101 protein-coding genes, 1 tRNA gene and 1 pseudogene (2 of these 103 cut by a window edge) are annotated in these 113,725 nt (G+C 59.0%); 56 read left to right on the forward strand and 47 right to left on the reverse strand.

Annotation, left to right across the window (positions count from 1 at the left end; genetic code table 11):
* Positions 1 to 854, forward strand: partial view of a cyclic di-GMP phosphodiesterase gene (locus ABC383_RS17285; protein WP_413015398.1) — the 3' portion only. It extends 403 nt beyond the left edge of the window; 854 of the gene's 1,257 nt are visible here — the last part of the coding sequence; its start codon lies beyond the left edge, outside the window; its stop codon occupies positions 852 to 854.
* Between the two features lie 50 nt (positions 855 to 904).
* Here the strand turns inward: ABC383_RS17285 and ABC383_RS17290 are convergent, their stop codons facing one another.
* Positions 905 to 1,600 carry a VIT1/CCC1 transporter family protein gene (locus tag ABC383_RS17290; protein ID WP_413016408.1) on the reverse strand — a complete coding sequence of 232 codons (696 nt, stop codon included), beginning with the start codon at positions 1,598 to 1,600 and terminating at the stop codon, positions 905 to 907.
* 226 nt (positions 1,601 to 1,826) lie between these two features.
* On the opposite strand from ABC383_RS17290, the gene ABC383_RS17295 reads away from it, so the two are divergent.
* Positions 1,827 to 1,973 carry a hypothetical protein gene (locus ABC383_RS17295; RefSeq protein ID WP_413015400.1) on the forward strand — a complete coding sequence of 49 codons (147 nt, stop codon included), beginning with the start codon at positions 1,827 to 1,829 and terminating at the stop codon, positions 1,971 to 1,973.
* Positions 1,974 to 2,059: 86 nt separating this feature from the next.
* On the opposite strand, the gene ABC383_RS17300 is transcribed toward ABC383_RS17295, so the two are convergent.
* The gene (locus tag ABC383_RS17300; protein WP_413015402.1) at positions 2,060 to 2,851 is read right to left on the reverse strand and encodes a type II secretion system protein GspJ; all 792 of its coding nucleotides are present in this window, start codon (positions 2,849 to 2,851) and stop codon (positions 2,060 to 2,062) included.
* Positions 2,852 to 3,046: 195 nt separating this feature from the next.
* Here ABC383_RS17300 and ABC383_RS17305 point away from each other — a divergent pair, with 195 nt between their 5' ends.
* The 4 genes from ABC383_RS17305 (at position 3,047) to ABC383_RS17320 (ending at position 6,078) form a co-directional block, all read left to right on the forward strand.
* The gene (locus ABC383_RS17305) at positions 3,047 to 4,117 is read left to right on the forward strand and encodes a flavodoxin family protein (RefSeq protein ID WP_413015404.1); all 1,071 of its coding nucleotides are present in this window, start codon (positions 3,047 to 3,049) and stop codon (positions 4,115 to 4,117) included.
* Between the two features lie 94 nt (positions 4,118 to 4,211).
* Complete coding sequence (locus tag ABC383_RS17310) at positions 4,212 to 5,345, forward strand: methyltransferase (RefSeq protein WP_413015406.1); 1,134 nt, start codon at positions 4,212 to 4,214, stop codon at positions 5,343 to 5,345.
* A gap of 56 nt (positions 5,346 to 5,401) precedes the next feature.
* Positions 5,402 to 5,620, forward strand: a complete 219-nt coding sequence (locus tag ABC383_RS17315; RefSeq protein WP_413015408.1) for a hypothetical protein — start codon at positions 5,402 to 5,404, stop codon at positions 5,618 to 5,620.
* Positions 5,621 to 5,685: 65 nt separating this feature from the next.
* On the forward strand, positions 5,686 to 6,078 hold the full coding sequence (locus ABC383_RS17320) for a hypothetical protein (protein WP_413015410.1): 393 nt from the start codon (positions 5,686 to 5,688) through the stop codon (positions 6,076 to 6,078).
* Positions 6,079 to 6,113: 35 nt separating this feature from the next.
* Here the strand turns inward: ABC383_RS17320 and ABC383_RS17325 are convergent, their stop codons facing one another.
* Entirely contained in the window at positions 6,114 to 7,067 is a 954-nt protein-coding gene (locus tag ABC383_RS17325) for a methyltransferase (protein ID WP_413015412.1), read from the reverse strand.
* 77 nt (positions 7,068 to 7,144) lie between these two features.
* Positions 7,145 to 7,834, reverse strand: coding sequence for a DUF599 domain-containing protein (locus tag ABC383_RS17330; RefSeq protein WP_413015414.1), 690 nt, complete (start codon positions 7,832 to 7,834; stop codon positions 7,145 to 7,147).
* A 163-nt stretch (positions 7,835 to 7,997) separates the two neighbouring features.
* Between ABC383_RS17330 and ABC383_RS17335 the strand changes: the two genes are divergently transcribed.
* Positions 7,998 to 8,192, forward strand: a complete 195-nt coding sequence (locus ABC383_RS17335) for a hypothetical protein (RefSeq protein WP_413015415.1) — start codon at positions 7,998 to 8,000, stop codon at positions 8,190 to 8,192.
* 157 nt (positions 8,193 to 8,349) lie between these two features.
* Here the strand turns inward: ABC383_RS17335 and serC are convergent, their stop codons facing one another.
* Together serC and ABC383_RS17345 are read right to left on the reverse strand one after the other, a co-directional pair.
* Positions 8,350 to 9,429, reverse strand: a complete 1,080-nt coding sequence (gene serC, locus ABC383_RS17340) for a 3-phosphoserine/phosphohydroxythreonine transaminase (RefSeq protein ID WP_413015417.1) — start codon at positions 9,427 to 9,429, stop codon at positions 8,350 to 8,352.
* 149 nt (positions 9,430 to 9,578) lie between these two features.
* Complete coding sequence (locus ABC383_RS17345; protein ID WP_413015419.1) at positions 9,579 to 9,995, reverse strand: hypothetical protein; 417 nt, start codon at positions 9,993 to 9,995, stop codon at positions 9,579 to 9,581.
* Positions 9,996 to 10,253: 258 nt separating this feature from the next.
* Between ABC383_RS17345 and ABC383_RS17350 the strand changes: the two genes are divergently transcribed.
* Both ABC383_RS17350 and ABC383_RS17355 read left to right on the forward strand, forming a co-directional pair.
* On the forward strand, positions 10,254 to 10,427 hold the full coding sequence (locus tag ABC383_RS17350; RefSeq protein ID WP_413015421.1) for a CsbD family protein: 174 nt from the start codon (positions 10,254 to 10,256) through the stop codon (positions 10,425 to 10,427).
* A gap of 167 nt (positions 10,428 to 10,594) precedes the next feature.
* Positions 10,595 to 11,494, forward strand: coding sequence for a YihY/virulence factor BrkB family protein (locus ABC383_RS17355; protein ID WP_413015423.1), 900 nt, complete (start codon positions 10,595 to 10,597; stop codon positions 11,492 to 11,494).
* Between the two features lie 38 nt (positions 11,495 to 11,532).
* Here the strand turns inward: ABC383_RS17355 and ABC383_RS17360 are convergent, their stop codons facing one another.
* The 9 genes from ABC383_RS17360 to ABC383_RS17400 all read right to left on the reverse strand — a co-directional run bounded on the left by ABC383_RS17360 (position 11,533) and on the right by ABC383_RS17400 (position 18,364).
* Positions 11,533 to 12,126: a nucleotidyltransferase family protein gene (locus ABC383_RS17360; RefSeq protein ID WP_413015425.1), complete on the reverse strand. Its 594-nt coding sequence runs from the start codon at positions 12,124 to 12,126 to the stop codon at positions 11,533 to 11,535.
* 84 nt (positions 12,127 to 12,210) lie between these two features.
* Entirely contained in the window at positions 12,211 to 12,384 is a 174-nt protein-coding gene (locus tag ABC383_RS17365; protein WP_413015426.1) for a hypothetical protein, read from the reverse strand.
* A 241-nt stretch (positions 12,385 to 12,625) separates the two neighbouring features.
* Complete coding sequence (phbB, locus tag ABC383_RS17370) at positions 12,626 to 13,366, reverse strand: acetoacetyl-CoA reductase (protein ID WP_413015428.1); 741 nt, start codon at positions 13,364 to 13,366, stop codon at positions 12,626 to 12,628.
* A 53-nt stretch (positions 13,367 to 13,419) separates the two neighbouring features.
* Positions 13,420 to 14,595: an acetyl-CoA C-acetyltransferase gene (locus tag ABC383_RS17375; protein WP_413015429.1), complete on the reverse strand. Its 1,176-nt coding sequence runs from the start codon at positions 14,593 to 14,595 to the stop codon at positions 13,420 to 13,422.
* A 196-nt stretch (positions 14,596 to 14,791) separates the two neighbouring features.
* Positions 14,792 to 15,664, reverse strand: coding sequence for a KPN_02809 family neutral zinc metallopeptidase (ypfJ, locus tag ABC383_RS17380; protein WP_413015431.1), 873 nt, complete (start codon positions 15,662 to 15,664; stop codon positions 14,792 to 14,794).
* Between the two features lie 84 nt (positions 15,665 to 15,748).
* Complete coding sequence (gene cuyB, locus ABC383_RS17385) at positions 15,749 to 16,456, reverse strand: cysteate racemase (RefSeq protein WP_413015433.1); 708 nt, start codon at positions 16,454 to 16,456, stop codon at positions 15,749 to 15,751.
* Entirely contained in the window at positions 16,453 to 17,451 is a 999-nt protein-coding gene (cuyA, locus tag ABC383_RS17390; RefSeq protein ID WP_413015435.1) for a D-cysteate sulfo-lyase, read from the reverse strand. Before cuyA ends, cuyB begins: the two co-directional genes overlap by 4 nt.
* A 43-nt stretch (positions 17,452 to 17,494) precedes the next feature.
* The gene (locus ABC383_RS17395) at positions 17,495 to 18,130 is read right to left on the reverse strand and encodes an alpha-ketoglutarate-dependent dioxygenase AlkB family protein (RefSeq protein WP_413015437.1); all 636 of its coding nucleotides are present in this window, start codon (positions 18,128 to 18,130) and stop codon (positions 17,495 to 17,497) included.
* Positions 18,131 to 18,148: 18 nt separating this feature from the next.
* Positions 18,149 to 18,364 (reverse strand): RNA-binding S4 domain-containing protein, encoded by a 216-nt coding sequence (locus tag ABC383_RS17400; protein ID WP_413015439.1) that lies wholly within the window; start codon positions 18,362 to 18,364, stop codon positions 18,149 to 18,151.
* 225 nt (positions 18,365 to 18,589) lie between these two features.
* On the opposite strand from ABC383_RS17400, the gene ABC383_RS17405 reads away from it, so the two are divergent.
* The 4 genes from ABC383_RS17405 to ABC383_RS17420 all read left to right on the forward strand — a co-directional run bounded on the left by ABC383_RS17405 (position 18,590) and on the right by ABC383_RS17420 (position 22,743).
* Positions 18,590 to 18,985 (forward strand): hypothetical protein, encoded by a 396-nt coding sequence (locus tag ABC383_RS17405; RefSeq protein WP_413015440.1) that lies wholly within the window; start codon positions 18,590 to 18,592, stop codon positions 18,983 to 18,985.
* A 162-nt stretch (positions 18,986 to 19,147) separates the two neighbouring features.
* The gene (locus tag ABC383_RS17410; protein ID WP_413015442.1) at positions 19,148 to 20,527 is read left to right on the forward strand and encodes an NTP/NDP exchange transporter; all 1,380 of its coding nucleotides are present in this window, start codon (positions 19,148 to 19,150) and stop codon (positions 20,525 to 20,527) included.
* Complete coding sequence (locus ABC383_RS17415; RefSeq protein ID WP_413015444.1) at positions 20,508 to 21,461, forward strand: aldo/keto reductase; 954 nt, start codon at positions 20,508 to 20,510, stop codon at positions 21,459 to 21,461. The genes ABC383_RS17410 and ABC383_RS17415 overlap by 20 nt, the downstream gene beginning before the upstream one ends.
* 106 nt (positions 21,462 to 21,567) lie before the next feature.
* The gene (locus ABC383_RS17420; RefSeq protein ID WP_413015446.1) at positions 21,568 to 22,743 is read left to right on the forward strand and encodes a YbfB/YjiJ family MFS transporter; all 1,176 of its coding nucleotides are present in this window, start codon (positions 21,568 to 21,570) and stop codon (positions 22,741 to 22,743) included.
* A gap of 34 nt (positions 22,744 to 22,777) precedes the next feature.
* Here the strand turns inward: ABC383_RS17420 and ABC383_RS17425 are convergent, their stop codons facing one another.
* A complete protein-coding gene (locus tag ABC383_RS17425; protein WP_413015447.1) occupies positions 22,778 to 23,488 on the reverse strand; it encodes a FadR/GntR family transcriptional regulator in 711 nt (236 codons plus the stop codon).
* A gap of 208 nt (positions 23,489 to 23,696) precedes the next feature.
* Here ABC383_RS17425 and ABC383_RS17430 point away from each other — a divergent pair, with 208 nt between their 5' ends.
* The 9 genes from ABC383_RS17430 to msbA all read left to right on the forward strand — a co-directional run bounded on the left by ABC383_RS17430 (position 23,697) and on the right by msbA (position 33,520).
* Complete coding sequence (locus ABC383_RS17430) at positions 23,697 to 24,380, forward strand: amino acid ABC transporter permease (RefSeq protein WP_413015449.1); 684 nt, start codon at positions 23,697 to 23,699, stop codon at positions 24,378 to 24,380.
* Between the two features lie 11 nt (positions 24,381 to 24,391).
* Positions 24,392 to 25,042, forward strand: a complete 651-nt coding sequence (locus tag ABC383_RS17435) for an amino acid ABC transporter permease (RefSeq protein ID WP_413015451.1) — start codon at positions 24,392 to 24,394, stop codon at positions 25,040 to 25,042.
* 67 nt (positions 25,043 to 25,109) lie between these two features.
* Complete coding sequence (locus ABC383_RS17440; RefSeq protein ID WP_413016409.1) at positions 25,110 to 25,838, forward strand: amino acid ABC transporter ATP-binding protein; 729 nt, start codon at positions 25,110 to 25,112, stop codon at positions 25,836 to 25,838.
* A 52-nt stretch (positions 25,839 to 25,890) separates the two neighbouring features.
* Positions 25,891 to 26,664: a transporter substrate-binding domain-containing protein gene (locus tag ABC383_RS17445; RefSeq protein ID WP_413015453.1), complete on the forward strand. Its 774-nt coding sequence runs from the start codon at positions 25,891 to 25,893 to the stop codon at positions 26,662 to 26,664.
* Between the two features lie 30 nt (positions 26,665 to 26,694).
* The gene (locus tag ABC383_RS17450) at positions 26,695 to 27,705 is read left to right on the forward strand and encodes a zinc-binding alcohol dehydrogenase family protein (RefSeq protein ID WP_413015455.1); all 1,011 of its coding nucleotides are present in this window, start codon (positions 26,695 to 26,697) and stop codon (positions 27,703 to 27,705) included.
* A 5-nt stretch (positions 27,706 to 27,710) separates the two neighbouring features.
* Positions 27,711 to 28,847, forward strand: a complete 1,137-nt coding sequence (locus ABC383_RS17455; RefSeq protein WP_413015457.1) for a mannitol dehydrogenase family protein — start codon at positions 27,711 to 27,713, stop codon at positions 28,845 to 28,847.
* A gap of 25 nt (positions 28,848 to 28,872) precedes the next feature.
* A complete protein-coding gene (locus ABC383_RS17460; RefSeq protein WP_413015459.1) occupies positions 28,873 to 30,402 on the forward strand; it encodes a UxaA family hydrolase in 1,530 nt (509 codons plus the stop codon).
* 14 nt (positions 30,403 to 30,416) lie between these two features.
* Complete coding sequence (locus ABC383_RS17465) at positions 30,417 to 31,382, forward strand: sugar kinase (protein WP_413016411.1); 966 nt, start codon at positions 30,417 to 30,419, stop codon at positions 31,380 to 31,382.
* 398 nt (positions 31,383 to 31,780) lie between these two features.
* Complete coding sequence (msbA, locus tag ABC383_RS17470) at positions 31,781 to 33,520, forward strand: lipid A export permease/ATP-binding protein MsbA (RefSeq protein WP_413015461.1); 1,740 nt, start codon at positions 31,781 to 31,783, stop codon at positions 33,518 to 33,520.
* 29 nt (positions 33,521 to 33,549) lie between these two features.
* Here msbA and rng read toward each other — a convergent pair whose 3' ends face one another.
* From rng to hemF, 6 genes are read right to left on the reverse strand one after another with little or no spacing between them, the layout of a single operon-like run.
* Positions 33,550 to 35,013 carry a ribonuclease G gene (gene rng / locus ABC383_RS17475; RefSeq protein WP_413015463.1) on the reverse strand — a complete coding sequence of 488 codons (1,464 nt, stop codon included), beginning with the start codon at positions 35,011 to 35,013 and terminating at the stop codon, positions 33,550 to 33,552.
* On the reverse strand, positions 35,010 to 35,630 hold the full coding sequence (locus tag ABC383_RS17480; protein WP_413015465.1) for a Maf family protein: 621 nt from the start codon (positions 35,628 to 35,630) through the stop codon (positions 35,010 to 35,012). Before ABC383_RS17480 ends, rng begins: the two co-directional genes overlap by 4 nt.
* A gap of 42 nt (positions 35,631 to 35,672) precedes the next feature.
* Positions 35,673 to 36,143 (reverse strand): 23S rRNA (pseudouridine(1915)-N(3))-methyltransferase RlmH, encoded by a 471-nt coding sequence (gene rlmH / locus ABC383_RS17485; protein WP_413015467.1) that lies wholly within the window; start codon positions 36,141 to 36,143, stop codon positions 35,673 to 35,675.
* A gap of 12 nt (positions 36,144 to 36,155) precedes the next feature.
* Positions 36,156 to 36,776 carry a ribosome silencing factor gene (rsfS, locus tag ABC383_RS17490; protein WP_413015469.1) on the reverse strand — a complete coding sequence of 207 codons (621 nt, stop codon included), beginning with the start codon at positions 36,774 to 36,776 and terminating at the stop codon, positions 36,156 to 36,158.
* Positions 36,776 to 37,432: a nicotinate-nucleotide adenylyltransferase gene (locus ABC383_RS17495; RefSeq protein WP_413016413.1), complete on the reverse strand. Its 657-nt coding sequence runs from the start codon at positions 37,430 to 37,432 to the stop codon at positions 36,776 to 36,778. The genes rsfS and ABC383_RS17495 overlap by 1 nt, the downstream gene beginning before the upstream one ends.
* Positions 37,420 to 38,334, reverse strand: coding sequence for an oxygen-dependent coproporphyrinogen oxidase (gene hemF / locus ABC383_RS17500; protein WP_413015471.1), 915 nt, complete (start codon positions 38,332 to 38,334; stop codon positions 37,420 to 37,422). The genes ABC383_RS17495 and hemF overlap by 13 nt, the downstream gene beginning before the upstream one ends.
* A gap of 166 nt (positions 38,335 to 38,500) precedes the next feature.
* On the opposite strand from hemF, the gene ABC383_RS17505 reads away from it, so the two are divergent.
* On the forward strand, positions 38,501 to 38,743 hold the full coding sequence (locus ABC383_RS17505; RefSeq protein WP_413015473.1) for a hypothetical protein: 243 nt from the start codon (positions 38,501 to 38,503) through the stop codon (positions 38,741 to 38,743).
* 466 nt (positions 38,744 to 39,209) lie between these two features.
* Here the strand turns inward: ABC383_RS17505 and ABC383_RS17510 are convergent, their stop codons facing one another.
* The 3 genes from ABC383_RS17510 to ABC383_RS17520 all read right to left on the reverse strand — a co-directional run bounded on the left by ABC383_RS17510 (position 39,210) and on the right by ABC383_RS17520 (position 41,851).
* Entirely contained in the window at positions 39,210 to 39,578 is a 369-nt protein-coding gene (locus ABC383_RS17510) for a hypothetical protein (RefSeq protein WP_413015475.1), read from the reverse strand.
* 179 nt (positions 39,579 to 39,757) lie between these two features.
* Complete coding sequence (purD, locus tag ABC383_RS17515) at positions 39,758 to 41,032, reverse strand: phosphoribosylamine--glycine ligase (RefSeq protein ID WP_413015477.1); 1,275 nt, start codon at positions 41,030 to 41,032, stop codon at positions 39,758 to 39,760.
* 93 nt (positions 41,033 to 41,125) lie between these two features.
* Positions 41,126 to 41,851 (reverse strand): YebC/PmpR family DNA-binding transcriptional regulator, encoded by a 726-nt coding sequence (locus tag ABC383_RS17520; protein ID WP_413015479.1) that lies wholly within the window; start codon positions 41,849 to 41,851, stop codon positions 41,126 to 41,128.
* Between the two features lie 151 nt (positions 41,852 to 42,002).
* Between ABC383_RS17520 and ABC383_RS17525 the strand changes: the two genes are divergently transcribed.
* The 5 genes from ABC383_RS17525 to ABC383_RS17545 all read left to right on the forward strand — a co-directional run bounded on the left by ABC383_RS17525 (position 42,003) and on the right by ABC383_RS17545 (position 46,479).
* Positions 42,003 to 43,532 (forward strand): helicase HerA-like C-terminal domain-containing protein, encoded by a 1,530-nt coding sequence (locus tag ABC383_RS17525; protein ID WP_413015481.1) that lies wholly within the window; start codon positions 42,003 to 42,005, stop codon positions 43,530 to 43,532.
* Positions 43,533 to 43,608: 76 nt separating this feature from the next.
* Complete coding sequence (locus tag ABC383_RS17530) at positions 43,609 to 44,523, forward strand: DMT family transporter (protein WP_413015483.1); 915 nt, start codon at positions 43,609 to 43,611, stop codon at positions 44,521 to 44,523.
* A gap of 8 nt (positions 44,524 to 44,531) precedes the next feature.
* A complete protein-coding gene (locus tag ABC383_RS17535) occupies positions 44,532 to 45,311 on the forward strand; it encodes an SDR family oxidoreductase (protein WP_413015485.1) in 780 nt (259 codons plus the stop codon).
* 15 nt (positions 45,312 to 45,326) lie between these two features.
* On the forward strand, positions 45,327 to 46,301 hold the full coding sequence (locus tag ABC383_RS17540; protein WP_413015487.1) for a quinone oxidoreductase family protein: 975 nt from the start codon (positions 45,327 to 45,329) through the stop codon (positions 46,299 to 46,301).
* 7 nt (positions 46,302 to 46,308) lie between these two features.
* Positions 46,309 to 46,479, forward strand: coding sequence for a hypothetical protein (locus tag ABC383_RS17545; protein WP_413015488.1), 171 nt, complete (start codon positions 46,309 to 46,311; stop codon positions 46,477 to 46,479).
* Between the two features lie 27 nt (positions 46,480 to 46,506).
* On the opposite strand, the gene ABC383_RS17550 is transcribed toward ABC383_RS17545, so the two are convergent.
* Positions 46,507 to 48,210, reverse strand: a complete 1,704-nt coding sequence (locus ABC383_RS17550) for a bifunctional protein-serine/threonine kinase/phosphatase (protein WP_413015490.1) — start codon at positions 48,208 to 48,210, stop codon at positions 46,507 to 46,509.
* 102 nt (positions 48,211 to 48,312) lie between these two features.
* On the reverse strand, positions 48,313 to 49,527 hold the full coding sequence (locus ABC383_RS17555; RefSeq protein ID WP_413015492.1) for a nitrate/nitrite transporter: 1,215 nt from the start codon (positions 49,525 to 49,527) through the stop codon (positions 48,313 to 48,315).
* Between the two features lie 273 nt (positions 49,528 to 49,800).
* Here ABC383_RS17555 and nirB point away from each other — a divergent pair, with 273 nt between their 5' ends.
* The 10 genes from nirB to dnaG all read left to right on the forward strand — a co-directional run bounded on the left by nirB (position 49,801) and on the right by dnaG (position 62,784).
* Entirely contained in the window at positions 49,801 to 52,239 is a 2,439-nt protein-coding gene (gene nirB / locus ABC383_RS17560) for a nitrite reductase large subunit NirB (protein WP_413015494.1), read from the forward strand.
* Positions 52,240 to 52,273: 34 nt separating this feature from the next.
* A complete protein-coding gene (gene nirD, locus ABC383_RS17565) occupies positions 52,274 to 52,621 on the forward strand; it encodes a nitrite reductase small subunit NirD (protein WP_413015496.1) in 348 nt (115 codons plus the stop codon).
* A complete protein-coding gene (locus ABC383_RS17570; RefSeq protein ID WP_413015498.1) occupies positions 52,618 to 55,422 on the forward strand; it encodes a nitrate reductase in 2,805 nt (934 codons plus the stop codon). The genes nirD and ABC383_RS17570 overlap by 4 nt, the downstream gene beginning before the upstream one ends.
* Positions 55,423 to 55,507: 85 nt before the next feature.
* Positions 55,508 to 57,013, forward strand: a complete 1,506-nt coding sequence (locus ABC383_RS17575; protein WP_413015500.1) for a leucine-rich repeat domain-containing protein — start codon at positions 55,508 to 55,510, stop codon at positions 57,011 to 57,013.
* A 75-nt stretch (positions 57,014 to 57,088) separates the two neighbouring features.
* Complete coding sequence (ybiB, locus tag ABC383_RS17580; protein ID WP_413015501.1) at positions 57,089 to 58,087, forward strand: DNA-binding protein YbiB; 999 nt, start codon at positions 57,089 to 57,091, stop codon at positions 58,085 to 58,087.
* On the forward strand, positions 58,062 to 58,835 hold the full coding sequence (gene cobA / locus ABC383_RS17585) for a uroporphyrinogen-III C-methyltransferase (RefSeq protein WP_413016415.1): 774 nt from the start codon (positions 58,062 to 58,064) through the stop codon (positions 58,833 to 58,835). The genes ybiB and cobA overlap by 26 nt, the downstream gene beginning before the upstream one ends.
* A 68-nt stretch (positions 58,836 to 58,903) precedes the next feature.
* Complete coding sequence (locus tag ABC383_RS17590) at positions 58,904 to 60,100, forward strand: BaiN/RdsA family NAD(P)/FAD-dependent oxidoreductase (protein ID WP_413015503.1); 1,197 nt, start codon at positions 58,904 to 58,906, stop codon at positions 60,098 to 60,100.
* A 79-nt stretch (positions 60,101 to 60,179) separates the two neighbouring features.
* Positions 60,180 to 60,392 carry a 30S ribosomal protein S21 gene (gene rpsU, locus ABC383_RS17595; protein WP_005665410.1) on the forward strand — a complete coding sequence of 71 codons (213 nt, stop codon included), beginning with the start codon at positions 60,180 to 60,182 and terminating at the stop codon, positions 60,390 to 60,392.
* A gap of 106 nt (positions 60,393 to 60,498) precedes the next feature.
* Complete coding sequence (locus ABC383_RS17600; RefSeq protein WP_413016417.1) at positions 60,499 to 60,948, forward strand: GatB/YqeY domain-containing protein; 450 nt, start codon at positions 60,499 to 60,501, stop codon at positions 60,946 to 60,948.
* A 30-nt stretch (positions 60,949 to 60,978) separates the two neighbouring features.
* A complete protein-coding gene (gene dnaG / locus ABC383_RS17605) occupies positions 60,979 to 62,784 on the forward strand; it encodes a DNA primase (protein ID WP_413015507.1) in 1,806 nt (601 codons plus the stop codon).
* A 95-nt stretch (positions 62,785 to 62,879) separates the two neighbouring features.
* On the opposite strand, the gene ABC383_RS17610 is transcribed toward dnaG, so the two are convergent.
* On the reverse strand, positions 62,880 to 63,218 hold the full coding sequence (locus ABC383_RS17610) for a hypothetical protein (protein ID WP_413015508.1): 339 nt from the start codon (positions 63,216 to 63,218) through the stop codon (positions 62,880 to 62,882).
* 31 nt (positions 63,219 to 63,249) lie between these two features.
* Between ABC383_RS17610 and rpoD the strand changes: the two genes are divergently transcribed.
* The 3 genes from rpoD (at position 63,250) to ABC383_RS17625 (ending at position 66,340) form a co-directional block, all read left to right on the forward strand.
* Positions 63,250 to 65,490 carry an RNA polymerase sigma factor RpoD gene (gene rpoD / locus ABC383_RS17615; protein ID WP_413015510.1) on the forward strand — a complete coding sequence of 747 codons (2,241 nt, stop codon included), beginning with the start codon at positions 63,250 to 63,252 and terminating at the stop codon, positions 65,488 to 65,490.
* A gap of 83 nt (positions 65,491 to 65,573) precedes the next feature.
* Positions 65,574 to 65,652: transfer RNA gene (locus ABC383_RS17620), tRNA-Ile, on the forward strand.
* Positions 65,653 to 65,794: 142 nt separating this feature from the next.
* Entirely contained in the window at positions 65,795 to 66,340 is a 546-nt protein-coding gene (locus ABC383_RS17625) for a hypothetical protein (protein ID WP_413015512.1), read from the forward strand.
* Between the two features lie 137 nt (positions 66,341 to 66,477).
* Here ABC383_RS17625 and ABC383_RS17630 read toward each other — a convergent pair whose 3' ends face one another.
* From ABC383_RS17630 to ABC383_RS17650, 5 genes are all read right to left on the reverse strand, one after another.
* The gene (locus ABC383_RS17630) at positions 66,478 to 69,474 is read right to left on the reverse strand and encodes a type I restriction endonuclease subunit R (protein ID WP_413015514.1); all 2,997 of its coding nucleotides are present in this window, start codon (positions 69,472 to 69,474) and stop codon (positions 66,478 to 66,480) included.
* Positions 69,461 to 70,867, reverse strand: coding sequence for a restriction endonuclease subunit S (locus ABC383_RS17635; RefSeq protein WP_413015516.1), 1,407 nt, complete (start codon positions 70,865 to 70,867; stop codon positions 69,461 to 69,463). The genes ABC383_RS17630 and ABC383_RS17635 overlap by 14 nt, the downstream gene beginning before the upstream one ends.
* Positions 70,864 to 73,278, reverse strand: a complete 2,415-nt coding sequence (locus ABC383_RS17640; RefSeq protein ID WP_413015518.1) for a type I restriction-modification system subunit M — start codon at positions 73,276 to 73,278, stop codon at positions 70,864 to 70,866. The genes ABC383_RS17635 and ABC383_RS17640 overlap by 4 nt, the downstream gene beginning before the upstream one ends.
* Positions 73,279 to 73,365: 87 nt before the next feature.
* Positions 73,366 to 75,207: an N-6 DNA methylase gene (locus ABC383_RS17645; protein WP_413015520.1), complete on the reverse strand. Its 1,842-nt coding sequence runs from the start codon at positions 75,205 to 75,207 to the stop codon at positions 73,366 to 73,368.
* 28 nt (positions 75,208 to 75,235) lie between these two features.
* Positions 75,236 to 75,550: a hypothetical protein gene (locus tag ABC383_RS17650; RefSeq protein WP_413015522.1), complete on the reverse strand. Its 315-nt coding sequence runs from the start codon at positions 75,548 to 75,550 to the stop codon at positions 75,236 to 75,238.
* A gap of 567 nt (positions 75,551 to 76,117) precedes the next feature.
* Here ABC383_RS17650 and ABC383_RS17655 point away from each other — a divergent pair.
* The 4 genes from ABC383_RS17655 (at position 76,118) to ABC383_RS17670 (ending at position 80,598) form a co-directional block, all read left to right on the forward strand.
* Positions 76,118 to 76,663 carry a hypothetical protein gene (locus ABC383_RS17655; RefSeq protein ID WP_413015524.1) on the forward strand — a complete coding sequence of 182 codons (546 nt, stop codon included), beginning with the start codon at positions 76,118 to 76,120 and terminating at the stop codon, positions 76,661 to 76,663.
* Positions 76,664 to 76,675: 12 nt separating this feature from the next.
* Complete coding sequence (locus tag ABC383_RS17660) at positions 76,676 to 77,944, forward strand: hypothetical protein (protein ID WP_413015526.1); 1,269 nt, start codon at positions 76,676 to 76,678, stop codon at positions 77,942 to 77,944.
* On the forward strand, positions 77,871 to 78,605 hold the full coding sequence (locus tag ABC383_RS17665; protein WP_413015528.1) for a hypothetical protein: 735 nt from the start codon (positions 77,871 to 77,873) through the stop codon (positions 78,603 to 78,605). Before ABC383_RS17660 ends, ABC383_RS17665 begins: the two co-directional genes overlap by 74 nt.
* 781 nt (positions 78,606 to 79,386) lie before the next feature.
* Positions 79,387 to 80,598 carry a tyrosine-type recombinase/integrase gene (locus ABC383_RS17670; RefSeq protein ID WP_413015530.1) on the forward strand — a complete coding sequence of 404 codons (1,212 nt, stop codon included), beginning with the start codon at positions 79,387 to 79,389 and terminating at the stop codon, positions 80,596 to 80,598.
* A gap of 64 nt (positions 80,599 to 80,662) precedes the next feature.
* On the opposite strand, the gene ABC383_RS17675 is transcribed toward ABC383_RS17670, so the two are convergent.
* From ABC383_RS17675 to ABC383_RS17690, 4 genes are all read right to left on the reverse strand, one after another.
* Positions 80,663 to 82,033, reverse strand: a complete 1,371-nt coding sequence (locus tag ABC383_RS17675; RefSeq protein ID WP_413015532.1) for an IS110 family RNA-guided transposase — start codon at positions 82,031 to 82,033, stop codon at positions 80,663 to 80,665.
* A gap of 284 nt (positions 82,034 to 82,317) precedes the next feature.
* Positions 82,318 to 85,050: a DNA polymerase gene (locus tag ABC383_RS17680; protein ID WP_413015534.1), complete on the reverse strand. Its 2,733-nt coding sequence runs from the start codon at positions 85,048 to 85,050 to the stop codon at positions 82,318 to 82,320.
* An 81-nt stretch (positions 85,051 to 85,131) separates the two neighbouring features.
* A complete protein-coding gene (locus tag ABC383_RS17685; protein WP_413015536.1) occupies positions 85,132 to 85,389 on the reverse strand; it encodes a hypothetical protein in 258 nt (85 codons plus the stop codon).
* A gap of 56 nt (positions 85,390 to 85,445) precedes the next feature.
* Positions 85,446 to 86,624: a tyrosine-type recombinase/integrase gene (locus tag ABC383_RS17690; protein ID WP_413015538.1), complete on the reverse strand. Its 1,179-nt coding sequence runs from the start codon at positions 86,622 to 86,624 to the stop codon at positions 85,446 to 85,448.
* Positions 86,625 to 86,780: 156 nt separating this feature from the next.
* Here ABC383_RS17690 and ABC383_RS17695 point away from each other — a divergent pair, with 156 nt between their 5' ends.
* Complete coding sequence (locus ABC383_RS17695) at positions 86,781 to 87,857, forward strand: hypothetical protein (RefSeq protein WP_413015540.1); 1,077 nt, start codon at positions 86,781 to 86,783, stop codon at positions 87,855 to 87,857.
* A 101-nt stretch (positions 87,858 to 87,958) separates the two neighbouring features.
* On the opposite strand, the gene ABC383_RS17700 is transcribed toward ABC383_RS17695, so the two are convergent.
* A complete protein-coding gene (locus ABC383_RS17700; protein WP_413015542.1) occupies positions 87,959 to 88,735 on the reverse strand; it encodes a hypothetical protein in 777 nt (258 codons plus the stop codon).
* A gap of 386 nt (positions 88,736 to 89,121) precedes the next feature.
* Here ABC383_RS17700 and ABC383_RS17705 point away from each other — a divergent pair, with 386 nt between their 5' ends.
* The 4 genes from ABC383_RS17705 to ABC383_RS17720 all read left to right on the forward strand — a co-directional run bounded on the left by ABC383_RS17705 (position 89,122) and on the right by ABC383_RS17720 (position 98,876).
* A complete protein-coding gene (locus tag ABC383_RS17705) occupies positions 89,122 to 92,928 on the forward strand; it encodes an AAA family ATPase (RefSeq protein ID WP_413015543.1) in 3,807 nt (1,268 codons plus the stop codon).
* Between the two features lie 67 nt (positions 92,929 to 92,995).
* Complete coding sequence (locus ABC383_RS17710; protein WP_413015545.1) at positions 92,996 to 96,121, forward strand: SNF2-related protein; 3,126 nt, start codon at positions 92,996 to 92,998, stop codon at positions 96,119 to 96,121.
* Between the two features lie 2 nt (positions 96,122 to 96,123).
* Positions 96,124 to 97,941, forward strand: a complete 1,818-nt coding sequence (locus tag ABC383_RS17715) for a hypothetical protein (RefSeq protein ID WP_413015547.1) — start codon at positions 96,124 to 96,126, stop codon at positions 97,939 to 97,941.
* Between the two features lie 47 nt (positions 97,942 to 97,988).
* Entirely contained in the window at positions 97,989 to 98,876 is an 888-nt protein-coding gene (locus ABC383_RS17720) for a hypothetical protein (protein WP_413015549.1), read from the forward strand.
* Between the two features lie 139 nt (positions 98,877 to 99,015).
* Here the strand turns inward: ABC383_RS17720 and ABC383_RS17725 are convergent, their stop codons facing one another.
* The 3 genes from ABC383_RS17725 to ABC383_RS17735 form a co-directional block, all read right to left on the reverse strand.
* Positions 99,016 to 100,947 carry a nuclease-related domain-containing DEAD/DEAH box helicase gene (locus ABC383_RS17725; RefSeq protein ID WP_413015551.1) on the reverse strand — a complete coding sequence of 644 codons (1,932 nt, stop codon included), beginning with the start codon at positions 100,945 to 100,947 and terminating at the stop codon, positions 99,016 to 99,018.
* Positions 100,948 to 101,608: 661 nt separating this feature from the next.
* Entirely contained in the window at positions 101,609 to 101,878 is a 270-nt protein-coding gene (locus tag ABC383_RS17730; protein ID WP_413015553.1) for a hypothetical protein, read from the reverse strand.
* The gene (locus ABC383_RS17735; RefSeq protein ID WP_413015555.1) at positions 101,875 to 102,651 is read right to left on the reverse strand and encodes a hypothetical protein; all 777 of its coding nucleotides are present in this window, start codon (positions 102,649 to 102,651) and stop codon (positions 101,875 to 101,877) included. Before ABC383_RS17735 ends, ABC383_RS17730 begins: the two co-directional genes overlap by 4 nt.
* Positions 102,652 to 102,901: 250 nt before the next feature.
* On the opposite strand from ABC383_RS17735, the gene ABC383_RS17740 reads away from it, so the two are divergent.
* Entirely contained in the window at positions 102,902 to 103,402 is a 501-nt protein-coding gene (locus ABC383_RS17740; RefSeq protein WP_413015557.1) for a hypothetical protein, read from the forward strand.
* Between the two features lie 203 nt (positions 103,403 to 103,605).
* Here ABC383_RS17740 and ABC383_RS17745 read toward each other — a convergent pair.
* Positions 103,606 to 104,102, reverse strand: a pseudogene (locus ABC383_RS17745) (IS5 family transposase); the annotation flags it as partial.
* Between the two features lie 158 nt (positions 104,103 to 104,260).
* Between ABC383_RS17745 and ABC383_RS17750 the strand changes: the two are divergent.
* Complete coding sequence (locus ABC383_RS17750; protein WP_413015559.1) at positions 104,261 to 105,490, forward strand: DUF4365 domain-containing protein; 1,230 nt, start codon at positions 104,261 to 104,263, stop codon at positions 105,488 to 105,490.
* Between the two features lie 319 nt (positions 105,491 to 105,809).
* On the opposite strand, the gene ABC383_RS17755 is transcribed toward ABC383_RS17750, so the two are convergent.
* The 5 genes from ABC383_RS17755 to ABC383_RS17775 all read right to left on the reverse strand — a co-directional run bounded on the left by ABC383_RS17755 (position 105,810) and on the right by ABC383_RS17775 (position 110,052).
* Complete coding sequence (locus ABC383_RS17755) at positions 105,810 to 106,496, reverse strand: hypothetical protein (protein WP_413015560.1); 687 nt, start codon at positions 106,494 to 106,496, stop codon at positions 105,810 to 105,812.
* A gap of 52 nt (positions 106,497 to 106,548) precedes the next feature.
* Positions 106,549 to 106,689 carry a hypothetical protein gene (locus tag ABC383_RS17760; RefSeq protein WP_413015562.1) on the reverse strand — a complete coding sequence of 47 codons (141 nt, stop codon included), beginning with the start codon at positions 106,687 to 106,689 and terminating at the stop codon, positions 106,549 to 106,551.
* Positions 106,690 to 107,114: 425 nt separating this feature from the next.
* Positions 107,115 to 107,396, reverse strand: coding sequence for a hypothetical protein (locus ABC383_RS17765; protein ID WP_413015564.1), 282 nt, complete (start codon positions 107,394 to 107,396; stop codon positions 107,115 to 107,117).
* Between the two features lie 754 nt (positions 107,397 to 108,150).
* Positions 108,151 to 109,707, reverse strand: coding sequence for a hypothetical protein (locus tag ABC383_RS17770; RefSeq protein ID WP_413015566.1), 1,557 nt, complete (start codon positions 109,705 to 109,707; stop codon positions 108,151 to 108,153).
* Between the two features lie 24 nt (positions 109,708 to 109,731).
* Complete coding sequence (locus ABC383_RS17775; RefSeq protein WP_413015568.1) at positions 109,732 to 110,052, reverse strand: hypothetical protein; 321 nt, start codon at positions 110,050 to 110,052, stop codon at positions 109,732 to 109,734.
* 514 nt (positions 110,053 to 110,566) lie between these two features.
* Between ABC383_RS17775 and ABC383_RS17780 the strand changes: the two genes are divergently transcribed.
* The 4 genes from ABC383_RS17780 to ABC383_RS17795 all read left to right on the forward strand — a co-directional run.
* Positions 110,567 to 111,445 (forward strand): LEM-3-like GIY-YIG domain-containing protein, encoded by an 879-nt coding sequence (locus ABC383_RS17780; RefSeq protein WP_413015570.1) that lies wholly within the window; start codon positions 110,567 to 110,569, stop codon positions 111,443 to 111,445.
* A 51-nt stretch (positions 111,446 to 111,496) separates the two neighbouring features.
* A complete protein-coding gene (locus ABC383_RS17785) occupies positions 111,497 to 111,814 on the forward strand; it encodes a hypothetical protein (RefSeq protein WP_413015571.1) in 318 nt (105 codons plus the stop codon).
* Between the two features lie 206 nt (positions 111,815 to 112,020).
* A complete protein-coding gene (locus tag ABC383_RS17790) occupies positions 112,021 to 113,274 on the forward strand; it encodes a methyltransferase domain-containing protein (RefSeq protein WP_413015573.1) in 1,254 nt (417 codons plus the stop codon).
* Positions 113,275 to 113,449: 175 nt separating this feature from the next.
* On the forward strand, positions 113,450 to 113,725 hold the 5' portion of the coding sequence (locus tag ABC383_RS17795) for a hypothetical protein (protein WP_413015575.1). Its footprint extends 51 nt past the window's final position; only the first 276 of its 327 coding nucleotides appear in the window; its start codon is at positions 113,450 to 113,452; the stop codon falls past the right edge of the window.

The following is a 113,725-nucleotide window of genomic DNA, read 5'->3' on the forward strand; positions in this document are numbered from 1 at the left end:
GAATGGGCAAGGCAATTCGCCTCGAAAACGCTGCATCCCTGGTAGAGGATATTTCCGAGTCGGTGAATCGTAATGCCAGCGCGCTGATCACCTTGGCCAGACTGAAGAACCAGGACGACTACACTTATATGCACAGCGTTGCAGTGTGTGCATTGATGATTGCGCTCGCAAAGCAAATGGATCTCACGGAAGCGCAAATCAAGGAAGCCGGCACCGCAGGGCTGCTTCACGACATCGGCAAAATGAGCATCGATTCTTTCATCCTGAACAAGCCGGGCAAATTGACCGACCTGGAATTCGAGGCGGTGCGGCGCCATTCTGAAGAAGGACATCGATATCTTTTACAGGCTGGCGGCATAAGCGAAATTGCACTGGATGTCTGCTTGCACCATCACGAGCGAGTCGACGGTACGGGTTACCCTTATCATTTAAGGGGTGAGGAACTGAGCCTGTATGCCAGGATGGGCGCGATATGTGATGTCTATGACGCCATTACCTCAAATCGCCCTTATAAGGCAGGCTGGTGCCCGGCCGATTCCATCAAGAAAATGGCTGGCTGGAGTGGGACGCATTTCGACGCTGAGCTATTCAAGGCTTTCGTCAAGACAGTCGGTATCTATCCCGTGGGTACGCTGGTCAGGCTGGCTTCCGGAAGGCTTGCTGTCGTTATCGACCAGGGCAGCAAGTCGCTCCTGGCCCCGCGCCTGCGTGTTTTCTTTTCGACCAAGTCGAATACCTACTTGCCGCCCGTGACGATCGACCTGTCTGCGCCTGGCGAGCAGGACAAGGTTGTCTGCTTTGAAAATGCTGAAAAATGGAATCTCAAGGAGCTTGAGCGATTCTGGCGCTGCTGAGAGCGCCTGGCTTGCCCGGAGAAACCGACAAGCCGGCCAGGGACGGCTCTCTACGCCGCTACGCCGAACAGGGAGCCAATTCCGGACGTGACCGCCATGGCAAGTACGCCCCAGAAAACAATGCGCATCGTGCTTCGTCCAATGTGCGCTCCGCCAGCGAGGCCGGACAGTAGACCCAACAGGGCGAGAAAGGCAACGGACGTCGAAGCCAGCCAGAAGGTCAGATTTTCTACCGGCCCGAATGCCGTGACTGCCAGGGGCAGGGCTGCACCGATGGCAAAACTGGCTGCAGAACTGAACGCTGCCTGGATCGGCCGGGCGCTGCCAGATACACTCATGCCGAGTTCATCGCGGGCATGACTGCCGAGCGCATCATGCTCCATCAACTGCTGCGCAACCTGATGCGCCAGGTCCGGTTTCAAGCCTCGCTCGATATAGATGCCGGCCAGCTCCCTGTGTTCGCCCGCCGCATCGTCCCTTAACTCACGACGTTCGCGTTGCAGATCGGCGTGCTCGGCGTCCGCCTGTGAATATACCGAAACGTATTCGCCGGCTGCCATCGACATGGCGCCAGCGACGAGGCCGGCAAGTCCGGCAATCATCAGGGACTGATGCGAGCCGTTGGCCGAGGCAACTCCCAGCAACAGGCTGGCGGTGGAAACAATTCCGTCGTTTGCGCCTAACACCGCAGCACGCAGCCAGCCGATCCGATGACCACGATGAATTTCTACGTGCCAAGTTCTCATAATTTTTTTTTCAAAGAGAGCAAAATGTTCCGGGAAATTGCCAAACCTTGTTTCCTTGTAATCAGTATTGGCAAGGAAATCCATTCCACCGAAACAGTCGGAAACGTTTGTCGCATTATTGTAATACGTCACTTTCAAAAGTTTCGATAAGCTGTTGACGCAATTAATATTTTCCTTGTAATGTCTCTGAGAAATGGTTCTTTGTGGAAATAACGGGAGTGGTGGGATGAATCAGCATACTGGCACGAAATTTCGCCTGCAAAAAAAATCGCTGGGAATGCATCTGAACAAGTTTCAGGCTGCCCTTTGTGTTGCCGCGTCTGCCGCGTTAAGTATCGGCTTGATCATCTGGGGCGTGGAAGCTTTTATCTGAGGCTGAGTTAAGTCCGCCCACAGGCCCCCTGATGAGCCGGGGGCTGCGGCAGGCGTGCACGCGGCGCTCTACTTTTCGCCTAATCCTCAGACAGCGCCAAGCAGGAAGACCTTAGTCATCCGGTTTGCCGTGCCTTGCAATTGCAGGGAAATCTCCAGGCCGGTATAAGCGGCGGGCGCGGCGGCTGGCTGGTTAGGGATGGCTGGTACGGTCACTGCAGGCAGGGGTTCCATCTGGGGCGCATTGATATCGACAGCCCGCCAGTTGTTTGCATTGGTGGCCCAGACCCGTACTGCAATGGAAGTCACGCCGGCTTCCAGTGCTACTTCTTCCCGGGAAATGTTCTGCGGATTTTCCAGCCAGGCGGCATCGAGTTCCGCCAGGTCCCTGGTTGGCCGGGATGCCCGACGGTAAAGGACGCCATCCTTGACGCGATAGGACACAATCTGCAGCCGAACCGGCTGGTTTTCCGTTGCCACCCTGCGGATCATGACGAGGCGCTGCTGTTCCGCAGCCAGGGGCGGGTGGCCATACGATGCGTCGGCGCTGACGATATTGGCGCAGTCGCGTTCCATCTGGGCGAATGCCAACTGCACTCCTCGCGTACGCTCCATTTCCGCAGTCAGCGCAATACGGCTGCGCACGATGCTGTCCAGCCCGCGCCATCCGAGCACGGCGACCACTGCCAGTACGGTGATGGCAATGAGCAGTTCAATCAGCGTCAGGCCGCGCTGGGGTCGGACCATATGCCTGGAACGGTTCGTAGCCATGATAGGTGAAAGTGGAAAGCGGATAGGGAAACCCCGCGCATCGGGAAGAAAGTGACCGATTATCTCAGGTAACGGGTTTTGGTTCAGCGCTCCCCAGGTGAAAACCATGTTCCCTGCACCGGCACGCGATGGGATTGTCGCTGGCTTTCCATCCTTGGCCACCGATGGCCAGCGCCGGCCGCCGATGGCCAAATTGATTGCTATCAACGGCAATCGACGCAATAAGGTCGAGCTTGCCGATTTGTGCCTATGCTCATTCACCTTACCGTAATGCCCTATCCGGCAACTCCCTCAGGTGAAGAAATGACGCAACCCCGACTGGGCCAGGCGCCCGAAAAAGTGGATCGGACCGAATTTCATCTGCGCTTCATGCGCTCGTTCGCCGACCCTGCTTTCCAGCAGGCACAGGAGGCGCTTGCACAGGTAGAGCAGATCGCTTGGGAAAACTACACGGCTTCGCACAAGGCGCCGTTTACCGAAAAAGCCGGCCCGGGTTATGCCGACCCGGACTACGACCTTTCCAGCGAATGGCGGGAAACCAGCGAACGCCTGAAGAAAGCGGATGCGTGGCAAAAGAATCCGCTCAGTCCGTCACGGGTGCTGCTGATCTGCGGTGCGGCGCGCAATGACGGCAGCTGTCCGGGAGAAATGTCCAAGACCTTCCGCATGACGCAGATGGCCCGCAGCGTGCTGGAAGAGGCGAAGATGGAAGTCGATATCCTCGACCTGAGCCTGCTCACTTCCGACTACGGCCGGCAAATCCATCCGTGCAAGGGCTGCGCCTCCACCGCAATGCCGCTTTGCCACTGGCCCTGCAGCTGCTATCCCAACCATGGCCTGAACCAGGTCAATGACTGGATGGCGGAGATTTATGAAAAATGGACCGCCGCTCATGCGGTCATCATCCTGACGCCTGTCTACTGGTACCAGACGCCCAGCGTGCTGAAGCTGATGATCGACCGCCTGGTCTGCGCCGATGGCGGAAATCCGGACCCGACCAGCACATCCGGCAAGAATGCAGAGAAGGCCAAGGCGCTGGAACTGGCCGACTGGCCCTATCCCAAGCATCTCGCCGGCCGCGCATACGGGCTGGTGGTGCATGGCGACGTGGCCGGCATCGAGGGCGTACGGCGCTCCTTGTCCGACTGGCTGGACTGGATGGGGCTGATCGCCGCCGGACAAAAGGCAAAGCTGGACCGATTCATCGGCTATTACGAGTCCTACGCCCAGAGCCATGAGGTGCTCGACCGGGATCAGGCGATGCAGGAAGAAGTGCGCAATGTGGCGCGTGCGGTCGCGGAGTCGGTTGTGCAGTTAAGGCGTGGGCAATTGTCGCAGCCGGACGTAGCACTGGACTCACCCCGGCCCAAATAGGCGGCGAGCGGGGCCTTGCGTCGAAAGCGTTAGCGCAAATCCCGGCCAGCCCGTACCATGGCGCCTCGCGAACTCCGCAGCACATCAAGGCGCCATGCAATCTCTCCCTTCCACCATCAGCTGGACCGAAAACGGCAGCGAACATCATGCGCCGTGGCGCTCCGAAAGCGGCTTTCCGGCACCGCAGCGTGTCGTGATCGCCGATGACCGGATGACTGCGGATGCCGCCTTCCGGCTTGCATCGGAAGGTACCGCCATGCTGTGGCGCGGCGATTATCACAATGCGCGCCAGCTGCTGCAGGCAATGGGACGACGCACATTGAAGAAGCTCCGCAAGCCGGCAGCCACTCCGCGCGATGCGTTCAACCAGCACAGGCAGGCGCAGTCGCAAAGGGCACGCACGCTGGGCATGCTGCTGATCCAGGTCGACGCCGGCCATGTCATTGCATTGCGCCGCGCGCCCGATGTGCAGCTAGCCTGCGAACAGGCCTACGGTGCCGCCGGCGCGCCATATGTGCTGTCGCTGCGTGAATTGCTGGGCGTAATTGGCGCCTATGAATGGCGGCGCAACGGCGTGCCGATTCCTGCGCTGGGCGGCGAGCGCATCCATCCACACTATGGTGTGTTCTCGCCGGTCCGCGGCGAGTACCTTGACCTGGTTGCACAAGCGCCGTTGCCCGCTCCGCTGCCGGAACTGGTCTTCGACATCGGCACCGGCACCGGCGTGCTGGCGGCAATCCTGGCCAGGCGCGGCATCGGGCATGTGGTGGCAACGGATATGGAAGCCAGGGCGCTGGCCTGTGCCCGCGACAATCTGGAGCGGCTCGGACTGATGCAGCAGGTGGAACTGCTGCAGGCCGACCTGTTTCCGCCGGGCCGCGCTTCGCTGATCGTCTGCAATCCTCCCTGGCTGCCGGCGCGGCCCAGTTCCGTGCTCGAGCATGCGGTCTACGACCCCGACAGCCGGATGCTGAAAGGATTTCTCGACGGACTGGCCGCGCATCTGCTGCCGGGAGGCGAGGGATGGCTGATCCTTTCCGACTTTGCCGAGCACCTGGGCCTGCGTTCGCGTGATGACCTGCTGGCGATGATCGCCAGCGCCGGCTTGCAGGTGGCCGGCCGGCACGACATCCGGCCGCGGCACCCGAAGGCCAGCGATCCTTCCGATCCGCTGGCCGGCGCGCGGGCCCAGGAAGTCACTTCGCTGTGGCGCCTGCGCGCCGCGTGAAGCGCGACGCCATTTGACGTATCATCCCGGCTTTCCGATTTCGCTCTCGTCCCCCCATGCCAGCCAAGCCAGCACGCACCCTGACCTTCAAATGCAAAAAGTGCGCGAAACCCGTCCAGGTATTCCTGCAGAAGGTATCCGCCTGTTCCCACATCCAGCCCTACCAGGGCATCTGCAAATGCGGTGAAGTGCTGCGCCATGCCACCGGGCAAAAGGATGCGGTGGAGTCCTTCATCGCTTCCGGCGACAGCGGCTGGGTGCATCACCATCACTGAGCCTGCCAAAGTGTAAGCAAGCGTAAGAAGCGGACACTTTCAGCGTGATTCCTTCTCTAACGGCCATGAATAATTCCGTTGAAGGCGTGGCGAAACGCCTGCTTTTTTCGCTGGCGGTACTAGGCGCGCTGGGTGGATGCGCCGTCTACGATACCGGTTACAACTATCCCTATTACGGCGGTGCCTACTACACCGACCCGGTCTATCCGGCCGCGCCAGTGTATGGATACGGGCCAGCCCCACTCTATACGGCGCCGCCAGTCTATGTGCCGTCGCCGGTATTCCGCTTTGACTATCGTTCCGGCGGCGGTCATCGCTGGCACGACGGCGGACATCAGTGGCGCAACGGGGGCGCGCCGCACTGGCGCGGCGGCGGCGGGCCCCGTCCGCAGGGGCAGCCGGGAATGCGGGGCGGCGGTCGCTGGGGTTCTGCCGGCACCTGGAGCGGGCGCCGCTAGTCACGCGGCTGGCCGTGCCGTGGTTTCCCAGCCTTTTAGGATGGGCGCCTGGCCTCCAGCCCGATCGCGGCGATGCGATCCACCTCGCGGTAGACATCACGTTCCAGTTCCTCGCCAAAAACATCCGGATCCAGTTCCTGGTATCGCCATTCCAGGCCGGCGCCATCGAGTGCGGGCTTCAGTTCCAGCAGGAATTCATCCACGCCCCTGACGATGGCGATGCCGGTATAGAGCAGCAGACGGCCTCCCGGCGCCAGGCGGGGCAGGGATTGCGTGGCCATGCGCAGGCTGAGCGAGCGTCCGAGCCGGTCGCCGCCATGGCGATAGGTTCTGGCATCGTCATCCACCAGATAGGGCGGGTTGGCCATGATGAGGTCGAACTGCCCGTCCACCGCAGCCAGGCTGTCGCCCAGCGCCAGTTGCACGGCAATGCCTGCCGCCTGGGCATTGCGTCCGGCGCACACCAGGGCTTCCGGGTTGATATCGTTGAGCACCAGCGTGGCGTCGGCAAGCTGTTTCGCCACCATCAGGCCACCGGCTCCGGAACCGCAGCCAATGTCCAGAATACGCGGCTGCGGCCCGAGCGGGGCAAGCGCCAGCGCCTGCTGCATGAAGCGCACATAGCGGTAGGTATCGGGCCCGAAGAACACGGCGTTTTCCTGGTCGGTCGGATAGGCGGAATGCAGGAACAATGCATCGTCGATGCTCGACACCCTTACCTTGCTGCGCCATTGCTGGCCAATACGGCTCAGAAGACCGGCTGCGTCCAGCGCCGCCAGCAACTGCGCTGGCAGGAGACCGGGTTCAAAAGGAAGATTCCAGCCAAAGGCGTCGGGCAGCGTCGTGGCGCTGCCGGCCGGCTGGCGGGCAAACACCCGGGCATGGGTCAGTGGCGTGGTGGTGATGAAGCGATAGTGCGCTTCCTGCAGATGCGCGAGCAGGCTGGTCAGCGCCTGTTCCGCACCGGATGCAAAGATCGTATCGGTCATGAGTAGCCTGAAGTAACGCCGGCGGGCCAGCTTGTCTGCATGATGCCAAAGACTGACCGTGTGGCCTTGCGCCCAGGCTAACGTCCGACGATTGCCGCCAGCGCGCTGGAGTGGAATTCGCGGAAATACAGCACTGCGACAACGACCGTGGTGGCGATCATGAACAACCAGGGCTGCACGAACCAGGTCATGGCGGCAATCGCGAAATAATACCCGCGCAGGCCGTCATTGAAGCTTTCGCCGGCCAGTGCCACGAGCCGGCCGCTGCGATCGGCGAAGTCCGACCGGTCGGCATCAGGACCTTCCTTGTACTCGGCCAGGTTCGGCGCCGAGCCGATCAGGATCGAGCAGAAATTAAACTGGCGCAATGCCCAGGTAAAGCGGAAGAAAGCGAACACGAAAACACAGATCAGCACGATGATCTTCACGTTCCAGACTTCCTCCGATACATGCACGGAAAACGGGATTTCCTGGACCACGTTCACGACCTTGCTGTTCCCGCCAAGCATGGCGAACAGGCCGCCGATGATGATGATCGTGGTGGAGGCAAAGAACGTCGGGGAAGACGACAGGTTGGCCATCAGCGCCACGTCCGCGATCCGGTTCTCGCGGTAGGTGAGCTTCAGCATCCAGTCGCGCCGAGCTTCGTTGACATGGCGTAGCAGGCTGGCATGCGAGTTCGACCAGAAGTCGGCGAAGCGGTCATAGCCTATCCACATCAGCAGAAACCAGAACAATGCAAAACAATCGATAAGGGGAAGAATCATGGGGATGAAGAATGAAGGCTGCTGTCCTGAAAGGCTCGATGGCGTTTCCCTGAGGGAATTTGTTCGGTATTCGATATTTTCGTTCGGTTTTGTTACTCAAAATTCGGCGTATTTTTGCGCTGACCTAAATTTTCCCCTGCGAGTATCTCAACCGGAGGCATGCATGCACAAGTCAAAACGAAGATCAAACCGTAGCGACGATGACGACGATGAATTCAGTTACGACGACGCGCCCAGCGGACGCGCGAGGGATGGCGAGGATGAGGATGAGGACGGCGAGCATGCGATCCGCCTCGAAGAGGATGATGACGATCCGCAGCCTCTGGATCGCCTCGTAAAGCGCAACTGGCGGAATTAGCCCGGGCGGGGTGGAAAGGGCAGGCCGCTGCGGAGCGTTATGCGCATGGCGAAAACCTGGCCGCGACAGGAATCGAAGCCGCTTCGGCCGTCCAATAAAAAGGCCAGGCCCGAAGCCTGGCTTTTCACCATGACCGAGACACCAGCCAGTGCCTGGTTCAGCCGTGGGTGCGCTCGAATTCCTTCATGTAGGCAACCAGGGTACGCACGCCTTCGATGGGCATGGCGTTGTAGATCGAGGCGCGCATGCCGCCAACGACCCGGTGGCCCTTCAGCTGGACCATGTTGTGTTCCTTTGCGCCCTGCAGGAATGCCTCGTCCAGCGCGCTGTCGGCCAGGCGGAACGGAATATTCATCCGCGATCTGTCTGCCTTGGCCACCGGGTTGCTGTAGAAGCGGGACTGATCGAGGTAATCGTAAAGGAGCGACGCCTTTTCGATATTGCGCTTCTCGATTTCAGCGATGCCGCCCTGTTCCAGCAGCCATTCGAACACCAGGCCGGCAATGTAGATGCCGTAGGTCGGCGGCGTGTTGAGCATGGAGTCGTTGTCGGCCTGCTCCTTCCAGTTGAAGGCGGAAGGCGTGATCGGCAGCGCCCGGCCCAGAAGGTCTTCGCGCACGATGACCAGCGTCAGCCCGGCCGGGCCGATGTTCTTCTGCGCGCCGCCATAGATGACGCCGTACTTGGATACATCCACCGCGCGCGACAGGATGTGGGACGACATGTCCGCCACCAGCGGCACGCCATGGGTATCCGGCACCCAGTGGTATTCGACGCCGCCGATGGTTTCATTGGTGCAGACATGGACATAGGCGGCCTGCGAGTCGAGTTGCCAGGTGTCCTGCGCCGGCACATAGGTGAAGTCGCGGTCGGCGGCGGAGGCGGCGACGTTGACCTTGCAGTACTTGCCTGCTTCCTTGATCGATTTCTTCGACCATTCCCCGGTATTGACGTAGTCGGCCGATGTCTTGTCGCCCAGCAGGTTCATCGGAATGAGCGCGTTTTCCGCCATCGCGCCACCCTGCAGGAACAGCACCCGGTAGTTGTCGGGCACGGCCAGCAGCTTGCGGAAGTCGGCTTCGGCTTTCTTTGCAATGCCGATGAACTCCTTGCCGCGATGGCTCATTTCCATGACCGACATGCCGCTGCCATGCCAGTCCAGCATCTCGTCGGCAGCGCGTTGCAATACCGATTCCGGCAGCACCGCCGGGCCGGCGCTGAAATTGAATGTTCGCATGGGGATCGTCCAGATTGAATGGGAAGGAAGGCGTAGCCGGGCATTATGACGGAACTGCCGCGGCCTGTGCAAGGCGGCAAGAAAGGCGTCGCCCGCGGCGCCGGGCAGGGGACGGGCGCTCGGCCTGCGCCGTGATTGACGCCGGCGCCTTATTTCGCCTTGCTGTCGCGCTTGGCACGCTTCTGCTTCAACTCCTTGTCCAGCGCAGCACTCTCGCCCTTGGTTGCCAGCGAGCGGTTCTGGTGGTCTTCGCTGGCGTCCGGCTTTTCCGGCGCCTTTTCAATCCGGGTGATGCTGTTGGGATCCACGGAAATCGGGTCGCTGGCAGGGAAGGTCATTTCGACCGCATCGTCAAGCAGGCATTCCTCGGCCTGCTGCTTTTCGCTGGGCTTTTCATTGACGGGCAGCTCGGCGACGGGATCGCTTGCAGGGAACGTGCCCTTCAACGCATGGTCCAGCATTTTTTCGTCATGCGGAGCGCCCGCCGGCGTCTTGCCTTCGGCAAGATGCTTGGGATTGTCGATCGCGTTGGTGGTGGTTTCGGCAGCTTTCTTTCGATTCGGCATGTGATCTCCTTGGCTAGTCGCACAATCATCAGACCCGATGTTAATGAAACCATTCCGGAAATAAGGGATGGAATGCGGCGATTGTTAATCCTTCACAAGGCTATGGCCAACTCGCATGGCAGAGTGCGATAACGAACAGAGATATCTGCGGCTTTGGCTTATTGTCGAGTCATCCAGCCGCGGTTCTGCAGGCGAACCCGGTAGAAAAACGGCTGGCGCCGCATGACGGCATTCTTTCCAACAGCAAAGGAGCATTCAATGAATACCGACCAGATCAAGGGTACTGCAAAGGACATCGCCGGCAAGGTGCAGGAAGGCGTGGGCAAGGCAATCGACAGCAAGGAACAGCAAGCCAAGGGCCTGGAAAAGCAGGTTGAAGGCAAGACCCAGAAGACTGTTGGCGACGCCAAGGACATCGTCAAGGGCGAGTAAGCCTGCATGAAGCCGCTTGCAATGACCCATGGCAGCCCTGTCCCGCCGGGCCGGGGCTGCCATAACGAGAACGAGAGCGCCTGACAAATGCCGCTGGTCTCGATGCGTTTGGCCAGCGACAGTCATGAACATACTGTCAGGCGTCCTGACATTCCTTGCGGGCCGGCATGAATATCGTCTCTTATCAGGCGCAGTACGTTCTGACCCATCCCGGCGCTTTTGCGCTGCAGACGGTGAAGGCGTTTCGCGCCAATCAGGGCTTGCTGCTGGCAGGCGCGGTGGCCTATTACGCGCTGCTTTCCCTGGTCCCTCTGCTGATCCTGGTCGTCATTGCCCTTTCCCATCTGATCGACGAAAAAGATCTGCTGGAAACACTGGGACGCTATCTCGAATGGCTCTTGCCCAGCCAGTCCAGTGCCGTCGTCAATGAGCTTGCCAATTTCATGACCCATCGCGACGTGGTCGGATGGCTGCTCTTCGTCACCATGCTGTTCTTCAGTTCGCTGGCCTTTACCGTGCTGGAAAATGCGATGTCGGTGATCTTCACCCATCGTGTCGCCATCCGGCGCAGGCATTTCCTGGTATCGGCCCTGATGCCCTATTGCTATATCCTTTTTCTCGGCTTCGGCATCCTGATCATCACGCTTGTGTCGGGCGTGCTGCAGGTGGTGGGTGAGGAGAGCGTCAATTTCCTCGGGCGCAGCTGGTCGCTCCACGGGGTGTCGGGAATGCTGCTGTACATGCTGGGCGTGTTGGGGGAAATCTTCGTGCTGACCTCGATCTACCTCATCATGCCGGTGGGGCGGCTGTCACTGACCCATGCGCTGATGGGCGGCGTGACCGCGGCCATCCTGTGGGAAATCACGCGCCATGCCCTGCTATGGTACCTTTCCACCCTGTCGCAGGTGGCGGTGGTGTATGGCTCCCTGACCACAGCGATCGTGGTGCTGCTCAGCCTAGAGCTGGGGGCCACGCTGCTGCTGTTCGGCGGCCAGGTGATTGCGGAATATGAACGGCTGGAACGGCCTGGCGCACGGGTCGAGCCCACGCCCATGCATACCGACTGAATGCATACCGAATGCGCGGCGCCCGGACCGTGCGGCGGTCAGTGCAGCAGGTCCTGCGGACGGTCGATGTCGGAGTGAATGCCGGGATCGTTGACCTGCGCCAGGTGCACCGGCAATGTCTGCAGCAGCCGGCGCGCGCCTTCATCCCTGGAAAGGGCGAGCAGTTGCGGCAGGTAAAAGTGACTGAAGCCCACGGGGTTGCCCCGGCGTCCATCGTGGCATGGCGCGACGATATCGGCGCCGCCGCGCAACAGATCGAGCAGCGTCCTGACGGTGGACGGTTTCACGTAAGGCATGTCGGCCAGGGCGATGATCCAGCCGGGCGCGTCTCTTACCTTGCCGATGGCATGCGCCAGCGAGGCGCCCATGCCTTCTTCGGCCTGTTCGCAGGTCGTTACCTCGCAGCCGATCGCCCTGAGTTCGGCCTGCAGTTCCTTCGCGCCTGGCCTGACCACCGCCAGCACATGCGGCATGATGGCAAGCAGATTGGCAGCCGAGGTGACGGCGACGCTGCAGCCGTCTTCCAGCGGCTGCAGCAGCTTGTTCTGGTGGCCGAGCGGATCGAAACGGGACCCGCTGCCGGCGGCAAGCAGGATGGCGTAATAGGTTGGTGGGGTATGCGGTAATGTCATTTCCTGGCTTGTAATGCTTTTTCCAGAGATAGCCGCAGGCCGCCTTTCAGGCGGCTGCCCGACGCCAATGGATGGGAAGCGCTGTCAGAACAGTTCGTCGGCGCCGCTGCGCTTCTCGCGCGCATCTTCCAGCATGCGCCGGTCGCGGATGCGCTTGCGGTTGATGGCGGCATGCTGGGCCGCAGTCATGGGACGCGCCGTCATCAGTTCTTTCAGGCGCGCAGCATTGTTGTAGACATCCTTCGCCTGTTTTTCCAAGATCAGCCTTTCGTTCGGGTCAGGAGTGGATATCCGCATCGCAACCAACCCTTGCAGTTCGATGCGAATCAAGAATTATTAATAAACCTTTAAGCCTAAAGCATGCCTCAAATGCCGCCGGCCGTCCACCGTCTGCTCTTGCCAGGATTGATGCCGGCAAATGTTTTGCAAGATACTGAGAAGGAAACAAAAAAGGCCGCGCCGGACAATGCCGGCGCGGCCTTGCGGCAGACACGGCAGGTCAGTACATGTGCTGGCCGCCGTTGATGGCGATGTTGGCGCCGGTCAGGAAAGCCGCCTCGTCCGAAGCCAGGTAGGCCACCAGGCCCGCCACTTCTTCCGGCTTGCCCAGGCGCGCCATCGGGATCTGCGGAATGATCTTGGTGTCGAGCACTTCCTGCGGAATCGCCATGACCATCTTGGTGCCGATGTAACCCGGCGAGATCGTGTTGACCGTCACCCCGCGGCGCGCCACTTCCAGCGCCAGCGCCTTGGTGAAGCCGTGCATGCCGGCCTTGGCGGCGGAATAGTTGGTCTGGCCGAACGCGCCTTTCTGGCCGTTGACGGACGAGATGTTGATGATACGGCCCCAGCCGCGCTCGGTCATGCCATCGCACACCGGCTTGGTCATGTTGAACACCGAATCGAGGTTGGTGCGGATGACCGCATCCCATGCCGTCTTGTCCATCTTCTTGAAGGTCATGTCACGGGTGATGCCGGCATTGTTGACCAGCACGTCCACCGGGCCCAGGTCCTTGGTGATCTGGGCGATGCATTGCTGCGCCGAATCGTAGTCCGCCACGTCGCATGGATAGGCATAGAACTTGTGGCCCTGCTGTTCCATGCTCGACAACCACTCGGCGGACTTGGTGTTGCCCGGCGAGTAGGTCGTCACCACCTGGTAGCCGAGCGCCGCCATCTTCACGCACACCGCTTCGCCGAGGCCGCCCATGCCGCCCGTAATCAATGCAATCCTAGCCATGTCTGCTCCTGTCTTTTAATGACGAATCAAAAAGTTGGCGTTGCCGCCGGGTCCTAGCGTTCGACTGCGAGTGCCACGCCCATGCCGCCGCCGATGCACAGGCTGGCCAGCCCGCGCTTGGCATCGCGCCTGACCATCTCATGCAGCAGCGACACCAGGATGCGGCAGCCGGAAGCGCCGATCGGATGGCCCAGCGCAATTGCGCCGCCATTGACGTTGATCTTGCTGGTGTCCCAGCCCATCTGGCGATTCACCGCAATGGCCTGGGCGGCAAAGGCTTCGTTGATTTCCATCAGGTCCAGGTCTTCATGGGGCCAGCCGGCTTTCTGCAGGCACAGCTTGGTGGCCGACACGGGGCCCATGCCCATGATGCTGGGATCGAGGCCGGCCGAGGAATAGGCCTTGATGCGTGCCAGCGGCGTCAGGCCCAGCTGCTCTGCGCGCTTCGCCGACATCATCATCACCGCGGCGGCGCCATCGTTCAGGCCGGAGGCATTGCCGGCGGTAACGGTGCCTTCCTTGTTGAAGGCCGGGCGCAGCGCGGCCAGCGATTCCAGCGTGGTGCCATGCTTGGGATACTCGTCGGTATCGAAGGTGATCGCGCCTTTCTTCTGCGCGATCTGCAGCGGCACGATCTCGTCCTTGAAGCGTCCTGCTTTCTGGGCGGCTTCGGCCTTGTTCTGCGAGGCCATCGCGAACTCGTCCTGGTCCTGGCGCGAGACTTCGTATTTTTTCGCCACGTTCTCGGCGGTGACGCCCATGTGGTACTGGTTATAGACGTCCCACAGGCCGTCGACGATCATGGTGTCGACGAGCTTGGCATCGCCCATGCGGAAGCCTTCGCGGGAATTGTTGAGCACATGCGGCGACGCGCTCATGTTTTCCTGGCCGCCGGCGATGATGATGTCGGCATCGCCGCAGCGAATTGCCTGGGTTGCCAGGTGGGTGGCCTTCAGGCCGCTGCCGCAGACCTTGTTGATGGTAAAGCCGGGGATGGCGTCGGGAAGGCCGGCCTTGATGACGGCCTGGCGGGCCGGATTCTGGCCCACGCCGGCGGTGAGCACCTGGCCCATGATCACTTCGCTGATGGCAGCGGGGTCCACGCCGGTCTGCTCGAGCAGTGCCTTGATGACGCTGGCGCCCATGTCGGCGGCGGGAATCTTGGATAGCGTGCCGCCGAATTTGCCGACCGCTGTTCTCAATGCTGCAACAATAACGACATCGTCCATATCTGTCTCCATGAGGTACGGCAAAAGAAACCGTCATGCTAAGGATGACGGTTGCAAATATCATATCCGTACTGCTACAGCCGGTGTGCAGATTTTTTCGATGATCGGTTGATGTAGGTAAAGCGCTGCCTATTGCCTGGCTGCTAGGAGACGGTTAATGGGACCATGCCAAACGGTCCTCCGATGCTCATGGAATTCAGAGCGTACGGGCATCGAAGGTATTGCAGGCACTGACCTGGCCGCTTTCCAGCCCGCGTCTGAACCAGCGTACCCGCTGGGCCGAACTGCCGTGGGTGAAGGAGTCGGGCACTACATAACCCTGCGCCTGCTTCTGCAGGGCATCGTCGCCGATGGCGGTGGCGGCGTTGAGGGCCGATTCGACGTCGCCGCTTTCAAGGATGCTGCGCGCCTTGTCGGCATTCTTGGCCCACACGCCGGCAAAGCAGTCGGCCTGCAGCTCGACCCGCACCGACAGCGCATTGGCCTGGGTCTGCGACGCATTGCGGCGCAGCTGGTCGACCTTGTCCATGATGCCCATCAGGTTCTGCACATGGTGTCCCACCTCATGCGCGATCACATAGGCCTGCGCGAATTCGCCGCTGACGCCGAAACGCTGCTGCATGGTCCGGTAGAAGGAAAGGTCGATATAGATCTTGCGGTCGCCAGGGCAATAAAACGGGCCGGACGCGGTCTGGCCGGTGCCGCAGGCGGTCTGGGTGCGGCCGGTGAAGAGCACCAGCCGCGGCTTTTGATAACTCTGTCCGGCCTTCTGGAAGATGGCAGTCCAGGTGTCCTCGGTATCGGCCAGCACGGTGGAGACGAAACGGGCTTCCCGGTCGTCCGCCGGCGGCGCCTTGGCGGGGCCCTGGGTGGCTTCCGGGCCGGGGCCGGCGCCGTTGAGCACATTGATCACGGTGCCCGGGCTGACCCCGAAAAAGTAGGAAGCCACCAGCGCGATCACGACGGTGCCGATGCCGACCGAAGCGCCGCCGACGCCAAAGCCGCCGCCCCCGCCGCCGCCGCGGCGGTCTTCCACATTGTCGCTCTCGCGATTGCCTTCCCATTTCATGATCTGTCTCCACTAAGGCCAGCTAAGGCCGCAGTGTAGTCGCGCAGGCGCGATCGGACTGTGCGGCACGCCACACAGCACGGACTACGCAGCCTGTTCATGCCAGTGCGCAATGCAGGCCTGCGCCAGCGCCAGGGTTGGATCGATGCACAGCGGCAGCAGCGGGGAATGAATACGCTCCAGGCCGACCGGCACTTCGGTACAGGCCAGCACCAGCCTGGCGGCGCCTGCCGCCACCAGCGCTTCGCCCATGGTCTGCAGCAGGCGGCCGCCGGCATCGAGCTCGCCGCGCTTGACGGCGTAGCAGCCCGGAACGAAGAGGGCAGCCATTTGCTCCTGGTCAGGCGTGATGCAGGCGATGCCGGCCGGCTCCAGCAGGTCCTGGTAGAGCCGGGCCTGCAGCGTGCCCTGGGTGGCGATCAGGCCGACCGGGCCGCTGCCCTGCATGCCGCTGCGCAGCGCTTCCAGCGTGACCTGCGCGATATGCAGGATGGGCGCCGCGCTCTGCGCCTGCAGCGCGTCGTACCAGTGATGGGCCGTGTTGCAGGCAATCGCGATGCATGTGGCGCCGGCCCGGTTCAGATGGGCGATGCCTTCCAGCATCGCAGGCAGGGGCGACGGTCCGTCGCCGGCCAGCGCGCGCTGCCGGTCCGGCACCTGCGGCACATTCCAGGCCACCACCGGCACATGGTCCTGGTCACGTGCGGCCGGCGTGTTGAGGATGATCTTGGTCATCAGGTCCACCGTCGCCAGCGGACCCATGCCGCCCAGGATGCCTATCCTGCGGCTCACGGCGCAAACACCTCGCGATAGCCAAACAGGCCGACCGAGCCGCCGGTATGGACGAACACGACGTTCTCGTCCTTGCGGAAGTGGCCGCGGCGGATCAGGTCGATCAGGCCGGCCATGCCCTTGCCCGAGTACACCGGGTCGAGCAGGATGCCTTCCATCTGCGCCATCAGCTGCACCGCTTCGATCATGCCGGGCGTCGGTATGCCATAACCGGCGCCGACATAGTCGCAGTTGGCCTGCACGGTGTCGCGGGCAATCTCGCCGGGCAGGCCGAGATGGCTCCAGGTGGCCTGCGCCAGCGCATGCACATTGGCTTCCTGCTTGTCGCGCGGCGCGCGCACGCCGATGCCCAGCACCGGAATGCCGCTGTTCATGCCCTGCAGGCCCACCACCAGGCCGGCCTGGGTGCCGCAGCTGCCTGTGGCATGCACCACATGGTCGAGGCGCAGCTGGCGCTCGTTGGCCTGCATCAGCAATTCCTGGGCGCAGACCACGTAGCCCAGCGCGCCGATCGCATTGGAGCCGCCGCCCGGAATCAGGTAGGGCTTGTCGCCCTGCTGGCGCAGGCGCTCGCCCACCGCAACCAGTTCATTGTTCATGTCCAGGCCGGCGTCGCGGGATTCCAGCGTGCAGTTGAAGATCCGGTCGAGCAGCACATTGCCGTTGTTGTAGTACTCGGGCGCGCCGTCGGCGACGCGCTTTTCCAGCAGGGCGGTGCACTTGAGGCCGAACTTCGCCGCCGCGGCCGCGGTCTGGCGCACATGGTTGGACTGGGTGGCGCCCTGGGTGACGAGGTGGGTTGCGCCCTGCGCCAGTGCATCGCCGACCAGGAACTCGAGCTTGCGGGTCTTGTTGCCGCCGCTGGCAAGGCCGGTGCAGTCGTCGCGCTTGATGTAGATGGTGGGGCCGCCGAGATGCTGCGACAGGCGGGTCAGCGGTTCGAGCGGCGTGGGCGCGTGGGACAGGATGACGCGCGGGAAGCGGGACAGATGCATGAGATACGAGCCTTTCGAAAAGGAATGATCGCGGCCGGCTATTTTAATCACCGCGCGCCGATTGCGCGATCTGGCGGAAGGTGAGGTTGATGCGCGGCCCCTTTTCACGCCGCTCCTTCGGGATCGCATGCTGCCAGTTGCGCTGGGTGGCGCCGGCCATCAGCAGCAGGCTGCCATCGGTAAGGGCTATGTTGACTGGCGCATGTTTTTGCTCGCGGTGCCGCAGTCGGAAGCTGCGCGTCTCGCCCAGGCTGAGGGAAGCGATCACGGGCATGCGCCCCAGCTCGCGTTCATTGTCGCTGTGCCAGCCAACGCCATCATGCTCGTTGCGGTAGAGATTGAGCAGCACGCTGTTGTAGCGGTGGCCGGTGGCTTGCTCGATATCGCTGCGCAGGCGCGACAGCAGCGGCGTCCAGGGGCAGGTCGCCAGGGTGACGCCGGAGTAAGTGTAGTCGGTGCCGGGATCGCCATGCCACGAGGTCAGGCGCGGCTGGTCGTGGACCTTGCCCCACACCTCGATGCGCTCCTGCCGCCACGGGGTCTGCTCCAGCAGGGCCGCCAGCAGGCTGGCGCATTCATCGGGCGGGTAAAAGCCATGCATGAAGCGCAGGTCGGCATCGGGAACGGCCAGCGGTTCCAGCCGAGACGAGGCGCCGAACAGATCGCTGATCACATCCATGGCCGCTTGCTGCCCGCGTCAGCCCGTTACCCGGATCCTGACGCCGGCCAGGGTCACGACCTGGCCCGCGCGTATCTTGCAGGTCTTGCGCAATTCGGTCTTGCCGTCGACCTTCACGTCGCCACTGGCAACGATCATCTTGCCGGCGCCGCCGCTGTCGCACAGGCCGCTTAACTTGAGGAGCTGATTGAGCTCGATATAGTCGCCTTCGAGGCGGAAGTCTATGGTTTGCATCGGCGGATTATAAGCCCGGGCAGGGCCGCGATGGCCTGGCAACGGCGGCGTTGACGCAGTGGCGGCTTACCAATTCGGCAAGTGTTCGGTATCGCACCGACATCCCGGGCTTGACTGCGTATCGTTCGTCCTCAAGGTGAACGCATCAATGCGTTTGTATTTTTCGGATCAGCACGCCGCGGCACTGCTGCGGCATTCCGTAACCAACATAAGGAAATCCCACTGATGAAGAACGTACGCAACCTGATTCTTGCCGCCACCATGATGGCCTGTTCCGCTTCCGTACTGGCGCAAGCCAACCAGGCGCCCAACCCGGTCGGCCCGCCGACCACCGGCACCGGCGCAACCACCACGCCTACCCGCGGCACCGGCGCGCCCCTGTCTACTCCCAATGCCGTGAATGCGACCGCGGTCCAGAGCTCGGGCCAGTCCAACGACCCGTACGTGCAGAAGCGCCAGGCGGACTCCGAAGCCAAGGCCGAGTACAAGGAGCGCAAGGCAGAAGCCAAGCGCCAGGCCAAGATGGAAAAGCGCGAAGCCAAGGCTGACCTGAAGGCCGAGAAGCGTGCCTCGACCGCCGAGCGCAATGAAGCGCTGGCGCCGGCCGCCGCCGTCAAGTAAGGCAGTGCAGCGCGGGCGCATGCCCGCGTTCAACTGGATGTAACCGGGCCGCCGCCTGTCGCAGCAATCGCTGCGGCAGGCGGCGGTTTTTTGTCTTTGCTTTGGTCAGGACGAATATGCGCTGCGCGAGGCGGCCTGCAGCATCGCCGGGCCGCCGGTATCATGCATGCCATGCCCGCAGCCCAGCCCCCTGACAGCCAAGCTTACGCGATGCCGCTGCGGCTGCTGCGCCGGCTGGTGGAAGTGCGGCCCGGCGAAGCTGCCGCGCTGCTGGCGGGCTTTGCTTATTTCTTCTGCCTGCTTTGCGGCTACTACCTGTTGCGGCCCCTGCGCGATGCGCTCGGCCTGGCCGGCGGCCCCGGCCAATTGCAATGGCTCTTTACCGCCACCTTCATCGTGATGCTGTTGCTAGTGCCCGTGTTCGGCCTGCTGACGCAGCGCTGGCCGCCGCGCCGCTTCGTCGCCGTCATCTACCGTTTCTTTGCGCTGAACATGCTCGTCTTCGGCGCGCTGTTTGCGCTTGGCGTGCAGGAGCTGGCGGTGGCGCGGGTGTTCTTCGTCTGGATCAGCGTCTACAACCTGTTCGTGGTCAGCATCTTCTGGAGCGTGCTGGCCGAGCATTTCAGCAGCGAGCAGGGGCGGCGCCTGTTTGGCTTCATTGCCGCCGGCGGCACGGCCGGCGCATTGCTTGGGCCGGCTTTGGCTGCGCTCCTGTCCGGCATGGGCGTGGCCTGGCTGGCGGTGCTTGCGGCGCTGTTGCTCGAACTGGCGCTGCAATGCTGCCGATGGCTGCAGCGCATGGCGCCGGGCAGCGGCCAGGCAATGCGTCGCCGCCAGCCGCTGGGCGGCGACGTGCTGGCCGGCGCCAGGCTGATCGTGCGCGAGCCCTACCTGCGCGGCATCGTGGCCTACCTGCTGCTGCACAGCTTCGCGTCGACCTTCCTGTACTTCGAGCAGGGCCGCATCGTGGCCGCCAGCCTGGCCGATACGGCTGCCCGCACCCGGCTGTTCGCCAGCGCCGACCTGGCGGTGTCCTGCCTGTCGCTGCTGCTGCAGGTGGCTGTCACCGGCCGGCTGCTGCGCCGCTTCGGCGTGATGGCTGGCCTGCTGCTGTTGCCGGCGGCCGGCATGGCGGCCTTCGCGGCCATTGCGTTCTGGCCGACGCTGGTGGTGCTGGTGGCGGCGCAGAGCCTGCGGCGGGCGGTTGACTATGCCTTGTCGCGGCCGGCGCGCGAAGTGCTCTTCACGGTGCTGAGCCGGGAGGCCAAGTACAAGGCCAAGAGCGTGATCGAGACCGTGGTCTACCGTGGCGGCGATGCGCTCAGCGGCTGGCTGGCGGCTATGGCCGCATCGGCCGGCGTCGGCTTCGGCGGCGTGGCGCTCTTATGGCTGGCGCCCAGCGCCGGCTGGGCCACGCTGTCGGCCTGGCTGGCGCGCCGGCAGGAACGACTGGCCGCGGCCGGCATCGAACAGGCAGGCATCGAACCCGGCGCGGCCATTGCGCCCGCCATCAGGAGTCCAGATGAAAAACCGACCGCATGAATCCGGCATGAGCCGCGCCCGCTTTCTGCGCCTGGCGGCGGGCGCCACCGCCGCCCTGGCCATCGGCCCCTTGCCATCCCGGGCCGCGGCAACCAGAAAGGAAGACACGATGCAGACCCGTCCCATTCCTTCCAGCGGCGAGCGGCTGGGCATCATCGGCTGCGGCACCTGGCAAACCTTCGATGTCGGCAGCGCCGAGGCGGACCGGCAGCGGCTGGCCGAGGTGCTGCAGGTCCTGTTCGATGCCGGTGGCTCGGTGGTCGACAGCTCGCCCATGTACGGCCGCTCGGAAGCCGTCACCGGCGACCTGCTGAGCCGCCTGCATGCGCACGAGCGGGCCTTCGTCGCGACCAAGGTCTGGACCCGTGGCGGCGAGGCCGGCGTGCGCCAGATGGAAGAGTCGATGCGCCTGCTGCAGCATCCGCGCATCGAGCTGATGCAGATCCATAATCTGCTGGACTGGCGCACCCATCTGAAAACCCTGCGCGCATGGAAGGAAGCGGGGCGCATCAAGTACCTGGGCATCACCCATTACACCGTCAGCGCCTTCGATGAACTGGAAGCCATCATGCGCGCCGAGAAGCTCGATTTCGTGCAGCTGAACTATTCGCTGGACGACCGCGCTGCCGAAGCCAGGCTGTTGCCGCTGGCGGCGGAACGCGGCATCGCGGTGCTGATCAACCAGCCGTTCGGCGGCGGCGGCCTGCTGCGCTCGCTGGCCAACGCACCGCTGCCGCCGTGGGCAGCCGATATCGCCTGCACCAGCTGGGCGCAGGTGCTGCTGAAGTACGTGGTCAGCCATCCGGCCGTGACCTGCGCCATCCCCGGCACCAGCCGGCCGCAGCACATGCGTGAGAACGTCGCCGCCGGCATGGGCGCGATGCCGGACGAGGCGATGCGGCGGCGCATGGTGGCCGACTGGCCCAGGCGGTGACGATGGAGCGGGGCGGCCCGGTATGCAACGACAGCCGGTTCATGCCATCATGCCCTGCTGCAAAAATAACACGCACAACAAATAGAACAAGCGGGGACATTTCTTCATGACCAAAGCTTCATGGGCCGGTTGGGCGCCGCTGGCGCTGTCGGGCCTGCTGGCCAATATGGTGGGCATCGGCATAGGCCGTTTTTCCTATGTGCCGCTGCTGCCGCTGATGATAGACGGCGGCTGGGCCAGCGCCGGCGGCGCGGCGCAGCTGGCTGCTGCCAACCTGATCGGCTATCTGCTGGGCGCGCTGGCTGCCCATCCGCTGGCGGTGCGGCTGGGCGGGTCGCGGGTGATACGCGGCGCGATGCTGGCGCTGCTCCTGAGCCTGCTGGGCTGCGCGCCGCAGCCGGCGCTGCCCTGGCTATGGCTGTGGCGCTGCCTGGCCGGCGCCGCCGGCGGCGTGCTGATCATCCTGGCCGCGCCGCATGTGCTGGGACGGGTGCCGGCCGCGATGCGGGGCCGCGCGGTCGGCATGGTGTTCGCCGGCATCGGCGTGGGCGCCGTGTTTTCCGGTTTTGTGGTGCCGGCCTTCGGCGCTAACCGGCTGCAGGATGCCTGGCTGGCATTGGCGGCCTGTTCGGCGCTGGCCATCCTGTATGCCTGGCCCAAGTTCGCCAGCGACGACCTGCCGCGCCCGGCCGCGGGCGGTTCGCTGCTGCCGCGCGGCGCGATGCTGGCGCTGCTGTGCGCCTATCCGCTCGATGCGATCGGCTATCTGCCGCATACGGTGTTCTGGGTGGAGTACCTGGTGCATGGCCTGTCGATGCCAGCCACCGTGGGCGGCGCGTTCTGGGCCGTGTTCGGCGCCGGCGCGGCGCTCGGGCCGCTCCTGACCGGCATGGTGGCCGACCGCATCGGCTTTCGCATGACCGTGGTGGGCTGCATGGCGTGCAAGGCCGCGGCGGTGGCGCTGCCGCTGCTGTCGGCCTCCTTGCCGGCGCTGTTCGTGTCGTCCTTCATGGTGGGCGCCTTAACGCCCGGCCTGGTGGCCGTGGCCTCGGGCCGGGTGGTGGAAATCGTCGGGCCGGCCGCGCATCAGCGCAACTGGGCGATGATGACTTTCCTGTACGCGCTGATGCAGGCCCTGGGCGGCTATGCGATGGCGGCGCTCTATGGCGCAATGCATTCCTTCAACCTGCTGTTCGCCATCGGCGCCTCGGTGCTGGCGCTGGCGGCCTTGATTGCCGGGCTGGGTGGCAGGGCGAGCGTGCAGGCCAGCGTTCGCGGCTAGCTGCGGCCTGGCATGACGCCTGTGACAACGACCGTCAGGACCATTCCTGGCGATTGCTTTCCACCCAGCGGATCTGCGATGCATGCAGGTGCATGCGCATCGCGGCCAGGGCGTCGAGCGCGTCGCGGCGCTGCAGCGCGCCGAGGATGGCTTCATGCTCGCGCAGCGCCTCGTTCCAGGTCTGGCTGCTTTCGGAGCGCACCCGCAGCTGCGATGAAATCGGGCTGTGCCGCTCGTCGAACAATTCCCGCACCAGCCTTTCCAGCACCGAGTTGCCCGTCATGCCGGCAATGAGCAGATGAAACTCGCGGTCATGCACGAGGGGTGAGCGGTTCTGCACGATGGCCGAGCGCATGTCCTTCAATGCGCGCTGCAGGGCAGCCAGTCCTTCCTCCGTCACGCGGGCAGAGGCAAGCATGATCACCGTGCCTTCCAGCGCCGCGCGCGCCTGCATCAGTTCGGTCGGGCTTTCGCCCATCGCCGCGGTGGCATGCGGCGCCTGCTCCAGCGGCGCGCACACATACACCCCGGCCCCCATGCGCACCTCGACGCTGCCTTCGACTTCCAGCGCAATCAGGGCCTCGCGCACCGAAGGCCGTGAAACGCCCAGTTGCTGCGCCAGGTCGCGTTCCGGCGGCAGCCGTGAGCCTACCGGGAAGTCGCCTTCCCGGATGAGGGTTCGTATCTGGTCGGCGATCTGCTGGTACAGGCGCCGGTTATCTATCTGCTTGAGCTGTTCGAGCATTGCTGTTCCTCCTGCGGTCTGGCAAGCATAATCCAAATTGGTCTTACCAAGGCTTTTGTTTTCCAGAAATTCTCCGGTGATTTTCCAGGGTTGCCCAGATTGCGCTTGCGTTTTCTGCACAAATCGTTATTCTTGGTAAGGCCAATTACAAGAAAACGGTAAAGAGGCCTGACCGAAAAAATGCTCGGAGCAGGCATGGAGACAAGACATGCGATACGACTTCGATTTCAGCGCGCCGCTGAGCTACTGGCCCGACTTTGTCGCCGGCGCGGCGACCACGCTCGGCCTGTCCCTGGCTGCCACGGTATTCGGCTTTCTGCTGGGCGTGTTGTGCGCCCTGGGTACGACCGGCCGGTCCGCCTGGCTGGCCCGCCTGTGCGGCATCTATGTCGAGGCGATACGCAACACGCCGCTCCTGGTGCAGATATTCATCGTCTACTTTGGCCTGGCTTCGGTCGGCGTCAAGGTCGATGCCTTCACCGCGGCAACGGCGGCGCTGGTGATCAATGTCGGCGCCTATACCGCCGAAATCGTGCGTGCCGGCATCAACTCGATTCATCCGGGGCAGCTGGAAGCCGCGGAATGCCTGGGGCTGTCGCGGCTGCAGGTCCTCACCCGCATCGTTCTTCCGCCCGCCATCGAGCGCGTCTATCCGGCGCTGACCAGCCAGTATGTGCTGCTGATGCTGGCTTCCTCGATCACCTCGCAGATCTCGGCCGAGGAGCTGACGGCGGTGGCGAACCGTATCCAGTCCGACACCTTCCGCTCGGTGGAAACCTACCTGATCGTCGCGGCGGCTTACCTGGTGCTGTCGCTGGTGATGCGGCTGGTGTTCTGGGCCGCCAGCTACATCGCTTTCCCGCGCCGCCGCCGCATCGGCACGCCAATCTGAAGGACGCCATCATGTCTCTGCTCACCGGACCGCAATTGCAATTCCTGTTTCAGGGCCTGTTATGGACCGTGGTGCTGTCGGTCATGGCCTTCGTCGGCGGCGGCCTGCTGGGGTTTGCGGTGGCCATCCTGCGGGTCTATGGCTCGGCGCCCGTGCGCAACCTGACCATGCTGTATATCAAGCTGGTGCAGGGCACGCCGCTGCTGGTGCTGCTGTCGCTGGCCTATTTCGGCCTGCCGACCCTGGGCCTGCGCATCGAGCCGCTGACCGCCGCCGGCCTCGGGCTGAGCATCTATGTCTCCGCCTACCTCGGCGAGATCTGGCGCGGCTGCATCGAATCCGTGCCGCGCACCCAGAACGAAGCGGCCGAATGCCTGGCGCTGAGCTGGCGGCAGCGGCTGGCGCACGTGATCCTGCCGCAGGCAATGCGCATCGCCACCCCGCCCACCGTCGGCTTCATGGTGCAGATCGTGAAGAACACCTCGCTGGCTTCGGCAATCGGCTTCGTCGAGCTGGCGCGGGCAGGGCAGGTGATCAACAACGCGACCTTCAAGCCCTTCATCACCTTCATGGTCATCGCGGCGCTTTACTTCGCCCTCTGTTATCCGCTGTCGGTATGGAGCCGTCGTCTCGAAAGGAAATTCCATGTCGCAAATCGTTAAGCCCGCGTCCGTCATCAACAGCGCCGATTCCGTGCACAGGCCGGGCGATGCTTCCAGGGGAAATCCCATGTCGCCTATCGTCAGGGTCGACTCGATCTCGAAGAGCTTCGGCGCCAACCGGGTGCTGGATGGCGTCTCGTTCAATGTCGCCAAGGGCTCAGTGGTGGCCATCATCGGCCGCAGCGGCTCCGGCAAGAGCACGGCGCTGCGCTGCATCGACCGGCTGGAGACGGTTGACGCAGGCCGGATCGACGTCTGCGGCCACGACATCACCTCGCCCAGGCTGGACCTGCAGCAGCTGCGGCGCGATGTCGGCATCGTCTTCCAGAGCTACAACCTGTTCCCGCACATGACCGTGGAGCAGAACATCATGCTGGCGCCGCGGCTCGTGCTGAAACTCGGGAAGGCCGAACTGCGGGAACGCGCCCGCATGGTGCTGGCCCAGGTCGGCCTGGCCGACAAGGCCGATGCCTATCCTTCCCAGCTGTCGGGCGGCCAGCAGCAGCGGGTGGCGATTGCCCGCTCGCTGGCGATGTCGCCCCAGGTCATGCTGTTCGACGAAGTGACCTCGGCGCTCGACCCCGAACTCACCGGCGAAGTGCTGCGGGTGATGGAAAAGCTGGCGGCCGACGGCATGACCATGATCCTCGTCACCCATGAAATGGGCTTCGCGCGCAAGGTGGCCGACGAGGTGATCTTCATGCATCGCGGCAAGGTCTGGGAGCAGGGGCCAGGCGCGATGCTGGATGCCCCCAGGACCGAGGAACTGCACAACTTCGTCGCCAGCGGCCTGTAACGCCGGGCAGCGCTCAAATTTTCAGCAAATCAAACGTTCAGGAGACAGCACCATGCATCAACCTTCCCGCTTTCTGCGCAGCCTGATGGCTGCCGCCATCGTCGTCGGCTTTGCCGGCGTGTCCACCGCCGCCCGCGCCGACCTGCTCGACGATGTGCGCGCCGCGAAAAAGATCCGCGTCGCCATCGACCTCGGCTCGCCGCCGTTCGGCACCACCGACAGCGCGATGAACCCGACCGGTTCCGACGTCGAGACCGCGCGCCTGCTGGCCAAGGACCTGGGCGTGGCGCTCGAGATCGTGCCGACCACCGGCGCCAACCGCATTCCCTTCCTGCAGACCGGCAAGGCCGACGTGGTGATTTCCTCGCTGTCGGTGACGCCCGAACGCGAGAAGGTGATCGACTTCTCCACGCCGTATGCCAAGATCCAGGCCGTGGTCGCCGCGCCCAAGGCGGTGGCGGTGAAGAGCTTCGCCGACCTCGCCGGCAAGCGCGTGGCCACCGCGCGCGGCACCACCAACGACAAGATCGCCACCGAGGGCGCCAAGGGTGCGCAGATCGTGCGCTTTGAAGACGACGCCACGCTGATCACCGCCATCACCAGCGGCCAGGTCGAGATCTTCGCCACCTCGCCCGCGATCGTCAAGACCGTGGCCGACAAGATGCCGGCGGCAGGCATCGAGTCCAAGTTCGTGATGAAGGAATTCCCGCTGGGCATCGGCGTGCGCAAGGGCGAGAACCGCATGCTGTCATGGATCAACGAGTGGGTGGCCAGGAACAACGGCAACGGCAGCCTCGCCACCATCTACACGCGCTTCCACGGTTAAGCGCGCCTCCAACCCAGACAAGGAAGCCACATGCTTACAGTGATTTGCGACACGCCGGGCACCTTGCGCGCCGAGGAGCGCGCAATGCCGGAACGCGGCGAGGGCGAGGTGCTGGTGCGCGTCAAGCGCGTCGGCGTCTGCGGCACCGACCTGCACATCTTCAGCGGAAACCAGCCCTACCTGAATTACCCGCGGGTGATGGGACACGAGTTTTCCGGCATCGTCGAACAGGCGCCGCAGGGCAGCCGCCTGAAGGCCGGCGACACGGTCTACGTGATGCCCTACCTCTCTTGCGGCAAGTGCGTCGCATGCAGGCAGGGCAAGACCAACTGCTGCGTCAACATCCAGGTGCTGGGCGTGCATCGCGACGGCGCCTTCACCGAGTACCTGAGCCTGCCGGAACAGTTCGTCCACAAGGCCGACGGCGTGACGCTGGACCAGGCCGCGATGGTGGAGTTTCTGGCGATCGGCGCGCATGCGGTGCGCCGGGCCAACGTGCAGGCCGGCCAGCGCGTGCTGGTGGTGGGCGCCGGCCCGATCGGCATGGCTGCGATGATCTTCGCCAGGCTGCGCGGCGCGACCGTCGTGGCGCTGGATAGCCGCGGCGACCGCCTGGGCTTCTGCAAGGCGCAGCTGGACGTCAGCGCCACGGTGCAGTTGGGAGACGACGACGAGCAGCAGCTGGCGGCGCTGACCGACAATGAATTCTTCGACGTGGTGTTCGACGCCACCGGCAATCCGAAGGCGATGGAGCGCGGTTTCCGGTTTGTCGCCCATGCCGGCACCTATGTGCTCATTTCCGTGGTCGGCGCCACCATCAGCTTCTCGGACCCGGAATTCCACAAGCGGGAAACCACGCTGCTGGGCAGCCGCAATGCCACGGTCGAAGACTTTGAAACCGTGCTCGCCGCGATGCGCGCCGGCCAGATCCCGGATGCCGCGCTCAATACCCACCGCATCGCGCTGGCCGACGCGCCTGCGCAGTTCCCCAGGCTGCTCGACCCCGCCATGGGCGTGGTCAAGGCCATCGTGGAGTGCTGAACCTCATGGCCCAGCCCATACTCCAGTTCGGCACCAGCCGCTTCCTGCAAGCCCACGTCGACCTGTTCGTCTCGGAAGCGCTGGCCGCCGGCGAGGCGGGCCAGGCGCTGGGCGGCATCACCGTTGTGCAGACGACCGACAGCCCGGCCAGCGCGCAGCGGGTGGCGGCATTCGCCGCCGGCGATGGCTATCCGGTGCATGTCCGTGGCCTGCGCCACGGCGAGCCAATCGACGCCCGCATCACCTGCCGCGCGGTGCGCGAGGCGCTGCAGGCCGATGCCGACTGGCCGCGCCTGCTGGAGGCGATGGCCGGCGAGGTGCGCGTGATCGTTTCCAATACGGCCGACCGCGGCTACCGGCTCGACGAGCGTGACACCGCCGCCCTGATCAGCGCGCCAGGCCAGGCGCCGCGCAGCTTTCCCGCCAAGCTGCTGGTGCTGCTGCATCACCGCTGGCGCCATCTGCCCGATGCGCCGCTGTCCCTCTTTCCCTGCGAGCTGATCGAACGCAACGGCGATACCCTGCGCGACCTGGTGGCGCAGCTTGCCAGCGACTGGCAATTGCCGGAAGCGTTTGGCCACTGGCTGCGCGCGCACTGCGTCTGGGCCAATTCGCTGGTCGACCGCATCGTTTCCGAATCGCTGCAGCCGGTGGGCGCGGTGGCCGAGCCGTATGCCCTGTGGGCCATCGAACGGCAGGAGCGCCTGGTGCTGCCTTGCCGCCATGAAGCCATCATGCTGACCGACGACCTGGAGCACTACGAGCGGCTCAAGCTGTTCCTGCTCAACGCCGGCCACAGCTACCTGGCCGAACGCTGGCTGCGCGACGGCCGCGCAGCCGACGAGACCGTGCTGCAGGCCATGAACGACGCGGACATGCGCGCCGGGCTGGAAGCGCTCTGGCAGGAGGAAGTGCTGCCGCTGTTCGAGGCGCTGGGCAAGGGCGCCGATGCAAGGGCTTACCTGGTCGAGCTGCGCGAGCGCCTGCTCAACCCCTATCTCGCGCATCGCCTTGCCGACATTGCGCAGAACCATGCGCAAAAGAAGCAGCGCCGTTTTGCGCCCGTGGTGGCGCTGGCCGGCGAGCTGGGCCTGGACCTGCCGCAGCCGCGCCTGCGCGCCGCGCTGGCGGCCCAGGACTGATCGCCTTTCCCTTCGAGTCATGACAATGAATGCCGAATCCATGCTGCTCATCCGCCTGAGCCAAACCGATAACGTGGCTGTCGCCAGGGCCGACCTGGCGCCCGGCCAGGCAGTGATGCCCGACAGCCTGTCCCTGACCATGCGCGATGCCGTCCCGGCGGGCCACAAGGTCGCCATCGCCGCCATCGATGCCGGCGCCGCGGTGTTGAAGTATGGCCAGGTGATCGGCGTGGCAAGCCGCCCGATTGCGCCGGGCGAGCATGTGCACGTGCACAACGTCGACATGGTCGCCTCGGCAGCCGGGCATGAGGCAGGCAGCGCCTTTGCGCCGGTCGAGCCGATGCATCCGGCGGCCACCTTCCGCGGCTTCGTGCGCGCCGACGGCCGGGTCGGCACCCGCAACTACCTGGGCGTGATCTCCAGCGTCAATTGCTCGGCCACGGTCTGCCGGCATATCGCGCGCGCCATCGAGGAGCGGGCGCTGCGCGACTTCCCGAACGTTGATGGCGTGGTGGCCATCACCCACGGCAGCGGATGCGGCATGTCCGGTTCCGGCGAAGGCATCGAGCTGCTGCGGCGCACGCTGCGCGGCTACGCCGACCATCCCAATTTCGCCGGCGTGCTGCTGGTCGGCCTCGGCTGCGAGGTCAACCAGCTCGCGCCCCTGGTCGGGACGCTGAATGCGCGCGAGCCCGGCCTGTTCGCCTCGCTGACGATCCAGGAGGAGGGCGGCACCCGCGAAGCCATCGATGCCGGCGTGGAAGCGCTGCGCGCGATGCTGCCGGTCGCGAATCGCGCCAGCCGCACCGAGGTCAGCGCCAGCCACCTGACGGTGGGCCTGCAGTGCGGCGGCTCGGACGGCTATTCCGGCATCACCGCCAACCCTGCGCTGGGCGCGGCGGTCGATTTGCTGGTGCGCCATGGCGGCACGGCCATCCTGTCCGAGACGCCCGAGATCTATGGCGCCGAACATTTGCTGACCGTGCGCGCCGCCTCGCCCGCGGTGGCCGGCAAGCTGATGGACAGGCTGCGCTGGTGGGAAGGCTACACCCGCCTGCACGGCGGCGACATGAACAACAATCCTTCGCCCGGCAACAAGGCGGGCGGCATCACCACCATCCTCGAGAAGTCGCTGGGCGCGGTGGCCAAGGCCGGCAGCACCGGGCTGATGGAGGTCGTGGAATATGCCGAGCCGGTCACGGCGCATGGACTGGTCTTCATGGATACGCCGGGCTATGATCCGGTGTCGGCCACCGGTCAGGTGGCGGGCGGCGCCAACCTGATCTGCTTCACCACCGGACGCGGCTCGACCTACGGCTGCAAGCCCGCGCCCTCGCTGAAGCTGGCCACCAACTCAGCCCTGTTCCGGCGCATGAGCATGGACATGGACTTCGATTGCGGCGGCATCCTCGATGGCGAGTTCAGCATTGCCGAGGCCGGCCGGCGGCTGTTCGCGCTGATGCTGGATACCGCTTCCGGCCGGCGCAGCAGGAGCGAGGAGCATGGCATGGGCGACAATGAATTTTTGCCATGGCAGATCGGAGCCGTAATGTGAACAAGTTGCAAGCAATGGATGTGGTGACGGTGGGCGAAGCGATGGCGCTGTTCATCGCCGAGGAGCCGGGCGCGCTCGCCAGCGTGTCGCGCTTTTGCCGCCGCACCGCCGGCGCGGAACTGAATGTGGCGGTGGGCTTGCGCCGCCTCGGCTTTGGCGTGGGCTACATCAGCCGGGTTGGCGCCGACAGCCTGGGACAGCATCTTCTCGGCTTCATGGATGCCGAAGGCATCAACCGCAGCCATGTCGCCGTCGATGCCGCGCATCCCACCGGCCTGATGTTCAAGTCGCTCGCCACCGACGGCAGCGACCCGCTGATCGAGTATTTCCGGCGCGGCTCCGCCGCCAGCCATCTCGGCGTGGCCGATCATCCGCTTGCCTATTGCGCGGCGGCGCGCCGCCTGCACCTGACCGGCATCAGCCCGGCGCTGTCGGACGGCATGCGCGAGCTGGTGTTCGCGATGGCGGCGCAGGCGCGCCAGGCAGGGCAGGGCATTTCCTTCGACCCTAACCTGCGGCCGCGGCTCTGGCCCTCGCAGCAGGTCATGGCCGAGACGATGAACCGGCTGGCCGCCATGGCCGACCTGGTGCTGCCGGGCCTGTCCGAAGGGCAGTTGCTGACAGGGTGCAAGGACAGGGACGGCATCGCCGACTTCTATCTGGAGCGCGGAACGAAGCAGGTGGTCATCAAGCTCGGCGCGGAGGGCGCCTATTTCGCCGACCGGCATGGACGCGGCGTGGTGCCGGGCTTCCAGGTGCCGGAGGTGGTCGATACCGTGGGTGCCGGCGACGGTTTCGCCGTTGGCGTGATCAGCGCGCTGCTCGAAGGCGCATCGCTGGACCAGGCGGCACTGCGCGGCAATGCGATCGGCGCGCGGGTAGTGCAGTTCCCCGGCGACTGCGATGGCTTGCCGGACCGTGCGCAACTGGCCGGGGCGCTGGGCGGGCCGCGCTACGCGCCAGGCCGGCAGGACGGCTGACGGGTTGAACGCGGATGGCTTGCGGGCGGCTCGCCTGCCTCGCAACCATTCCGCCTTCATTGCCGCCTTGCGAGCCGTGCCCGTCTGGCAGCGCTTTGCGGTGACCTTGTTCGCGGCGCAACGGCGCTTGGCACAGCCATGAAACACAATGCCAACACGGCCACTGTGGCGCGCACGCCTCGCGCCGTCTTCGGCCATTTCCCGAATCCACTATAATCCACCGGTTCGCGACGCTGACCCTGCCCAGGCAGGCCTGTAGCTTGTCAGCCTTGTCCTTTCATCATGATGACAACCCCGGGTTTCATGCAGCCGCCAGGCGCTGATGGACTCCGCCGGTTTCCATCGCTTGCCACGCCTCTCACCGGACTGCCGTTTTCCATGACCCATCGAGCCGAACCATGAAGATCCCGCCGCACTTCAGGCGGGCCCTGAGTATGTTTCAACCCTATCGCGGCCGGCTGGCGCTGGCCTTCCTGGGGATGATCCTGACCGCGTCCACCGAGCCCATGTTTCCCGCCGTGATGCGGCAGCTGCTCGACCGCGGCTTCGTCGGCAAGCCGACGCTGGACCTGTGGATGGTGCCGGTGGCCATCATCGGCATCTTCGTGCTGCGCGGCTGCTCCACCTTCCTTACCACCTACATGATGACCTGGATCACCAGCATCCTGCTCAATTCGGTGCGGGCGCAGATGTTCGCGCGCATGCTCAACGTGCCATCGGCTTTCTATTCCACCAGCTCGGTCGGCAAGGTGATCAACGCGATGATGTTCGAGTCGCAGCAGGTGATCGACATGGTGAGGAATGTGCTGACCTCGCTGATACGCGACAGCCTCACCGTGATCGTGCTGCTGGGCTTCCTGCTCTGGCTCAACTGGCGGCTCACCATCGTGGCCCTGATCCTGCTGCCACTGACGGCCCTGGTGGTGCGCCTGACCGGCAAGCGCATGCGCAAGCTGACCCGCGAATACCTGGAGATCAATGCCGAGCTGACCCAGGTGATCGAGGAAACCACGCGCGCCAACCAGGTCATCAAGATCTTCGGCGGCCACAAGTATGAAAGCGACCGCTTCGAGGCGCGTGCCAGCCACCTGCGGCGCTACTCGATGCGCATGGCCAGCACCACGGCCGCCACCGTGCCGGTGACCCAGCTGATGGCGGCATTCGCGGTGGCCGTGGTGATCGTGATCGCGCTCATCCAGTCCTCGCGCGGCCAGTCGACCGTGGGCGACTTCGTTTCCTTCATCACCGCCATGCTGATGCTCCTGACGCCCTTAAAGCGCCTGGCCGAGGTGAATGGCCCGCTGCAGCGCGGCATGGCGGCTTCCGAAGCCGTGTTCGGCCTGATCGACGCGGCGCCCGAGCGCACCACGGGCACGCCGCTGGCGCAGCGCGCCAGCGGCAGGCTGGAGTTCGACGACGTCAGCTTTTCCTATCCCGGCCAGGCGCAGCGGGCGCTGTCCCATATCAACCTCGCCATCATGCCGGGCGAGACGGTGGCCTTCGTCGGCATGTCGGGCGGCGGCAAGTCCACGCTGGTTGGCCTCGTGCCCAACTTCTACAGCGTCAGCAGCGGCGAGATCCGGCTCGACGGCCAGCCCATCGAGGACATCACGCTGGCCAGCCTGCGCGCCCAGATCGCGATGGTGAGCCAGAACGTGGTGCTGTTCGACGACACCATTACCGCCAACATCGCCTATGGCGACGCCAGCCCGGATATGGAGCGGGTGCATGCGGCGGCGCGGGCCGCCTACCTGAGCGATGTGATCCGCGCGCTGCCGGAAGGCCTGGACACCATGATCGGCGACAACGGCAGCCGCCTGTCCGGCGGCCAGCGCCAGCGCCTGGCGATTGCCCGCGCCATCTACAAGGATGCGCCCATCCTGATCCTCGACGAGGCCACGTCGGCGCTGGACACCGAGTCGGAACGCGCGGTGCAGTCGGCGCTGGACGGCCTGATGCAGGGCCGCACTACGCTGGTCATTGCGCACCGGCTGTCAACGGTGGAGCGGGCCGACCGCATCGTGGTGCTGGTCGGCGGCGAGATCGTGGAGATGGGTTCGCATGCGGAACTGCTGGAACAGAACGGCACCTACGCCAGCCTGTACCACCTGCAGTTCGCCGGCGAGGTGGCGGCCTGATGTAATGCCGGCGCGATGCCGGCCTGGCATTACATCAAAATGATGTCGTACTGCTCCTGCTGATAGCCGGTCTGCACCTGCAGCGAGATCTGCTTGCCGATGAAGTCGCCCAGCTGGGCCAGGTTCTGGGATTCCTCTTCCAAGAACATGTCGATCACTACCTGCGAGGCCAGGATGCGGAATTCACGCGGATTGAACTGCTTGGCTTCGCGCAGCAGCTCGCGCAGGATTTCATAGCAGACCGTGCGCGCGGTTTTCACCTGGCCCTTGCCGGCGCATGCCGGGCAGGGCTCGCAGAGGATGTGGGCCAGCGATTCGCGGGTGCGCTTCCTGGTCATCTCCACCAGGCCGAGCGAGGAAAAGCCCGATACCGACACCTTGGTGCGGTCGCGCGCCAGCGCCTTGTGCAGTTCCGCCAGCACCGCCGTCTTGTGCTCGGCGTTTTCCATGTCGATGAAGTCGAGGATGATGATGCCGCCCAGGTTGCGCAGCCGCAGCTGGCGCGCGATGGCCTGCGCCGCTTCCAGGTTGGTCTTGAAGATCGTGTCGTCGAAATTGCGGCCATGCACGTAGCTGCCGGTGTTGACGTCGATCGTGGTCATGGCCTCGGTCTGGTCGATGATCAGGTAGCCGCCTGACTTCAGGTCGACGCGCCGGCCCAGCGCGCGCTGGATTTCCTCTTCGACGCCGTACAGGTCAAACAGCGGCCGCTCGCCGGTGTAGTGCAGCAGCCGGGTCAGCACCGAGGGCGTGTAGACCTGGGCGAACTGCTGCAGCTTGACGAAGTTTTCGCGGGAGTCGACCTGGATGCTGGCGGTGTCGTCGCCGACGAAGTCGCGCAGCACCCGCTGCGCCAGACTCAGGTCCTGGTACAGCAGCGCCGGCGCCGGTTTGGTTCTGGCTTCGCGGCTGATCGCCGACCAGGTCTTGCCCAGGTAGTCGATATCGGACTGCAGGTCGGCATCGGATGCATCCTCTGCCATGGTGCGGATGATGAAGCCGCCGCGCTCGTCAGGCGGCAGCAGCGACTGCACCTTCTGCCGCAGCGCATCGCGCTCGGCTTCGTTTTCGATGCGTTGCGAGATGCCGATATGCGGGTCCTGCGGCAGGTAGACCAGCATCCGGCCGGCAATGGAAATCTGGGTGGACAGCCGCGCGCCCTTGGTGCCGATCGGGTCCTTCACCACCTGCACCATCACCGCCTGCCCGTCGAACAGCAGCCGCTCGATGGGCTGGGCCGCGCCGCTGCTGCCATCGTGCGGCCGCGCTTCCCAGATGTCGGCCACATGCAGGAAGGCGGCGCGCTCCAGGCCGATGTCGATGAAGGCCGACTGCATGCCGGGCAACACCCTGACCACCTTGCCGAGATAGACATTGCCGGCGCGGCCGCGCAGGTTGCTGCGCTCGATATGCAGTTCCTGCACCGCGCCCTGGACGATCAGCGCCACCCGGGTTTCCTGCGGCGTGACATTGATGAGGATGTCGGTGCTCATAGGATGCGGATGCCCGCCTGCTGCAGCAGTTGCGCGGTCTCGAACAGGGGCAGGCCCATGATGCCGGAATGGCTGCCCGAGATATGCCGGATGAATTGCGCCGCCCGGCCCTGTACCGCATAGCCGCCGGCCTTGTCGTAGGGCTCGGGCAGCGCGCAGTAGGCGCGCATGGTGTCGTCGGACAGCCTGTCGAAGGTGACTTCGGAAGCATGGGTCATCTGCCAGAAGTCGGCATCGCGGCGCAGCGCGATGCTGGTCAGCACCTGGTGGGTGCGCCCCGACAGCAGGCGCAGCATGTCGATCGCCTCCGTCGCGTTGGCCGGCTTGCCCAGGATGCGGCCGTCCAGCGTCACCGTGGTGTCGGCGGTCAGCACCGGACGCACCGGCAGGCGGCGCGACAGCATGGTGTCGCAGGCGGTCTCCACCTTTTCCCGGGTCACCCGTTCCACATAGGCCAGCGGCGCCTCGCCAGGCAGCACCAGCTCGGGCACGTCCGGCCCGCGCGCGGTATGTTCGCGCAGCAGCAGCAATTCGAATTCAACGCCGATCTGGCGCAGCAGCTCGCGCCGGCGAGGGCTTTTGGAAGCCAGATAGATCTTCTGGTCTATGGGTTTCATGAGTGGTCAGGTTATGGGCAAGTGGCGCACTGCCTGCTGCGTTCAGACGCGGTGGTAAGGATGATTCTGCGTGATCGACCAGGCCCGGTAGAGCTGCTCGGCCAGGAGCACACGCACCATGCCGTGCGGCAGCGTCAGGCTGGAGATCCGCAGCAGCATGTCCGCCTGCTGCTTGAACTGCGCATCCAGACCGTCGGCGCCGCCGATGACGAATGTAACATCAGTGCCGCCTTGTTGCCACTGCGCCAGGTTCTTGGCCAGCTGCGCGCTGGTCAGGTCCTTGCCGCGTTCGTCCAGCGCCACCACCCGCGAGCCCTTGGGGATGACTGCCTCGATCCGGCTTCGCTCCATCGCCATCACGGTCTCGGCGCTGCGGCTGCCGGAGCGGTCCACCGGTTTTATTTCCTTGAGCACGATCCGGCAGTCCGGCGGCATGCGCTTGGCGTACTCGGTAAAACCGGTGTCGATCCAGGCCGGCATCTTGTGGCCGACGGCGGCGATGACGAGCTGCATCGACGACCGGCTTTATTCGGCGCGGGCGCGCTTGGCCGGCGCCTTGCGCACGCTGGCGCTCTTGGGTGCCGCCACCTTGACGGTCTTGCCAGCCGGCGTCTTGGCGGCTTTCTTGGCGACGGTTTTCTTGGCTGCGGTCTTGACCGCGCCGGTGGCCGACTTGGCGGCGGTCTTGCGCGCTGGCTTCTTCGGCGCCTCGCCTTCGGCCGCGGCCTGCTGGGTCACGGTCAGGTGGCGGGCGGCCTTCTTCGGCGCGGCATCGTCGCCGGCGGCGGTCTTCTTGGCGCGCTTGGCCGCGCCCATCTTGACTTCCTTGTCGCCCCAGATTTCCTCCAGGCGGTAATACGCCCGGATCGCCGGCTGCATGATGTGGACGATCATGTCGCCGAGGTCGACCAGCACCCACTCGCCGGTGTCCTCGCCTTCCAGGCTGACGATGTTGCCGCCGTTTTCCTTGACCTTGTCGCGCACCGAGGCGGCCAGCGCCTTGGTCTGGCGGTTCGAGGTGCCGGAGGCGATGGCGATGCGATCGAACAGGCTGGTCAGGTGGGTGGTGTCGTACACCACGATGTCTTGCGCCTTCACATCTTCGAGGGCGTCAACGACAAGCGTTTGGAGTTTCTTGATATCCATTAGGTTTTATATAAGTGATGTTGTTCGATATAGTCTAGCACCGGGGTTGGCAGCGACTCTTGAGGCCGCTCGCCCCGCGCCAGCGCGGTTCGGATTTCGGTTGCGGACAGGTCCAGGGCAAGGCTTTCCGTCAGGAACATCAGGCCATGGGCACTATCGCGCAACTGGTCGGGCGTTGCACTGCGCCGGCGCAGTTCATGCGCCACTTCCGCTGGCAGCGCTGCGGTGTCGAAGCCGGGCCGCGATGCCGCGCAGACATGGGCCAGGTCAAACAGTGCGCGCCAGTCGTGCCAGGTGTTCAGGTGCAGCAGCTGGTCGGCGCCGATGACGAACGCGACCGACGCTTCCGGCCCGACCTCCGCGCGCAGCGCGCGCAGCGTGTCCACGGTATAGCTTGCGCCCTGGCGCCGCAGTTCCTGCTCGTCGATCGCCACCGGCACCGGCTGCCTGGCAAATGCCAGGCGCAGCATGGCGACGCGGTCGACGCCGGAAGCCAGCAGCGGCGCCTTCTGCCACGGATTGCCGGCCGGGATGATGCGCAATTCGTCCGGCGCCAGCAGCCGCACGAAATAGCCGCCGAGCGCAACATGGCCGTTGTGCACCGGGTCGAAGCTTCCGCCCAGCAGCACCAGGCAACGTCGGCTCACGCGGTCCAGTCCTTATGCACCAGGAAGTCGGTGTACAGCGCCGCCTCGGGCGTGCCGTCGGCCGGATGCCAGTTGTAGCGCCATTTGACCACCGGCGGCAGCGACATCAGGATGGATTCGGTGCGGCCGCCCGACTGCAGGCCAAACAGCGTGCCGCGGTCGAACACCAGGTTGAATTCCACGTAGCGGCCGCGCCGGTAGGCCTGGAAATCGCGTTCGCGCTCGCCGTAGGGCATGTCCTTGCGCCGTTCCAGCAGGGGCAGGTAGGCCGGCAGGAAATGGTCGCCCACGCTTTGCATCATGCCGAAGCTGTGGACGAAGTCGCGGTCGTTGTGGTCGTCGAAGAAAATGCCGCCGACGCCGCGTGGTTCCTGGCGGTGCTTCAGGTAAAAATAGTCGTCGCACCATTTCTTGAAGCGCGGATGCAGGTCGTCGCCATACGGGGCCAGCGCATCGCGGCAGGTGCGGTGGAAGTGCTGCGCATCCTCGGCAAAGCCGTAGTAGGGCGTCAGGTCCATGCCGCCGCCGAACCACCAGACCGGGTCGAAGCCTTCGGCCATCGCGGTGAAGAAGCGCACGTTCATGTGCACCGTCGGCGCATAGGGGTTGCGCGGATGCAGCACCAGCGACACGCCCATCGCTTCCCAGTGGCGGCCCGCCAGTTCCGGCCGGGACGCGGCAGCCGAGGGCGGCAGGTTGCGGCCGGTGACATGGGAGAAACCGACGCCGCCGCGCTCGAACACATTGCCTTCCTCGATCAGCCGCGAAATGCCGCCGCCGCCTTCCGGGCGCTCCCAGGTGTCCCGGATGAACTGTTTGCCGTCCACGCCTTCCAGCGCCGCGACGATGCGGTTCTGCAGGCCGAGCAGGTAGGTCTTGACGTTGGAAGGGGAGGGGGAAGTCGGGTCCACGGCGCGAGGGCGAAAAGTAACGAGTGCGGATTGTACCCTGCCGGGGGCGTGGAGGACGAAATTGACGCAACAGGGCAGACCGGGCACGCCGGTCTGGGATTGATGTCTCCTGGTAATGCCATGCATTTACTGGTCGGACAGGTTACCTTCGAACGCGTTTTAAAAAATGGTGATGAATGCCTGTGCCGGTAACGGTATCTTTGCCTTTATTTTTCCATCGGCACGCCAGGCCACCAACGATGAACGGGAAGGCATTTCGGTTGCTTTTAATTGGCGGCGCTCTGCCAAAACGCGCAAAGGTGATTCATCCGACGTTTCGGACAACTCTTTTCAAATAGCGCTGCAAGAACATCAACATGGCTGTCTTTGCAGCACTCATGGAAGCGGAAGCCTGTATCCGCTTGAATAGGCATGAAGGGAAGATAATTCGATACGGAAACGCTTGATAACTTATTTATATAGTTGCTGGCGCGGCCTTGGCGGCGGATTGGCGTTGTTTGACGGGCAGGAAGCGGCGGCGCCATGCCCTTGGTGTGACGTGCCAGCGATTTCGGCTTGAACTGTGTCAGATCCTGCGGGTAACGGATGAGGCGGATAGCGTCCAGTTATTCCCTGCATTCAATGCTTGCGGCGTGACATACGGCGAGTGCTGGCCGGCATTCTCACTTGAATGTCGCTGCCTTATTGACGCTTTGTAGCGTGGCTGGCCTGCGTTTTGGCTGACCCCGCAGGAAGCGCTGACGGGAGAAGTGGAATCCACTGCCTGCTGTCTTTCCAAAAGGTTCCTGTTTCGGCACGCGTTTCCCAGAGCTGGTTCTTTACTGCGCACATTGGAAGGCGCGTTGTCATTCGCCGAATTTTTGAAAGTCGTGAGTTCAATCTCGCGAGTAGATGAATGTATCGGATAAGCCATGTTTAAACCTCGTAGTCAGTAGTGCTGGGTTAATGGAAATAAGGCGCGCACGCTTTTTTCCGCTTTGTTCCCAAGCGCACATGCTGTCGGATAGGTACAGGTTAATGAGGCAATGGTTCAGAAAATTCCAAGGTGGCGCGTTGCCTGCAATATGCAGCGAGTCAACTTGAAAGTCTGCTCGGAATAATTCATTCAATAATGAATTGGAGAGGGTGTTCATTGGCAAACCGGCAAAGCTGCCGATGCCAGCACTTTCCTGCCTTGTCCTGCAAAGTTTCGTTTTGGTTTGGGAAAGCGGAGTAATTGGCAAAAGACGGCTTTTTCTCGCCATTCTTACAGCCTCACCGCTGCACGCAGGGAAGGCGATTTCTCGTTCAAGCAACGCCCCGTAGGCTATTTCTGTTTTTCCAGATATTGGGTAGCTATCGAAGCGTGTGCAGCGCGGGGATGGGAAGCGCCAACAAAAAAGCCGGCATTGCGCCGGCTTTTTGAAAACTTACTGAATTCCGGCTACCCGTGTCGCTTGATCGCCCGCCAGCCGATGTCGCGCCGGAACTGCGCGCCATCGAAATGGATGCCGTCCACCGCCGCATAAGCCTGTTTCTGCGCCATCTTGACGTTGTCGCCCAGGCCGACCACGCACAGCACCCGGCCGCCGCTGGCGGTCAGGGTGGCGCCATTCAGCGTAGTGCCGGCGTGGAAGGTCACGGATTCCGGCGTTTCATCGGGAATGCCGGTGATCACGTCGCCCTTCCTCGGCGCATCCGGATAACCGGCGGCCGCCATTACCACGCCGAGCGCGACGCGGCGGTCCCATTCCAGTTTTACCGCGTCCAGCGTGCCGTTGACCGCGTGCTCCATCACCGTGACCAGGTCGGTCTTCAGGCGCGCCATGATGGGCTGGGTTTCCGGGTCGCCCATGCGGCAGTTGAATTCCAGCGTCCTGGGCGTGCCCTGCGCATCGATCATCAGGCCGGCATACAGGAAACCGGTGTAGGGAACGCCGTCCTGCGCCATGCCCTGCACGGTGGGCACGATGATTTCCCGCATCACCCGGGCATGCAGCTCCGGCGTGATGATGGGCGCGGGCGAGTAGGCGCCCATGCCGCCGGTGTTGGGGCCGGCGTCATGGTCCTGCAGCCGCTTGTGGTCCTGGCTGGTGGCCAGCGGCAGGATGTTCTTGCCGTCCACCATCACGATGAAGCTGGCTTCCTCGCCGTCGAGGAATTGCTCGATCACCACGCGCGCGCCGGCGTCGCCCAGGCGGTTATCCGACAGCATCATGTCAACCGCGGCATGCGCCTCGTCGGCGGTCATGGCCACCACCACGCCCTTGCCGGCGGCCAGGCCGTCGGCCTTGATCACGATAGGCGCGCCCTGCGCATCGATGTAGGCATGGGCGGCGGCGACGTCGGAAAAGGTTTGGTAAGTGGCGGTGGGGATGCCGTGGCGCTGCATGAAGGCCTTGGCGTAATCCTTGGAGCTTTCCAGCTGGGCTGCCTCGGCGGTCGGGCCGAACACTTTCAGGCCCTGCTCGCGGAAGATGTTGACGATGCCGGCCGCCAGCGGCGCTTCCGGCCCCACCACGGTCAGCGCGACATGTTCGCGGCGGGCGAACTCGGCCAGTTCCTTCGGGTCGGTGATGGCGATATTGCGCAGGCGCTGGTCGAGCGCGGTGCCGCCGTTGCCCGGCGCGACATAGACGATCTGGATGCGTTCGGACTGCGCCAGCTTCCAGGCGAGGGCATGTTCGCGGCCACCGGAGCCTACAACGAGAATTTTCATGAGAGATGTGATGCGTTTGACTGGTGTCGGGGTCGATGGCGGCATGCCATCCTGGCATGTCCGGCAGCGCTGCCGGACATGGGTGCGTCGGATTTATTCGTCGATCACGGCGTTGGTGTAGACCTCCTGCACGTCATCGAGGTTTTCCAGCGCGTCGAGCAGCTTCTGCATCTTCGTTGCGTCTTCGCCCGTGAACTCGGTCTCGGTGGAGGGTTTCATCGTGATCTCGGCCAGTTCCGGCTTGAAGCCGGCCTGTTCCAGCTTTTCCTTGATGGCGGCGAATTCATACGGGTCGCACACCACTTCGAAACCGCCTTCCTCGTCCTGCACCACGTCGTCCGCGCCGGCTTCCAGCGCCGCTTCCATCAGCGCGTCCTCATTCGTGCCGGGCGCGAAGAACAGCTGGCCGCAGTGCTTGAACAGGAAGGCCACCGAGCCTTCGGTGCCCATGTTGCCGCCGAACTTGGAGAATGCGTGCCGTACTTCGGCCACGGTGCGCACCCGGTTGTCGGTCAGGCAGTCGACGATGATCGCGGCGCCGTTCAGGCCATAGCCCTCGTAGCGGATTTCCTCGTAGTTCACGCCTTCGAGGTCGCCGGTGCCGCGCTGGATTGCGCGGGTGACGTTGTCCTTGGGCATGTTGGCGTCGGCCGCCTTTTCCACAGCCAGGCGCAGGCGCGGATTGGCGCTGATGTCGCCGCCGCCCATGCGGGCAGCCACCGTGATTTCCTTGATCAGGCGGGTCCAGATCTTGCCGCGCTTGGCGTCAGTGGCCGCCTTCTTGTGCTTGATGTTGGCCCATTTGCTATGTCCTGCCATAACGCCACTTTCCAGAAGAGGTTGCGGGACGCGAAGAACGCACAATATAAACCGGCGTCCGGTTTAGAATCGGTTCCTGCCATCCCTGAAAAATATCGCCGATTCTAACATACGGCCCTTGTCCCAATTTCCCCAGAACAGGCCCAAAACCATGCCACATCCGCTCCTGATCGCAAAAAACCAGACCCATGAGTTGCTCCTGCTGCCGCAGCTGGTCAACCGGCACGGCAGCATCACCGGCGCCACCGGCACCGGCAAGACGGTGACCTTGCAGGTGATTGCCGAATCGCTCTCGAAAATCGGGGTGCCGGTGTTCATGGCCGATGTGAAGGGCGACCTGTCGGGCCTGGCCAAGGCCGGCGCGCCGAATCCGAAGATCAGCGAGCGCCTGGCGATGCTTGGACTGGAGGAGCCGCAGTGGGCCGGCTGCCCGACCACGTTCTGGGATGTGTATGGCGAGCAGGGGCATCCGGTTCGGGCCACCATTTCCGACCTCGGGCCGCTGCTGCTTGCGCGCATGCTCAACCTGAACGACGTGCAGGAAGGCGTGCTGCAGCTGGTGTTCAAGATCGCCGACGACAATGGCCTGCTGCTCTTGGACCTGAAGGACCTGCGGGCGATGCTGCAGCATGTCGGCGAGAACGCTGCCTCGTTCCAGAGCGAGTACGGCAATGTCTCGGCCGCCAGTGTCGGCGCGATCCAGCGCGGGCTGGTGGCCATCGAGGAGCAGGGCGGCGACAAGTTCTTCGGCGAGCCCATGCTCAATATCGAGGACCTGATGCAGACCGACGGCAACGGCCATGGCGTGATCAACATCCTGGCCGCCGACAAGCTGCTCAATGCGCCGCGGCTGTATTCCACCTTCCTGCTGTGGATGCTGTCGGAACTGTTCGAGCACCTGCCGGAAGTGGGCGACGTCGACAAGCCGCGCCTGGTGTTCTTCTTCGACGAGGCCCACCTGCTGTTCGACGACGCGCCGCGCGCGCTGCTGCAGAAGATCGAACAGGTGGTGAGGCTGATCCGCTCCAAGGGCGTGGGCGTGTACTTCGTGACGCAAAATCCGATCGACATTCCCGACACGGTGCTGGGCCAGCTCGGCAACCGGGTGCAGCATGCGCTGCGCGCCTACACGCCGCGCGACCGCAAGGCGGTGCAGGCGGCCGCCGAGACCTTCCGCCCGAATCCGGAACTGGATGTGGTGCAGGTGATCAGCGAAATGGGCGTGGGCGAGGCGCTGGTGTCCTTCCTCGACGCCAAGGGCCGGCCGGAGCCGGTGCAGCGCGCCTTCATCCTGCCGCCGGCGTCGCAGATCGGGCCGATCACGCCGGCGGAGCGGCAGGCGGCGCAGGCCGGCTCGCTGGTGGCCGGCGTCTATGAAGCCGCGATCGACCGCGAGTCGGCCTATGAAGTGCTGAAAGGCCGCAGCGCCACCCGCGCGCCGGTGAAGAACGAGCGGGCGGTGCCGGGGCCGACGCCGCCGGCGCCCGCGCCGTCCGGCGGGCCGTCGGTCAGCGACCGGGTGCAGGATGCGCTCGGCGGCCTCCTGGGCGGTGGCGGCGGCAGCCGGCGCAAGGACACGGTGGTGGAAGCCATCGTCAAGTCGGCGGCGCGCTCGATCGGCTCCAGCGTCGGCAGGGAACTGATCCGCGGCGTGCTGGGCTCGCTGCTCAAGCGCAAGTAGGGCGCTGGAAACCGGGAGGCCTGGGTTCGTACTCCCAGGCAAAGTTCGATTGCCGGTTTTCTTTTACAATTCGTCAATGACTTCTTCCTCCGTTTCACTGCCGGCGCAGCGCCAGGCTTTCCTGGCCGGGCTGGCAATCGCCGTCGTCGGCGCCGTGCTGTTCTCCACCAAGGCGATCGTCGCCAAGCTGATTTACCGTTACCCGGTCGACGCCGTCACCCTGATCGGCTTCCGCATGCTGTTCTCGCTGCCTTTCTTCGCGATCGTGGCGATCTGGCATGCGCGCCGCTCGCCGGCGCTGTCCGGCAGCGACCGGCTGCGCATCGTCTTCCTCGGGCTTCTGGGCTATTACCTGTCGAGCTTCCTCGACTTCCTGGGCCTGCAATACATCAGCGCCGGCTTGGAGCGGCTGATCCTGTTCCTGACGCCGTCCTTCGTGCTGCTGATCTCGGTGTTCTTCCTGCACAAGAAGATCGGGCGGCTGGAATGGGGCGCGCTGCTGGTGTCCTATTCCGGCACGGTGCTGGTGTTCCTGCACGATGCCCGCACCGGCGGCGCCAACGTGCCGCTCGGCGGCGCCTTCGTGCTGGCCAGCGCAGTCACCTATGCGATGTACCTGCTGATGTCGGGCGAACTGGTGCGCCGGGTGGGGCCGATGCGGCTGGTGGCCTATGCGATGTGCGTTTCCAGCTTTGCATGCATACTTCAGTTCCTGGCGTTGAAGCCCATCGGCATGCTGGTGCAACCGGCGCCGGTGTATGGCCTGTCGCTGGTCAATGCGGTGTTCTGCACGGTGCTGCCGGTGTTTCTGACCATGATCGCGGTGGCCCGCATCGGCGCGCCGACGGTGTCCTTAACGGGCATGGTCGGTCCGGTATCGACACTGTTTCTGGGCGCCTGGGTGCTGGGCGAACCCATTACGGCAATCCAGCTGGCCGGCACCGCGCTGGTACTGGCTGGCATTTATTTACTCTCGAAAAAGAAAGCGTAGGAAGAGACATGGATCTGGGAATCAAGGGCAAGACCGCGCTGGTTTGCGGCGCATCCAAGGGACTGGGCAAGGGCTGCGCCGAGGCGCTGGCCGCCGATGGCGTGAACCTGGTGCTGGTGGCGCGCAGTGCCGAGGCGCTGGAAAAGACCGCCGAGGAGATCCGCCGCGCCCACGGCGTGAACGTCACCGCGGTAGCCGCCGACATCACCACGCCGGAAGGCCGGGCGCAGGCGCTGGCCGCCTGCCCGGCGCCGGACATCCTGGTCACCAATGCCGGCGGCCCGCCGACCGGCGACTTCCGCGACTGGGGCCGCGAGCAGTGGATTGCCGCGTTGGACGCCAACATGCTGACGCCCATCGAACTGATCAAGGCCACCGTCGACGGCATGATCAGCCGCGGCTTCGGCCGCATCGTCAACATCACGTCGAGCGCGGTGAAGGCGCCGATCGATGTGCTGGGCCTGTCCAACGGCGCGCGTTCCGGCCTGACCGGCTTCGTCGCCGGCATCGCCCGCAAGACCGTGGCGCACAACGTCACCATCAACAACCTGCTGCCGGGGCCGTTCGACACTGACCGCCTGGGCGCCACCATGGCCGGCGCGGCCAAGGCCAGCGGCAAGAGCATCGATGAAGTCAAGGAAGCGCGCCGCAACCAGAACCCGGCGCAGCGCTTCGGCACCGCGGCTGAATTCGGCGCCTTCTGCGCCTTCATGTGCAGCGCCCATGCCGGCTACATGACCGGGCAGAACATCCTGCTCGACGGCGGCGCCTATCCCGGCACCTTTTAATTCAGGAGCGAGAACATGACCAAAGCGATCAGGATCTTCAAGACCGGCGGACCGGAAGTGATGGAATACGTCGATGTCGAGGTCGGCGAACCGGGTCCGGGCGAGGCGCGGGTGCGGCACCATGCCTGCGGCCTGAACTACATCGATGTGTACTTCCGCACCGGCCTGTATCCGCAGCAGCTCCCGGCCGGCCTGGGCATGGAAGGCGCCGGCGTGGTGGAAGCGGTGGGCGAGGGCGTGACCCATGTGAAGCCGGGCGACCGCGTCGCCTATGCCGCCCGTCCGCCCGGCGCCTATGCCGAGGCGCGGGTGATGCCGGCGGCGGTGCTGGTGAAGCTGCCGGACAACATCGACTTCGAAACCGGCGCGGCCATGATGCTGCAGGGCCTGACGGTGCAGTACCTGTTCCGCCGCACCTTCCCGCTGAAGGGCGGCGAGACCATCCTGTTCCACGCGGCCGCCGGCGGCGTCGGCCTGATCGCCTGCCAGTGGGCGCGCGCCCTGGGCGTAAACCTGATCGGGACGGTGGGTTCGGACCAGAAGGGCGAGCTGGCCAAGCAGCATGGCGCGACCCATGTGATCAACTACAACAAGGAAAACTTCGTCGAGCGCGTCAAGGAAATCACCGGCGGGCGCGGCGTGCCGGTGGTGTATGACTCTATCGGCGCCGATACCTTCACCGGCTCGCTGGACTGCCTGTCGCCGCTGGGCACCATGGTCAGCTTCGGCAGCGCGTCCGGCCCGGTGCCGCCGTTCAGCCTGAACGAGCTGGCCTCGCGCGGCTCGCTGTTCATCACCCGGCCGACGCTGTTCACCTACAGCGCCAAGCGGGAAGACCTGGAAGCGATGGCGGCCGACCTGTTCGACGTGGTTGGCAGCGGCAAGGTGAAGATCGAGATCAACCAGCGCTATGCATTGAAGGATGCGGCGCAGGCGCATATCGACCTCGAAGGCCGCAAGACCACCGGCTCCACCATCCTGCTGCCCTGAGCGCGCGATGAACGAGAAAGGTAGCGAGCCGGGCGGCAATCCGATGAACCATCCGGAAGAGCAGCCGACCGGCACCGACGGCATGCCGAAGTTCGGGCGGCTGCTTATCGTACTGATCCTGGTGGTGCTGGTGATAGCGCTGGTGACCTGGGCGTCGGAAAAGTACCTGTCGTACTGACCTGCCAACTGCATGGCCTGCGCGCTTTCAGCGTACGGCCACCAGGTACAGCAGCAGCAGGTTGAGCACGATGGACACCGCCGCCACCGCCCGCCACAGCATGGCCGGGTCGCGCTTGGCCAGCGGCACCGCCGCCGGCGCGGGCAGCGGCCTGCTGGCGCCCCGTTCCAGCGCCAGCAGGAATTCCTCGGCGGTTTCGAAACGGTCCGCCGGATTCCTGGCCACTGCTTTCTGCAGCACATTCTCCAGCCACAGCGGCACGTCCGGCCGGTAGCGCGTGGGCGGCGCCGGCTCGCCGAAACGCGGCCGCTGGAAGGGCTCGATCTCGCCGTACGGATACTGGCGGGTCAGCATCAGGTACAGCGTCACGCCGACGGCATAGACATCGGTCTGGCGCGACGGCACCGCGTTGTCATATTGTTCCGGCGCCAGGAAGGACGGCGTGCCGGCCTGCGGCGCCGAGGCGCCGGCGCCGGCCTCCAGGCCGGACTGGGCCACGCCGAGGTCGAGCAGGCGCAGCTCGCCGTCGTTGCCCAGATGCACATTGGCCGGCTTGATGTCGCGGTGAATGATGCTGCGCCGGTGCAGCGCGCCCAGCGCGCGCACCAGGCGGCTGCCTTCGGCGACGACTTCCGGAATCGTGAAATGGCGGCCGGCATCCAGGTGCTGCTGCAGCGTCGCGCCCTCATGCCAGGTGCTCAGGTAATAAAGGCAGCTGCGCTCGGACAGCGTGACCACCTGCGGGAAGAAGCGCGCCACCGCGCGCCGCGCCAGCCATTCCTCATGCGCGAAGGCCGAGCGTTCCGCCGGGTCGTTGTCGCGCTCCGGCTGCAGGGTTTTGAGCACCAGCCTGCGGCCCGTGGCGGGGTCGCGCACCCGGTACAGCAGGGTGGCGCGGGAGGCATGGATCTGTTCCTCCACCACCAGGCCATCCAGGCTCTGGCCCGGCTTGAGCCGTGGCGGCAGGGGCAGATGGCGCGTGGTGGCCAGCGCATCGCGCAGGTCGGCCTCGGGCAGGGCGTCGATGCGGATCACCAGCGCGCTCAGGTTGTCGCGCGTGCCGGCCTGCTGCGCCGCCTGCAGCAGGCTCTTCGCGGCGCTTTCCGCGTCGGCTGTGGCCAGCGCCAGCAAGGACAGCTGGCGGTTGATTTCATACTCGGTCAGCGCGCTCCACAGGCCGTCGGTCGCCAGCAGGAACACATCGCCGACGCGGCACTCGCCCATGCCGTGGTCGATGGCGATGCGGGTATCGAGCCCGACCGCGCGCGTCAGCACATGCTGCATTTCCGGCTTGTCCCACACATGGTCGGTGGTGAGCCGCTCCAGCTTGCCGGCGCGCAGCAGGTAAAGCCGGCTGTCGCCGACATGCGAGAAATAATAGAAATTGCCGCGCAGGACCAGTGCGGTGAGGGTGGTGGCCATGCCGGCCAGTTCCGGACGCTTGGTGCCCTGGCTCTGCACCCAGCTGTTGACCGCGGTGATGACCTTCTGCAGGCACTGCGTCACCGGCCAGGTGTCGGGCGTGGCGTAGTAGTCCGACAGCAGGTTGCGCACCGTGAATTCGGACGCCTCGCGGCCGCCGTCGTTGCCCGACACGCCATCGGCGATCGCGGCGATCACGCCCCTGGTGCTGCGCTCGGGCTCGTTGGGCGTGACCATGCCGACAAAGTCTTCGTTGGCGGCGCGCGGGCCGGGATCGGTGCTGTGGGCTGCGGTGACGGTCAGGGGCATGTCGCTTGGCGCTGGAATGGCAGGGGAGGCGGAACGCAGTATGAAGGAAAAACGGCCGGCGGCAGCATTCCGCTGCCGCCGGCCGCGCAGGCGCCTTGAGGATCAGATCCTGGCCGTCGTCATCGCCGCGCTGCCCCAGGTGGTGCGCCAGCGGCCCTTCACCACCGTCAGGCCGACCAGCGCCAGCAAGGCCAGCGAGGCGAAGATGGTGAGGCCGAGCTGATAGCTGCCGGTCATCTGCTTGGAAAAGCCCAGGCTGGAGGCGAGATAGAAACCGCCGACGCCGCCGGCCATGCCGACTAAGCCCGTCATCACGCCGATCTCCTTGCGAAAGCGTTGCGGCACCAGCTGGAACACCGCGCCGTTGCCTGTGCCCAGCGCCAGCATCGCCAGCACGAACACCACCACGGCCATCGCCGCCGATGGCAGGCCGAAACTGGCGATGAACAGGAACAGCGCGGCCAGCAGGTACATGATGGACAGGGTCTTGATGCCGCCGATGCGGTCGGCCATGCGCCCGCCCAGCGGCCGCACCAGCGAACCGGCGAAGACGCAGGCAGCGGTGAAGTAGCCGGCGGTCACCGGCGACAGGCCGTACTGGCCGTTGAAGTAGATGGCCAGCGACGAGGCCAGCCCGGAAAAGCCGCCGAAGGTCACGCCATAGAAGAACATGAACCACCAGGCGTCCCTGTCCTTCAGCACATGCAGGTATTCCACAAGCGACTTCGGCGGCGGTGCAGACGGCGCATCCTTGGCAAAGATCAGGTAGACCGCCAGCGCCACGCCGAGCGGGATCAGGCACAGGCCGAACACGTTCTGCCAGCCGAAGGCCATCGCCAGCGCCGGCGCGAACAGGGCGGCGAAGGCGGTGCCGGAGTTGCCTGCGCCAGCAATGCCCAGCGCCGTGCCCTGGTGTTCGGGCGGATACCAGCGCGACGCCAGCGGCAGCGCCACCGCGAAGGCCGCGCCCGCCATGCCGAGCAGGATGCCCAGCGTCAGCATGCTGTGGTAGCTGTCGAGCTTGCCAAGCCAGGCCCAGGCCAGGCCGGCCAGCACCACCAGCTGGCCGATCAGGCCGGCCTTCTTGGGTTTCAGGTGGTCGACCAGCACGCCCATCACGATACGCAGCAGGGCGCCGGCCAGGAGCGGCGTAGCCACCATCAGGCCCTTCTGCGCCGCGGTCAGGCCGAGATCCTTCGATATCTGCACGGCCAGCGGACCGAGGATCACCCACACCATGAAGCTGAGATCGAAGTAGAAAAAGGCGGCCAGCAGGGTAGGGGTATGCCCGGCTTTCCAGAACGAGGTTTTTTGCATGATGCGTCCAATCGGCGTTGAGAAGGCGGGCTGCACCATGCAAGGGATATGCCAGTCGATTTTCGTGCATCGGCTTTTGTCTATGAAACGCCGATGCTGCCTCGGTGTGCGATGCACCATCAAACACAGGCTCGCGCACGCCTGCGGTGCGGTTTATGGGCCATTGCGGTGAATGGCAGTGCCGATCTGGCTGGCACCGGTCTTGCATCCTGCAGGCGCCATCAGGTGCTGAAATGGCTTTAATGGAGAAGCCATGGACAGGAAGGGGCTTTAATGAAGAAGCTGAAATTGGTCATGGTCGGCAACGGCATGGCAGGCGTGCGCACGCTCGAGGAACTGCTCAGGATCGCACCCGACATCTACGACATCACGGTATTCGGCGCCGAGCCCTATGCCAACTACAACCGCATCCTGCTCTCGCCGGTGCTGGCCGGCGAGCAGACCATACAGGACATCATGCTGAACGATGTCGACTGGTATGCGCAGAACAACATCACCCTGCATCTTGGCAAGAAGATCACGAAGATAGACCGCGCCCGCCGCATGGTGGTAGCCGAGGACGGCACGGTGGCCGAATACGACCGGCTGCTGCTGGCCACCGGCTCCACGCCCTTCATGCTGCCGGTGCCGGGGCGTGATCTCGCCGGCGTGATCTCCTACCGCGACATCCACGACACCAATGCAATGATCGCTGCGGCCGGCAAGCATACCCATGCGGTGGTGATCGGCGGCGGCCTCTTGGGCCTGGAAGCGGCCAATGGCCTCAAGCTGCGCGGCATGGATGTGACGGTGGTGCATCTGCCCGGCTGGCTGATGGAACGCCAGCTCGACCCGGTCGCCGGCAGGATGCTGCAGAAGTCGCTGGAAGACCGCGGCCTGAAATTCCTGCTGGAGAAGAACACCCGGGAACTGGTTGGCGATGAGAACGGCCATGTGCAGGCGATCCGCTTCACCGACGGCCTGGAAGCGCCGGCGCAGCTGGTGGTGATGGCCGTGGGCATACGCCCCAACACCGCGCTGGCCGAGGCCAGCGGCATCCACTGCAATCGCGGCATCGTGGTCAACGACACCATGCAGACCTATGACCCGCGCATTTATGCGGTGGGCGAATGCGTCAACCACCGCGGCACCGCCTATGGCCTGGTGGCGCCGCTGTTCGAGATGGCCAAGGTCGCGGCGAATCACCTGGCCAGCTTCGGCATCGGCCGCTACCAGGGCTCGGTCACATCCACCAAGCTCAAGGTCACCGGCATCGACCTGTTCTCGGCCGGCGAATTCATGGGTGGCGAGGGCACCGAGGAAATCGTGCTGTCGGACCCGCTCGGCGGCGTCTACAAGAAGCTGGTGATCAAGGACGACAAGCTGGTCGGCGCCTGCCTGTATGGCGACACGGTCGACGGCAGCTGGTACTTCAGGCTGCTGCGCGAAGGAAAGGACATCGGCGAGATCCGCGACAGCCTGATGTTCGGCGAAGCCAACACCGGACGGCCCGGCGACACCGGGCACGAGGGCTACACCCTGGCCGCGGCCATGCCCGACAGCGCCGAAGTCTGCGGCTGCAATGGCGTGTGCAAGGGCGCCATCGTCAGCGCGATCAAGGAAAAGGGCCTGTTCACGCTGGAAGACGTGCGCAAGCACACCAAGGCCTCGGCTTCCTGCGGTTCCTGCACCGGTCTGGTGGAGCAGATCATCATGTTCACCGCCGGCGGCGATTACTCGGCCGCCGCCAAGGCCAAGCCGATGTGCGGCTGCACCGACCACACCCACCAGGAAGCGCGCGACGCGATCCGCCAGAACAAGCTGCTGACCGTTGCCGACGTGATGCGCTTCATGGAATGGCGCACGCCCAACGGCTGCGCGAGCTGCCGCCCGGCGATCAACTACTACCTGATTTCGACCTGGCCGCATGAGGCCATCGACGATCCGCAGTCGCGCTTCATCAACGAGCGCTCGCATGCCAACATCCAGAAGGACGGCACCTATTCGGTGATCCCGCGCATGTGGGGCGGCGAGACCAGCGCGGCCGACCTGCGCCGCATTGCCGACGTGGTCGACAAGTATGCGATCCCCACCGTCAAGGTCACCGGCGGCCAGCGCATCGACCTGCTGGGCGTGAAGAAGGAAGACCTGCCGGCGGTGTGGAAAGACCTCGGCATGCCGTCCGGCCTGGCCTATGCGAAGGGCCTGCGCACGGTCAAGACCTGCGTCGGCTCCGAGTGGTGCCGCTTCGGCACCCAGAACTCGACGCTGCTCGGCCAGCAGATGGAAAAGGCGCTGGCGCGCATGTATTCGCCGCACAAGGTGAAGATCGCGGTGTCGGGCTGCCCGCGCAATTGCGCCGAGTCCGGCATCAAGGACGTCGGCGTGATCGGCGTCGATTCCGGCTGGGAGATCTATGTCGGCGGCAACGGCGGCATCAAGACCGAGGTCGCGCATTTCTTCGTCAAGTTGAAGACCCATGAGGAAGTGCTGGAATATGCCGGCGCCTTCCTGCAGCTCTACCGCGAGGAGGGCTGGTACCTGGAGCGCACCGTGCATTACCTGGCGCGGGTCGGCCTGGACCATGTGAAGAAGATGGTGCTGGAAGACCACGACGGTCGGCGCGCGCTGTATGAGCGGCTGCTGTTCTCGCTCGACGGCCTGCCCGACCCGTGGCATGAGTTTGACCGCGCCCAGGTCGATGCCCGCCAGTTCACGCCATTGACGGTGTGACCTTTACCGTACCGTAGCCATCAAAGGAAGCAGCATGTCGAATCAATGGAAAGCCGTCTGCAACGTCGCAGACATTCCCGTGCTTGGCGCACGGGTCGTCAAGCGGGCAACGCAGCCCGACGTGGCGATTTTCCGCAATAGCGAGGATGCCGTGTTCGCGCTGCTGGACCGCTGCCCGCATCGCGGCGGGCCGCTGTCGCAGGGCATCGTGTTCGGCGAGCGAGTCGCCTGCCCATTGCATAACTGGAGCATCGAGCTCCACTCCGGCTGCGCGGTAGCGCCGGACGAGGGGTGCACGCAGAAGTTCAGCGTGAAGGTGGAGGATGGCCAGGTGTACCTGGATATCGCGGAACTGAACGCGACGGTGGATGAAGCCGCATGAATGCATTCTCCCATCCCCCATTTGTACCTGCCGGTCTGAAGGAAACGAAAACCACCTGCTGCTACTGCGGCGTGGGCTGCGGCGTGATCGTGCAGAGCGACGGCCAGCAGGTGGTGGGCGTGCGCGGCGACCCGGACCATCCCGCCAATCTCGGCAAGCTGTGCACCAAGGGCAGCACGCTGCACCTGAGCGCCGATCCGCTGCTGCAGCAGCAGGCGCGGGCGCTGCATCCGGAACTTCGGGAGACGCGGGCGGAGGAACGGCGTCCCGCCTCGTGGCAAGAAACCGGGGACTTCCTGGCGCGGCGCATTGCCGACACCATCGCCCGCCATGGCCCCGACAGCATCGGCTTCTATATCTCAGGACAGCTGCTGACCGAGGACTATTACGTCTTCAACAAGCTGGCCAAGGGCCTGATCGGCACCAACAATGTCGACACCAATTCGCGTCTCTGCATGTCCAGCGCGGTGGCGGGCTACAAGCAGACACTGGGCGCGGACGCGCCGCCGGCCTGCTATGAAGACATCGACCATGCCGACCTGCTGTTCATTGCCGGCTCCAACACCGCGTATGCCCATCCCATCCTGTACCGCCGCATCGAGGAGGCGCGCCGCGTCAATCCCGGCCTGCGCATGATCGTGGCCGACCCGCGCCGCACCGACACCGCGCGCGACGCCGACCTGTTCCTGCAGATCCTGCCGGGTACCGACGTGGCGCTGTTCAACGGCCTGCTGCACATCTGCCTGTGGGAGGGCCTGGTCGATCAGGCCTTCATCGACAGCCATACCGAAGGATTCACCGAACTGAAGAACGCGGTGCGCGACTACACGCCCAGGCATGTGGCCGGCATCTGCGGCATCAGCGAGGAAGACCTGGGCAAGGCGGCGCGCTGGTTTGGCGAGGCCAAGGCCGCGCTGTCGCTGTATTGCCAGGGCCTGAACCAGTCGTCGTCGGGCACCGCCAAGAATGCGGCGCTGATCAACCTGCACCTGGCCACCGGCCAGATCGGCAAGCCCGGCGCCGGGCCGTTTTCCCTGACCGGCCAGCCCAATGCCATGGGCGGGCGCGAGGTCGGCGGCATGGCCAACCTGCTGTCCGGCCATCGCGACCTGGCCAATCCCGAACACCGCGCGGAAGTGGCCCGGCTGTGGGGCGTGGACGATGTGCCGGCCACGCCGGGCAAGACCGCGATCCCGATGTTCGAGGCGGTGCGCAGCGGCGAGATCAAGATCCTGTGGATCGCCTGCACCAACCCGGCCCAGTCGCTGCCCGACCAGAACCTGGTGCAGCAGGCGCTGCGGCATGCGGAGCTGGTGATCGTGCAGGAAGCCTATCGCTCCACCGCCACGGTGGCCTATGCCGACGTGCTGCTGCCGGCCACCACCTGGAGCGAGAAGGAAGGCACGGTCACCAATTCCGAGCGCCGCATCACCCGCTTCAAGCCGGTGCTGCCGCCGCCCGGCGAGGCCCGTCACGACTGGCGCATCGTGGTCGACGTGGCGCGCCGTCTTGAAATGCTGATGGGCCGGGAGCGCAGCCTGTTTTCGTATGAAAGCCCGGAAGCGATCTGGAACGAGCACCGCGAGACCACGCGCGGCCGCGACCTCGACATCACCGGCCTGTCCTATCGCATTCTGGAAGAACAGGGACCGCAGCAATGGCCGTTCCCGGAAGGCGCCGCCAGCGGCCGCAAGCGGCTGTATGAGGACGGCCGCTTTCCCACCGCCAGCGGCCGCGCCCGCTTCGTGGTCACGCCCTACAAGCCGGTGGCCGAGCCGGTCGATGCGCGTTATCCGTTCCGCATGACGACCGGCCGCCTGCGCGACCAGTGGCATGGCATGAGCCGCACCGGCACCGTGGCACAGTTGTTCTCGCATGCCGCCGAGCCGGCGGTGGTGCTGGCGCCGATCGACATGGAGCGCCGCCTGTTGAAGCAGGGCGACCTGGTGCATGTCACCAGCCGCCGCGGCTCGCAGCTGCTGCCGGTGGCGGGCGGCGACGACATGCGCAGCGGCCAGGCCTTTGTCGCGATGCACTGGGGCCAGGAATATGTGTCCGGCCGCAGCGCCGACGGCGGCGGCAGCCATGGCGTCAATGCGCTGACGCTGCCGGCGCTGGACCCGTACTCGTTCCAGCCTGAACTCAAGCATGCCGCGGTGAAGATACTGAAGGCCGAGCTGCCCTGGCGCTTCCTGGTGTTCGGCTGGGCCGCGCCGGCCGAAGTGCTGCGGCTGCAGGCCGCGCTGCGGCCCTACATGAAGCGCTTCGCCTACGCGTCCTGCACCCTGTTCGGGCGCGAACGGACCGGCGTGCTGTTCCGCGCGGCGGATGACTACCCGGCCGAGCCGGCGCTGATCGCCGAGATCGAGGCGCGCTTCGGCATCGAGGGTGCGCAGGTATTGCGCTACGACGACCGGCGGCGCGGCAATGCCCGCCATCTCCGGCTGGCCGAGGGTCGGCTGGAAGCGGTGTCGCTGGCCGGCGATATCGCCGCCGAGAGCTGGCTGCGCGAGTATCTCGACGGTGGGCAGCCAGTGGCCGCGCTGGGCCGGCTGCTGCTGTCGCCGTCCGCAACGGCGCCGCAGGGCTTCAAGGCACGGGGCCGCGTAGTCTGCAACTGCCACAACGTGGCCGAGTCGGAAATCGTCGATGCGCTGGCCGCGCAGGCGTCCGACACGCCGCAGGAAGCGCTGTGCAGCCTGCAGCAAAGGCTCAAGTGCGGCACCAGTTGCGGCTCCTGCGTGCCGGAGTTGAAGAAGATCATCCTGCATGAATCCATGGCCAGGGCGGAGGCTATCTGAAATCTGAAGCAAGTTTGAGCCACGCCTAATCTGCCGAACCCGCTGCTGGCCTGCGTAACCCAGGCCGTCCAACAGCGGAGGGAACATGGATAGCCGAAGTATTGCGTGCAAGCGCGCCCATGACGTCAATGCCGATGGCATGGATGTCAACGAAGCATCGCCCAAGGTCGGGCAGACCAAGCGACGCCGCATCGACGAGCCGGGCCAGGCCGGGCCGCCGGTGCTGACATCGCTGCATCCCGATGGCGCCGAGGCGCCCGGTCCGTTGATGGCGCTCCCGATGGAACTGCTGGGCGAGATCGTCGACTGGCTGAGCGAAGAGCATTTGTCCTGCCTTGTCAGGACATCCAGACCAATGTACAGCGCCGTGCAGTGCCTGCAGCTTGCGTTGCCGGCTTGCTATCGGGAAGGCAGATTGCCACTGCAGGCAAGGCAGCAGCGGGTCATGACGTCGGTCAACCTGCTGGAGCGTCAGGCGCTGGAATGGAAAGATCGCCTGGAGAGTATGCGTGGCGTCTTTGTTGCGCCTTCCCAGCCCCGTGGGCTGATCAGAAACTATGCACGCGGGCTGGGCGAGCGTTACCGGCATGTCAGCGTCTTCCTCGATGAGCCCGGCCTGAGCCAGATTGCCGCCGGCCTGATTGCCAGCAATGGTTGGCGGCACCTGGAAATGGTGGCATGTACCTCGGCGTCGGGCCAGATCGCCTGCTTTCTCCACCTGATTGTTGCTGGCCTCAAGAGCCAGCCGCCTGCGGAACGGCGTCAACTCAGCCTGCAGATCAACGCCGCTCTGGAGCCTTTGGTCATTGAGAAACTGACGGCTACCCTGTCGACCCTGCTGGAAAGCGACACCCCGATGGATGTTACGGGTATCCAGATCAAGGCCTCAATGGTGTCGCCGCTTGCACAATTCCTGCGTGTCAATCCGTGCCTGCAACGCCTGTCGCTTGACCTTCGGGACGATACGACAGGCGACTGCGCAAGCCAGGTGCTGGGCCTGCTGGAAGAGTGCGCCGCCCAGCCTGGCGGCCTGATCCTGCAGGGCCTGAGCGCCGGCATGGACTATGCGAGGCTTGCCGCTCTGATACGTGCCAGGCCTTCCATCAAGTCGCTTTGCCTGGCAGGAAAAATACCGGAGGAGACACCGGGCTACCCGTTGCTGGCCAGCCTGCTCCATCCAGGCTCCCTGACCAAGCTGGGCCTTTCCCAACTGACCCTGCAGGCCGAACATCTGGCCGGCCTGGCGCAGAAGCTTGCCGCGCAAACCGGCTTGCATACGCTGAAGTTCCGGTGCTGCGCTTTCCCCGACGGCATAGAACCGTTGATCCAGGGTCTTGCCGCGAACCGCTCCATCGTCCGCATGGAACTGGTCGACTGCACCATTGCAGGCAACGCCGGGAGCAGCAGGGTACAGAAAGAGGTGCTGAGGGCATTGCGAAACAATGCCGTGATCCGGCAACTCGAGATCGGCTATCGCGATCTGCAGAGTTTTCAGGCCGAGATGGTAGAGCTGCAGCGGGCTAGTCCACAGCTGAAGGTGATCCGCTATGCGCCTTTCAGAGGAGGCGTCAGCGTCCCACCGCAGTCCTGAGTCCCGTCTGCCCACAGGACCTGGGCAGCCGATCAGGGTCGCGCGCAGGGCAGCCGGCATAGTAAGCTTGCGGCCATGAATACTGAAACTACTTCCTTTCCCGCCGCCCGCTTCATCAAGGAGATCGGCCGCGGCAAAAAAGGCGCGCGCAGCCTGTCGCGCGACGATGCCCGCGATCTGTACGCCGCCATGCTGGACGGCCGCGTTTCCGACCTCGAAATGGGCGGCCTGATGCTGGCCATGCGCATCAAGGGCGAATCGGTCGATGAAATCGCCGGCTTCCTGGATGCCGGCGAAGCGTCGTTCGAGCCGCTTGCCGTCCCCGCCGCCGCCTTCGCGCCCATCGTGATCCCCAGCTATAACGGATCACGCCAGATGCCCAATCTCACGCCGCTGCTGGCGCTGCTGCTGGCCCGCGCCGGCGCGCCGGTGCTGATCCATGGCGTGGTGACGGATCCGGGCCGGGTCACCACCGCCGAGATCCTGCATGAACTGCAGATCGCGCCGGCCAGCAGCCCGGCGCAGGCCGCCGCGCTGTTTGCGCAGGGCCTGCCGGCCTTCATGCCGGTCGATGCGCTGGCGCAGAAAATGGCGCATCTGCTGTCATTGCGGCGCGTGCTGGGCGTGCGCAACTCGACCCATACGCTGGTCAAGATCATGCAGCCTTTTGCCGGCGCGGCGCTGCGGCTGGTGTCCTATACCCATCCGGAATACCTGACCATGCTGAGCGAGTACTTGAGCCATGCCGCGCCGGTGGGCAAGGGGGACGCATTCCTGATGCGCGGCACCGAAGGCGAAACCGTGGCCAATGCCAAGCGGGCGCAGCAGATCGAATGGTTTCATGACCATGAGCGCACTACGCTGGTGCAAAGGCAGGCCCCGGTCGATGAAATGCCGCCGCTGCCTGCCCAAAGTGATGCAGCCACGACCGCTGCATGGATCAGGGCAGCGCTGGAGGGAAGGGAGCCGGTGCCGGCGCCCATTGCCGAGCAGGTGGAACACTGCTTGCATGTAGCGAGGCTGTTACAGCAAAAGCAGGGTAGGCATGATGAACGCAGCATCGAAGGCAGGTAGCACAGGCAAGGTATTTCTGGTCGGCGCCGGTCCCGGCGACCCCGAACTGCTCACCATCAAGGCCGCCAGGGCCATCGCCGCAGCCGACGTGGTGCTGCTGGACGACCTGGTCAACCGTGACGTGCTGCAGCATGCGCGGCCCGGGGTGCGCATCGTCGAGGTCGGCAAGCGCGGCGGCTGCCAGTCCACGCCGCAGGAATTCATCGAGCGGCTGCTGGTGGCCGAGGCGCGCGCCGGCCACCGCGTGGTGCGCCTGAAAGGGGGCGACCCGTTCATCTTCGGCCGTGGCGGCGAGGAATGCGCCACGCTGCGCGCCGCCGGCATCGAGGTCGAGGTCGTCAACGGCATCAGCAGCGGACTGGCCGCGCCCTCTGCCATCGGCGTGCCGCTGACGCACCGTGCCTACAGCCAGGGCGCCATCTTCATCACCGGCCATGGCAAGACCGAGCACGACAATCCCGACTGGGCCACGCTGGCCCGGCTGGACCTGACGCTGGTGATCTACATGGGCGTGGCCCGCTGCGCGGAGATCCAGGCAGCCCTGCTGGCTGGCGGCAAGCCTGCCGACACGCCGGTGGCGGTGGTGCGCTCGGCCACCGGCGCCGCCCAGGCCCAGCTCATCACCACGCTGGGCGCGTTGCCCACGGCGCTTGCGGCTTCCGGCCTGGGCAGCCCCAGCATCATCGTCATCGGCGACGTGGTGCGCTGCGCCGCCGGCGCGTCGCTGGAGCAAGCGATCGCGGCCTAGGAGCACGCCCGCTCACGCCGGCAGACCAATGCCGCTACAATCGCGGCTTCGTTTTCTGAAGTCCTGCCATGTCCCAGCATTTTGATGTCGCGGTAATCGGCGCCGGCGCGGCCGGCATGATGTGCGCCAGCGTCGCCGGCCAGCGCGGCAAGCGGGTGGTGCTGATCGACCACGCTACCCGACTGGCGGAAAAAATCCGCATCTCCGGCGGCGGCCGCTGCAATTTCACCAATATCGACGCCGGTCCGCAGAATTTCCTGTCGGAGAACCCGCATTTCTGCCGCAGCGCGCTGTCGCGCTACACGCCGCAGGATTTTCTCGGCCTGATGAAGCGCCATGGCATCGCCTGGCATGAGAAGCACAAGGGCCAGTTGTTCTGCGATCGTTCCGCCGAGGACATCATCGCCATGCTCAAGGCCGAGTGCGACGCCGGCGGCGTGGCATGGCGCATGCCCACCAAAGTGCAGTCGCTGCGCAGGGAAGGCGAGGACTTCGTCATTGCCACCGAAGGCGGCGAACTGCGCGCCGGATCGGTGGTGATCGCCACCGGCGGCCTGTCGATCCCGAAAATCGGCGCCACCGACTTTGCATTCCGGATCGCCCGCCAGTTCGACATTCCCCTGATCGAGCCGCGCCCGGCGCTGGTGCCGCTGACCTTCGACCTGGCCGCCTGGCAGCCCTTCGTGCCGCTGGCCGGCATTGCGCTGCCGGTCGACATCGAAACCGGCGCAAAGAAAACCCGCATGCAGTTCCGCGAAGACCTTCTCTTTACCCATCGCGGCCTGTCCGGCCCGGCGGTGCTGCAGATTTCCAGTTTCTGGAAAGACGCGGCGACGCTGTCGCTGAACCTGCTGCCGGAAGTCGATGTCGGCGATGAACTGCTGCGCGACAAGGGCGCCATCCGCAAGAACCTGGTGAACCATCTGTCGCAGTGGCTGCCGTCGCGGCTGGCCGAAGGCCTGCTGACGGCGAACGGCTTCGATCCCGCCGCCCGCCCGGCCGACATGCCGGACAAGCAGCTGCGCCGGCTGGGCGACACCCTGAACCGCTGGACCATCACGCCCGACGGCTCGGAAGGCTACCGCAAGGCCGAAGTCACCCGCGGCGGCGTCGATACCCGCGCGCTGTCGCAGCAAAGCATGATGGTCAACGCGGTGCCCGGCCTGTATTTCGTCGGCGAGGCGGTCGACGTTACCGGCTGGCTGGGCGGATACAACTTCCAGTGGGCATGGGCCTCCGGCGTCGCTGCCGGGAAAGCAATTTAAATCGCACAAACACCTTCCTTTTGAAAAAAAGGGCTGTTATACTCGCCGTCTTCCCATTCCAAACCTTTGGTTTTTGTACATGACCACTATTCGCCTTAAAGAAAACGAGCCGTTCGAAGTCGCTATGCGTCGCTTCAAGCGCACCATTGAGAAAACCGGCCTGTTGACCGAACTGCGGGCGCGCGAGTTTTATGAGAAGCCGACCGCTGAGCGCAAGCGCAAGCTGGCCGCTGCAGTGAAGCGCCACTACAAGCGCATCCGCAGCCAGCAATTGCCGAAAAAACTGTACTGATTACCCGCCGCACACGCTGCGGTTGAGGTGGCAACCCGCTCCGGAAAGTCCGCAGCGGGTTTTGGCATTTATTGATCCGCTCGCCGGATCGTTGAAAAGGATCATCATGGGCCTGAAGGAAAAAATCACCGAGGACATGAAGGCGGCCATGCGCGCCAAGGATGCCCAGCGCCTTGGCGCCATCCGCCTGCTGACTGCCGCCATCAAGCAGAAGGAAGTCGACGAGCGCATCGAGCTCGACGACGCCCAGGTGCAGACCATCATCGACAAGATGATCAAGCAGCGCCGCGACTCCATCAGCCAGTTCGAAGCAGGCGGCCGCCAGGACCTGGCCGATGCCGAGAAGAGCGAGCTGGCAGTGCTGTCGGCCTACATGCCGGCCGCCCTGTCGGAAGCGGAAGTCCAGGCCGAGGTTGCCGCGGCAGTGGCCGCCACCGGCGCCGCCGGCCCGCAGGACATGGGCAAGGTGATGGCCGTGCTCAAGCCGAAACTGGCTGGACGCGCCGACATGACGGCCGTTTCCGCCCAGGTGAAATCGGCTCTTGCCAATCGCTGATAACGGCCGGCCTGCGGCTGTGATGCCGTCGTGATTCCGCAATCCTTCATCCAGGACCTGCTCGCCCGCGTCGACATCGTCGACGTGGTGGGCCGCTTCGTCCAGCTGAAAAAGGGCGGCGCCAACTACATGGGCCTGTGCCCATTCCATAACGAAAAATCCCCGAGCTTCACCGTCAGCCCGACCAAGCAGTTCTACCACTGCTTCGGCTGCGGCGCCCATGGCACCTCGATCGGCTTCCTGATGGAATATTCCGGCCTCGGCTATGTCGAGGCCATCAAGGAACTGGCGCAGAACGCCGGCATGACGGTGCCGGAAGACGAAAGTCGGGTGCCGTCGGCCAGGCGCGCCGAGGCCCAGGCGAAGAGCCTGGCGCTGTCGGAGGCGATGTCGCGCGCATCCGACTTCTACCGCCAGCAACTGCGCACCGCGCCGCAAGCCATTGCCTATCTGCAAAAACGCGGCTTGACCGGCGAGATTGCCGCCCGCTTTGCGATGGGCTATGCGCCCGCCGGCTGGGACAGCCTGCGCGCCGCCTTTCCCGACTATGCCGATCCGGCGCTGGTGGAAGCCGGCCTGGTGATCGACCGGGCCGCGGAAGAGGGCGGTGCGCCGCACAAGCGTTACGACCGTTTTCGTGATCGCATCATGTTCCCCATCCGCAACACCAAGGGCCAGGTGATCGCCTTTGGTGGCCGTGTCATGGACAGTGGCGAACCGAAATACTTGAATTCGCCCGAGACGCCCCTATTTCAGAAAGGCAGCGAGCTATACGGTTTGTTCGAGGCGCGGCAAGCGATCCGGGAAGCCGGATATGTACTGGTCACTGAGGGATATATGGATGTTGTGGCACTGGCCCAGCTTGGATTTCCACAGGCAGTGGCGACCCTGGGTACTGCCTGTACACCGGTTCATGTGCAGAAACTGCTGCGTCAGACCGACCATGTCGTGTTCAGCTTCGACGGCGACGCCGCCGGCCGGCGCGCTGCCCGCCGCGCACTGGACGCTTGCCTGGTCCACGCCGGCGACAGCAAGAGCATGCGGTTCCTGTTTCTGCCGGCCAGCCACGACCCCGACAGCTATATCCGCGAACACGGCGCCGAGGCATTCGAGGAACTGGTGCGTGAAGCGATGCCGCTATCGCAGTTCCTGATCGGCGAAGTCAGCGCCGAAGGCGAACTCCACACCGCCGAGGGTCGCGCGAAGGCGCAGTTCCATGCCAAACCGATGCTGCAGGCAATGCCGCCGTCGTCCTTGCGCCTGCAACTGGTACGCAGCCTGGCCAACCTGACGCAAACCACGCCGGCCGAGATCGAAGCGCTGTTTGAACTGAGCAATCCGGTGGCTGTCGCGCCGCAACGCGCGGCGCCGCCCCGTGCCGGCAGCCGTTCGGCGCCGGAAGGGCTGGAAAAGAAGGTGATCCGGTTGCTGATCGCCCAGCCGGTACTGGCCGCCGAGATGGACCAGTCATCGCTGCAAGCGCTGGCCCAGGTATCGCCCGACAGTGGTGCGCTGCTGTCGCAGCTGATCTCCGAGGCGCGGGCCATGGGCGACCAGGCCAATTTCGCCGGGCTGGCAGAGCGCCTGCGCGCCGCCGGCCCGGAGTTCGACGCACTGATCAGCGTGATTGCGGCCGATACCGAATATGATGTCGAAAGCGCAAGAGCGGAACTGGCCGGCGCGGTACGGCAGACACGGTTGAAGCAGTTGAATGCAGAAATGGAAAGGCTGGCAGCCGGCGCCATGACTCCCGAATCGCATGCGCGTTACCGCCAGTTAATGACGGAACGCGAGGAGTTGAAGCAGCAGGCGGCAGCCGAGGCGAAATTGCGCTGAAATTGGCAATGTTGCTTGTGCGATAGTATGCTATGTTATTATTTAAAGCTTTTTATTCAAGATCTTAGGCGTTTTGTAGGTCCGGTTTCAGCAGTTCATGAAATACCATAGCGCTGCACTTTTGCGCGATACGCAATCAATCTGATGTAGGGCGCAAGTCCGCAAACTGTTGGTTTTGATTCCATGGCGAACGCAATGAAGAAACCCGTGAAACACCAGGCGGCCCCGGCAACCGAGGCCCAGACAGCGCCGGGCACACCGGCGGACAAGGTCGGCGCCAGCGCGCCGAAAGCGGTTTCCCGTGCAGCCACGGTGTCTACCGCCAGCACATCATCCCCAGCAAAACGAGCATCCACTCCCAGGCCTGAAACAGCGACGGCCAAGCCAGGCAAGGCAAGCCGGCAAGTGGAAAAATCTTCATCCAAAGCGGCCATAGAGCCGGCTTCTGCGCAATTGAAAGCTCCCGTGACAACCAAGAAAACCGAATCCAAAGCTGCCGGAAAGACCGCCAAGCCGGCAGCGCCTGTCGAGACCAGGCAAGAGACATCCGTAACCCCGGCCATGGGCGCTGTCAGCCAGACCACAGACGCGGCGACGCTCGCCGCGATCGATACCTCCGGCTACGTGCTCCCGAGCGTGAAGGTGCCCGGCCGTCGCGGCCGCAAGCCCAAGGACTTCCAGCCCGAGAACGAGGAAGTCGCGGCATTGAATGCGGTCGAGCGCGCCGAACTGAAGGCGGCCGACAAGGCCAAGGCACGCGACCGCAAGGCCAAGGAAAAGGCGCTGTTGAAAGATGCGTTCTCGTCCGACACCGAGGCGAGCGAGGAAGAACTCGAGCGGCGCCGGCAAAAGCTCAAGACCCTGATCAAGCTCGGCAAGGAGCGCGGTTTCCTGACCTATTCGGAAATCAACGACCACCTGCCGGAAAACATCGTCGACCCGGAAGCGATCGAAGGCATCATCGGCACCTTCAACGACATGGGCATCGCGGTCTACGAGCACGCGCCGGACGCGGAGCAACTGCTGCTGTCCGACAGCGTCGCCTCGGCCGCCAGCGACGACGACGCCGAAGCCGCCGCCGAGGCGGCGCTGTCGACGGTCGATTCCGACTTTGGCCGCACCACCGACCCGGTGCGCATGTACATGCGCGAGATGGGTTCGGTCGAGCTGCTGACACGGGAAGGCGAGATCGAGATCGCCAAGCGCATCGAGGACGGCCTGAAGGACATGATCCAGGCGATTTCCGCCTGCCCGACCACGATCTCCGAAATTCTTGCCGCCGCCGACCGGATTTCCAAGGACGAGACCAAGATCGACGAAATGGTGGATGGCCTGGTCGACGAGAACCAGACCGAAGCGGCGCCCGCGCCGGCTGTCGTTGCCGCTGATGCCGATGACGAAGACGAGGAAGAGGGCGACGAGGAAGAGGACGAGGAAGAAGAGGAAACCGGCACCGCCGCCGGCGCCGCGGGCTTCTCGGCCGAGCAGCTCGAGCAGCTCAAGCGCGACGCGCTGGGCAAGTTCGGCGTGATTGCCGAGCAGTTCGACAACATGCGCAAGGCGTTCGAGAAGGAAGGGTACAACTCCAAGGCCTACGTCCGCGCGCAGGAAGCCATTTCCAACGAGCTGCTGGGCATTCGGTTTACTGCCAAGGTGGTCGAGAAGCTGTGCGACACGCTGCGCGGCCAGGTCGATGAAGTGCGCCACATCGAGAAGCAGATCCTGGACGTGGCCGTCAACAAGTGCGGCATGCCGCGCAACCATTTCATCAAGGTCTTCCCGGGCAATGAAACCAACCTGGACTGGATCGATGGCGAGGTCGCTGGCAATCATCCCTACAGCGTGGTCCTGGGCCGCAATGTGCCCACCATCAAGGAGCTGCAGCAGAAGCTGATCGACCTGCAGGCCCGCGTGGTGCTGCCGCTGCCCGACCTGCGCAACATCAACAAGAAAATGGCCGCCGGCGAAATGAAGGCGCGCAAGGCCAAGCGTGAAATGACCGAGGCCAACCTGCGCCTGGTGATCTCGATTGCGAAGAAGTACACCAACCGCGGCCTGCAATTCCTGGACCTGATCCAGGAAGGCAATATCGGTCTGATGAAAGCGGTGGACAAGTTCGAGTACCGTCGCGGCTACAAGTTTTCGACCTATGCCACCTGGTGGATACGCCAGGCCATCACCAGGTCGATCGCGGACCAGGCGCGCACGATTCGCATCCCGGTGCACATGATCGAAACCATCAACAAGATGAACCGGATCTCGCGCCAGATCCTGCAGGAAACCGGTGCGGAGCCGGATCCGGCGACGCTGGCGGTCAAGATGGAAATGCCAGAAGACAAGATCCGCAAGATCATGAAGATCGCCAAGGAGCCGATCTCGATGGAAACCCCGATCGGCGACGATGACGACTCGCATCTGGGCGATTTCATCGAGGACAACAACACGCTGGCGCCTTCCGACGCGGCACTGCACGCGTCCATGCGCGGCGTGGTGAAGGACGTTCTGGACTCGCTGACGCCACGTGAAGCCAAGGTGCTGCGGATGCGTTTTGGCATCGAGATGTCGACCGACCACACCCTGGAGGAAGTGGGCAAACAGTTCGATGTCACCCGCGAGCGGATCCGCCAGATAGAAGCCAAGGCCCTGAGAAAACTGCGTCATCCGTCGCGTTCGGACAAGCTGAAGAGTTTCCTCGAAGGCAGTTAATCCACCACACTTTTCGTTGTACAATGCTGCCGGCCCTGACCAAGGGCCGTGCAGTTTTGGCAAGCCAGGCTTGCCGCCCAATTGGGCCTCTAGCTCATGCTTGGTTAGAGCAGCGGACTCATAATCCGTTGGTGCCGTGTTCGACTCACGGGAGGCCCACCAATAAAAACAAAGGCTTACGCGGAAAATTCGCGTAAGCCTTTTCAGTTTCTGGTCCATTTCTGGTCCATCCTACGGTAACAAAAGCCACTTATTTTTTTGCCGACTCGGTATTCCAAGCGCAAATTCTAAAAGCATAAGAAAAATGCCATACAAAGATCCTGAGAAACAAAGAGAAGCAGCCCGAAAGCACGCTCAGAAGAAAAAATTGGCAAATCCACCATGGCATGCCGCGATATCCAGAGAACGGAAAGCTGTGCGCAACAAGAAGCGGGAGATAGTGAGTCAAATTAAAAGAGATTTGGGATGCTTACTCTGTGACGAGTCAGACCCAAATAACTTGCAATTTCATCACGTAGTCCCAAAGATGAAGGATAAAACAATATCAGGACTGCTAGCAAGCAGGGCTAAAATGCTAACAATCCTGAAAGAGATCGACAAATGCGTGTGCGTATGCGCTGCGTGTCATAAGAATCTTGGTGAGAGAGTCGACATTTTTGTCGCATCAGCTCAACGAGAGCCTTGGTTTCGGGACTGGGGGGTGGAGGAATCACTTGAATGGGCACGGCTTCATCCTCAAAGGAAGCTTGGAAAAAAATCACCAACCAATGTAATTAACGCGGTAATACGAAATTCTCAAATTCAAGATGTCGATCGATTCAATCAAGCTACAAAAATCGATGAAAAGTGATACTTGAAATTAGTGGTGCCAACGGTATTCAGAAGTAGAAGGCGCACAGCTTCTCGACTAAAAGTGAGAAGCTTGCTTTTTATTCGGTTTTGGATAGTTTGGTCATTGTTTGTCTCTCCATCTAACCTGCACTTACCTCAGATCTGCGCACCTAACTGTGGTGGTGCCTTCGGTGGCTTTGAGCCAGCGTGATAGGTTGCATCGAACACCATATCCGTCAGCCAGCGTTTGAAATTAGAGTTATCGCTGAACTGCTTGAACAGCTCCGTGTGATCGGCAATCAACTCCAACACCACGCGATTCAGTGCCTTGTCGTGTTCGAGCTTCGCATTCTGCTTGTCGGAATTGGCCTGCGCGTTTTTGTAGGCCTTGTCTTGCGCCACACGCGCCGGAATCTCCTCAGTGATGACTTTACGAATCTTATCGCCGTCTTTCCACTCGATGTTGCCGAACATATCGTTGAAGGCCATGATGATGTTCGACAGCTTGTCGATATCGGGCGTGCCGCCACCACCGCCACCGCCGGGCGGGAGAGGTTCGATGGAGGCATCTGCATCGTCCATCGACATCTTCAGTGACGCCTGCGCTTCTACCCGATAGCTGTCCATATCGATTGCTTCCAGTACTCCCTTGGACAGGTCTTCCTCTTTGGGGGCCGGAAGTTTCGGGATCAGAAAGTTCAGGAAGATCGCCAGCTTCTCCCAAGCCGGGTGGCCGTAAGCCAGAATCGCCGCGAGGAAGCCGTAACTCCGCACGAAGGCCTTGGCCTTGCCCTTGAACTCGACTTGATCGTCTTCATTCAGGTTACCGATGTACTCGGCAACGCAGGCATCGAGAATGGGGTCGAGCTTGTCCCGGTCTGCGCCGGTGACGTAGAGCGCCACAAAGTCCTCGACCTGCTGCCAGCTGTATACCTGCTTTGCATCCAAATCATTCTTCAGGTCGTGCAGCTTGTTGGGGTCTGTTTCGCCGGTCTGGATTGTGGCGCGGTAGTAGTCCTGGAAGGCTGCCTTTACCGCCTCTGCGTTGTCGGCAAAGTCCAGCACGAAGGTATCGCGCTTTTGTGGGTGCGCCCGGTTCAGGCGTGACAGCGTTTGCACCGCCAGCACGCCAGCCAGCGGCTTGTCCACGTACATCGTGTGTAGCAGGGGTTCGTCAAAGCCGGTAACGAACTTGTTGGCGACGATCAGGAAGCGATATGGGTCTTGCTTGAGCTTGGACGGAATGTCCTTACTCGGGAAGACATTGAGATCGGCCTCGGTCCTCTTCACACCGCCAATTTCAAAATCGCCCGAGTACGCCACGATAGCCTTATACGGGCTTTTGATCGTGGCGAGGTAGTCCGACACCTCCCGGTAGTAGTCGATAGCCCGTGCGATGCCGTTGCAGACGATCATCGCACGCGCCTTACCGCCGATCTTCTGCTTGCCCGCCACCTGCGCCACGAAGTGATCGACCATAATCTCGGCCTTCTTGCGGATGGCTTTGTCGTGGGATTCGACATAGTGACGGATTTTCTTCAGTGCCTTGGCCTTGTCGAAGTCTGGGTCTTCCTCCACCGTTTTGGCGACGTGGTAGAAGCTGTCCACCGACGTGTAATTCGCAATCACGTCGAGGATGAAGCCCTCCTGGATCGCCTGTTTGGTCGTGTAGGTCAGTTCCTCCGGCGAACGGTAGTGTGCTTCGCCACCTTCCACGTAGCGCTCGCCGAACAACTCCAGGGTCCGGTTTTTCGGTGTGGCCGTAAACGCGAAGTAGCTGGCGTTCGGCAGCATCTTGCGCGACTCGATCAGCTTGTTGATGGCGTCCTCGACGGATTGGTCGTCATCCTCATCGCTACCAGCTGCGCCCGACAGGGCCATGTGCATCTTGGCGGTAGTCTTGCCACCCTGGCTGGAATGCGCTTCGTCGATCAGGAGTGCGAACTTCTTGCTGCCGAGATCGCCCAGCTCATCGAGGATGAATGGGAACTTCTGTACCGTTGTCACGATAATCTTCTTGCCTTTGCGCAGGAAGGTGCGCAACTCGGATGCATCCTCCGAGTGGCCGAAGATCGACGCAACGTGGTCGTAGCTCTTGATGGTGCGGGCAATCTGGGTATCCAGCGCGCGCCGGTCGGTGATGACGATGACGGAATCGAATTGGGCCAACATCGCATCGGCAGTGGTCTTAAGTTCGACCAATTGGTGTGCCAGCCACGCAATGGTATTGCTCTTGCCGCTGCCTGCTGAGTGCTGGATCAAGTAGCGCTTACCGACGCCGCCCTCGCGGGAGCGGCGCAGCAAGGCGCGGACGGTGCGCAGTTGGTGAAAACGCGGGAATACCTGTTTCCGTCGTTTCTTGCCTTTTTCGTCTTCCTCTTCCACCACCTGAGTAAAGTTCTCAATAATGTTGGCCAGCGAGTCCTTCTGCAGCACCTGCTTCCACAGGTAGTCTGTTTTCAGGCCGTGCGGGTTAGGCGGGTTGCCAGCGCCGCTGTTCCAGCCTTGGTTGAATGGCAGGAACCACGAGGTCTTACCGGTGAGGTGCGGGCAAAACTGCACCTCGGCATCGTCCACCGCCATATGCGCCACGCAGCGCCCGAGCTGGAACAACAACTCGTTCGGGTTGCGGTCGGTCTGGTACTGTGTGATGGCGTCAGCCACGGTTTGCTTGGTCAGCGAGTTCTTTAACTCAAAGGTCAGCACAGGCAGGCCGTTGATAAAGATCACCATGTCCAGCGAGCGCTGCGACTCGTCGTTGCTGTAGTGCAGCTGTCTGGTGACGCTGAAGATGTTCTTGCCGAAGTTCTCTGCGGCGCTGACGTTACCCGGCGTTGGCAGCAGCTTATACAGGTCGACGTGCGCGGGGCCGTGGCTGACACCTTTGCGCAGCACATCCACCACGCCGCGCTTAGCGATCTCCCCCTGGATACGGTGCAGGAACTGCGTGCGCTTGATGCCTTCATTTGTCAGTTCCAGCGCGGTGACGACTGTGGGCTGCGTGGCCTGCAGAAACGCCAGCAACTGCACCACGTCCACCGCCACGTCGCGGTTGTAATCGGAGGACTGGCCCTGCACATAGCCGCCGCCGGTGCAGAGGTCGTGGACGATCAGGGATTCCAGCCCCTTCTCACTGGTGTCAGTTGTCGTCATCGTCTTCTTCCCCATCGGTATCAATTTCTTCGTCGCCACCCAGTGCTATCAGGTCTTCCTCGGCCACCACATCGTCCGGGCTCGGCGCCCAGCCACGCACGTCTACTTGGCCAGTGACGACGTCGGTAATCTGCCGGTCGCGGTACTCGCGGATCAGCTTGATCTCGGTCAGCGCCTGCTCAATAGCTTGATCAAGGGGCGCACTTTCGGTCTTAATGTGGGCAAGGATCGCCCGTTGCTCTTCTAACGTCGAAGGCATCACAACAGGGAATCGGCCAAGCACGCTCTCAGCAATCGCTGGGTAGGCAATGCCGATTGAATTGGCAGTGACCCGATTGACGAAGCCAGTGCTTTGAATCACATAGCCGAGATATTCGGGCTCAACCTCGTGTCCGGGCGTCAGCACCGCGAAGCCAGTGGAAGCGATCAGATCGTCGGCCTCTTCGTTGACGTACCAGATGGCTTTCAGGTACGTGCGAACAGTCGAGATAATCGTGTCGCCACGCCGGAGCACCCTACGCGCCCGCGACGGTGCGTTTGCAAAACGGAGTCGTTCGAGTTCCTTTGCCAATCGCCCGGTCTTCACAGACCCTATGTCGAGGTAACGAAACTCGAAATCCGGATCGGTCTTTTCTCCCAAGGTGCTCTCATTCAGGCGAACCCATCGCTTGAGGGGTTTAATCAACCAATGCTTGGGCACATCGCCCAGCCATTCGATACCGGAAGGCTTCAAAGCGACCATGGCATTCAACCCGCGCGTCACGGCGTGATCGATGATGCGCAGCTTCTGCTCGTTGATCAGGCCGATGAGGTCGCGCTTGGCCTTGATGAAGCGGGCGATGTGAGCATCCTGCGCCCGCAGGTAGGCGACGATCTGGTCTTGCTCGGGGCGAGGCGGTTGCAGCAGCGCGATGTCGAGAAACTGGTTCGGATACAGACGAAGGCGGGAAGATCGGATGCCGGTTGAGCGCCCGATGTATTCGGCAACGTAGGCGCGGGTGCGCAGCAGATAGTCAAGATATGCCGGATTGAAGCTGTCGGCGTGGTGCGGGCGGTACACGCCGTAGGCCGGGCTGATGATGCCCGCGTGCCGGCTTGCACCAAGCGCCGCCATCCACGCCCACAGCGTGTTGATTACGATGTCGCCGGGGCGACACAGCTTGGAGCCAACATAGCTCGCAGCCTTGAACATGGTGACGTTTTTCTGGCTGCGCGGCGTGACGCCTGTCAGGTGGGAAACGGAGAGCAACTCTTCTTGTCCGGTCTTAGAGCGCTCGTCCACTTCGCGGAAGAAGGTCTTGGCCCGTTGTTCGTTCCAATGTTCGGGCACGGGCGGCAGCCAGCGCATGCGGGCCGTGCGGTAGCCTGGATAGGCGTTCGGCGCTTTCATCATTCTGCCCCCACGATCTTGTGCAGTAAGCCTTCGGTCTGCTGCTCCAGCTTGAGGATGTCTGCGCGAATCTCTTCCAGAGTGCGCAGTGGGGTCGGCTTGTAGAAGTAGCGCGCAAACGAGATCTCATAGCCGATCTTGGTGGCGTCCATCGCGATCCAGGCATCCGGCGCGTGAGGTAGCACTTCGCGCACGAAGAAGGGCTCGATACCGCCGACTTCCTTGAGTGGTACCTGCTCGGTGTCGCGCAGGTCAGTATCGGCTTCGTACTCGACCATGAAGCGATCCTCACCCTCGGTTTCTAGGTATGCACCGTCGTAGCCCGGCTCGAAATGCTCGCCCACCTTGAGCTTGCTGCGCTTGGCGACAACGGGCGGCGCCGTTTCGTCGCGCCAGCTTACCGCTTTGTAGATAGCCTTTTTCTCAGGCGCACCTAGCTTTTTGTTGTGCGCCTTCATCACGGCGTCGAAGCGCGCACGGAACTCGTTGTGGTCGTCGAACACGCCTTCACCAAGTTCGTGCTGTGCGAGCTTGGCCAGTTCCACCAGGGTCTTGTCGCGCAGCCATGTCGTGGGGTCGAGCAGCTTCTTGCGCCGTTTCTCCGGAACAACTTTTTTGGTGGTTTTGACGTCTTCGTCATCCGACTCGTCGTCGGCATCCTCGTCGCCGTCATCACCCTTGAGCCATGCCTCGATCTCAGGCTTGAGCTTGGCGAAATCCGTGTACAGCTTGTCGCTGTACTTTGTGTAGATTTCGCTGCGCAGTGCTTCGTCGCTCGTGGCAAAGCGCAGACTTTCGATGGCGCTGCGCTTGAGCTGGCTCTTGAGGCGCAGCGGACGCTCGACCGTGATCTTCCAGTAGCCAAAGTCGGCGTTATCGAACCACTTGCACTCCGGCGTTGCTTTCGCGGCTTCCGTATCGGCGGGCGGCTGGCAAAGGTAATGCTTCAGGATGCGTTCAATGTCCGCGTCCGCCATTTCGCAGTTCTTCTTGCCGAGGTTGCGCCGAAGTGGCCAGAACCACTGCGAGGCGTCGATCAGCTGGACTTTGCCGCGCCGGTGTGCGGGCTTCTTGTTGGCCAGCACCCAGATGTACGTGGCAATGCCCGTGTTGTAGAAAATATTGAGTGGCAGGGCGATGATGGCCTCGAGCCAGTCATTCTCCAGCACCCACCGGCGAACATTGCTTTCGCCCTGGCCCGCGTCGCCGGTGAACAGAGCGGAGCCGTTATGCACCAGCGCGATGCGACTGCCGAGCGGCGTGTTGTGCTTCATCTTCTGCAGCTTGTTCACCAGGAACATGAGCTGCCCGTCGCTGGAACGGGTAATAAGCTTGAACTCGGCATCACCGCCGTGACTGACGATGAACCGTGGATCGTTAAACCCCTTCTTGCCGCCCATCCGGTCAAGGTCGGTCTTCCAACTTTTGCCGTAAGGCGGGTTAGAGATCATAAAGTCGAACTCGCGAGACCAGAACTGGTCGGCCGACAATGTGGACTTATCCGCGCCGCCGACAATGTTCTCTGCCTCGTCGCCTTCACCCTTGAGCAACAGGTCTGCTTTGCAGATGGCATAGGTTTCGGGATTGATTTCCTGTCCAAACAGGTGAATCGAAACTTCCTTGTCGTGGCTTGCTGCAAGTTCGTGCAGCGCCTCTTCGGCCACCGTCAGCATGCCGCCCGTGCCACAGCTGCCGTCGTACAGCAGGTAGGTGCCGGACTGGATTTGGTCGGCCACCGGCAGGAACAGCAACTTGGCCATCAGCTTCACCACGTCGCGTGGCGTGAAGTGTTCGCCAGCCTCTTCGTTGTTCTCTTCGTTGAAACGGCGGATCAGTTCTTCGAACACCGTGCCCATGCCGTGATTGTCCAGTGCGGGCAGCTTGATCCGGCCATCAGCCTCCTTGACCGGCAGCGGAGAGAGATTGACTTCGGAGTCGAGGAAGTCTTCGATAAGGTAGCCGAGGACGTGAGCATCGACCAGCGTTTGAATCTGGTCGCGGAATTTGAACTTGGTCAGGATTTCCTGGACGTTGGGCGAGAAGCCGTCGAGGTAGTCGATGAAGTCGTCGCGCAGTCGCTGGCCCGCGCTGCTGGCCTTGAGCTTTTCCAGCGTGAAATCGGAAGTGTTGTAGAACGCCTGCCCAGCAGCCATGCGCAGTGCGCCGTCTTGCTCGGCCACTTTGTGCGTGTCAAGAAACTTCTTGCGCTCGAGCACCGCCTGCTTGGTCAACTCTAGCACGGCGTCGAGTCGACGCAGCACTGTGAAGGGAAGAATCACGTCACGGTATTTGCCGCGCACATACACATCGCGCAGTCGGTCATCGGCGATGTTCCAAATGAAGTCGGCAATCCACTTCAGCTGGCTCTGATCTTGGGCCAACTTGGCTTTGGTTGTAGGAGGATTTTTGGTCATATTTTGTCGAAACTTCTGTAATTTTTATTCCTAGTTTTATTGGAGCTTTCCCAACTTGATTCTTTTGCGTGCCCGAGGAACTTGTAACTATAGGCAGCGCCGGATTTCATCTATGCGTTCATGCGCTTGGAGCACCTCAGCTTCTAGTCGGCACAGTTCACTGAAGATTTCCTCCGCTTCCCGGGCGCTAAGAAGCTTTTGTCGGGGGACCTTGATGTCTTGAAGTAAATTGCTCGGCGTAATATGGGAAACAGACACACCTACCCGGAGTGCATCAAGTTGACTTCGAAAGTCTTCCGAACACAGGTAGAGATATAGCGCTAGTACGTTGACCTGCTGTTTGTTGACGCGAAGAGCAATGCAGCTTTGTGAGCAGACGGCTTGGCTTTGCCCGTTTCCTTCACCACACCTAACGGGGCTTAGGAGACCAACCTTTCCTAGGGTTCCTTTGACCGAAACAAGAATGTCGTCTTCAGCAAGGACATAGTCTGATAATTTCTTCGCCTGAACGGTTGTAGTCTTTGTGAAAGGTCCAGTTAGCCTGGACCATTGCCCAAGGTCGACAATACCTATCTCTTGAACTGTGATGGCTGTGGCATCCTTTGTCGCAATCGGCGCCCTAACAATGGACTGGACCAGTTCTCCCAGGGCAATGCGTTCGCCATCATCCACTGCGTGAGCCAATAGATACCGATTTGGCATCAAGTTGCACTCTTGGTCGGCGACTTCATCAAGCAGGATGTCTTTGGCAGTCACATCCTCCGCTACTGGGCTAGCAATCAATTTAAGTACCCGTTGGACATCCAGTAAGCGAGAGAACTTCATCGTTGACTTTGATTCAAGCGTTAATTTAGAAGCGTCGACCATCCGTAGGCTGTCGTTCCGACGATTTCGATCCATTACAAGAGCTGCCGACACAATGCCTGTATTGGTAATTACTTTTGGAGGCAAGGACACCACGGCCACAGGCTGTCGAGCTCCGATAACGAGAAGTTCACGCAGTCGCTGCTCCTGTCCTTTCGAGAAAAGCAAATTAGGCGTGGTTAAAAACACAGCCCTCTTTTTGACGTGCGGCCAAAAGGCAGCAATAGTCCATGATTCTGCTCTATCCAGTTGAACACTCGTTTGGCTACCTATTTTCTTGTAGACGGCGTCACTACCAGCTAGGTCTAGCTTAGATCCTTCCCATCGTCGCCACCCAGTCTGCAACGGGACTCTCATACCAAGAGGCGGGCAGGCAACCAGGTATTCAATATTCGGCATTTCTATGTGTGCGGGGCTGCTCGGATTTTTTTGTATGTCTGTCGTCAGTCGAGCATGGGTGTTGTCAATTAATGCAAGCAGTCGCAAAGCCGTTTCAGTCCAGACATCGGATAATGGCCCGGCAGCTAGAACATAATATCCACGAAACAATGCTCTGACACTCAGCTGTCCAGTAGGATCAAATGGAATCCAGAGAAGGTCGCCTTGTCCCCCATCTAAAAGTCCAATGAGTAGGTCACAAAGACCCGGGTCGTAACGACTAACGCCAAACTGATGGATGTTCGAAGCCAAGAACTGGTCTGCAATTGAGACACCCAAGCTTTCTTCACCCGTCTCCGGCTGTCCTGCAAATTCGGCGGTTATTGCTAATATTTTTACTTTAAACGCCTCTTCTGAGCGACCATCTTTAGCGTCCGTCCAGACAACTGACATTGCGGCTTCAGGCAAGCCAGCGTCTACGGCGCTAATCCAACACTCCTGCAGTAAAAGGTCTGGCAGTTGCCGAAAGCGTGTAATGTCTCCACGGATAAGTAGCCGGCTTACTGTCAACCATGCCAGACAATAGAGCACGGCGTCTGAACCTCGAATTGCTTTTGAGGACCTAACAGCGTCAAGCAAAGACTGCATCGTTGCAAGTCCCGGTGACTGCGTCGTAGTGGAGGTCATCGATCTCATACTTTTTTAGTTCCGCGATTTATAGATACAGGTGTCCAACTGTTATAACGGTACGTTCGTCTACTGCATCGAGAATGACGTAGCAGCCCTGAAGGCTATCTAAGCGCGAGGTATGTCCCAGCACTCGTTCAAGGCGCGAGAGTGCATTGGCAGTCATAACGCAACGAATTCCACCACGCCTGTCATGCATTCCTTCCCCGAAAAATACAATTAATTCAACCTGCCCTGACGAGATCGCTCGTTGCTGTTTTCTCTTCTTCGCATGTTCAGCGAGCCGGAGCGTCGCCTTACGGTAGCGCATTGAATGGAAGCTTTTGTTCGTTGCCATCTGCATGTTCATCTTCTTGAGTAGCTCATGAAAACAATAGTAGTGCTAAGAAAAAGATGTGTCAATACAAATCTTGATTGTACTTTTTCTTTGTTTGTTTGCATGGAGCAGATATGGACAGGAAAAAATTGAAATCCAGCAACCGGATCGGGTAGTAAAGCAGTGCGTGTTGCTGAACTTGCATAGTTTTCACGCATATATGATTTTGATGGTCGCTCGACCAAGATCTATGGCCACGACTTGGCCTTTAAGAACTCACTTCAAGAAAGGAAACCAACAAAAATGGTGAAAGTTACAGCCTCACCCTCATGGCAATTCGCAGGACAGAGCCGCACTCGGCGTTCAGGCGGCCGAGTGCCGATCACTGTCAACGCTCGCCCTATGAGCATCAAACAAACGCTTCTTCCACGTAGCCTCGATTTTTCCGTCGAATTCAAGTACAGGCGCTAGGCACGGCGACAACCTCTCGCGGCACTACATGCCGCTTTCAGACGAGCCCAATGACATTCGATGTCATTGGGCTTTTTTGTGTGAGCCTGCAATCCGCGCAGGCGGCTTACAAAGGAAACAGCTATGAATAACGCAACTTCAACAACCGAGGCGTCTGCCTCTCCCGCCCCGCAGTACATCACTCTGAAAAGCGCAACTGCCAGGAAGCTCGGCAAGTACGCTGATGGCAGCATTGGCTACACAATATCCTGTGATCCCGGCCGCACCACACTTTTCATCGCGATTACCCACAACTCCAGTAGCGGATATTTCAGTCGTGAATACATTCCTGTCGATCGCATTCAGGAGCTCATCGCCAAACTCGATCAGCCAGCTTTCGCCTCCAAGGCTCTGAGGGCCGCTTTCATAACAGGCAAGAGTTCGAACAACGTCGGTTTCCTCCTAGCCATCCTACATGCGGAACGCGCGCTTACTCGCGACACAGAGAACGAAGCAAAGCACGTAGTCGTCGGGGACTGGACCAAGTGGAAAGCTGCACTGCTCACGCTAGATGGCAGCCAGGTAGACGCCGACTCATTATCGGCACAGCCAGTGGTTGAGCTAGCGACTTTCGAAAAGCGCAAGACGATCTCGGTCAAGCACGCCAAGCCCGCCAACTCTCCTGATTAACTTGGAGTTCACATGCATGAACAACACCCGAACTACACCATTCTCATTAACTGGGGCGTCGGCAATCAAAATGCGCGCGGCTTCGGCTGCCCCAAAGCTTGTCATTATTGCAACTGGCGAGGCTGGGCTGGATTGCCTCACCAAGCGCAGACGTCCGAACAGGTGTCGGCCTTTATCATGCAGTGCAAGAAAAGCACAATTTCTATAAGCGGGGGCGCAGAGCCGCTCTATCGACTGGAGGAGAACCTACCCAAGCTCCTGTCCATGGTCCGTGTCATTCAGGATCACGGTTTTCGGATAAGAGTTGTAACCCGAGAAGCGACCCACATTGCCAAGCTGCGCGGTATTGTGGACCGCTTCTCGATCTCACTCGATGCCGAAGTGCTGGCAGAAATACCGCGCTACCAGCATGAGTGGACGGGGATGGACGTAGAATTTTCGCTCGTCCTGCCACCGTTGACGAATGAGCAGCTTTTGGCATTGATGCCCCAGTACGCAGCACTGCATCGCCAGCTAGGCCGTCGCCTTGTCTTGCGTGAGAACCTCAACTCGCTCTACAGCGTGGACGTTACCAAATTGTCCTCAGGTCATCGCGGCATCGTGTTCGTCCCAAAGGCGTTGTGCCTGTCAGGCCGGTATCTAGCAACCCGGGAATGGGCTGGCCACGACATCCTTTTGGACCATCAGCAGCTGTTCGCTTACCTCATGCAGGAACCGCACATTCACATTTTTGGAGGTGCGGTGAAGCACATGCTGAGTCCTTCCAGCCATAGCGACTTTGCTGATATCGACCTTGTCGCTACCAGTGTCGATGTTATGGCAGACCTCCAGAAGCGATTTGGGTATCGATTTAAAGAAGTCTCGGAGACGGCAACGAGCTATCCCCGTTATTTCCTCGGCAAGTCTAGCCGGGCTGGCAAGGCAATCCATCTCGTCCTTGTCAAGAACGCTGAAGAGGCGCAGCAATTCATCCTCGCGGCGCAGTACGACATCGACAGGGTGGGCTACTGCGGCGGACGCTTCTTCTTTGACGAACGCATAGGCGAGGCAGCGATTCGACAAGCCATCCGAAGCAAGCAAGCAACTCTTACCCCTGGAAAGCGAGATATGACGTTATTCAGTGCAAACCGACCTTTGATTGAAGCGCGCCACCGGATCAAGCTCATCCGCCACGGCTACGACATTCACGACAATAGGAACTTACACAATGCAAGCAACCATCTTTATTCCACCAGAAGCAATGAAGACCGTCGAAGCGATCCGATCGCTGGACTACTATGATCGCCTCTCTCTTAATGATGATGCGGCAACGGATCTGGCAGCCGCGCCAGGTTACTTTTTAAACACCGATGCATTACATATAGCTGAACTGCCTGCCTTCGCAAGAATTGCAGTTTCCCTCTCACCCGCACAATCAGAAGCATATTGGCAAACCGTTACGGCACCGGCTGAGTTACGCGGTGTGGTTTACGCCGGCGCACCACACCTTCCACCGCATTACGGGGACATCATCCGGTACTGGTCACCGATAACTGTAAGCGACTTTCACCAGAACGCTGTCTACTACCAGAACGTCCACAATGCCTATCTTGTGCAGCTTACCGTAGCGGGTGGTAGTAACGCTGCCGACCCGTATGCCGAACGAATGCCTGCCGACGATTTGCTCACGGACGGCATCGTATTTTCAATCAAGGGCCTAGCCGCGCGACTAAAAGGCTGTGATCCGCAGCATTTTGTCGAAGTGTCCATTCCAATCGACCCTGTCATCCTCGGCATTGAGCATGACGGACTTCGATCGACCGAGGAATACAGCTTTGACACAATGGGCCAGTGGGAGCGGATTTATTTGAGGGTGGCCGACATTATGTCGTCTCCCAATCCGAACCATGTGGCTATCTCAGCGTTGCGGAGTGAATTCCAGGACTACGGCTACGTTTATTAGCAATATGACAACATAAAGTTGTTTCCACACGCATTCAATACCGCTTTTAGGCATAGGAAGCGTTCTCAAGCTCACGGTCGCTGCATCAAAAGGCCAGAGCACATCTCATCAATCAATATCGGGAACCACTCATTCGTCTGCCAGAAGTCATGGCTGGACGTGGATACGCTCGCCCGAACATTTAAAAGAAAGGAAATTTCATGCCACCGCTTTCTACTGGCGAAGCCGCGCTCTTTTGTCTTGGGCGCGTGGTCGCTACACCCTTTGCGTTAGAAACACTGACGCAGCACGGGTTTACACCAGTTGATTTATTGACACGCCATGCTGCCGGGGATTAGGGCGACATTCCACTTGATGACGCAATGGCAAATCAGACTGCCTTGCAATCCGGTTCCCGACTCTTCTCGTCGTATTGTATCGCCGACAATGCAAAGGTATGGATCATTACTGAAGCGGACCGTTCGGCAACAACAATCCTTTTGCCATCAGATTATTAGGGCATACCGGCTGAGTATGCCGGCCAGCTTTTCGGAGCCGGCGTCTCAATATGCAAGTTCAGTTTTTCGAGTCGCCAAGTGAACCAAACCGAAATCACCGGAAACGGACCGGAGGGGTTCAACGCTTCGCAGCGGCGAGCCAACGGCGCTCTATTGCCCAAGGCTTAGCAACAGTCGATACGTAAGGCAGTTTAGTCCGTCGAAGGGCGCAACGGACTTAGAAGACGGTGTTACAGAAGGGGAGGCGCCGTCAAAGCGACGCAATTTGACATCAAGGGAAAGCAATGAGAAAGAACAAATTCAGGTTCACCAACAGGGCTCTGAGCCAGCTGCAAGCGCACGCGACTGACTCACCGTCGCGCTCAGCGGAATACAGCGACGCAGAAGTGATCGGTCTACGCGTCCTGGTCAACAAGCAAGGGCGCAAGTATTTCTACTTTCGCTTCGTTTTTGAAGGACAGAAGCGGGCCGCCAAGCTAGGGGAGTTCCCCGCGCTGGAAGTAGCGGAGGCACGTACCCTTGCGCTCGAAATGCGGGCGAAGGTGGACCGTGGCATCAATCCTCAGGAAAGCGATAGCAGCGCGGGACCATCATTGACCTTTGAGGCATTCGGTAAGAACGAGTACATGCCGTTTGCACGGCAAACCAAGAGGAGTGCCCATGATGACGAGTGCCGCTTACGTGTCCAGATTTATCCACGGTTCGGCACACAGAAGATGAGCGACATACAAACGAGAGAAATTCAGCAGTTTCACGCCGACATGAAGGAGTCGCATTGTGCTGCGACGGCGAACCGTCATTTGTCGCTGATCTCTCGGATGTACAAGCTCGCCGTTCAATGGGGGCGCGTCGAACGTAATCCGTGCATCGGGATCTCCAAATTCAAGGAAAACAACCAGCGTCAGCGCTTTCTAACGCCAGAGGAGATCCAGAGAATGTACAAGGCCATGGAAAGCGAGCCCAACAGGACAGCAGTTGCCGCATTGAAGTTTCTTCTGCTAACGGGAGCAAGGCGAGAGGAGGCCTTAAAGGCAAGGTGGGAGAATGTCGACCTCGATAATGGCGTGTGGTTTTTGCCGCAGACGAAGTCAGGGCGGGGGAGGTACGTGCAGTTGAACAGTGAGGCCCAGGCGTTGTTGCGAGCATTGCCGCGTGACGATGGAAGCGCCTGGCTGTTTCCCTCCAAGCATGATTCAGCCAAACCGATCTACAGTCCAAGGGACGCATTTGATCGGGTCCTCACGGCGGCTGGCATTGAGCATCTTCGGTTGCACGACTTGCGTCACACTTATGCCAGTTTGGCAATCAATGCGGGCGTTTCGTTGTCGGTTATTCAGGGACTATTGCATCATCAAAGTCCTGTGCAGACCATGCGGTATAGCCATTTGATGAACAGTACGTTGCGTAGCGCGACCGAATCGATTGCCGAAGCGGTCAGTAAGGCAATCATGGGCTCTCCAAACGGTGGCATGGACGGCCGCCATAACCAAGGATGATCAGAACATCGTTCGAGGACGACGAGAGCAGTTAGTCGGCAAGATCGGCCGACTAACTGCTTTCCTAAGAAACACCCGAAACGATTGTTGGGTCTTGATGCTGTAACGTGAATCCAAACTGCGCGGCGCGGCGATGCAATTGTTTGATGACCCTGTCACGGTACTGTTGCTCATAGTAGTCCGCCCCCGGATCCCGGTAGTCCATGCCAAAGCGCATGGCGTTGTAGAACAGCACTGCGATCTTGCGTGCGGTCGCCGTGACGGCTTTAGCATTGCCAATGCGGGCGGCAAGACGTCGGTAGAAGGCGCCAAGGGCGGTATGGCTTTTCCCTACCGTAACCGCCGCCAGCCGAAGCGTCGCAGTTACCCGGTTACTGGTTTTGCGCGTGTGCGCGGACAGCACCTTGCCGCCGCTGATCTTGCAGCCAGGCGACAGTGTGAGCCAGGACGTGAAGTGCTTGGCGGTTGGCCAGCGGGACAGGTCCGTGCCGCACTCGCCGACCAGGCGCAAGGCGAGGAACGGTCCGATGCCATGGATTTGCGTCAGGTCCGTGCCGGTGAGTTGATACAGGGCTTGGCGCACATCGAAACCGGGATCGTTCGGCATCTTGCTCCGGTGCTTGGCTTTCGGCAGTGGCGCTTCCGGCATCGGTCTGTCAATATTCAATGCTGCGACGGCGCGTTCAATTTCAGCATCGCATTCATCAATGCAGCGCTGGTAAAAATCGTACAGGGCCAGCGCCTGCTTAAGCGCAAACAGGTGCTCCGGCTGGTAGTTGCCGACCAAGGCGCCACGGATGGTCTCCAGGCTTTCCTTGCAGCGGACATCACGCATGGCCGCCAGCTTGTCGGGATCGCGTTCGCCAGCAACGATGGCCCGAATGATGTTCATGCCAGTCACGCCGGTAATGGAAGCAATGACGTGATGCAGCTGGAGGTTCATGAAGGTCAGCGCCTTCTGCATGTGCTGGATGTGCGCGGCGGCATAATCAGTATGCTTCTCGCGCGCCCGCAAGTAAGCCCGCAATTCTGCAATCGCGCGGCCGGGGCGGAAGCTGGCCCGCAATAGTCCGCAGGCGTGAAGGCGCTGCAGCCATTGCGCATCGTTGACGTCGCTCTTCCTTCCAGGCACCGCACGCGCTTCCCGTGCATTGGCAAGAATGACTTCCAGGCCACGCGCCTCCAGGACTTCGTAAGCGGCGACCCAATAAACCCCGGTCGATTCCATGACCACGGTCTTGGTTCCAGTCGCCACCAGCCAGTTCGCCATGCGCTGCAAATCGCTGGTAAACGCCTGGAAAGTCTGGACGGGTTCATTGCACAAGTCGGGACTGACCGCGACGACATGAAACCGCGCGCCGATGTCGATTCCTGCGGCATACGGATGAATGATCGGCAGCCCGGTGGGCTTGGATCGGGTTCGCTCTCGAGACATGGTCCACCTCCTGAATCATCAAGCGCAGGACGGGGATGCGGGTTAAATCAATTTCCTAAACGGGGTCGTCCGAAGGCGCCACCACAGATGAGTCCGCAGCTTCCCCTGGGCCAGGTTTTTTGACGGGGTTCATACCTCCAAGAAGCATTCGGCCACGGTCCATGCGTGCATTCAGTGTACTCGCCTGGTGTTTCTACTCATAAGGGCCGCGGCAAGCCGCGTGGGGCGGTTTTTTAGCTTGACGCTCGGTGCGGGACAGAGCAACGACGAGAGGGTGCCGAAATCTACACTTGCTCGCTGGTGCTAATCAGGAAGCGGCCGACTTCCATCGTAGGAAAGCGCGATTGGACCTTTTCGATGAACGCCTTGACTTCCTCCGTGACCGGTACCGTGTGCTCGACGAGCGTCTCGCGCACGGCATTGCTGACGGCGCTTTTCGTCGTCGGATAGCCGAGCGAGGTCAGCCAGTCGGCCATTTCCTGATGCGTGACCTTCTCTATCTCGCCGGTAACACCGAGTCGCTTCTGCGCGAATGCCCGCAAGAAGAGACGCTTCATAACCCCCAACGGTCCCTCTTTTGTCATGTTAATTGCGCGTTTCTGATGTGTAGACCTGCCGCCGACGCGTCGTGCCCGCGCAATGCTGAATTCATAGTGGGCTTGCCATGCTGCGAGATCAGTAAGGGTCTTCAGGCAATGCTTCCGCCGCCAGCCATCGAAATATGCACGGGCCCGTTCACCTGTCGCAGCATCCGCCCAGGGAACGGAATTGCATGCGAGGTGTTCACCGCCTGCAACCTGGACCATGCGCGGGTTGACGAGCCTGCGCTTGAAGTCAAACTCTAGATTTAGCGACATTTCCCTTTCGGTCTTGGTGACATCGATATCACGCAACCACTGCTCGCGAAGCGAGGTGAAGGGTCGGGTCGTTGTCTTTTGGCCCGGTTGTCGGTTGAGGTACAGGTTGATGAGGTAGTCGTTATGCTCAGATTTCGGCACGGGTGGGGAAACACCAGCTTTTGCAGTCATAGCCGGGGTTGGATCGCCGTACTCATCGATCCAGCGCTCTGCGGTCGCTTGCCCACGCGTCTTCATGCCGATCACTTGCCGCGCACGGTGTTTGCATTCCAGCATTTTCGTGCCGGGGGCGACACGTTCGCACAGTGCCTGAAAGCGTCGGGCCATGGGACCAGAGCAATTCACGCTACCCACCGGAGCGTCGGTCAAGAAACCGTCGGTCGTCACACTCACCACCGTGAAGCCGCCAGGCACGCCCGTCAGCAGCTCCGCCATGACTGCCCGGACGAAGCCCGTCGCATGGGACGCCATGATGGCATTGGTGATGGAGGAGGGGGGCAGCTTTACACTTTCCATGCCGCGAGTATCGAATACCGTCTTCTCCTTCAGTCCTTGTGCCAGCTTGCCGTACGCGGAATTGCCAATGAGCTTCGCGTACTCTTCTGGAAGAGTGGCAACCGCTGGATCGGTACGCTCCTTCTTGTAGCGAGCGCGAAGTTCTCGAACCCTTGTTACAAAGGGTTGGAACAGTCGAACATTCGCGTCTGCCCATGGAAAAATAACCCCGTGCAAGATCTCGATCTTGCATCCTTGATTGAGTGCGACCTCGATCTCCGGTGCAGTACAGTAAGACTCCCCAGCAAGGGGAAAGTAAAGCCCCTTGATACCCACTTCGACGGGAAGCGAAGGAAAGCGGCAATCGGCCGGGAACTGAAACTTCACCCTTGCAAAGCCGAGTACGTGTCCGACGAAATCATGTGGATCGATCGTGAAGCGCATCCCACTGTAGTCGATGGTACCGAGATCGGTAAGGCCGGTCGTATATGCGCCGGCCAAATCGTAGTCGAACCAATCGCTCACATGCGTTGGTCCCATATGGAAGCACTCGTTGCGGCCTCCGTGGTACGTCATGATGACGAACGGATCGACGATTTGTCGCTCTGGGCACGGAACGGTGTCTACCTTACTGCACACTTTTCCTTTGCGATCGTTCCACGCTGCCGATCGCATCGTTTGCATGCCCCATGCGGCGTTGAAGTCGATACCATCTTCCTTCAGGACCTTCTTGAGCAAGGTAACGGCGAGGCTACTCACCGTGGCTGGCAATGCTTCGCAGCCGACCTCGGTGATGGCAAATGCCTCCAGGTGTTGCAGGAATCGCACGGTAATCTCGGCGTCACGCATTGCGTATTCTTCAAAGGCAGCCTTGTTTTCCTTGAGCAGGATGTCCATGCGACTTTTTGAATAACCTTCAGGAAGCTCCAGCTTGGGAAGGCCGAGCCACGAGCCAATCCGATCGAGCGTCACCCCTTCAACGACGTGGCGGCCAAGGTCGATGAATTTCGTCTTCAGCACGAACAGACCCACGCCGTCACGTATCACCGACGTCTTTTTGAAGGGAATACTCGCGCCAGTTCGCTCGTAGGTAAAGTCAACGCCCTGGCCTATAGTAGCCACCTTGCCTCCAGCGCTGTCGAGCTCGGTCTTGAAATGGGCGAAGTCAGAGAATGCAGCGAGATCAAGCCGGAGGAAGAATCCGGCAAGCGTCACACTACTCGGCCACTCTGAAATGACGCCCATATCGAGCGCTTTCAAAATCACGTTGAGCAGAAGGCGCTGGAGGTTCGGGCGTGCACCCTTTGACGATGACTTGGGATAGACGGTTCTGGGCCATTCACCTTCATCACCAATCAGATGAAATTGTAGGGAAAGGACATCGTTTTCTCCGGTAAGCGGATTGAAAGTGAATTCACTGTCGAAACCAATGAGGACGCGGGGACCGGCGTGATTGACGAAAGGCTTGGTCGGATCGATCTCGTACAGATCAAGTTGGCGTTTCAATTGTGCTTCAAGCTTGGCAACTTCGGCATCGATGTCGGGGACGGTAATCGACGGTATGGCATCGTTTGCGAAGGGTAAGGCGCTGTCACTTTGCTGTATATATGCCCCTGCTTCAAAGTCACAACTATTGAGACAGGTTTCTGCAATCGATGATTCCATGGTGAGTTTCGTATTGGGTGAAAAAAGGCGGACTAGAGAGCCCGCCGGTGGTATTCGTTATTTGCTGCCTTTGGCCTGCGATTACGGTGCTACGGGATCGGACGCATCCTGCAGGAACGACCAGTCAAGCGTGCGATAGCGACGGTCACCATCCACTGCGCCAATTAACATATCGCGCACACGACGCCCTTTTTCGATGTCTAGTACCGGAATCCACTCCAGCGGCTTGCCTCGGGCATCAAGGCAGACAACCCCCTTACACTCAAACCACTGAACCCGGTGAATGACGAATGTAGAGACAGCGTTGCCACTCGGCATAATGATGAATCGTTGACGCATTTGGTTTCCCTTTCAATTTGTGAGGCGTAGCGCGGTATGAACCGTCATTGCTGCACCTAATTTTCTTTAACTTGGCTTGTACTGCTTGCCGTGTCGGCTGTCGCAAATGCCAGCCGATCACTGACCACCTTCGCCGTCGCCATTAGCCGTTCCTCGCTGAGGACGGCGTAGCGAGCGGCTGTAATATTGATGCTTGAATGACCCAGGAATCTGGATGCATCCAAGACCGGCACTCCAGCATTGACTACGATGGAACAGGCTGTCCTTCGCAAATCGTGCAGGCAGAGTCCCTCGATTCCCGCGCGCTTCAGAATCCGGTTATAGGCACGCGTTGGCCGAGTCATATGGCCACCGGTCCGCCCCGGAAACAAAAACTCATTGCGGCGGTATGTATGTAGTTCCTGTATGACGGATTGAGCTTCGGCTGATAGCGGAACCAGTCGGCTCTTCCCGTTCTTGCCACGTGGGATGGCTAAGAAGCATCCCTCCGGGCTAAGATTGTCGAACCGCGCGTTTAGCGCCTCGCTCATCCTCAGTCCGCAACTGAGTAAGAGACGAACCAACAATCCTGGGAAGGAAGGTTGAGGCTCGGCATCGATCGCGGCGTATAGAGCTCTGATTTCATCGTCAGAAGCGATACGACGTCGTTCGTTGTTCTCTTGCTGCATGCGCAGGATTACTGCAGGATTTCTATCGATCACGCCGGTGTCGAACGCGCGACGAAAAATCGTCTTGACGAGCGCTGAAATCCTATTCCGGGTAGCCACCGCTAAGTGCGATGGCAGTCCTTCGGCTAGTCGGAGCAATTCGTTGGGCTGAACGTCGGCGATCGCTCTTGCACCAATCGCATGCCGAACATGCTTATCGAATCGCCCCTTGTAGTCCCGAGCACTCGTTCTTTCCCGGAGCACCCAGGGGTACACCTGTTCATCAAAGTAGTCAGCTACAGTGATCCGTCCAGCGCGAGGGGATTGACCAGACTTGACTAGAGCAATCACCTTGAAGGCTTCTGCAATGGCGCTGGCCATCGTTCCATCCCCTACACTGATGCGAACCTTCTTCTTGGTCGTGGGGTCCCGACATCGAACCCCCCAATCTATTTTTCCTCCGCTATATCCAACAATCCGCAATCCCGGAGCAATCCCGACTGCAATTTCAGCCTGCTTTGCATTTGCTGCAGCGACCTTGTCGAGCACTGCCCTCCTAAGTACATCCTCCTGAGAGAGATATTTCATGGCGCTTCTTTCTGTTGCTTCTTGCCACGAAAATCGCAGCGGGTCGAAAGATACGTTCAGCAGATCCGCGCGTCGACCTCAGAGGCTGAATCATCCGAGCTTAGGAAAGTCTATGCCGCTGCGCGATTGACGGGGCGCGGAGTAAGGAACTTATACTTGCGAAATGCTCCCACTTTTAGAGAGAAGTTCTTGAGGATAGAAAAAAATAGCCTAGTTCACTTGTCAATTGTGCAACTGTTGGCGCTTACCACTTCGTCCAACGCGGAGCTGTACAAGCTGACAACCGGCCTTGGGATTATCAAAGAAGGGCAACTTGAGCTAAAAAGCTTTCACTACCACGTGCGCAAGCTGGATCTACGGAAGGACAACCTCGACCATTTGAAGCGGAAGAATATGCCCTCGGGCGACCGCCCGCCGTCGCTGGCGGGTTGCCGTCTCTTTTCTAGCCCGAGATTGACATTCTCAGTACGGTTGATTCCGTTCGCATATGAATCAGAGCCCGAGGAGGAGGAACGTATTTCGTTTGGCGTATTGGGCGTCGTCCAAGAATTGTGTTCTGGAATGCTGCGTGCAGAGGTTCTTTGCTCGGGGTATGCGTCACATGAAGATTTGTATGACTTGAAGGCAAAACATGTCGCTGCGTTTGTGGCATCGGCAATTAGCTTGCCAAAGTTAAAAATCGCATCGATCCACTTTCCGAAGCTACGATTCCAGCCACACGGAAAGGTAGGGCCGCGAGGGTTGATTGCGGGTTGGTTGGGTTATGAACAAAACCCAGGTCGAGAGAGGGAATTACAGCGAGAATTTTCGGAGTTCTGTGAGATATGTATCAAAGCGACTAGATGGGAAGGAGAGGCGTATAGGTTGCAGCCGGAAGTGAACGCTTTTTGCCTGGACTTTCCGGAGCAGTCAAAGTCAGACATACTGGACCTTACTCGACCTTGCGGGAAACCTTGGCGACTACGTACGGTAGCCAAGGAGCTCAACCAACGTATAGACCGTTGGAATGTGGGCCTTCGAGCCGGTGAAATCAATCCGGTGTTGCGGATTTGGATAGCGCGGCAGTGCTTTAATCGAGTGTGGACAGTAGATGAGCAAAGGCAAAAGGCTGCACTGCTTTCCCTTTGCAAGTCTGTCCTCTACCGAAAACGATCCGACCCTTCTGACCTTGAGCAGCTTCAGAACTTCGGGATGGAGCATCTTAGCTGCAACAGGTACGCGATTTATCGGTGACTAAACTTCGCTGTTAGTCATTGACAGCTGTGAAGCGTCTCCAGCCGGAGGGCCTATGGCCGCGTCGAGGGACGAAGTTGCCCCTGTTGGCGCGGCCGAGATCACGCATCCAGGACATCTAATATTTCGCCTTGCATATGTTCGAGCGCAGGAAGAACATCTTTGTCTTTTAGAAGCGCTCTGATATCGGAATCGAAATGCGCCAATAATTCGGACAGCTCGGTGCTGGAATCGGCTTCGTCATAGACCAATCCCATGTAAACATCGATGACCTCATGCGTTACCACCGATAGGTCCGCTTCCGCGTCGATCATCGTATCGACGTGCGATGCCAGAATATCTGACAGTAAATCTGCATTCGAAAGCGTTGAGCAAACGAGCCCGCTACTACTTACTTCGTAACCAATGACATCGCTACGATGCGGACCGATTAGGTCTAGCGTGCGCCGTAAAGCCTTTTCAGCAATTTCCCCCATGATGACTGACTCAACGGCTTCGATCCAAATGCTACCCAATTCGTATTCGTCTGCAAGGGAGCCATATTTCGACGCGTAGATGGTTAGAAACATCTGCAAATGTCTAGGTAGCATCTCGATTTCGGATGAAACGAAGTTGTGGACCGTCGAGTCCCAATTCCCGGATAGAGAGCCTAACCCGCTAATGTTGTCATCAAAGGGGCCCTCCTGAAGTACCCAACAATACTCATCCCACATATGGCGCGCCGCGATTTCATCGAATGTGCCAATTGGCGATCGTGATCGTAGCTTATCTATTACAGCCTCGACGATTCTGTCTACCTCTAGTTGCGATGCGGACTTCACAGCAGAAAAAAGCTGAGAAATGCCCCTGGGGTCGATCTCTGTGTGATCGTTTGTCATAGATAATTACTCTTCCGTTAAAGAATAAATTTCGTTCTCAATGTAAATCATTTTATTCCGCGCTACTGCCGGGGCGCATATTGATGGTCGCCCGTGTCACAAAGCTGCTGTAACTTTGCGATATATAGCCCCTTCGGGAAACTCGCAAATGCGAGAACGCGTTACCTAAAACGCATGTTCATCTCAAAAAATTTTGCTGAAACAAAGTAGTTGATAAAGCAACAACTTCGGTGTAGCGTATATGTTTTATTTTTGCAATAGCGCCACAATAAAAATTCCTTCGGAGTTTATTCGAGTCGCCGCCTTACACCCCACGAAACGTCGTATGCGTCGTTTACCGTTACCGTCCAATCGTGGGTCATATATATGCAGAGAGGAACGCATACATGTCAATGATCACCGGTGCCCGTCACCTCCCAGTTCAACATATCACCATCCGCGTGCCTTGGCACGATCAAGCTTGGAACGGAACAATCTGCAAGGATCCTTGCGCTAATACTTCTTGCATGGTGCTACCCCGCGTTGGCACTGGTAAGGACGAAAACTTCGAAGTGACCTGCGCTAGTCAATCTATTGAGGGATTTGCTGAGGAGGCATTACCGCCCTGTGTAGATGAACACGGTACGTTTATGGCCAGCTTTCCAGTTCATAAACTGAAAAAACATCCCTACCAGTTCGCGGAGACACATACACATTTCGCACGCACCCCGTTTCGTTTTGACTCCTTTGCAGCAGCAGCCATCCCGTTTCGCTGGATGTTGAAAGAAAATGTGGAAGGCTCGAAGCGTCATAAAACTGTCGGCATGGCGAAGGAACTGAATCTGGGTTATGACCCAGTGCGGGAACCAAAGATGGACGATAGGATTCCCGATACTTGGATCCAGGAGGGCACCAACCAGCGCGTAATGCTGGATACTTTTTTTAGTGCCGTGCAACCGCAAGATTCGCTAGTTTTTTTCTACGCCAAGCGAACTCCCCTATCTGACACCCCTCGTCGCGTAATTGTCGGCGTAGGCCGCGTGATCGGCGTCGGTAAGCCGGTAGAGTATCACTATGAAGGTGGCAAGCGTCCTACAAATGCTATTCCGGGCTACCTGTGGGAGCGCTCAATTGCTCACTCAATTCGCCAGGAACTCAAGGGCAAAATAGACGGATTTTTGCTGCCTTACCATCAAATTTTGGCTCTATCAGAAGGGGACGAAAGCCTCGACCTTGAAGATTTCACAGCCTTTGCTCCAGACGAAGCCTTTGAGCAGTACTCCTACGGCTCAGAGCTGCTGCATCAAGACAACGCTATTGCGTCTTTGCTGTCAGTAGAGCGAGCACTTCGCGCTATATCTAAGGTCATCCAGGGTCCATGGACCGATTACCTTGCCTGGGTAGATACAGAGTTGAACCGACTTTGGAAGCTGCGCGGACCATATCCGGGCTTTGGGGCAGCGCTGAAGGCCTTCGGTGTAGAACGCGGCAATTTATTAGCGTGGCATCTGGCTGCACAGCAAAACGATGATGAGAATCACAGCGTGTGGGACTCTTTCGAGGAAGTATTAGAGACCCCAGCCCAGTTGCCCCGCCACTTGCAATCTTGCGTTGGACCGACGCTTGCACGCAAATGGCAGCAGCTGAATCAGGGACGCAAAAATTTACTCCAACTGCTCAGTAGGTTCGAGCTCAGCAATGAGCAAGCGACATTTTGGTATCTGCAATCACAGCGTCAAGACGGTAGTCCCTACCTAGAGGACGAGGAAATCCGAAAGAACGCTTACTTATTATGTGAAGCCGACAGCGAACACGCTTTGCAATTTGCAACCGTTGACCGAGGGCTTTTTGCAGCGCGTGATATGGAAGGCAAATTTGAATTGCCTCCCGAGAGCCGAATCGGGGAGAGTACGGATCCGCGCCGCGTTCGCGCTCTAATGGTTTATTGTTTAGAGCACGCTGCTTCTAATGAGGGGCACACAATCCTTCCGCAGAATTGGATGATCGACCGCATCCGAGACCAACCAATTGAGCCCGTGTGCGCGGTTGATGCAGATTTACTACCGTTATTCGATGACGACCTCAGCCCGGCCGTCGTCTTGGTCAATGATGGCGCCCTTCGTTGCTATCAACTCGCACGCTATCGTGACACGAGAAGTTGCATTTCTGATGAGGTGAATCAGCGGCTGGAAGGAATAACAAATCCCGGTGAGTTCGACTGGCAGAAGCTAATTAATGAATCAATCCTACCAGCCAAGGAAGAGCGAGAATGGGACGAGTTAGAGTACGCGGCCCGCGCCGAAAAATCGGCCGCTCTACGAATGATCTATCAATCACGTATTAGCGTTTTGATGGGGGCGGCCGGCACCGGGAAAAGCACGTTAATCAAAGCGCTATGCAGGACTCCGGGAGTTAGGGAAGGTGGTGTGCTATTACTTGCACCGACAGGCAAAGCTCGTGTCCGGCTTGAGCAGGCTAGCGACATGCCCGGGCAGGGCAAAACAATTGCGCAGTTTCTAAATGCCAATCAGCGATACGATGGAGATGTAGGCCGTTACTTCATTAATCCTAAAGCGCCGCGATGCGCCGCTCATCGCACGGTGGTGATCGATGAATGTTCAATGCTTACCGAAGACCAGTTGGCCGCCACTTTAGACGCTCTTCAAGGTGTGGACCGTCTTATCTTGGTCGGTGATCCCAAGCAGCTGCCACCTATTGGGGCAGGTCGTCCGTATGTGGACATCTGCAATAGGCTTTGTCCAGAAAATATCGAAACGTTGATTCCTCGTGTAGCAAACGGCTATGCGGAACTGCTCATTACAAGACGGCAACAAGGCGGCGATGCACGCATGGATTTAGCGTTCGCAAATCTCTTCAATGGCAGCATACAGCATGCCAGCGCAGACGAAACGTGGGATTTTGGTGGCGACAGCGCGTTGAAGCACATAGAAGTCATCCAATGGGAAACCCCAGAGCAATTGGCGAGCGTAATGCGGGAATCATTGTCAAGGGAACTTAATTTCGACTCCACTAACGACTCGATAAAATTTGAAGAAAGCTATGGTGGGAGCAAGTATGAGGGGAAAGTGTACTTCTGGCCCAGAAAAAAAGGCGAGTCTAAGGGTGGGGCGGCTGAGAAGGCAGAAGCGTGGCAAGTACTTTCTCCGTTGCGTCATTCAATGGTGGGGACCGATGCAATCAATCGCCAACTCCAGACGCACTATCGAACATTCGCGCTCGAACTGAGTGCGAAGTCTAGGTATCGGCGAATACCTCGTCCAATGGGGGGGCAGCGCATCCTCTGGGGCGATAAAGTTATCAATGTTCGTAACAAATCGAACCGAAAGTCTTGGCCAGCGCTTGCACAGTCATACGTGGCGAACGGTGAGATAGGAGTAGCAACAGGTTTCTTCCGTCGGAAGGACATGAAACATTTTTTCGAGCAGCTTGAAGTAGAAATGGCGACGCAGCCAAGTATCGCTTTCCAATATCCGGAGTGGGAATTCAACAGCGAACAACCGGCACCACTTGAACTTGCATACGCCTTAACGGTGCACAAGACGCAAGGAAGTGAATTCGGAAAGACATTTATTGTGATTCCGCGACATTGTCGACTTCTAACACGGGAAATGCTTTACACGGCACTTACAAGGCACAAAGAGAAGGTGGTACTTCTTGTCCAAGGCCAGCTGAAAGACTTATTTCCATTTAGCTTAGATTCTGCTTCCGAAACTAAGCGTCGCATGACAAATCTTTTTGTAACCTCTCATCCTATAACCGTACAATTAGCAAATCGCAAGGTAACTCTCGATGACCGGCTGATATACCGTACCGACCATGGCGAATTAGTGCGTTCCAAGAGTGAATGGATCATTGCAGACAAATTGCATGCGGCTGGAATTAATTACGTTTACGAGCCCGAGGTAATGCTGGCCGGAAAAATGCGATGGCCGGATTTTGTGATCAGTGATGAGCGGCGTGGTGTGACATGGTATTGGGAACATCTCGGACGCATGGATCTGCCAGAGTATTGCGAGCGATGGGAAGCCAAACGCCTGGCATATGAGTCGGAGCGTATCGTTCCGATCGAAGAATTTAAGCCGGGAAAATCGGCTGGCATATTGATTACTACTCGGGAAGATCGTGTAAGTAAAGACTTGAGTGAACAGATTGCGGCGAAATTAGAGCTAATTCAACAGCCACTTTTCAGTTGAGCAGCCGGATGGCTGTTCGTCGGACGAAAATTTAGGCTCGGATGAGACAAGCGGGGAGAACACAAATATGCAGTGGGAAAAAGGAACAGAGGTGCGCCGCTTGGACAACCCTGGGAAAACAGGGGTGACGACGGGGCAAGTCAGGCCTCGTGGGGAACTGAAATATTACGGGGTTCGGTGGCAAGATGGCACAAATGACTATGTTGCTGAGGACCAGCTTGAAGAAGTAAGTGCAATTTTAAGCAAGGACCCGTATCAATTGATTGAAGCGGGACGTTACGGCCGCTCTGAAGACCTTAGGCGAAGCCTTACCCATGTCCATTTGTCAGGAAAGCTGGCCAATTTGGTTTATTCGATGGGGGTCACGAATACAGATTTCTATCCCCATCAATACAAACCATTGCTAACGCTGCTTGAGTCTCCAGCGAACGGTCTTTTGATCGCAGACGAAGTTGGATTAGGAAAGACCATTGAGGCAGGCATTATTTGGACCGAATTGCGCGCTCGGGAAGATATGAGACGGTTGCTCGTGGTTTGTCCTGCGATGCTAAGAGAAAAATGGCGTGATGAGCTTAAGCTTCGTTTCGGTATTGAGGCCAATATTGTTGACGCGAAAACGCTTGCTGAAGAAATGCAACGGGCAAGTGCTGTCGGTCCAGCGAAAGCTTGGATTGCAAGCTATCAGGCTCTACGTCCACCGAAAAGTTGGAGGCCGGGAAGCGAGCCGACCAAAAAGCAGAGTGGTCGTCAATTGCTTGCTAATCTTCTGGATACAAACTCTGAGGACGATCCACTGGTCGACCTGGTCATTTTCGACGAGGCACACTACATGCGCAACCCTGAAAGCTCGGCCAACCTCCTTGGAGAGATGCTTCAAAAGGTATCGCATAACCGAGTGCTGCTATCTGCGACGCCAATCAACTTAGCCAACGATGACTTATTTCAGTTGCTACGCCTCTGCGATCCAGATCATTTCCAATTTCCATTAAGTTTCCAAGAGATGCTTCGCGCGAATCAGCCTTTAGTATCAGCGCGTGATGCAGCACTACGAAGAGATACATCCGCTGAGGAAATCCTGAAGCATGTGCAAACTGCGGCGGAGAGCGATTTACTCTGCAACTCGCGTCAATTAGCAAGTCTTATTGCTGATCCGCCCACGGACGAGGCACTGGAAAAGCCGGAATATCGTGCTGAACTGGCAGCAGGCCTGGAACGCATTAACTTGCTGGGCCACGTAATCACTAGAACGAGGAAGCGCGATGTTCAAATAGAGCGGCCAATCCGCAAGGTACATGCTGAAAAGGTCCCAATGACAGACGCCGAGCGAAAATTTTATGAATATGTGACCGAGGTGACTCGTGACTATGCTTGGCGTCGAGGTATTTCAGACGGCTTTCTATTGGCCACACCTCAGCGTCAAGTTTGCAGTTGCCCAGCGGCTTTCGCTCGGGCTTGGTTGGGGGGGGATACCGCACTAGTGGCTGATTTGGCTGATCAAGTTATCGACGAGTACGAGGAAAATGATGAAGAGGGCGACTTGGGGGACATTAGTAGCTCTTTGAAGGACTTCCTGCTCTCAAATCGTCCACCTAATTTGAATGCTGAAGAACTTGAACGGTCGGATTCCAAGCTGAGAAGATTGGCCGAAGTGTTAGGAGCCTATTTTCTCGAAAGTCCTTCTGAGAAGGTAATTCTATTTACCTCTTTCCGTGTGACAGCGCAATACTTGAAAGATCAGCTCACAGCGATGGGAATGCCGAGCGTGCTTCTTTGGGGAAACATGGCGGAATCGAAGCAGGAGATCATCAACGACTTTCGGGAGCGTTCAGATCTGCGGGTTCTCGTAGCAACAGAGGTCGCATCCGAAGGTGTTGATCTTCAGTTCTGCCGTCTTCTAGTTAACTATGATATGCCGTGGAACCCTATGCGAGTTGAGCAGCGCATTGGTCGTATTGATCGATTAGGACAAAAAGCAAAGCTCATTCACATTTGGAACCTTTTCTATCAGGAGACTATCGACGAACGCATTTTCTCGCGATTGTTGGATCGATTGAAAGTGTTTGAACAAGCTCTTGGCGAGCCGGAGCCCAGTATCGGCCAAACAATTCAGAAGCTCGAAACCAAGCTGCTAACCGAAAAACTTACGCCGGAGCAAGAGGAGCAGGAGATCGAGCGCGCACGATTGGCACTTGAAAATGTTAGGAAGCGCCAAGAGGAGCTTGAGAAAAACGCAGCGCAGATGATGGCGCATGGCGGCCTTGTTCTTGACCGAATTACAGCCGCACAAGAGCTTTCACGTCGAGTGACCGAGCAGGACCTGATTATCTACATTCGGGATTTTTTAGTTAGGCACGCGCTAGGGCACCAATTCCAACGATTGGAGAATCCTCACGAATTTAGCATTCAATTACCCCCGACGACGGCTGTTGAACTCGAAGAATATTGCCGTCGAAATGGCATTGTTGGGCAGACGACGTTGGGTAATGGCTTGCCTCGTGCATGCCGTTTCGTGAGCAGTATCGCTAGTCCAAGTACCAAGGCGTTCGAACTAATCCATCAATTTCATCCTTTGGTACGATTTATTGGAGAGCGGCTGCGTCAACTAGATGATGCTTTCTATCCGGTTGTCGCTGTTACGGTGCCTACTTCCGATGCGCCAAATGTACCTGTCGGGGAGTACATGTTTGCGATTCGTCGTTGGACCTTCAGCGGAGTAACTGAAGAAGAGTGGTTACAGTCGGCGGTTTGTCGCTTAGCGGATTTGCAATTACTACCTGATGACGTCTCTGAGCCGCTAGTCAATCTAACGCGCGTCAGGGGCGCGGACTGGATCGAAGCACCTAACCACATTGAAAGCGAACGCGCGTGTGCGGCTTTGGATGCGTTGGATATGCATCTCGACCAAGCTTATCAGCGCGCGAAGCGCAGGAAGCAGGATGAAAACGCTGATCGACTCATGTTCCAGGTTCGTGGAATCGACCAGCACCTCGAGCGCACTTTGATGACGTTAGAGTCGGTAAAGGCGAGACACATGGCGTTGAATCGAACGGGCCTTGTTAAGGCAACGCAAGGACGTATCGACAAGCTCCGCGCGCGTATGGGGCTGAAGCGAGAGCGGGTGATGCAACGAGATCGAATTGTGCCGGACAGCGATTTGGTATGCGCGGGCCTGCTGCGCGTGGGAGAGGGCTAATCATGAAAAATTGGAAGTCAGATCTTCTCGCTATCAAGAAGAAACTTGCTGCCCAAGTGCAGACGGCGTCCGCCACAACTAATAGCAAGACTACCCCACAGGTCTCGGCGGCTACTCCAACTAAGCTAGCTGAGCGCACAGTAACATCGGCGACGCCCTCGAGCGTGCTAGCTTCTACGTCTACGCGCACAAGCGTAGAAAAGCAAAAGGTGGGGAAGCATATCGCCCAAAGAACCCACTCGCACTCACCTACGTCCGGAAAAACACAAAACACAAACTCGACGTCCACGACGCAAAAATTCGCTAATTCGGTTCAGGCTGTGCATACAAAACAGCCAGTGTGTAAGAGCGGCCACCGCGACAAGATTTTAGTAAGCGCAGCATCAAAGTCGACTGTCGCCATAGAATCGCAATCACGCGGTACTTCAGCGCCTCCAGTTCCTGCTTCAATTAGGGCACTTCGAAAGGTCTCCACTGAGCGGCAAAAACTTTTCAGAGAGGCAGCACATTGGGTTGGCAGTGGCGCGCAAACTCAGCTTTCTAGTACATCGGCGAACGCGCGTGCTATTGACGTAGTGATTGGTATTGACTTTGGTACCTCGTACACCAAGGCAGCGGTTGGTATGCTAGATAAGATCTATCCTGTCAACTGGTCAGGCGTTACAAATTGCCCAGAAGCTTTACTGCTACCGAGTGAGTACACTGCTCTTCCGGATGGAACAGTATTCCTGGGACAACGACCAGGCGCAGTCGAAGATGAGGTGAAATTAGACATCAAGCTGCCTTTTATTCACCCCCATGTTTCGATAAAGTCTGTAGCAACTGCTAGCGTGTTCTTAGCCCAAGTTTTGCGCTACGTCCGCGCCTGGGTGTACGAATTTCATAGAAAAAAAATTGGCGACGCGAAGATTCGTTGGCAATTGAATCTCGGCGCGCCTTGTAACGGTTTAGAAGATGCACGTTTAACTACGGCATTCCGACGCCTAGGCAACACGGCATGGTTACTCAGCCAACGAGGAATAGAAGTTGGCATGGCGGATGCAGTTGAAATTGCAGCGGCATGGCAGAGCGGCACAACTGCTGTTGACTTGTTCGCCTTAGATGTGTTTCCTGAATTTGTGGCCCAGATGGCCGGTTACGTTCAATCATCGCAGCGCCAGCGAGGACTACACGCACTTGCAGACGTAGGTGGTGGGACTCTGGATGTGGTCACGTTCATTGTTCATCAAGTCGACCACGAGGACACATTCCCGTTTCTCGTTCCCGAAGTAAAAAGCTTAGGCACGCACATGCTTAACCAGAATCGCATCGTAGGGGCATCTTTGGATGCTGTCATTCGAATGCCTGATGAGCTGATGCCCGTACTAGACGCCACCGCATTTGCCGCCGCTACCTCAATTGACCCCAACCATGTGAAATCGAGGGACTATATCTTTTATATGCAGATTAGTCATGTCGTGAAGAATGTGCTGGCAGTGACCAAGGCAAGGCGCTATCGCCGGTCTGAGGCCTGGGGTTCGGGCCTCCGCACATTCTTAACGGGTGGAGGTGCTAACGCTGAGGGATATAGCGAAGCGATAAAAAGAGGTGGGCTTAACTGCGCTAGTCGTATTGACCTCATTCCGTTACCGCTACATCCAAGAATTGATGACTTTAACGGGAGCGTGCAGGACTACCAAAGGATTTCAGTAGCATGTGGGCTAGCACAAGACGCCTTCTCACTGGGACGCATTATTGCAGCGAAGGACGTTGAGGACGACCGTGCTGTCGTTTCGCATACCCGCGAACGGTTGGATCGTGATGAGCTATATGCAAAATAAATTGCATTTAAGCCAATGCACATAAAAGTTGATAAGCTAATAAGAAAATGTTGGATCAGATTGAAGCAGCAATGTCCTTGTGGGATAGGTTCAAGAAATGGCGCCAATCAAGCCACGAGATCGATCAGGAATTGATTACTGTCCGGTTCTCTCGTGTTTTTGAGGCTCACGGCGTTCATCGAAATCAAATTCCCCGTTTTTTTGGACATGATTTGAAATTGGAGGATGTCCAGAGCGATGTCTCGCTCCTGCTGAAACTCGATGAGCGCCATCTTGAGAAAGTTTGTGAGCTATTTTCTGTCCGTCGGGAGTGGTTAGATGGTGCGGATAAGCAAGTGCATCCAACGCACAGCTTTTATAAGCATCCAAGCGACTTTGTTTCTTTTATCAAAAATCTACAGGCCGCAAATCCAAATGGGGAGCTAAGCGGCGTTGTAATCTCTCCTTCTGATAGCGGTGGGAAGGGTGCAGCCCTCCTAGTTTTAGAAGAAAGGATCGGATGGGTAGGACAGAAGCCCATCTTTCGCTATCACCTGTGTGATGAATGGCCGTTCTCATATTGGAAGGCACGTGCTTACTTGACGGCGTGTATTGCTATCGCATGGAAAAATGCGGTCTATATCCGAGGGATCAAAGCCAGTAGCAAAGAAATCGCCTTATTGGCTAGAGGGGAAATTCTTATGGGGTGGGAAGGCGAGGGGTTCAGCGCGATTGGATACCGTCAATGGGATCCGGAAGACATGGCCTTGTTGCCAGACAAGTTCCTCTTAGGCATTGATCCGGAACGCGGTAACTTCGGAACTCGATCTGGGCTGAAGCTTTGGCTGCAGCTACATGAGGACGGCTTTATGGACACAGGGTTGTCCATGTACAAGCAAGAGGAGGTTCGGAAGCTCTTTCAGATTGAATTGGCAAAGATCCAGGAAAAGGATTAAAAACGCTGGTTGGCTTACTTTGTTCCTTAGCCAATACTCGCTGCTGTGGCGGTCGAGCCGCGAAGGCAATTGAAAAATCTAGGAAAGGGAGGTCATCACTGTTAACGACTGAACTGCAGCCAAATAGACATTGCTTTTTTCAATTAGTTGAAATCCGCTGCCGAATAAAATCAAGATATGGATTTTCTTTCGTGAAAAAAATCAACAAGTTCTTTCGGGCCCTCGTTATGCTGGTGTAAACCATTTCTTCATTCTCGCTGTGCGAAGGAATGTAGATAATGGTGGAAGCTTCCATCCCCTTGAAGCTGTGAATGGTAGCTAATTTCATGAGGCCACTATTCATTTGAAAACTAAATTTCTTGCTGCTTCGGATTGTTTCTAGATCTCTGCGAATATGATCTGGTTTTGCGCCTTTACGGCTTGTAATTGTCTGAAACTGTTCTTCCGTCTCAAATGTCGTTTGGGTTTTATCGGTTCTTAAATCTCGTATAAGTTTGTCCAGTCTTCTGAGTAATTCAATGCTGGAAGAAACAACGCATATATCATTCGGGTGTATTTTTTCACGGCTAATAAATTCAACCATCGAGTCGAAAATTTTTCGCGATTTATCGACCTCCTCCGTAGAAGCAAGCTGAATTCCCTGCAGTACCTCCAATGACAAGGCTCCCTGCTGCTGTCCCACCTCGGCCAGATCAACATCACATTTTTTCGCAATGTACGCTTCTTGAAAATCTCTTCCTAGACGAGTGATAAGCGAGTCGTCTTTTGCTCTGTAGGATTTTTTTAATCGTACCCATTCACCAAATCCCCGAACAAGAGCTGAATCCCTCTTCGTAAGGTTCCTAGAGTAGATATTTTGGCTATCATCTCCAAAAAGGACCATTTCACCTTCGGGTTCTAAGAAGTACTTCCTTATAATCTTGATCCACTCAGGCTGATAGTCCTGAATTTCGTCAATCAGAATCGTCTTGTATCTGTATATAAGCGGCTCGCATCCGTCAAATAGCTTTTCATTTGAATAAAATTTGTCCATGTAATCATGCGCTAATCTCCAGTCGTCAGGAATTTCGAATTCCAGGCCACACCGGTTTGCTTCCTGAGTAATGAAGGCATGGTAGTTGGAAATTACAAAAAAGCCCCAAGAGAAATCGTCTCTTACGGCGTTTATCTTGTCATGAATATGATTTCGTAACGTTTTGTTATAGGTGAGTATTAGTACCCTATCTTCATGGCGTTTATGCGCATTAACAGCTCTCTGTGCGAGAACTGTCGTTTTCCCTGATCCCGCAACCCCCTTTATTTTCTGAAATCCCGGCTTGCTCGCTATCAGCTTGACTTGTGAATTGTCGTATTTGAGTTCCAGGCCTTGAGCTGCAACATGATAAGGTGGGCTCAAGTATCTCCTGAATTCCTCGTATATTTCATCATCAAACAAGGGATGTGGCTCTTTCAATGCTTTGAACAACTTGCCTATATTTCCTTCGTGGATAGATATGCCTTTGTCCCGGTTTAATTGTCTAATTTTCGTCTCAAGGTAATCCATCTTCTTGAGATATGTGTTGTGATCTATTTTTCTATTCTTGAAATCAAAGTTTAATGCATTTGTGTTTTCACGGAGAGACGCTTCTGGGGTGGAAAAGATGGTTTCTATGTCGTGTTTGTCGGAATTATGAAAGTAGACAAACGCCTTTATCGTGCCAAAAAAGCCCCGGTTTAAGACATGCTTCTCTGCTAGGCCGTTTATGTGTAAATCGAAGAGATTCTTTTTGTAACCAAAGACCTGCTGGAACGGTGAACGTAATTTATTTCCGCCACGATTCTCATGCCACGTGTTGTTCTCATCGATGTGGTAACTCTGCAGACTCCAGTCTTTGACTTCAATGATAGCGGCCCCGTGCCCCTTTTTTACTACGATAATGTCAGGTAAGTCGCCGTTAAGCATAGGCTGGTAATACACCTCGAAGTCATCGTTAAGATTGACTGTCAGCGTGTGCAAAAGGTAGAGCTCACCACTTGTAGGCTTCACTTTAAGCCGGTGGATATTTTCAAATGCAGGAAATACCTTAGCCATTTTGTATGTGAGTCTTTTTGGTAGTCATTGAAAGGCATGGGTTCTTCAGCCGGATAAGGCGTTGGCCAGGTTCCCCTAGACAGTAGTGTTTTTCTGGGTTACGAGCTACTTTGCTTGAATTGTTGAAGTAGGCGCGTAGACCTGATTCGTTCAGATGCAATGTTCAGGCAGCGAACTGTCAGGCGATAACTAGGTACCATCGCTCAGTTTGAACGATTCAACGTCTCCCGTTGTTAATTTTTCGTAAAGTTCAGCCATCTCCTCACGAGCGCGGTACACAATTCAAGCTTTATTCAGCATCTGTGTATCTGATTCGCAAAGAAAGAATCCCGAGTCTTCGAAAGCGAGGTGTAGGACGTGGCAGCTACAACCCCATCGTTCGTACTGAATTCCTGTAACGATGCCGTCTATAAGAAATCGTCTGGGGGAGCGAGCATGCATCAACACCACGACTTCACTTCCCACATCAATATCTTTTCGATCGCACCGAGCTACATATGACTTGCCATAGATGGTAAATTTCACGAGAGCAATACGAGCCAGCGGCATTCTAGACATGCTCATTCCTTCTTTCTCTGTTGTTAATTTAACTTAGAAATCGGTCGAATCAGCCTTTGCGATACGTTAGAAGCTTGTATTGAACTTCCATGTCTCACTGTAATTAGTTGCGATTGATTCGGTTGTAGCGGATTCCAACTGTAACGATCTGACCATCGGCGACGACCGCATAGCTGTCGAGGTGCTCGCTCAACTTGCTGAAAAGCGCTCCTGCGTAGCTCGCGACACGCTTTTTTGAGCGTCGGTCGAAATAGAGTATCTCGGCGCCCGCATGATCGTGCTCTCGTTGACCAAACTGGAGAAGCAAGTCCACCACGATGGGAGGAATTCCGCGTTGCTGGGCGCGAGTAGCCGCATGAGACGTCGCTTTCATTTCTCCTCTCCTTCCTTCATTACCTTCTCGGCTGCGCCCAAGACCATTTCTTTAAGAAGGACGTTTGGTGAAACCCCACGTTCTTCCGCCTTTCGATGAATCTGCTCGATAAGATCCTGCGGAATTTCGACATTCCATTCCGGCGGACGATGCATGACAAAAGTTTTGCTCTCTCTTGTTTGAACAAACCCTTTGCGACCGACTAGCCAGCGGCGCGCCTCTTCAACACTGACGAGGGACCGCTTTCCGACTTGCTCCGTCTTTAGAGGATCAGCCAACTTTGGATTAGCAGCATTGCGTACACTGCGCTCGTCCATATTTGCTAAAAGAGCAACCTCGGCGAGCGTTAAATACCCTCCGTCACCTTTTCCCAGGCCGTATACGTCGACACCGTAATCAGTATGACGATCTCCGCCATCGAGCACAGTTCGCGCCACCGCGCTTTGCACCGCATACATTGCAAGACAAGGCAGTGAGGTGTTGCAGGCGTCCAAGTAGATTTTCATGGGCGGAGTATCTATGGAACGAAAGAACATCTCGATTCGTGCATGAGGCCCATTAATGATGCTCTGGGGCCCTAGGTCGCCGGTCGGGATACCTCTTATCCCGTAGTCATACATCTCACTTACGGCCTTCCATATTGTCGAGTCCTTGAAATCCTGAGGCTCTATCCATTCCGTGTTATCGGTGCCGAGCAAACTCTCGATTTCTTTTCCGAATACTGTCAAGAACTTGAACAGTTCGTCCTGCATTTGCGGCTTCGAGAAGTTCATACCTTGCTCCTGTGATTGATGTGATGTCGTGACTATCATATGACATCCGGCCATGCATGTAAAGCATTACATCACAAATATCATATTGGCGTGGCTGTTGTTCGCGTGGTAGCAGGATTTATAGATGGTACGGTGATAGAACCCTATATTTTTTGCCAACTGACTGTCATATTGCATAATTGCCATCGTGATATAATTGTTGTAATTTTGATCACCATTCTTTGTCGCAAAATTTGAAGCGAACCCTCCTATGCCACTTCCTCTTGCTCCTGTCATTGCGGCCCTCTGCGCGGGCGGCTCGCTGGTCCCACACGCAGCCGGCGGTTTCATTGTTACGGCAGCTAGCGGGTATGTTGCCGGTACTTACCTAAGCACTACGGCAATTATCTCGATTCTGACGATTGCCACTGCCAGTGCCGGGGGCATCGCTGCCGCGCTTACAGGCGGCGCGGCAGCGCTATGGGGTTCAGCGGGCCTATTCGGCACGACGATTGGAGCGACCGGAATCAAAGGCATGCTTATGTCGGCGGGCTTGATTTCCTCCACGCCAGTTTGGATTCCAGCCGCGGCGGGCGGGGCACTTGTTACGGGAATTGGCGGTACTGGTTATCTTCTGTACCACATCAACAGATTAAAAAAGAAGGGAGAAGGTCTTATGCCGGGGCAGGAGGCGCAGTTTACGGAAAGGGACGCTAAGCTCGTTGAGAAAATCTTATTAGCCTTGCATAAGAGAGGCAGTCTTCCTGAGTAACGTGATCAGGATTTAGAGCACTGCTGTAATTTTGCGATATATACCCCCCTACAGCATATGTACAACTTTCGGGGAAGGCGTGAAGCCTTATCTCGTAGAATCGGCACCGCTCATGCGCTGAATCTATCGGCTACGTTGAACTTACCAACGCGATATCTGCGCCGTACTCAAGCATGGTCCGAGTCGAGGGCTTGGCGGCATCGATCCGTCACTTCCATCGCCCGGCTCTCCAGCGTGGCGCCATCGATGCCCAGATGGACCTTGCGTCATTGGCGCCGGTATTCAGTACCGTACTTCCTGGTCTTCCATCCCCTTCGTCGAGCATCTTGATACCGGAGCTATCGACAAGTAGATGCAAACCCGTTGTGGTTGGTACGACTTCAATGGCGACCTGCAAGGTGTTTTGCCGTCGGCTCACAGTGCTGTAGTCCGGCACCTGCCAGTCCAGGCCTGCCAACTGCAGCAAGCTCTGCGCCACCCCCATGGTCTGACGCAACGGCAAATTGAACAGGCATTTGATGGTCAGGCAGAACTGAATGGCTTCGTCACTAAAGCACGGACTCCGTTCTCGCTTGCCGGTGGCCCGGCCGTGCCAATTCATTGTAGGGTCGAGCCAGATAAGCAGCGAGCCGCGCGCCTTCAGCCCCGCGTTATACGCCTTCCAGTTCGTGGTGCAGTACTTCTGAAGATCGGGTTTCATGTGCCTAGGCTACATGAGCCCTCAATGTCGTGTCGCCTCGCCGATTTATGCAACAAATCCCTGTAGCATTAAAAATAATGATTGGTGATATTGCAATTTATCTTTGGTGTGGATAGTGTAGGTATTTTGGTTGGCTAGCTAAGACAAGAAAAGAATTTATGACAAAAACGGCATTTGAAAAGCAGTCGTCCCGACTAAAGGATCTGAAATGTCCAATTCATGGCATGCCTATGAAAAGGGATGAAGATAATCATGATCCTGATCGACCATTTGTGTTCCGATGTATTAACGCTAAGTGCGAAGTTAGAGGTGCAGCGAAGCAAGCAATTGGCCCAATTACCTTGGACGACGAATTTGCATATCTTGTTGATCCTTTTGTCGGTCAACTACCTTTGCAAACCCATAGCCAAGAAAGAGGACTACGTGCCGCCGATATCGCTTCTATAGCACTTTCAAAGATTGCATTTGTTCATCGTGTGGAAACTGGATCAGATATTGGAATAGATTTTATATGTGAACTCCGTGTCGATAGGAAGCCGACGGGAAAAATGTTTAATGTCCAGTGTAAGGCGCTACCTGTATCGTTCGATCCTGGAGAAACACTCCTTTCATTCCCAATTAAAGTCTCTACGGCAAGATATTGGCTGGAGCAAGTTAACCCAACAATTCTAATCGTTGCTGACGTGGATAGCGGCTCTCTTTATTGGCAAGATCCCGTAAAAATACTTGAAAATAGTAATAGAGAATGGAGAATCCAGGGTGAGGTGTCAATATCAGTGCCTAAAGCCAGTTCGTTTAACTGTTTTGAAGGACCACCTAAAGCTTTTGTCGACGTAGTAACACAAGGCATCGGGAGAGTTGGAAGGTCTCTACGCGAACGGCTCTATACAGTAGAAAAGATTATAGATAACGAACTAGATACAGGTGTTAATCGAGAATCGAAGGACGTGGCGCAATTATTACTTCAAAGCGGCTCACCGATTTCAGAAGCAATTAGTGTCATTAAAAACGTTACAGAGTTTCAGGGCGCAATTTTTTTGAAAATTGTATCAATGATAGCAGACATTTCCAGTACGGTAAGAAAGTTGCATGAGGATACTTTTAGAAAGCTGCACCGGGTAAGTGGGGGCAAGGGACCTTTTGAAAACGATCCAGTTTTTATAGAAGAACTCAATTTGTTGAATAGTGCGAGTGGGTATGCTGCGGCAGCAGACGTTTTTTCGAACACCGAGCAACTTAATGAAGCAATTGATTTGCTACATAAACTAGAATCGCTTCATCGGTCTGCACTCGAACGTGAACTTCAATTTGAGAAGCGCATGGACAATTTAGCGGAGCTTCACGAGAGCGGAGGCGATTGTTCGTGGGTGTGGGACGATGAGCTTTAGGATTTGAAAGATTTCTCGACCCATCTCAGATCCATGGTAAAAAGTGAAGGCCGGGCGACCTCTTAACAAGGTGGCCCGGCCTTCGGCCCGCCCCATTCCCGTATTTAGCTAAGCACTTTTCGACTACGGCCTGCTACGCCGCATTCTATCCGGCTGAGCCGGCAGGTGGTTAGCTACCAAGAGCCTTTCTCCTAATGCGTTGCAGAAGCAAAGGCTGATCCACAAGGCCTGGCAATAGCCGGAGAAAGTGAAAAGCTATTAATAGCTCGAATAAACGACCTTGGCGTGGCCGTAACGCTACAGGGTTGTAATAGTAAGACTACCAACTTCTGCGGTGTTCTTCAACGCCATCGACGGGATAACCGTGTTCTAGAAGCGCTTTTCTCGAAAGCATTTGTAACATAATACGCTCGGCTGCCCGAATACTCGCTTCTTCCTGATCGGATGCCCACGCCATTGAATCAAAGTAAGTGAGCAGGTCGCCGCTGTTGAAGTGCCCAACAACCTTGGTAATGAAAATGTTCGTTTCTGGGAATTGCATTTGGTACTCGTCCTTGAGCATCCTTGCTTGCAGCAGACAACAGAAGTCACCATTACCCAAGGCGTGCACTATCAACTTCCGTGTTGCCACCATTTTTCTTTCACGGGAGCGGCAGGAGCAGGCTGGCGACTCAACTTGACATTGGGTACAGAAATCTTTGTTTCTGAATGGAAATGTGAAGATAACCTCACCTTCGACCTTAATGAGATGAGCTCGCATGCCGTCTGCAGGTTCCTTGATCAGGTCGTAATAGACCCTGAATGTTTTTCTGCGTAGCCGCGGGCCGTATATCTCAAGAAGTTTGGTAAGCTGACTTTCCTTTGCTTGGGCGGCACCGGTTTTCCAACTACTAACGACCGATTGTTGCGTTCGGCAGACGTCTGCAATTTCCTTTTGCGTCCATCCGTCGCGTAGAGCCATCCCGATTAGTTGTTTGGTGAACCGAAATTTCTTGATGCCGTCCATATTTCTCCAAAAAGGGCGTAACAAATACGCCCGTTTCCAATTAAAACACCTGCTATTTTTTCTTCACTTGCGCAGTTTTCTGGCCATGCTGCTGAATCTGCTTTCCACGGTTTCCTTGGTTCTTGTCCAGTGTCTTATTCGTACCTGGCGTACCTTTATTTTTGTTTTTGATATCGGCTTCATGATTCGGCATAGCGTCTTCTCTTGGTAGTGGTTAAGGAACCTAGATTTTGCCGAATCGCACCGAGACGGGCCATTGATATTTTGGCGATAAATTGATGATAATCGTCGATATTTTGCGCCGGATTTGGAATTGCGTATTTCGTTGCCTGCAAGCGTCACCCTAATTCCGCTAAGGGGACACCTGTTGTCGAGGGGCGCATCATCTATACCGTAACTGAACCACAGGGTTGGACTTGGGTTTATTGCAGGAGCATGCGCTAGTCCCGCTGGACGGATATAGTACACATCCGATTAGCACAGGGATTCGCTGCCGGATTGTCGGCCCACCCCGATACTGCGCAATGCATCCCTGACGGATCGCCGACCTTAAATGGCGCTATAGAACGATGTCGGAGCATGTTTGCCACTTCTATCTATAGAAATTAGTGCATGCTTCTACGGATCAAGACTATTGCCGTCTTCTACAGCGTTTGGATAAATTTCAATTGCCATTCGATCTACAAATGACGGCATGCCCGAGCTTGGTATTCCAAACAGGTTTTCAGCAATCGTCAGCGCTTTTGCCAATCCGTCACCGTAATTTTTGACCTGTAGAGCGGCCGTTTCGCGTGTCTGCACCCCAAGGGCTACATCGGTCTTCCGGCTTGTCACGTATTCATTGAAATCAGAAAAAATACGCAACGTAAGTAGCGACATCTCTTCCAAAGCGAATTTCATGGCGAATTTTCCTATGCTTAGCTGGGGCTCTGCAAGCCCTCTCGGTTGAGATGATTGGCTGCTATCCTCTTACGAGCTCTAGAAGCTCGCGGGCATGAGCGCCTGCGTGGGGTAAACTGCTTCTTATTCAACTCTTCATCTTTGCGACTGTAATAGATCAGGCCTGCGGCGCAGAGCCATAACTGTAGTTGGCAACGCGTTGAACGGAGTGGTAATCAGAAAATTGACGATATCTACTTCCGAGGGAAGATCGCAAATCGTCGAGCAGGCGTTTCGCAGTGTCTGGTGCCCACTCCCACAATGTGCGGGCTGCCTCGGTGCCCAGATAGTGATCGCTAAGGAAGGGTTCTAGTGCAGTGGCGGCTTCGGGACCATAGGCGCTGAAGAAACCAAGCGCCGGAAGGCCCGAGGAAGTATAGGGTAGGGTGTGCGCGCTCCCCGCGTTTCCCTTAGTTTTCCCTGCCTTGTATCCTAGTTTCCTGGGGATTTCAAAGCATCGTTTACGCGCAAAACCCTTGTGGTTCCTGCACCTCATGGAATTTGCAGGGACGCCTAACATTACTCTGCCATGTAGGTTTGTAACCCTTTGATTATCAATCCCCTTCAATCTATTTGAACGATCGAAAAGCCTTTTTAAATCAGTCATCTGGTTCGTACATGGCAGAGTAGTGCTCAATTGCCCATTGAAAAATGGCATTCAGCTTAAATGAATGGCATTAAGCGCAGTATCATTTTGTGTGCTATTAGGGAAGCCTTACGCTCCCATCCTTATTGAAGGGCGTAAGCCTAGTAATTCATCGATGCCCACAAACATATATTCAAGCTTAGTTTGCGGCCGAGGCACATCAGGCGGCAAGCTGTGAAAAAATTTTTTCTGTTCATCAGCTATATCTTCGAGTTTCCAATGGAAGGCCAGTAGATTGGCAGGCGCGACACGCTTGCATATACCGAAGATGAGCTCCTGCAAACAAGAACGCTTTAATGCCAAGCCTTCTTCGTAGGAAGCGATATCCTCTGCAAGAATTTTCCAACCTTTGTTTCCGTAAAATAACTGTCCATACATGCTTTTGATCAATTCTCGCGCATGTGGTGCAAGGGCATGCAGACGACTTTCGACGCCTTTCCCGATATTTTGGGCTGGTATAACTTGGTAGACTGGATTGGTATCCCCCAAGAACTCCTTGTCCACCTTTGTTCCGTTGTAGAAGCATGCGATGAGCGCCAGTACGAACATGAACTTGTTTTCTGGTCTGCAGTGCTGGTGACGTGCTTCTCGAGCGCGCGTAAACAAGTAATGCTCATGCACCTCAGCCGCCTGATGCATTAGGACGCGCATATTATCCCCCTTCAATGGAGGACTGAAGCGCGGTTCGGCACTCAACTGACCGTCTTCGCCGAACCATGCTGAAATCACCTCACCAATAGCCTTCTCATCCTGAAGGACCGGGATCTCGGTGATGTCGTTGCGATTAAGAGCTTCCAATAGAAAACAGTTGATTTGGGCCGCCTCTTTTGCAAGCTCACCTATTCGGGCTTGCTCTAGCAATGCGCGGTTGGCAGTAATATTGCACAGCAACTCCACAGTCAGTTCACCCGCTAGTTTTTCTCGAGAACCGTGATTCAATGCCAAACTATTATCGGCAGATAGAACGTCTAGAATGACGAGCTCCGCACGAGCCTTGGAGAGCGCCTCCTCTGCCAGAAAGGGCATCCAGCTATACGGTGTCGACTCCGTCTCGGGGATCTGCTTCTTTTTACGGAGCGCGGTTTCGGCTATCGAGTATTCTCTGAAGAAGAGATGCTCTAAAGCATAAATACAATGGGCAAACGCCACGTCTTCCAGCAGCGGATACGCATCCTTGTAGACGTCGATTTTGCTCCACTCAAGCATCGCCGCAAATTTTGTTCGCAAATCGGACGGTAGAATTTCTATTAAAACCGTATGCAGTGCCATACGATTCTCGATCTGATCCTGTGCCCGATCTTCTTTCTCATCCAAAGTGGTAGCGCTCAAGTACTTGAGCGAGGTCTCTTCGAATGGTTCGACAAAGAAAAAGCCTTTATGCTGTTTCCAGTGTGTAGTCGGTAACCGGGACAGCGTGTGAGCGCGCCATTTACGCGCTCTAACGCCGTATTGCATGACGCCGGATGAGAACGCATCCTGTAGATCGTGCCCTTCCTGCGCCTCGATAGTGCCTATGATGTCTTTTGCTTCTTGGGTGGAAATCGTCAGAATGTCGGCCAATGTGCTGGCAATGGCATCTCGGGTACGGCTGTCGACCTTCGATGCCGCAAGCTTGTTTTTCCGCATGTGTCACTCGCGCAGTAAAGTAGATCAGGCTGGCGCCAGACCGGGACTGTCCAAGCGCAGCGCTGACTTGCTTTTCTCTTTCGCTTCCCCCTTGAGGAGCTCATGGGCTAGCTTGTTGACTTGTTTGTTTTCTGCCAAAGCGCGCGCGTGTTTGAGTAGGGTATCGGCCATTGTCACCGCCTCCCACTCGTCCTTTGCGGCTTGTTGATTGAGCAGGATTGTGGCCACGGCACGCGAATGCTCGATAGGACCGAACTTGTTTATAGAAGTCACCGCATGATACTGATCGTTTGCAGCGGTAAGCATCGAAGCGTATGGCGAGCCAAGGCCTTGTTTATAGGACATGATGAACTCCTTCAGTGGTGAATAACGAAGCAAGGTCAGTATGTGCCAAAGCTGTATTTTTATCGACTTTGAAACTTATGATCCGTTGGCCAGGGGGGGGAGGGCAGTGATAGTGCTGTGATGGCACTTTTTTCCATGCAATCACCCAATGAAACAGTTCCATTAGATAATTTCTGAAAAGTCCTAAAGCGAAAAGGGACCAGTTGTAGGTGGGACGCATGGCGCTCACGCCGCGCTGCAGGCATGGTTGTGACTTTGCGAGATATAGATCCCTCTGGGAACACTTACAACCGAAGATTGATGACATGGTCTACGAGCGTCTGATAGTGGTCAATCTTCCAAAATGCAGGGGGGAATAGCAACGAAAAAAAGAAAAAGTAGCTACTTTATTTTTTTACAACGATTCGTAACGTGCTGATGTGCGGTGTGCGGGTCAGAGCACCGATGTCAAATTAAATCAGCTAAAATATTTCTTCCTATAAATGCATTATTCTTGCGGCGGCAGTGGAGGGGAATGGAAGAGTTAACGATCCGGGCAAGGAATCCCAAGCGGGAATTCGCACCCGGCGAATATGCGCAGATCGGCAGGAAATACGTCTATGCGCTGCAGGACCCGACGGACCAACGCATTTTCTATGTCGGACAGGGCACCGGTAACCGGGTTTTCGAGCACCTGAAGCGCGCGGAGATCTTGCTGCAATCCCGCAAGCGGCTGAGTCCGAAATTCGAGGCGATTCACGCAGTATGGAAAAGGGATCAGGATGTATCCTTGGTCATCCTTGCTGGAGGACTGTCTGACGGTGAAGCCGATATCGTGGAATCGGCAACGCTCGATGCGTTGAATCTGTCGGCCAACGGCGAACTTACGAACGCCATATCCGCGCCGCACTCGAGCATGGTCCGAGTCGAGGACTTGGCGGCATCGGCCTATCCCTATGTCAATCCAGACCGGCCATACCGGAAGGTTCTCGTATTTCCGGTGCCGAAGAAGCGGCATAACCCGGATATCTATGAACGATGCCGCCGGAAATGGAAGGTCGCGAAGAAGCACCGTGCTCTCGGCACAGATGCAACTGCTCCCTATGCGGTGGCAATCGATAGAGGTGTCTCAGTTGGCGCTTACCGGGTCACTTCCTGGAAAAGGCTGGAAGACAAAAAGTGGGAATTTGAGGGCGAGCCGTACGAGGCTCTGCGAAAGCTGAACTGGCGGGCCATCATTCAACCGGCAATGGGCTACTGGCAGCGCGGGAATTATCTTGTGGTCGAATTCGATGGTGCCGGACACTTCCGCATCGTCCGGGGCAGCAAAGCGCGCTCATGGAAGGCTTGTGATGAACAGGCAGCCCAAGCCGAAATGGCAAAGCAAATGTGCCTGCAGGCTGAAATTGCATAGCCGAAATAGTTCTTGTAATCTTGCCCCCTCTTTCAACCTCTGACACCTGCCGTGACGCTCGAGGAAATCAAATACGCAATCATCAGCCACCGTAACGAGCTGCATGCGGAGTCGCTGCCCACTGAAGGCAAGGGCTATTCTTTCTGGCTTGGCGTTCCAGCGAATAGCAACAGGATCCTGCGCGTTTCGCAAGATGCGCCGACCGCACCGGTGAAGGTAAGGCTCGCTGTGGACAACAGGCTGCGGATTGTGCAAAAGCGCAGGCCGCAATCGGAATTCATCTTTCAGGGCGACGTTACGGCATTGCTGGCCGAAGTGGACGCAGAGATCAATTCGTACCGTCTATATCTGCAGCCCCGTTCTAACTAAATCGCACCGGCGGCACGCGACCCGTCGCCGCAGTCATTGTTGAAAAAGCTATGACTCTGACGCGCTGATCGAAGAAATTGAAGTCCATGGTGCTGAAGCCGTCATCCCATGACGTTGCCATCGTCTGCTTCCTCGGGCCTTGGGCCGAGTAGCCATATTTATGATGTGCGCCTTACGATAAGTTGATCAACAAAAGGTAAGATTAGATGAGTTCAATAAGTAAAAATGTAATTAGATTCTTTAAATTGGCTGGCATAAATAAGCGTAAGGACGTTGAATTTTTCTGGAAAAATATAGAAAAGCAGTTCGGGAACTTGGGGCGGTCTTTTAGAGAGGCCATTGCGGCGCGCTCAGACGGCCAAGCAGTAAATCCGTATGAAGTGAGAGACGCATCTCTAGAGCTTTCCCTGGCTGTGTACAGCCAATATGAAGCTGATTTTGCGTCCGGCCTTATGTCTTGGATAGAAGAGGTGGAAATTGAGGTGCCAAAGAGAGTACTCGATATTGGGTGTGGAAACGGTGTTATTGCGTGCTTTATGGCAAATCTATGGCCAGACACTCATGTTACCGGCATCGATACATCTTTAAACTCTATCCGGTGCGCTGAGGAGTTGGCAAGAAAACTGAAGCTTGGTAATGTGAAGTTCGAGTTTGGAAACGCCAAAGACTATTTTGCAAAGTACAATCAGTCGGACATCGATATGGTACTGACTTCAAAAGTGCTGCAAGAAGTATTTACAGAAGAAGTTGGTGGATTTGATTTGGCTTGCCCAGAAGATGCGTTTGATACATACGAGGAAATTGAGCGGCTTCCAGAGCTAAGCGCGAATCTTATTGAATTTCTGAATGGGGTAAAAGCCGTACTGTCTGATAACGGAAAATATATATCAGTAGACCGCTGTGGAATTCCCGCTGCCTATGTTTTTCTGTGCCGTCATTTTAAAGAGGCGGGACTCGGCCTCATTCCGGCGCGGTGCGAGAAAATAGTTGGGGAAGATGTGGGGGGATATAAGGAATCTTTCCCTTTAAGTTTTTTAAAAAAGACACCGTTGGCGGCGGAGCCGTCGACAGAAATAATTATTAGTCTCCACAAAAAAATGCTGCTTAGTGAAAAGCTGGAGTGCATCAATCCTGTTGATGGCTTTGTGGCTGAGGCGCTTTATCTAGCCATCGGAGACAAGCGGCCTGTCCATGAGGCAGAGCTCATATACAGAAATGGCTCAGGAATCATGAAGATGCATTTGTTTCATTCTGAAATATTGGCTGGGGTATATAAAACTACCAGTCGCGGAATGAGGCAGCTCGAGATCGTGCCGTTAGCGGAGGCATCTGCAGTGGTGGATGCGTATTTCAATGAAATAAGTAAACTTTCGGAATATTGTGATATAAACGAAAATGTTTCGCTAGACTCTTCTTTGCTGAACCAGCTTGGCCTTGAGGTCGTTCAGAGCAAAGCGTAATAATAAACTTGCTTTGCAAGTGGCCTATGCGAACGGGAAGAGCTAGATCGTTCTAGCGAACGATTACCTCGGTGCGCTTTCAAGGTGACAAAGGATTTAAGCGTGTCTATATTTTTGGGAATCTGCAAACACGAGGTGGTATAAGATGAGAGCTAGGAAGATCCAACGCGTTGAAATGCTTGAGTTCTATGAACACAAATTATTTTGCCCATTTTGCGGACAAAAAGTACTCGACTTCGAAAATCCTGATCATCCCGTCACGCCGTGTACTCATACCCTATTTTCAGCGAGCGATGCGGGCTTCGAGTATAGATCCGAGCGATTCGATAAACTTGTGGCAGACCAAGGTATCGCGGATGAAGAAGATGAGGATGGCTTTAACGGGTATGACAATATGACCGACCAGCTTCAAGTAACTGATGGCGTAAAGTTTGCTCAGTATGTAGGACCA

Source organism: Noviherbaspirillum phoenicis, assembly GCF_047237965.1.
In the GTDB taxonomy this organism is placed as follows: Bacteria; Pseudomonadota; Gammaproteobacteria; order Burkholderiales; family Burkholderiaceae_D; genus Noviherbaspirillum_A.

What these genes read in the sequence shown, in the direction of transcription:
- ABC383_RS17290 (WP_413016408.1), bottom strand. Translation starts at nt 1,600, where the DNA reads ATGAGAACTTGGCACGTAGAAATTCATCGTGGTCATCGGATCGGCTGG.
- ABC383_RS17295 (WP_413015400.1), top strand. Translation starts at nt 1,827, where the DNA reads ATGAATCAGCATACTGGCACGAAATTTCGCCTGCAAAAAAAATCGCTG.
- ABC383_RS17300 (WP_413015402.1), bottom strand. Translation starts at nt 2,851, where the DNA reads ATGGTTTTCACCTGGGGAGCGCTGAACCAAAACCCGTTACCTGAGATA.
- ABC383_RS17305 (WP_413015404.1), top strand. Translation starts at nt 3,047, where the DNA reads ATGACGCAACCCCGACTGGGCCAGGCGCCCGAAAAAGTGGATCGGACC.
- ABC383_RS17310 (WP_413015406.1), top strand. Translation starts at nt 4,212, where the DNA reads ATGCAATCTCTCCCTTCCACCATCAGCTGGACCGAAAACGGCAGCGAA.
- ABC383_RS17315 (WP_413015408.1), top strand. Translation starts at nt 5,402, where the DNA reads ATGCCAGCCAAGCCAGCACGCACCCTGACCTTCAAATGCAAAAAGTGC.
- ABC383_RS17320 (WP_413015410.1), top strand. Translation starts at nt 5,686, where the DNA reads ATGAATAATTCCGTTGAAGGCGTGGCGAAACGCCTGCTTTTTTCGCTG.
- ABC383_RS17325 (WP_413015412.1), bottom strand. Translation starts at nt 7,067, where the DNA reads ATGACCGATACGATCTTTGCATCCGGTGCGGAACAGGCGCTGACCAGC.
- ABC383_RS17330 (WP_413015414.1), bottom strand. Translation starts at nt 7,834, where the DNA reads ATGATTCTTCCCCTTATCGATTGTTTTGCATTGTTCTGGTTTCTGCTG.
- ABC383_RS17335 (WP_413015415.1), top strand. Translation starts at nt 7,998, where the DNA reads ATGCACAAGTCAAAACGAAGATCAAACCGTAGCGACGATGACGACGAT.
- serC (WP_413015417.1), bottom strand. Translation starts at nt 9,429, where the DNA reads ATGCGAACATTCAATTTCAGCGCCGGCCCGGCGGTGCTGCCGGAATCG.
- ABC383_RS17345 (WP_413015419.1), bottom strand. Translation starts at nt 9,995, where the DNA reads ATGCCGAATCGAAAGAAAGCTGCCGAAACCACCACCAACGCGATCGAC.
- ABC383_RS17350 (WP_413015421.1), top strand. Translation starts at nt 10,254, where the DNA reads ATGAATACCGACCAGATCAAGGGTACTGCAAAGGACATCGCCGGCAAG.
- ABC383_RS17355 (WP_413015423.1), top strand. Translation starts at nt 10,595, where the DNA reads ATGAATATCGTCTCTTATCAGGCGCAGTACGTTCTGACCCATCCCGGC.
- ABC383_RS17360 (WP_413015425.1), bottom strand. Translation starts at nt 12,126, where the DNA reads ATGACATTACCGCATACCCCACCAACCTATTACGCCATCCTGCTTGCC.
- phbB (WP_413015428.1), bottom strand. Translation starts at nt 13,366, where the DNA reads ATGGCTAGGATTGCATTGATTACGGGCGGCATGGGCGGCCTCGGCGAA.
- ABC383_RS17375 (WP_413015429.1), bottom strand. Translation starts at nt 14,595, where the DNA reads ATGGACGATGTCGTTATTGTTGCAGCATTGAGAACAGCGGTCGGCAAA.
- ypfJ (WP_413015431.1), bottom strand. Translation starts at nt 15,664, where the DNA reads ATGAAATGGGAAGGCAATCGCGAGAGCGACAATGTGGAAGACCGCCGC.
- cuyA (WP_413015435.1), bottom strand. Translation starts at nt 17,451, where the DNA reads ATGCATCTGTCCCGCTTCCCGCGCGTCATCCTGTCCCACGCGCCCACG.
- ABC383_RS17395 (WP_413015437.1), bottom strand. Translation starts at nt 18,130, where the DNA reads ATGGATGTGATCAGCGATCTGTTCGGCGCCTCGTCTCGGCTGGAACCG.
- ABC383_RS17400 (WP_413015439.1), bottom strand. Translation starts at nt 18,364, where the DNA reads ATGCAAACCATAGACTTCCGCCTCGAAGGCGACTATATCGAGCTCAAT.
- ABC383_RS17405 (WP_413015440.1), top strand. Translation starts at nt 18,590, where the DNA reads ATGAAGAACGTACGCAACCTGATTCTTGCCGCCACCATGATGGCCTGT.
- ABC383_RS17410 (WP_413015442.1), top strand. Translation starts at nt 19,148, where the DNA reads ATGCATGCCATGCCCGCAGCCCAGCCCCCTGACAGCCAAGCTTACGCG.
- ABC383_RS17415 (WP_413015444.1), top strand. Translation starts at nt 20,508, where the DNA reads ATGAAAAACCGACCGCATGAATCCGGCATGAGCCGCGCCCGCTTTCTG.
- ABC383_RS17420 (WP_413015446.1), top strand. Translation starts at nt 21,568, where the DNA reads ATGACCAAAGCTTCATGGGCCGGTTGGGCGCCGCTGGCGCTGTCGGGC.
- ABC383_RS17425 (WP_413015447.1), bottom strand. Translation starts at nt 23,488, where the DNA reads ATGCTCGAACAGCTCAAGCAGATAGATAACCGGCGCCTGTACCAGCAG.
- ABC383_RS17430 (WP_413015449.1), top strand. Translation starts at nt 23,697, where the DNA reads ATGCGATACGACTTCGATTTCAGCGCGCCGCTGAGCTACTGGCCCGAC.
- ABC383_RS17435 (WP_413015451.1), top strand. Translation starts at nt 24,392, where the DNA reads ATGTCTCTGCTCACCGGACCGCAATTGCAATTCCTGTTTCAGGGCCTG.
- ABC383_RS17440 (WP_413016409.1), top strand. Translation starts at nt 25,110, where the DNA reads ATGTCGCCTATCGTCAGGGTCGACTCGATCTCGAAGAGCTTCGGCGCC.
- ABC383_RS17445 (WP_413015453.1), top strand. Translation starts at nt 25,891, where the DNA reads ATGCATCAACCTTCCCGCTTTCTGCGCAGCCTGATGGCTGCCGCCATC.
- ABC383_RS17450 (WP_413015455.1), top strand. Translation starts at nt 26,695, where the DNA reads ATGCTTACAGTGATTTGCGACACGCCGGGCACCTTGCGCGCCGAGGAG.
- ABC383_RS17455 (WP_413015457.1), top strand. Translation starts at nt 27,711, where the DNA reads ATGGCCCAGCCCATACTCCAGTTCGGCACCAGCCGCTTCCTGCAAGCC.
- ABC383_RS17460 (WP_413015459.1), top strand. Translation starts at nt 28,873, where the DNA reads ATGAATGCCGAATCCATGCTGCTCATCCGCCTGAGCCAAACCGATAAC.
- ABC383_RS17465 (WP_413016411.1), top strand. Translation starts at nt 30,417, where the DNA reads ATGGATGTGGTGACGGTGGGCGAAGCGATGGCGCTGTTCATCGCCGAG.
- msbA (WP_413015461.1), top strand. Translation starts at nt 31,781, where the DNA reads ATGAAGATCCCGCCGCACTTCAGGCGGGCCCTGAGTATGTTTCAACCC.
- rng (WP_413015463.1), bottom strand. Translation starts at nt 35,013, where the DNA reads ATGAGCACCGACATCCTCATCAATGTCACGCCGCAGGAAACCCGGGTG.
- ABC383_RS17480 (WP_413015465.1), bottom strand. Translation starts at nt 35,630, where the DNA reads ATGAAACCCATAGACCAGAAGATCTATCTGGCTTCCAAAAGCCCTCGC.
- rlmH (WP_413015467.1), bottom strand. Translation starts at nt 36,143, where the DNA reads ATGCAGCTCGTCATCGCCGCCGTCGGCCACAAGATGCCGGCCTGGATC.
- rsfS (WP_413015469.1), bottom strand. Translation starts at nt 36,776, where the DNA reads ATGGATATCAAGAAACTCCAAACGCTTGTCGTTGACGCCCTCGAAGAT.
- ABC383_RS17505 (WP_413015473.1), top strand. Translation starts at nt 38,501, where the DNA reads ATGGTGATGAATGCCTGTGCCGGTAACGGTATCTTTGCCTTTATTTTT.
- ABC383_RS17510 (WP_413015475.1), bottom strand. Translation starts at nt 39,578, where the DNA reads ATGGCGAGAAAAAGCCGTCTTTTGCCAATTACTCCGCTTTCCCAAACC.
- purD (WP_413015477.1), bottom strand. Translation starts at nt 41,032, where the DNA reads ATGAAAATTCTCGTTGTAGGCTCCGGTGGCCGCGAACATGCCCTCGCC.
- ABC383_RS17520 (WP_413015479.1), bottom strand. Translation starts at nt 41,851, where the DNA reads ATGGCAGGACATAGCAAATGGGCCAACATCAAGCACAAGAAGGCGGCC.
- ABC383_RS17525 (WP_413015481.1), top strand. Translation starts at nt 42,003, where the DNA reads ATGCCACATCCGCTCCTGATCGCAAAAAACCAGACCCATGAGTTGCTC.
- ABC383_RS17530 (WP_413015483.1), top strand. Translation starts at nt 43,609, where the DNA reads ATGACTTCTTCCTCCGTTTCACTGCCGGCGCAGCGCCAGGCTTTCCTG.
- ABC383_RS17535 (WP_413015485.1), top strand. Translation starts at nt 44,532, where the DNA reads ATGGATCTGGGAATCAAGGGCAAGACCGCGCTGGTTTGCGGCGCATCC.
- ABC383_RS17540 (WP_413015487.1), top strand. Translation starts at nt 45,327, where the DNA reads ATGACCAAAGCGATCAGGATCTTCAAGACCGGCGGACCGGAAGTGATG.
- ABC383_RS17545 (WP_413015488.1), top strand. Translation starts at nt 46,309, where the DNA reads ATGAACGAGAAAGGTAGCGAGCCGGGCGGCAATCCGATGAACCATCCG.
- ABC383_RS17550 (WP_413015490.1), bottom strand. Translation starts at nt 48,210, where the DNA reads ATGCCCCTGACCGTCACCGCAGCCCACAGCACCGATCCCGGCCCGCGC.
- ABC383_RS17555 (WP_413015492.1), bottom strand. Translation starts at nt 49,527, where the DNA reads ATGCAAAAAACCTCGTTCTGGAAAGCCGGGCATACCCCTACCCTGCTG.
- nirB (WP_413015494.1), top strand. Translation starts at nt 49,801, where the DNA reads ATGAAGAAGCTGAAATTGGTCATGGTCGGCAACGGCATGGCAGGCGTG.
- nirD (WP_413015496.1), top strand. Translation starts at nt 52,274, where the DNA reads ATGTCGAATCAATGGAAAGCCGTCTGCAACGTCGCAGACATTCCCGTG.
- ABC383_RS17570 (WP_413015498.1), top strand. Translation starts at nt 52,618, where the DNA reads ATGAATGCATTCTCCCATCCCCCATTTGTACCTGCCGGTCTGAAGGAA.
- ABC383_RS17575 (WP_413015500.1), top strand. Translation starts at nt 55,508, where the DNA reads ATGGATAGCCGAAGTATTGCGTGCAAGCGCGCCCATGACGTCAATGCC.
- ybiB (WP_413015501.1), top strand. Translation starts at nt 57,089, where the DNA reads ATGAATACTGAAACTACTTCCTTTCCCGCCGCCCGCTTCATCAAGGAG.
- cobA (WP_413016415.1), top strand. Translation starts at nt 58,062, where the DNA reads ATGAACGCAGCATCGAAGGCAGGTAGCACAGGCAAGGTATTTCTGGTC.
- ABC383_RS17590 (WP_413015503.1), top strand. Translation starts at nt 58,904, where the DNA reads ATGTCCCAGCATTTTGATGTCGCGGTAATCGGCGCCGGCGCGGCCGGC.
- rpsU (WP_005665410.1), top strand. Translation starts at nt 60,180, where the DNA reads ATGACCACTATTCGCCTTAAAGAAAACGAGCCGTTCGAAGTCGCTATG.
- ABC383_RS17600 (WP_413016417.1), top strand. Translation starts at nt 60,499, where the DNA reads ATGGGCCTGAAGGAAAAAATCACCGAGGACATGAAGGCGGCCATGCGC.
- ABC383_RS17610 (WP_413015508.1), bottom strand. Translation starts at nt 63,218, where the DNA reads ATGGCCGCTTTGGATGAAGATTTTTCCACTTGCCGGCTTGCCTTGCCT.
- ABC383_RS17625 (WP_413015512.1), top strand. Translation starts at nt 65,795, where the DNA reads ATGCCATACAAAGATCCTGAGAAACAAAGAGAAGCAGCCCGAAAGCAC.
- ABC383_RS17630 (WP_413015514.1), bottom strand. Translation starts at nt 69,474, where the DNA reads ATGACGACAACTGACACCAGTGAGAAGGGGCTGGAATCCCTGATCGTC.
- ABC383_RS17635 (WP_413015516.1), bottom strand. Translation starts at nt 70,867, where the DNA reads ATGATGAAAGCGCCGAACGCCTATCCAGGCTACCGCACGGCCCGCATG.
- ABC383_RS17640 (WP_413015518.1), bottom strand. Translation starts at nt 73,278, where the DNA reads ATGACCAAAAATCCTCCTACAACCAAAGCCAAGTTGGCCCAAGATCAG.
- ABC383_RS17645 (WP_413015520.1), bottom strand. Translation starts at nt 75,207, where the DNA reads ATGACCTCCACTACGACGCAGTCACCGGGACTTGCAACGATGCAGTCT.
- ABC383_RS17650 (WP_413015522.1), bottom strand. Translation starts at nt 75,550, where the DNA reads ATGCAGATGGCAACGAACAAAAGCTTCCATTCAATGCGCTACCGTAAG.
- ABC383_RS17655 (WP_413015524.1), top strand. Translation starts at nt 76,118, where the DNA reads ATGAATAACGCAACTTCAACAACCGAGGCGTCTGCCTCTCCCGCCCCG.
- ABC383_RS17660 (WP_413015526.1), top strand. Translation starts at nt 76,676, where the DNA reads ATGCATGAACAACACCCGAACTACACCATTCTCATTAACTGGGGCGTC.
- ABC383_RS17665 (WP_413015528.1), top strand. Translation starts at nt 77,871, where the DNA reads ATGCAAGCAACCATCTTTATTCCACCAGAAGCAATGAAGACCGTCGAA.
- ABC383_RS17670 (WP_413015530.1), top strand. Translation starts at nt 79,387, where the DNA reads ATGAGAAAGAACAAATTCAGGTTCACCAACAGGGCTCTGAGCCAGCTG.
- ABC383_RS17675 (WP_413015532.1), bottom strand. Translation starts at nt 82,033, where the DNA reads ATGTCTCGAGAGCGAACCCGATCCAAGCCCACCGGGCTGCCGATCATT.
- ABC383_RS17680 (WP_413015534.1), bottom strand. Translation starts at nt 85,050, where the DNA reads ATGGAATCATCGATTGCAGAAACCTGTCTCAATAGTTGTGACTTTGAA.
- ABC383_RS17685 (WP_413015536.1), bottom strand. Translation starts at nt 85,389, where the DNA reads ATGCGTCAACGATTCATCATTATGCCGAGTGGCAACGCTGTCTCTACA.
- ABC383_RS17690 (WP_413015538.1), bottom strand. Translation starts at nt 86,624, where the DNA reads ATGAAATATCTCTCTCAGGAGGATGTACTTAGGAGGGCAGTGCTCGAC.
- ABC383_RS17700 (WP_413015542.1), bottom strand. Translation starts at nt 88,735, where the DNA reads ATGACAAACGATCACACAGAGATCGACCCCAGGGGCATTTCTCAGCTT.
- ABC383_RS17705 (WP_413015543.1), top strand. Translation starts at nt 89,122, where the DNA reads ATGTCAATGATCACCGGTGCCCGTCACCTCCCAGTTCAACATATCACC.
- ABC383_RS17710 (WP_413015545.1), top strand. Translation starts at nt 92,996, where the DNA reads ATGCAGTGGGAAAAAGGAACAGAGGTGCGCCGCTTGGACAACCCTGGG.
- ABC383_RS17715 (WP_413015547.1), top strand. Translation starts at nt 96,124, where the DNA reads ATGAAAAATTGGAAGTCAGATCTTCTCGCTATCAAGAAGAAACTTGCT.
- ABC383_RS17720 (WP_413015549.1), top strand. Translation starts at nt 97,989, where the DNA reads ATGTTGGATCAGATTGAAGCAGCAATGTCCTTGTGGGATAGGTTCAAG.
- ABC383_RS17725 (WP_413015551.1), bottom strand. Translation starts at nt 100,947, where the DNA reads ATGGCTAAGGTATTTCCTGCATTTGAAAATATCCACCGGCTTAAAGTG.
- ABC383_RS17730 (WP_413015553.1), bottom strand. Translation starts at nt 101,878, where the DNA reads ATGAAAGCGACGTCTCATGCGGCTACTCGCGCCCAGCAACGCGGAATT.
- ABC383_RS17735 (WP_413015555.1), bottom strand. Translation starts at nt 102,651, where the DNA reads ATGAACTTCTCGAAGCCGCAAATGCAGGACGAACTGTTCAAGTTCTTG.
- ABC383_RS17740 (WP_413015557.1), top strand. Translation starts at nt 102,902, where the DNA reads ATGCCACTTCCTCTTGCTCCTGTCATTGCGGCCCTCTGCGCGGGCGGC.
- ABC383_RS17750 (WP_413015559.1), top strand. Translation starts at nt 104,261, where the DNA reads ATGACAAAAACGGCATTTGAAAAGCAGTCGTCCCGACTAAAGGATCTG.
- ABC383_RS17755 (WP_413015560.1), bottom strand. Translation starts at nt 106,496, where the DNA reads ATGGACGGCATCAAGAAATTTCGGTTCACCAAACAACTAATCGGGATG.
- ABC383_RS17760 (WP_413015562.1), bottom strand. Translation starts at nt 106,689, where the DNA reads ATGCCGAATCATGAAGCCGATATCAAAAACAAAAATAAAGGTACGCCA.
- ABC383_RS17765 (WP_413015564.1), bottom strand. Translation starts at nt 107,396, where the DNA reads ATGAAATTCGCTTTGGAAGAGATGTCGCTACTTACGTTGCGTATTTTT.
- ABC383_RS17770 (WP_413015566.1), bottom strand. Translation starts at nt 109,707, where the DNA reads ATGCGGAAAAACAAGCTTGCGGCATCGAAGGTCGACAGCCGTACCCGA.
- ABC383_RS17775 (WP_413015568.1), bottom strand. Translation starts at nt 110,052, where the DNA reads ATGTCCTATAAACAAGGCCTTGGCTCGCCATACGCTTCGATGCTTACC.
- ABC383_RS17780 (WP_413015570.1), top strand. Translation starts at nt 110,567, where the DNA reads ATGGAAGAGTTAACGATCCGGGCAAGGAATCCCAAGCGGGAATTCGCA.
- ABC383_RS17790 (WP_413015573.1), top strand. Translation starts at nt 112,021, where the DNA reads ATGAGTTCAATAAGTAAAAATGTAATTAGATTCTTTAAATTGGCTGGC.